Origin of the sequence: Rhizobium sp. BK399 (assembly GCF_014194695.1) — a bacterium.
Lineage (GTDB): Bacteria > Pseudomonadota > Alphaproteobacteria > Rhizobiales > Rhizobiaceae > Rhizobium.
The window spans coordinates 169,398-283,347 of record NZ_JACIAH010000005.1 but is presented as its reverse complement, the minus strand read 5'-3'; the positions used below and the strand labels follow the sequence as shown (position 1 = coordinate 283,347).

Annotated in this window: 111 protein-coding genes and 1 riboswitch (2 of these 112 only partly in view); of the genes, 78 read left to right on the top strand and 33 right to left on the bottom strand. The window is 60.6% G+C overall.

Annotated elements, in window-relative coordinates:
* The 3 genes from FHT97_RS13885 to FHT97_RS13875 form a co-directional block, all read left to right on the top strand.
* Positions 1-103, top strand: the 3' portion of a protein-coding gene (locus FHT97_RS13885; RefSeq protein WP_183756270.1) for a response regulator. Its footprint begins 302 nt before the window's first position; only the last 103 of its 405 coding nucleotides appear in the window; the start codon falls outside the window, past its left edge; it ends in the stop codon at positions 101-103.
* Positions 104-486: 383 nt separating this feature from the next.
* A complete protein-coding gene (locus tag FHT97_RS13880; RefSeq protein ID WP_183862906.1) occupies positions 487-846 on the top strand; it encodes a metalloregulator ArsR/SmtB family transcription factor in 360 nt (119 codons plus the stop codon).
* Positions 827-1,318 (top strand): SRPBCC family protein, encoded by a 492-nt coding sequence (locus tag FHT97_RS13875; protein WP_183862904.1) that lies wholly within the window; start codon positions 827-829, stop codon positions 1,316-1,318. The genes FHT97_RS13880 and FHT97_RS13875 overlap by 20 nt, the downstream gene beginning before the upstream one ends.
* 374 nt (positions 1,319-1,692) lie before the next feature.
* Here FHT97_RS13875 and FHT97_RS13870 read toward each other — a convergent pair whose 3' ends face one another.
* Complete coding sequence (locus tag FHT97_RS13870; RefSeq protein ID WP_183862902.1) at positions 1,693-2,394, bottom strand: GntR family transcriptional regulator; 702 nt, start codon at positions 2,392-2,394, stop codon at positions 1,693-1,695.
* Between the two features lie 121 nt (positions 2,395-2,515).
* Between FHT97_RS13870 and FHT97_RS13865 the strand changes: the two genes are divergently transcribed.
* The 9 genes from FHT97_RS13865 to FHT97_RS13825 all read left to right on the top strand — a co-directional run bounded on the left by FHT97_RS13865 (position 2,516) and on the right by FHT97_RS13825 (position 10,441).
* Positions 2,516-4,030: an aldehyde dehydrogenase family protein gene (locus FHT97_RS13865; RefSeq protein ID WP_183862900.1), complete on the top strand. Its 1,515-nt coding sequence runs from the start codon at positions 2,516-2,518 to the stop codon at positions 4,028-4,030.
* A 152-nt stretch (positions 4,031-4,182) separates the two neighbouring features.
* On the top strand, positions 4,183-5,133 hold the full coding sequence (locus FHT97_RS13860; protein WP_183862898.1) for a substrate-binding domain-containing protein: 951 nt from the start codon (positions 4,183-4,185) through the stop codon (positions 5,131-5,133).
* A 69-nt stretch (positions 5,134-5,202) separates the two neighbouring features.
* Positions 5,203-6,222: an ABC transporter permease gene (locus FHT97_RS13855; protein ID WP_183756275.1), complete on the top strand. Its 1,020-nt coding sequence runs from the start codon at positions 5,203-5,205 to the stop codon at positions 6,220-6,222.
* Positions 6,222-6,959, top strand: a complete 738-nt coding sequence (locus tag FHT97_RS13850) for an ATP-binding cassette domain-containing protein (protein ID WP_183756276.1) — start codon at positions 6,222-6,224, stop codon at positions 6,957-6,959. The genes FHT97_RS13855 and FHT97_RS13850 overlap by 1 nt, the downstream gene beginning before the upstream one ends.
* 31 nt (positions 6,960-6,990) lie before the next feature.
* Positions 6,991-7,833 carry a 5-dehydro-4-deoxy-D-glucuronate isomerase gene (gene kduI / locus FHT97_RS13845; RefSeq protein ID WP_183756277.1) on the top strand — a complete coding sequence of 281 codons (843 nt, stop codon included), beginning with the start codon at positions 6,991-6,993 and terminating at the stop codon, positions 7,831-7,833.
* Positions 7,830-8,585: a 2-dehydro-3-deoxy-D-gluconate 5-dehydrogenase KduD gene (kduD, locus tag FHT97_RS13840; protein WP_183862896.1), complete on the top strand. Its 756-nt coding sequence runs from the start codon at positions 7,830-7,832 to the stop codon at positions 8,583-8,585. The genes kduI and kduD overlap by 4 nt, the downstream gene beginning before the upstream one ends.
* A gap of 9 nt (positions 8,586-8,594) precedes the next feature.
* The gene (locus FHT97_RS13835) at positions 8,595-8,924 is read left to right on the top strand and encodes a cupin domain-containing protein (RefSeq protein ID WP_183756279.1); all 330 of its coding nucleotides are present in this window, start codon (positions 8,595-8,597) and stop codon (positions 8,922-8,924) included.
* A gap of 201 nt (positions 8,925-9,125) precedes the next feature.
* Entirely contained in the window at positions 9,126-9,917 is a 792-nt protein-coding gene (locus FHT97_RS13830; protein ID WP_016554328.1) for an SDR family NAD(P)-dependent oxidoreductase, read from the top strand.
* A 203-nt stretch (positions 9,918-10,120) separates the two neighbouring features.
* A complete protein-coding gene (locus FHT97_RS13825; protein ID WP_183862894.1) occupies positions 10,121-10,441 on the top strand; it encodes a low affinity iron permease family protein in 321 nt (106 codons plus the stop codon).
* Between the two features lie 269 nt (positions 10,442-10,710).
* Here FHT97_RS13825 and FHT97_RS13820 read toward each other — a convergent pair whose 3' ends face one another.
* Positions 10,711-11,484 carry an endonuclease/exonuclease/phosphatase family protein gene (locus tag FHT97_RS13820; RefSeq protein ID WP_183862892.1) on the bottom strand — a complete coding sequence of 258 codons (774 nt, stop codon included), beginning with the start codon at positions 11,482-11,484 and terminating at the stop codon, positions 10,711-10,713.
* A 77-nt stretch (positions 11,485-11,561) separates the two neighbouring features.
* Here FHT97_RS13820 and FHT97_RS13815 point away from each other — a divergent pair, with 77 nt between their 5' ends.
* Positions 11,562-11,807, top strand: a complete 246-nt coding sequence (locus FHT97_RS13815; RefSeq protein WP_183862890.1) for a hypothetical protein — start codon at positions 11,562-11,564, stop codon at positions 11,805-11,807.
* Here the strand turns inward: FHT97_RS13815 and FHT97_RS13810 are convergent.
* Entirely contained in the window at positions 11,757-13,331 is a 1,575-nt protein-coding gene (locus tag FHT97_RS13810; RefSeq protein WP_246712623.1) for a phospholipase D-like domain-containing protein, read from the bottom strand. The genes FHT97_RS13815 and FHT97_RS13810 overlap by 51 nt on opposite strands.
* A 206-nt stretch (positions 13,332-13,537) precedes the next feature.
* Here FHT97_RS13810 and FHT97_RS13805 point away from each other — a divergent pair, with 206 nt between their 5' ends.
* The 13 genes from FHT97_RS13805 (at position 13,538) to FHT97_RS13745 (ending at position 33,035) form a co-directional block, all read left to right on the top strand.
* A complete protein-coding gene (locus FHT97_RS13805; protein WP_183862888.1) occupies positions 13,538-14,065 on the top strand; it encodes a hypothetical protein in 528 nt (175 codons plus the stop codon).
* A gap of 79 nt (positions 14,066-14,144) precedes the next feature.
* Complete coding sequence (locus tag FHT97_RS13800) at positions 14,145-14,306, top strand: DUF1328 domain-containing protein (protein WP_016554323.1); 162 nt, start codon at positions 14,145-14,147, stop codon at positions 14,304-14,306.
* A gap of 232 nt (positions 14,307-14,538) precedes the next feature.
* Positions 14,539-16,539 carry an ABC transporter ATP-binding protein/permease gene (locus tag FHT97_RS13795; protein ID WP_183862886.1) on the top strand — a complete coding sequence of 667 codons (2,001 nt, stop codon included), beginning with the start codon at positions 14,539-14,541 and terminating at the stop codon, positions 16,537-16,539.
* A 277-nt stretch (positions 16,540-16,816) separates the two neighbouring features.
* Positions 16,817-18,211 (top strand): selenium-binding family protein, encoded by a 1,395-nt coding sequence (locus tag FHT97_RS13790; protein WP_183862884.1) that lies wholly within the window; start codon positions 16,817-16,819, stop codon positions 18,209-18,211.
* A gap of 18 nt (positions 18,212-18,229) precedes the next feature.
* A complete protein-coding gene (locus tag FHT97_RS13785; protein ID WP_183756285.1) occupies positions 18,230-18,856 on the top strand; it encodes a hypothetical protein in 627 nt (208 codons plus the stop codon).
* Between the two features lie 188 nt (positions 18,857-19,044).
* Positions 19,045-21,138: a carboxy terminal-processing peptidase gene (locus FHT97_RS13780; RefSeq protein ID WP_183862882.1), complete on the top strand. Its 2,094-nt coding sequence runs from the start codon at positions 19,045-19,047 to the stop codon at positions 21,136-21,138.
* Positions 21,139-21,684: 546 nt separating this feature from the next.
* A complete protein-coding gene (locus FHT97_RS13775) occupies positions 21,685-22,431 on the top strand; it encodes a transporter substrate-binding domain-containing protein (RefSeq protein ID WP_183862880.1) in 747 nt (248 codons plus the stop codon).
* 93 nt (positions 22,432-22,524) lie between these two features.
* A complete protein-coding gene (locus tag FHT97_RS13770) occupies positions 22,525-24,180 on the top strand; it encodes an amino acid ABC transporter permease (protein WP_183862878.1) in 1,656 nt (551 codons plus the stop codon).
* Complete coding sequence (locus FHT97_RS13765) at positions 24,161-24,403, top strand: hypothetical protein (protein WP_183862876.1); 243 nt, start codon at positions 24,161-24,163, stop codon at positions 24,401-24,403. The genes FHT97_RS13770 and FHT97_RS13765 overlap by 20 nt, the downstream gene beginning before the upstream one ends.
* Before the next feature lie 8 nt (positions 24,404-24,411).
* Positions 24,412-27,423 (top strand): aminotransferase class III-fold pyridoxal phosphate-dependent enzyme, encoded by a 3,012-nt coding sequence (locus tag FHT97_RS13760; RefSeq protein ID WP_246712622.1) that lies wholly within the window; start codon positions 24,412-24,414, stop codon positions 27,421-27,423.
* A gap of 4 nt (positions 27,424-27,427) precedes the next feature.
* Entirely contained in the window at positions 27,428-28,462 is a 1,035-nt protein-coding gene (locus tag FHT97_RS13755) for a LacI family DNA-binding transcriptional regulator (protein WP_183862872.1), read from the top strand.
* Positions 28,463-28,519: 57 nt separating this feature from the next.
* Positions 28,520-30,520 carry a beta-galactosidase gene (locus tag FHT97_RS13750; protein WP_183862871.1) on the top strand — a complete coding sequence of 667 codons (2,001 nt, stop codon included), beginning with the start codon at positions 28,520-28,522 and terminating at the stop codon, positions 30,518-30,520.
* Between the two features lie 322 nt (positions 30,521-30,842).
* Entirely contained in the window at positions 30,843-33,035 is a 2,193-nt protein-coding gene (locus tag FHT97_RS13745; protein ID WP_183862869.1) for a bifunctional diguanylate cyclase/phosphodiesterase, read from the top strand.
* A 70-nt stretch (positions 33,036-33,105) separates the two neighbouring features.
* On the opposite strand, the gene FHT97_RS13740 is transcribed toward FHT97_RS13745, so the two are convergent.
* From FHT97_RS13740 to FHT97_RS13725, 4 genes are all read right to left on the bottom strand, one after another.
* Complete coding sequence (locus FHT97_RS13740) at positions 33,106-34,260, bottom strand: ceramide glucosyltransferase (protein WP_183862867.1); 1,155 nt, start codon at positions 34,258-34,260, stop codon at positions 33,106-33,108.
* Between the two features lie 175 nt (positions 34,261-34,435).
* Positions 34,436-34,567 carry a hypothetical protein gene (locus FHT97_RS31415; RefSeq protein WP_259128203.1) on the bottom strand — a complete coding sequence of 44 codons (132 nt, stop codon included), beginning with the start codon at positions 34,565-34,567 and terminating at the stop codon, positions 34,436-34,438.
* 380 nt (positions 34,568-34,947) lie between these two features.
* A complete protein-coding gene (locus FHT97_RS13730; protein WP_183862865.1) occupies positions 34,948-35,760 on the bottom strand; it encodes a methyltransferase domain-containing protein in 813 nt (270 codons plus the stop codon).
* Positions 35,761-35,842: 82 nt separating this feature from the next.
* The gene (locus FHT97_RS13725; RefSeq protein ID WP_183862863.1) at positions 35,843-36,004 is read right to left on the bottom strand and encodes a hypothetical protein; all 162 of its coding nucleotides are present in this window, start codon (positions 36,002-36,004) and stop codon (positions 35,843-35,845) included.
* Between the two features lie 72 nt (positions 36,005-36,076).
* Between FHT97_RS13725 and FHT97_RS13720 the strand changes: the two genes are divergently transcribed.
* On the top strand, positions 36,077-37,018 hold the full coding sequence (locus FHT97_RS13720) for a LysR family transcriptional regulator (protein ID WP_183756296.1): 942 nt from the start codon (positions 36,077-36,079) through the stop codon (positions 37,016-37,018).
* A 93-nt stretch (positions 37,019-37,111) separates the two neighbouring features.
* A complete protein-coding gene (locus tag FHT97_RS13715) occupies positions 37,112-37,267 on the top strand; it encodes an entericidin (protein WP_183862861.1) in 156 nt (51 codons plus the stop codon).
* Between the two features lie 7 nt (positions 37,268-37,274).
* On the opposite strand, the gene FHT97_RS13710 is transcribed toward FHT97_RS13715, so the two are convergent.
* Both FHT97_RS13710 and FHT97_RS13705 read right to left on the bottom strand, forming a co-directional pair.
* On the bottom strand, positions 37,275-37,622 hold the full coding sequence (locus FHT97_RS13710) for a hypothetical protein (RefSeq protein ID WP_183862859.1): 348 nt from the start codon (positions 37,620-37,622) through the stop codon (positions 37,275-37,277).
* A 118-nt stretch (positions 37,623-37,740) separates the two neighbouring features.
* A complete protein-coding gene (locus tag FHT97_RS13705; protein ID WP_183862857.1) occupies positions 37,741-38,739 on the bottom strand; it encodes a glycine betaine ABC transporter substrate-binding protein in 999 nt (332 codons plus the stop codon).
* 565 nt (positions 38,740-39,304) lie between these two features.
* On the opposite strand from FHT97_RS13705, the gene FHT97_RS13700 reads away from it, so the two are divergent.
* Positions 39,305-40,759: a cobyric acid synthase gene (locus FHT97_RS13700; protein WP_183862855.1), complete on the top strand. Its 1,455-nt coding sequence runs from the start codon at positions 39,305-39,307 to the stop codon at positions 40,757-40,759.
* On the opposite strand, the gene FHT97_RS13695 is transcribed toward FHT97_RS13700, so the two are convergent.
* A complete protein-coding gene (locus FHT97_RS13695) occupies positions 40,756-42,546 on the bottom strand; it encodes a chloride channel protein (RefSeq protein WP_183756300.1) in 1,791 nt (596 codons plus the stop codon). The two genes, FHT97_RS13700 and FHT97_RS13695, sit on opposite strands and share 4 nt — an antisense overlap.
* Positions 42,547-42,793: 247 nt before the next feature.
* Positions 42,794-43,191: riboswitch (cobalamin riboswitch) on the top strand.
* A 129-nt stretch (positions 43,192-43,320) separates the two neighbouring features.
* Between FHT97_RS13695 and cobU the strand changes: the two genes are divergently transcribed.
* The 4 genes from cobU to cobO are packed head-to-tail and all read left to right on the top strand — an operon-like array spanning position 43,321 to position 49,323.
* Positions 43,321-43,845, top strand: coding sequence for a bifunctional adenosylcobinamide kinase/adenosylcobinamide-phosphate guanylyltransferase (cobU, locus tag FHT97_RS13690; protein WP_183862853.1), 525 nt, complete (start codon positions 43,321-43,323; stop codon positions 43,843-43,845).
* Positions 43,846-43,850: 5 nt separating this feature from the next.
* Positions 43,851-44,900 carry a cobalamin biosynthesis protein CobW gene (cobW, locus tag FHT97_RS13685; protein ID WP_183862852.1) on the top strand — a complete coding sequence of 350 codons (1,050 nt, stop codon included), beginning with the start codon at positions 43,851-43,853 and terminating at the stop codon, positions 44,898-44,900.
* A 9-nt stretch (positions 44,901-44,909) separates the two neighbouring features.
* The gene (gene cobN / locus FHT97_RS13680) at positions 44,910-48,689 is read left to right on the top strand and encodes a cobaltochelatase subunit CobN (RefSeq protein WP_183862850.1); all 3,780 of its coding nucleotides are present in this window, start codon (positions 44,910-44,912) and stop codon (positions 48,687-48,689) included.
* A 1-nt stretch (position 48,690) separates the two neighbouring features.
* Positions 48,691-49,323 (top strand): cob(I)yrinic acid a,c-diamide adenosyltransferase, encoded by a 633-nt coding sequence (gene cobO / locus FHT97_RS13675; RefSeq protein WP_113363901.1) that lies wholly within the window; start codon positions 48,691-48,693, stop codon positions 49,321-49,323.
* Here cobO and FHT97_RS13670 read toward each other — a convergent pair whose 3' ends face one another.
* From FHT97_RS13670 to FHT97_RS13660, 3 genes are all read right to left on the bottom strand, one after another.
* Positions 49,324-50,139: a helix-turn-helix transcriptional regulator gene (locus FHT97_RS13670; RefSeq protein ID WP_183863032.1), complete on the bottom strand. Its 816-nt coding sequence runs from the start codon at positions 50,137-50,139 to the stop codon at positions 49,324-49,326.
* A gap of 2 nt (positions 50,140-50,141) precedes the next feature.
* A complete protein-coding gene (locus tag FHT97_RS13665; protein WP_183862848.1) occupies positions 50,142-50,507 on the bottom strand; it encodes a nuclear transport factor 2 family protein in 366 nt (121 codons plus the stop codon).
* Between the two features lie 98 nt (positions 50,508-50,605).
* The gene (locus FHT97_RS13660; RefSeq protein WP_183862845.1) at positions 50,606-51,391 is read right to left on the bottom strand and encodes a TSUP family transporter; all 786 of its coding nucleotides are present in this window, start codon (positions 51,389-51,391) and stop codon (positions 50,606-50,608) included.
* A gap of 97 nt (positions 51,392-51,488) precedes the next feature.
* Between FHT97_RS13660 and FHT97_RS13655 the strand changes: the two genes are divergently transcribed.
* From FHT97_RS13655 to FHT97_RS13595, 13 genes are all read left to right on the top strand, one after another.
* Positions 51,489-51,908, top strand: a complete 420-nt coding sequence (locus tag FHT97_RS13655; protein WP_183863030.1) for a cobalamin biosynthesis protein — start codon at positions 51,489-51,491, stop codon at positions 51,906-51,908.
* A 74-nt stretch (positions 51,909-51,982) separates the two neighbouring features.
* A complete protein-coding gene (locus FHT97_RS13650) occupies positions 51,983-52,933 on the top strand; it encodes a nucleoside hydrolase (RefSeq protein WP_183862843.1) in 951 nt (316 codons plus the stop codon).
* 149 nt (positions 52,934-53,082) lie between these two features.
* Positions 53,083-53,925 (top strand): uroporphyrinogen-III C-methyltransferase, encoded by an 843-nt coding sequence (gene cobA / locus FHT97_RS13645; protein ID WP_183863028.1) that lies wholly within the window; start codon positions 53,083-53,085, stop codon positions 53,923-53,925.
* Positions 53,922-55,229 carry a cobyrinate a,c-diamide synthase gene (locus FHT97_RS13640; RefSeq protein WP_183862841.1) on the top strand — a complete coding sequence of 436 codons (1,308 nt, stop codon included), beginning with the start codon at positions 53,922-53,924 and terminating at the stop codon, positions 55,227-55,229. The genes cobA and FHT97_RS13640 overlap by 4 nt, the downstream gene beginning before the upstream one ends.
* Complete coding sequence (gene cobD, locus FHT97_RS13635) at positions 55,226-56,227, top strand: threonine-phosphate decarboxylase CobD (protein ID WP_183862839.1); 1,002 nt, start codon at positions 55,226-55,228, stop codon at positions 56,225-56,227. Before FHT97_RS13640 ends, cobD begins: the two co-directional genes overlap by 4 nt.
* Positions 56,224-57,204 (top strand): adenosylcobinamide-phosphate synthase CbiB, encoded by a 981-nt coding sequence (gene cbiB, locus FHT97_RS13630; protein WP_183862837.1) that lies wholly within the window; start codon positions 56,224-56,226, stop codon positions 57,202-57,204. Before cobD ends, cbiB begins: the two co-directional genes overlap by 4 nt.
* Positions 57,205-57,375: 171 nt before the next feature.
* Positions 57,376-57,654 (top strand): acyl carrier protein, encoded by a 279-nt coding sequence (locus FHT97_RS13625; RefSeq protein ID WP_007533215.1) that lies wholly within the window; start codon positions 57,376-57,378, stop codon positions 57,652-57,654.
* Positions 57,655-57,770: 116 nt separating this feature from the next.
* Complete coding sequence (locus tag FHT97_RS13620) at positions 57,771-58,253, top strand: 3-hydroxyacyl-ACP dehydratase FabZ family protein (protein WP_183756311.1); 483 nt, start codon at positions 57,771-57,773, stop codon at positions 58,251-58,253.
* Positions 58,250-59,446, top strand: a complete 1,197-nt coding sequence (locus FHT97_RS13615; protein ID WP_183862835.1) for a beta-ketoacyl-ACP synthase — start codon at positions 58,250-58,252, stop codon at positions 59,444-59,446. Before FHT97_RS13620 ends, FHT97_RS13615 begins: the two co-directional genes overlap by 4 nt.
* Positions 59,447-59,457: 11 nt before the next feature.
* The gene (locus FHT97_RS13610) at positions 59,458-60,744 is read left to right on the top strand and encodes a beta-ketoacyl-ACP synthase (protein WP_114712928.1); all 1,287 of its coding nucleotides are present in this window, start codon (positions 59,458-59,460) and stop codon (positions 60,742-60,744) included.
* Positions 60,745-60,798: 54 nt separating this feature from the next.
* Positions 60,799-61,827 (top strand): zinc-binding dehydrogenase, encoded by a 1,029-nt coding sequence (locus tag FHT97_RS13605; protein WP_183756313.1) that lies wholly within the window; start codon positions 60,799-60,801, stop codon positions 61,825-61,827.
* A 4-nt stretch (positions 61,828-61,831) separates the two neighbouring features.
* Entirely contained in the window at positions 61,832-62,767 is a 936-nt protein-coding gene (locus FHT97_RS13600) for a lipid A biosynthesis lauroyl acyltransferase (RefSeq protein WP_183862833.1), read from the top strand.
* A 185-nt stretch (positions 62,768-62,952) separates the two neighbouring features.
* Positions 62,953-63,672 carry a PAS domain-containing protein gene (locus FHT97_RS13595; protein ID WP_183862831.1) on the top strand — a complete coding sequence of 240 codons (720 nt, stop codon included), beginning with the start codon at positions 62,953-62,955 and terminating at the stop codon, positions 63,670-63,672.
* Here FHT97_RS13595 and FHT97_RS13590 read toward each other — a convergent pair whose 3' ends face one another.
* The 3 genes from FHT97_RS13590 to FHT97_RS13580 form a co-directional block, all read right to left on the bottom strand.
* Complete coding sequence (locus FHT97_RS13590; protein WP_183862829.1) at positions 63,673-64,026, bottom strand: VOC family protein; 354 nt, start codon at positions 64,024-64,026, stop codon at positions 63,673-63,675.
* A 9-nt stretch (positions 64,027-64,035) separates the two neighbouring features.
* Positions 64,036-64,434: an SRPBCC family protein gene (locus FHT97_RS13585; protein ID WP_183862827.1), complete on the bottom strand. Its 399-nt coding sequence runs from the start codon at positions 64,432-64,434 to the stop codon at positions 64,036-64,038.
* 69 nt (positions 64,435-64,503) lie between these two features.
* Positions 64,504-65,292: a DUF6597 domain-containing transcriptional factor gene (locus FHT97_RS13580; RefSeq protein ID WP_183862825.1), complete on the bottom strand. Its 789-nt coding sequence runs from the start codon at positions 65,290-65,292 to the stop codon at positions 64,504-64,506.
* Positions 65,293-65,438: 146 nt separating this feature from the next.
* Between FHT97_RS13580 and gndA the strand changes: the two genes are divergently transcribed.
* Positions 65,439-66,869, top strand: coding sequence for an NADP-dependent phosphogluconate dehydrogenase (gene gndA, locus FHT97_RS13575; protein WP_183862822.1), 1,431 nt, complete (start codon positions 65,439-65,441; stop codon positions 66,867-66,869).
* Between the two features lie 45 nt (positions 66,870-66,914).
* Here gndA and FHT97_RS13570 read toward each other — a convergent pair whose 3' ends face one another.
* Together FHT97_RS13570 and FHT97_RS13565 are read right to left on the bottom strand one after the other, a co-directional pair.
* Positions 66,915-67,472, bottom strand: coding sequence for a cysteine hydrolase family protein (locus tag FHT97_RS13570; protein WP_183862820.1), 558 nt, complete (start codon positions 67,470-67,472; stop codon positions 66,915-66,917).
* A gap of 68 nt (positions 67,473-67,540) precedes the next feature.
* A complete protein-coding gene (locus FHT97_RS13565; protein ID WP_183862818.1) occupies positions 67,541-68,581 on the bottom strand; it encodes a LacI family transcriptional regulator in 1,041 nt (346 codons plus the stop codon).
* 457 nt (positions 68,582-69,038) lie between these two features.
* Here FHT97_RS13565 and FHT97_RS13560 point away from each other — a divergent pair, with 457 nt between their 5' ends.
* The 10 genes from FHT97_RS13560 to FHT97_RS13515 all read left to right on the top strand — a co-directional run bounded on the left by FHT97_RS13560 (position 69,039) and on the right by FHT97_RS13515 (position 81,216).
* Entirely contained in the window at positions 69,039-70,274 is a 1,236-nt protein-coding gene (locus FHT97_RS13560; protein WP_183862816.1) for an ABC transporter substrate-binding protein, read from the top strand.
* 209 nt (positions 70,275-70,483) lie between these two features.
* Positions 70,484-71,386, top strand: a complete 903-nt coding sequence (locus tag FHT97_RS13555) for a sugar ABC transporter permease (RefSeq protein ID WP_183756323.1) — start codon at positions 70,484-70,486, stop codon at positions 71,384-71,386.
* Positions 71,379-72,305, top strand: coding sequence for a carbohydrate ABC transporter permease (locus FHT97_RS13550; protein ID WP_183756324.1), 927 nt, complete (start codon positions 71,379-71,381; stop codon positions 72,303-72,305). Before FHT97_RS13555 ends, FHT97_RS13550 begins: the two co-directional genes overlap by 8 nt.
* A gap of 3 nt (positions 72,306-72,308) precedes the next feature.
* On the top strand, positions 72,309-73,394 hold the full coding sequence (locus FHT97_RS13545) for an ABC transporter ATP-binding protein (RefSeq protein ID WP_183862814.1): 1,086 nt from the start codon (positions 72,309-72,311) through the stop codon (positions 73,392-73,394).
* 122 nt (positions 73,395-73,516) lie between these two features.
* Positions 73,517-75,982 carry a glycoside hydrolase family 2 protein gene (locus FHT97_RS13540; RefSeq protein ID WP_183862812.1) on the top strand — a complete coding sequence of 822 codons (2,466 nt, stop codon included), beginning with the start codon at positions 73,517-73,519 and terminating at the stop codon, positions 75,980-75,982.
* Between the two features lie 42 nt (positions 75,983-76,024).
* Positions 76,025-76,786, top strand: coding sequence for a sugar phosphate isomerase/epimerase (locus FHT97_RS13535; RefSeq protein WP_183862810.1), 762 nt, complete (start codon positions 76,025-76,027; stop codon positions 76,784-76,786).
* A gap of 8 nt (positions 76,787-76,794) precedes the next feature.
* On the top strand, positions 76,795-77,928 hold the full coding sequence (locus FHT97_RS13530) for a Gfo/Idh/MocA family oxidoreductase (RefSeq protein ID WP_183862808.1): 1,134 nt from the start codon (positions 76,795-76,797) through the stop codon (positions 77,926-77,928).
* A gap of 68 nt (positions 77,929-77,996) precedes the next feature.
* Positions 77,997-79,028 carry an L-glyceraldehyde 3-phosphate reductase gene (gene mgrA / locus FHT97_RS13525; protein ID WP_183862806.1) on the top strand — a complete coding sequence of 344 codons (1,032 nt, stop codon included), beginning with the start codon at positions 77,997-77,999 and terminating at the stop codon, positions 79,026-79,028.
* 96 nt (positions 79,029-79,124) lie between these two features.
* A complete protein-coding gene (locus FHT97_RS13520) occupies positions 79,125-80,738 on the top strand; it encodes a glycoside hydrolase family 43 protein (protein WP_183862804.1) in 1,614 nt (537 codons plus the stop codon).
* A gap of 166 nt (positions 80,739-80,904) precedes the next feature.
* Positions 80,905-81,216, top strand: coding sequence for an RcnB family protein (locus FHT97_RS13515; RefSeq protein ID WP_183756331.1), 312 nt, complete (start codon positions 80,905-80,907; stop codon positions 81,214-81,216).
* 119 nt (positions 81,217-81,335) lie between these two features.
* Here the strand turns inward: FHT97_RS13515 and znuA are convergent, their stop codons facing one another.
* Positions 81,336-82,310: a zinc ABC transporter substrate-binding protein ZnuA gene (gene znuA / locus FHT97_RS13510; protein ID WP_183862802.1), complete on the bottom strand. Its 975-nt coding sequence runs from the start codon at positions 82,308-82,310 to the stop codon at positions 81,336-81,338.
* Between the two features lie 101 nt (positions 82,311-82,411).
* Here znuA and FHT97_RS13505 point away from each other — a divergent pair, with 101 nt between their 5' ends.
* The 5 genes from FHT97_RS13505 (at position 82,412) to FHT97_RS13485 (ending at position 85,474) form a co-directional block, all read left to right on the top strand.
* Positions 82,412-83,350, top strand: a complete 939-nt coding sequence (locus tag FHT97_RS13505) for a metal ABC transporter ATP-binding protein (protein ID WP_183862801.1) — start codon at positions 82,412-82,414, stop codon at positions 83,348-83,350.
* The gene (gene znuB / locus FHT97_RS13500) at positions 83,343-84,155 is read left to right on the top strand and encodes a zinc ABC transporter permease subunit ZnuB (protein ID WP_183756334.1); all 813 of its coding nucleotides are present in this window, start codon (positions 83,343-83,345) and stop codon (positions 84,153-84,155) included. The genes FHT97_RS13505 and znuB overlap by 8 nt, the downstream gene beginning before the upstream one ends.
* Complete coding sequence (locus tag FHT97_RS13495) at positions 84,155-84,553, top strand: Fur family transcriptional regulator (protein ID WP_016554263.1); 399 nt, start codon at positions 84,155-84,157, stop codon at positions 84,551-84,553. Before znuB ends, FHT97_RS13495 begins: the two co-directional genes overlap by 1 nt.
* Before the next feature lie 115 nt (positions 84,554-84,668).
* Positions 84,669-85,109, top strand: coding sequence for a hypothetical protein (locus tag FHT97_RS13490; protein ID WP_183862799.1), 441 nt, complete (start codon positions 84,669-84,671; stop codon positions 85,107-85,109).
* 11 nt (positions 85,110-85,120) lie between these two features.
* Positions 85,121-85,474 carry a hypothetical protein gene (locus tag FHT97_RS13485; RefSeq protein ID WP_183862797.1) on the top strand — a complete coding sequence of 118 codons (354 nt, stop codon included), beginning with the start codon at positions 85,121-85,123 and terminating at the stop codon, positions 85,472-85,474.
* Positions 85,475-85,477: 3 nt separating this feature from the next.
* Here the strand turns inward: FHT97_RS13485 and FHT97_RS13480 are convergent, their stop codons facing one another.
* On the bottom strand, positions 85,478-86,005 hold the full coding sequence (locus tag FHT97_RS13480) for a gamma carbonic anhydrase family protein (RefSeq protein WP_183862795.1): 528 nt from the start codon (positions 86,003-86,005) through the stop codon (positions 85,478-85,480).
* A gap of 12 nt (positions 86,006-86,017) precedes the next feature.
* Positions 86,018-86,713 carry a fumarylacetoacetate hydrolase family protein gene (locus FHT97_RS13475; protein WP_183862793.1) on the bottom strand — a complete coding sequence of 232 codons (696 nt, stop codon included), beginning with the start codon at positions 86,711-86,713 and terminating at the stop codon, positions 86,018-86,020.
* 187 nt (positions 86,714-86,900) lie between these two features.
* On the opposite strand from FHT97_RS13475, the gene dusA reads away from it, so the two are divergent.
* Positions 86,901-87,899 (top strand): tRNA dihydrouridine(20/20a) synthase DusA, encoded by a 999-nt coding sequence (gene dusA, locus FHT97_RS13470; protein ID WP_183863026.1) that lies wholly within the window; start codon positions 86,901-86,903, stop codon positions 87,897-87,899.
* 143 nt (positions 87,900-88,042) lie between these two features.
* Here dusA and FHT97_RS13465 read toward each other — a convergent pair whose 3' ends face one another.
* Positions 88,043-88,255 (bottom strand): cold-shock protein, encoded by a 213-nt coding sequence (locus tag FHT97_RS13465; RefSeq protein ID WP_007533154.1) that lies wholly within the window; start codon positions 88,253-88,255, stop codon positions 88,043-88,045.
* 605 nt (positions 88,256-88,860) lie between these two features.
* Positions 88,861-91,773, bottom strand: coding sequence for an excinuclease ABC subunit UvrB (uvrB, locus tag FHT97_RS13460; protein ID WP_183863024.1), 2,913 nt, complete (start codon positions 91,771-91,773; stop codon positions 88,861-88,863).
* 184 nt (positions 91,774-91,957) lie between these two features.
* Here uvrB and FHT97_RS13455 point away from each other — a divergent pair, with 184 nt between their 5' ends.
* The 3 genes from FHT97_RS13455 (at position 91,958) to FHT97_RS13445 (ending at position 94,381) form a co-directional block, all read left to right on the top strand.
* Positions 91,958-92,617, top strand: a complete 660-nt coding sequence (locus FHT97_RS13455) for a dihydrofolate reductase family protein (RefSeq protein WP_183862791.1) — start codon at positions 91,958-91,960, stop codon at positions 92,615-92,617.
* A 28-nt stretch (positions 92,618-92,645) separates the two neighbouring features.
* Complete coding sequence (locus FHT97_RS13450; RefSeq protein ID WP_183862789.1) at positions 92,646-92,972, top strand: hypothetical protein; 327 nt, start codon at positions 92,646-92,648, stop codon at positions 92,970-92,972.
* A 161-nt stretch (positions 92,973-93,133) separates the two neighbouring features.
* Entirely contained in the window at positions 93,134-94,381 is a 1,248-nt protein-coding gene (locus FHT97_RS13445; protein WP_183863022.1) for an MFS transporter, read from the top strand.
* A gap of 60 nt (positions 94,382-94,441) precedes the next feature.
* On the opposite strand, the gene FHT97_RS13440 is transcribed toward FHT97_RS13445, so the two are convergent.
* Entirely contained in the window at positions 94,442-95,677 is a 1,236-nt protein-coding gene (locus FHT97_RS13440) for a TIGR02594 family protein (protein WP_183862788.1), read from the bottom strand.
* 306 nt (positions 95,678-95,983) lie between these two features.
* Between FHT97_RS13440 and FHT97_RS13435 the strand changes: the two genes are divergently transcribed.
* Entirely contained in the window at positions 95,984-96,337 is a 354-nt protein-coding gene (locus FHT97_RS13435; protein WP_183862786.1) for a DMT family protein, read from the top strand.
* Positions 96,338-96,359: 22 nt separating this feature from the next.
* On the opposite strand, the gene FHT97_RS13430 is transcribed toward FHT97_RS13435, so the two are convergent.
* The 4 genes from FHT97_RS13430 to FHT97_RS13415 form a co-directional block, all read right to left on the bottom strand.
* Entirely contained in the window at positions 96,360-96,692 is a 333-nt protein-coding gene (locus FHT97_RS13430; protein ID WP_259128571.1) for a metalloregulator ArsR/SmtB family transcription factor, read from the bottom strand.
* The gene (locus tag FHT97_RS13425; protein ID WP_183862784.1) at positions 96,685-97,131 is read right to left on the bottom strand and encodes an SRPBCC family protein; all 447 of its coding nucleotides are present in this window, start codon (positions 97,129-97,131) and stop codon (positions 96,685-96,687) included. The genes FHT97_RS13430 and FHT97_RS13425 overlap by 8 nt, the downstream gene beginning before the upstream one ends.
* A gap of 67 nt (positions 97,132-97,198) precedes the next feature.
* Positions 97,199-97,786, bottom strand: a complete 588-nt coding sequence (locus tag FHT97_RS13420; protein ID WP_183756347.1) for a hypothetical protein — start codon at positions 97,784-97,786, stop codon at positions 97,199-97,201.
* Positions 97,787-97,789: 3 nt separating this feature from the next.
* A complete protein-coding gene (locus FHT97_RS13415; RefSeq protein WP_016554248.1) occupies positions 97,790-98,173 on the bottom strand; it encodes an acyl-CoA thioesterase in 384 nt (127 codons plus the stop codon).
* A gap of 319 nt (positions 98,174-98,492) precedes the next feature.
* Here FHT97_RS13415 and FHT97_RS13410 point away from each other — a divergent pair, with 319 nt between their 5' ends.
* From FHT97_RS13410 to FHT97_RS13380, 7 genes are all read left to right on the top strand, one after another.
* Complete coding sequence (locus FHT97_RS13410) at positions 98,493-100,313, top strand: methyl-accepting chemotaxis protein (protein WP_183862782.1); 1,821 nt, start codon at positions 98,493-98,495, stop codon at positions 100,311-100,313.
* 140 nt (positions 100,314-100,453) lie between these two features.
* Entirely contained in the window at positions 100,454-101,281 is an 828-nt protein-coding gene (locus tag FHT97_RS13405; RefSeq protein ID WP_246712620.1) for a hypothetical protein, read from the top strand.
* A 29-nt stretch (positions 101,282-101,310) separates the two neighbouring features.
* Positions 101,311-102,384: a linear amide C-N hydrolase gene (locus FHT97_RS13400; RefSeq protein ID WP_183862780.1), complete on the top strand. Its 1,074-nt coding sequence runs from the start codon at positions 101,311-101,313 to the stop codon at positions 102,382-102,384.
* 58 nt (positions 102,385-102,442) lie between these two features.
* Positions 102,443-104,104 (top strand): alpha/beta-hydrolase family protein, encoded by a 1,662-nt coding sequence (locus tag FHT97_RS13395; protein WP_183862778.1) that lies wholly within the window; start codon positions 102,443-102,445, stop codon positions 104,102-104,104.
* A gap of 113 nt (positions 104,105-104,217) precedes the next feature.
* Positions 104,218-104,391, top strand: a complete 174-nt coding sequence (locus FHT97_RS13390) for a hypothetical protein (RefSeq protein WP_176705686.1) — start codon at positions 104,218-104,220, stop codon at positions 104,389-104,391.
* Positions 104,392-104,822: 431 nt separating this feature from the next.
* Positions 104,823-105,038 carry a hypothetical protein gene (locus FHT97_RS13385; protein ID WP_183862776.1) on the top strand — a complete coding sequence of 72 codons (216 nt, stop codon included), beginning with the start codon at positions 104,823-104,825 and terminating at the stop codon, positions 105,036-105,038.
* Between the two features lie 113 nt (positions 105,039-105,151).
* Positions 105,152-106,573 carry an aspartate aminotransferase family protein gene (locus FHT97_RS13380; protein WP_183862774.1) on the top strand — a complete coding sequence of 474 codons (1,422 nt, stop codon included), beginning with the start codon at positions 105,152-105,154 and terminating at the stop codon, positions 106,571-106,573.
* A 13-nt stretch (positions 106,574-106,586) separates the two neighbouring features.
* Here the strand turns inward: FHT97_RS13380 and FHT97_RS13375 are convergent, their stop codons facing one another.
* Positions 106,587-107,006, bottom strand: a complete 420-nt coding sequence (locus FHT97_RS13375) for a DoxX family protein (RefSeq protein ID WP_183862772.1) — start codon at positions 107,004-107,006, stop codon at positions 106,587-106,589.
* An 89-nt stretch (positions 107,007-107,095) separates the two neighbouring features.
* Positions 107,096-108,142 (bottom strand): sensor domain-containing diguanylate cyclase, encoded by a 1,047-nt coding sequence (locus FHT97_RS13370; RefSeq protein WP_183862770.1) that lies wholly within the window; start codon positions 108,140-108,142, stop codon positions 107,096-107,098.
* 228 nt (positions 108,143-108,370) lie between these two features.
* Between FHT97_RS13370 and FHT97_RS13365 the strand changes: the two genes are divergently transcribed.
* From FHT97_RS13365 to FHT97_RS13355, 3 genes are all read left to right on the top strand, one after another.
* Complete coding sequence (locus FHT97_RS13365; RefSeq protein ID WP_183862768.1) at positions 108,371-109,699, top strand: extensin family protein; 1,329 nt, start codon at positions 108,371-108,373, stop codon at positions 109,697-109,699.
* 390 nt (positions 109,700-110,089) lie between these two features.
* The gene (locus tag FHT97_RS13360) at positions 110,090-111,016 is read left to right on the top strand and encodes an ABC transporter ATP-binding protein (RefSeq protein WP_183862766.1); all 927 of its coding nucleotides are present in this window, start codon (positions 110,090-110,092) and stop codon (positions 111,014-111,016) included.
* Positions 111,013-111,774: an ABC transporter permease gene (locus tag FHT97_RS13355; protein WP_183862764.1), complete on the top strand. Its 762-nt coding sequence runs from the start codon at positions 111,013-111,015 to the stop codon at positions 111,772-111,774. The genes FHT97_RS13360 and FHT97_RS13355 overlap by 4 nt, the downstream gene beginning before the upstream one ends.
* 9 nt (positions 111,775-111,783) lie before the next feature.
* On the opposite strand, the gene FHT97_RS13350 is transcribed toward FHT97_RS13355, so the two are convergent.
* From FHT97_RS13350 to FHT97_RS13340, 3 genes are read right to left on the bottom strand one after another with little or no spacing between them, the layout of a single operon-like run.
* Positions 111,784-112,485 (bottom strand): TIGR02281 family clan AA aspartic protease, encoded by a 702-nt coding sequence (locus FHT97_RS13350; protein ID WP_183862762.1) that lies wholly within the window; start codon positions 112,483-112,485, stop codon positions 111,784-111,786.
* Positions 112,482-112,691 (bottom strand): DUF1289 domain-containing protein, encoded by a 210-nt coding sequence (locus tag FHT97_RS13345; protein WP_183862760.1) that lies wholly within the window; start codon positions 112,689-112,691, stop codon positions 112,482-112,484. The genes FHT97_RS13350 and FHT97_RS13345 overlap by 4 nt, the downstream gene beginning before the upstream one ends.
* An 18-nt stretch (positions 112,692-112,709) precedes the next feature.
* Complete coding sequence (locus FHT97_RS13340) at positions 112,710-113,492, bottom strand: adenosylcobinamide-GDP ribazoletransferase (protein WP_183862758.1); 783 nt, start codon at positions 113,490-113,492, stop codon at positions 112,710-112,712.
* A gap of 138 nt (positions 113,493-113,630) precedes the next feature.
* Between FHT97_RS13340 and cobT the strand changes: the two genes are divergently transcribed.
* Positions 113,631-113,950 carry the 5' portion of a nicotinate-nucleotide--dimethylbenzimidazole phosphoribosyltransferase gene (gene cobT, locus FHT97_RS13335; RefSeq protein ID WP_183862756.1) on the top strand. Its footprint extends 697 nt past the window's final position, so only the first 320 of its 1,017 coding nucleotides appear in the window; it begins with the start codon at positions 113,631-113,633; the stop codon falls past the right edge of the window.

The window sequence follows — 113,950 nt, the reverse complement described above, 5'->3', positions numbered from 1 at the left end:
GGATTTGGAACTCGTGGAAGCGATCCAGTATGTCGCCGATCGGCGAGCTGGTCGAACGGACATCCCGCCACCGAAGAGTCTGGTCGAGTTTGATGCGGTCTGACGACAATCGGGAGTCCGCAGACCGGCTTGCGCCCGGATGGAAGTGGTTACCTTCATGGAGGCCTCCTGCCTAGCGGTATTGCCGGGCATCGTTGGGCCATCAAGCATTGATCACGCCATACCCCTCCCGGAGCATTGCCAGTCAATACGGTCGACGACATGAGAACTTTACAGGCGATGGCCATCTTTATCTCTTCGAATCCGCCGACGTAGCAGTCCAACTTGGGCTGAAGCTGATTGCCTTCTGGAGGCAACGTCGACCTTCCGTGGATCGGCGCTGCATCGCGCAAACGCCAGCGTCCGCCGCTCCTCGCAACTCATCGCCTGGCGACCAACCTCGGTCCCCTTGCTCGAAGCCGACCCGCGTGATATAAACTGAACTAGATGGTTCAGTTTTCAGCTAGCCTTGACACCTGCTTTGCCGCGCTCTCGGACGCCACCCGACGCGGCGTTCTGGAACAGCTTGGAAGTGCGGATGCTTCGATCACGGAGCTTGCAAAGAAGTTCCACATGACCCTCACAGGCATGAAGAAGCACGTCGGCGTCTTGGAGCAGGCGGGGCTTGTGACAACGGAGAAGGTCGGCCGCGTGCGGACCTGCAGGCTCGACCCGCTCGGGCTCGAGGAGGGGGCGGCCTGGATTGAAGCGCGCCGCCAGATCTGGAACGCACGCTTCGACGCGTTGGATGAAGTCGTCGAGACCCTGAAACGGAAGGAGAGAATCGATGGGCTACAGAGCGAGTAACGACCGCACCGGGGTCGAACGGAGGTCCGAGCGCGAACTTGTCGTGACGCGCACCTTCAACGGTCCGGTTCGCCTTGTGTTCGACGCGTGGACCAAGCCCGAGTTGTTCAAACTGTGGTGGGCGCCGAAGTCGTGCGGCGTGCCCATGCTTTCGTGCGAGATGGATGTGCGCACCGGAGGCAGCTATCGCGTCACGTTCGGACATGATGCCTCTGACTCCATGGCCTTCTTCGGCAAGTATCTGGAAGTGTCACCACCGTCGCGCCTCGTCTGGACCAATGACGAAAGCGACACCGCTGCCGTCACGACTGTGACCTTCGAGGAAAAGGATGGCGGAACGCTGCTAGTCCTGCAAGAACTGTATCCCTCGAAAGAAGCGCTCGACGAGGCTTTCGTCGGCATGGAAGACGCGATGCCAGAGCAGTTCGCGCAGTTGGATGAACTTCTCATCTCCCTTGGCGCCAGCGTCTAAAAGTGCCGCCCTTCAAGTCGATCGGCCATGTCATCAAAACGGCACGAAGTAGGGAGCCGGTGCAGTGGGACTGCCTGATGACGTCGGGTGTTCAGCGCGACGTTTGATTTCCGATTCCCGCAGATTGCGGACTATTGCAAAGTTAGAAGAGGCTTCAAAGCGTCGAGCAGGGCATTCGGATACGTCGCCGCATGACGAAAACGGACGGCGTACAAGAACGAGGCAGATTGCCAACGCCTCCTTGAACGGCTCCGCCATGCGGTCTCCAGGAATAGCTATCGATCGCGACAGCCGCGCAACGACTCGCTGATGCAACGTCCGCGACCTCCGCTCCCCACAACTCACCCCGCACAGCGCGTAACCGCTGCGCCGCATCATTCGAAAAGGTCGGGATGATCCGCTTCTATTTGCGGTAGGTCTGACAGGATGCCGTTGAGATGCGCGCACATCGCGGATGCCGCAGCATCGGCGTCGCGACTGTCGATGGCGGTGATGATGGCCTCATGCTCGGCGATCAGCCGCATCATGGAATCGGGGTGGCGAAGCTGGAGATTGCAGACGCGATCCATATGGGCTTTGATGTCGGCAATCGCATTCCAGGCAAGGCTACAGCCGGCGCCTTCCGCGATTGCGATATGAAACTGCTCGTCCTCGCGTCTGAATGCGTTGTGGTCATGGGCCTCCATGGCAGCGGTCTGCCGGGCAAGAATTGTGTCGATCCGGCGCCGTGTCCAGCTGTCGAAACTGTCGCTGGCGCGACGGACAACGGCGGTCTCAAGCGCTTCGCGGACGAAGCGCGCCTCCATCATCTGCCGCGCCGAGATCCTGACGACCACAGTGCCCCTGTTCGGGCGCACATCGACCAGCTTTGATTTTCCGAGCGCGATGAGGGCCTCTCGCACGGGTTGGCGCGAGACGCCCATGCGTGTGGCGATATCCTGTTCCGACAACCGCGTGCCCGGGGCCAATTCGAGCTTGATGATCGCCTCCCGCAGGTCGCGCTCGACCTGTGCTGCTGCGGTCTCGCCGGTCTCAATCTTCAAGGATTCAAGGTTCATGTCTTTCGTCGCCGTCATGCGTTGACATCCAATTTAAACCACCATACAGTACCATACAATTCAAACGCAACATAAATCCGGTGGCTCAAAACCGGGTAAAAAGGGAGGGCCGGCACGATGCGTCGGCTTGCAGGGTAACGTGCTGTCCAATTTCATTGCGCCTGATTCCAGTGATCCGCGGCTGAACATTAAATCCCGCTACCAGATGCTTGTCGATGGCAAGTCGGTGGATGCCGCATCGGGCCGTACGATTGACCGCGTCAGCCCGGGGCATGCGGGTGTCGTGGTCGGTACATGGCCGGAAGCCTCGGCTGACGATGTGCGCTTGGCAATCGCGGCTGCGCGTCGTGCCTTCGATACAGGTCCCTGGCCGCGCATGTCGGGCGCGGAGCGCTCGCGCCTGATGTTCAAGGTAGCGGACTTGATCCTCAAGCGCCAGGAAGAACTGGCCTTGGCCGAGAGCCTGGAGGTCGGCAAGCCGATCGCCCAGGCGCGCGGCGAGATCGGTTTTTGCGCCGACCTCTGGTCTTACGCCGCCGGTCAGGCGCGTGCTCTGGAAGGGCAGGCGCATAACAATATCGGCGACGATCGCCTGGGTCTGGTGCTGCGCGAAGCTGTCGGCGTCGTCGGCATCATCACACCCTGGAATTTCCCCTTCATCATCGCCTCCGAGCGCGTGCCGTGGGCGATCGGCGCAGGATGTACCGTTGTCCTCAAGCCGTCGGAATTCACCTCGGGAACGTCGGTCCGTATGGCGGAACTGGCACGTGAGGCCGGCATTCCCGATGGCGTCTTCAACGTCGTGACCGGCTACGGCGATCCGGCCGGCCAGGTGTTGGCCGAAGATCCCGGCGTCGACATGGTTGCCTTCACCGGCTCCGTGCGTGTCGGGACCAAGCTTGGCGAGATCGCCGCGCGCAGCGTCAAGCGCGTCGGGCTGGAGCTCGGCGGCAAGGGTCCGCAGATCGTCTTTGCCGATGCGGATCTCGAGGCCGCCGCCGATGGTATTGCTTACGGTGTCTATCACAATGGCGGACAGTGCTGCATTTCCGGCAGCCGATTGCTGGTCCAGGAAGGTATCCGCGACGCTTTGATGGAACGCCTGCTCGATATCTCGCGCAAGGTGACTTTCGGCGATCCCTTGAACGATCGCACGAAGATCGGGGCGATGATATCCGAAGCCCATGTCGGCAAGGTTCATTCCTATGTGGAAGCCGGCATTGCATCCGGCGCCGAGCTGCTGCTCGGCGGCGAGCGCGTCGGCAAGGAGGCCGGCATCTATTACGCTCCCACCGTGTTTGCCGGCGTGAAGCCCGACATGTCGATCGCCCGCGAGGAGATCTTCGGACCGGTGCTTTCGACCTTGACCTTCAAGACCGCGGACGAAGCCGTAGCGCTCGCCAATGCCAGCGAGTTCGGCCTTTCCGCTTCGGTCTGGTCCACCAATCTCGAAAACGCCATGCAGAGCATCCGCCGCATCCGCGCCGGCCGTTGCTGGATCAACAGCGTCATCGACGGCACGCCGGAACTGCCGATCGGCGGCTACAAGAAAAGCGGCCTCGGCCGCGAGCTCGGCCGCTATGGCTTCGATGAATATTCCCAGTTCAAGGGCGTGCACGTGACGTTCGGGCGACCGGCGCCGTGGTTCGGCTGACAGGGAACAAAGGGATAGGGCGTTTCTGCTTTTGGGAGAAGGCGGGACGTCTGGGAGGAAAATCTCGGCCGGCGTGATCTTTGGTCGGAGCCCGCCAGCCGAGACTTGGGTCTTTCGACCCCGCATTGCACATCCAAAGGGAGGATACGCAAATGAAATTGACCAGGTTGAAAACCGCAGCACTCGCCGCGGGTATCGCCACGATGATGACATCTACGGCATTAGCCGCCGACGTCAAGGCAACGATGATCATCTATCTCGATCCGAGTGTCCAGTTCTTCAACCCCGTGGTGAAGGGCGCGAAGGATGCGGCGGCACAGTTCGGCGTCGATCTCGACGTGCAATACGCAAACAACGATCCGGTTCGCCAGAACGACCTGATCGAGAGCGCCACGGCAGCAGGCGTCGATGGCATCGCTGTCGCCATCTCTTCGTCGGATGCCTTCGACGAAAGCATCTGCGCGGCCGTGAAGGCCGGCATCGTCGTCATCGGTTTCAACAATGACGACCTCGAAGGCGCGAAGGGCAATTGCCGCCAGGCCTATGTCGGCATGAACGAGTTCTCTTCCGGCTACGAGCTCGGCAACCGGATGATCAAGGAATTCGGCTTGAAGTCCGGCGACGTCGTTTTCAATCCGCGTGAAATTCCCGAGGCGAGCTTCGCGGTCGCGCGTGGCGGCGGAATCGAGAAGGCGATGAAGGAAAACGGCATCAAGGTCGAGACGGTTCGCGCCGGTCTCGATCCAGCCGAGGCGCAGAATATCATGGCGCAGTTCCTGATCGCCAATCCCGGCGTCAAGGCGCTGTTCGGAACGGGCTCTGTCACCTCGACGGTCGGTGCCGGTGCCATCAAGGACGCTGGCGTGAAGATCCCGTTCGGCGGCTTCGATCTGGCAGTCGAGATCGTTAATGCGGTTGAATCCGGCGCGATGTTCGCGACCATGGACCAGCAACCCTACCTTCAGGGCTACTACCCGATCGCCCAGATCGCGCTCTCGAAGAAGTACGGGCTGACGCCGACGGATGTCGACACCGGCCAGGGCGCCTTCCTCGACAAGTCGCGCATCAGCTCGGTCAAGCCGCTGATCGGCAGCTTCCGCTAAACGCGTTTCGTGGGAGCCTGCCGGTGATGCCGGCAGGTTCTCCGTCTTCAATCGATCGAGTACCAGACCGTGACACCAATTCTCGCAGAAAGTGCCGCGCCCCGGTCGCGGACGCAGAAGCAACCTATTCTCAGGCAGATCATGGCGATGCCGGCAGGCGCGATCTTCCTCGTCTTCATGACGCTGCAGATCGTCTGCATCGCAGGCGCCTTGCTCTATCCCGATCAGTTTCGCTATCTCTCGCCGCAGAACCTGACGATCCTGATGAAGGCAATTCCCGTGCTCGGCTGCCTGGCGCTTGGCGCCGGCGTGCTGATGATCGCAGGCGAGTTCGACCTCTCCATCGGTTCCGTCTACACCTTCACCGCCATCCTGATGGCGAGCCTCGTTGGCGCCGGATTGAGCGCCTTCATAGCCGCACCGCTCGGCGTGCTGGCCGGCATCATGATCGGGCTGCTCAACGGCCACATCACGCTGCGCTTCGGGCTGCCGTCCTTCATCGTTACCTTGGGCGGTCTGTTGTTCTGGCGCGGCGCGGTCCTGCTCTATAACGGCGCCGTCCAGGTGCGCTTCGACCCGGAACCGATCTTTACCAGCCTGTTCTCCGGCACGCTTTTTGGCATCAACGCGGCTTTCATCTGGATCGTTCTTTTCGTCGTCGGCTTCCACTATCTCGTCCACAGTCACCGTTTCGGCAACCACGTCTTCGCGACCGGTGGCAATCGCGGCGCTGCGGAGGCGATCGGCATTAACACCAACCGCGTCAAGCTCGTGGCATTCGCGATCGCCGGCGGCATGGCGGCAGTGGCCGGCATTCTTGCCACCGCCCGCGTCGGCAGCGTGCAGCCGGGGCAGGGCGCTGGATTGGAACTCCAGGCGATCGCCGCCTGCGTGATCGGAGGACTGTCGCTGCGCGGCGGGCGCGGCTCGATCATCGGCATCTTCCTCGGCGTGCTCTTGATCCACACCATCACGGACGTGCTGCTCCTGCTGCGCGCACCGGGCTTCTATCTCGACATGTTCATCGCGACGCTGATCGTGCTGGCCGCCATCTTCAACCATCTTATCGAGCGGCGAGGTCTTGCGTGATGTCGGCCACCAATCTTCTGGAACTACACAATATCTCGAAGAGCTTCGGCGCGCTGACGGCACTGCGCAATCTGAGCTTCCACATCGGCGAAGGCGAAGTGGTTGGCCTGCTCGGGGATAATGGCGCCGGCAAGTCGACGACGGTCAACCTGATCTCCGGCATTCACAAGCCGACGGACGGCTACCTCAGCGTCGACGGCAAGAAGACCGCCTTCACCTGCCGGTCCGATTCCGCCGATGCCGGCATCGAGACCATCTACCAGCATACGGCATTGGTCGATTCCCTCTCGATCACCCGCAACATCTTCATGGGCCGTGAACTCACCGATCGCTTCGGCTTCCTCAGGCAGCGCGAAATGCGCGAGATTGCCATGGAGGTGCTGCAGAACGCGGTCCACATTTCCGGCATCGATAGCCCCGATACGCTGGTTGGCAATCTCTCCGGCGGCCAGAAGCAGGCGGTCGCCATCGCCCGCGCGGTCTATTTCAAGAAGCGCGTGCTGCTTCTCGACGAGCCGACCTCGGCGCTGTCGGTTCGCGAGACGGAGGCGCTCTTGAACCAGGTGCTGAAGCTCAAGGCCGAGAACGTCTCCAGCGTCTTGGTGACGCACAACATTTACCACGCCTACCAGGTCTGCGACCGCTTCGTGATCATGAGCCACGGCACCAAGGTGTTCGATGTCGACAAGGCGGACACGACGATCAACCAGCTGACCGAATATGTCGTGCTCACCTGATCCCACCCAACAGACAGAAGGGGCATAGCCCGTGACCATTTCAGTGTCGGTACGCCAGGTCGTCGGACCCGAGGATGCCGCAAGGCGAGACACCCAGGGACTGCGCGACGGTTTCGTGATCGAGAACTTGTTTCGCCCAGGTGAGGCCAACCTCACCTACAGCCATCTCGATCGCATGATCGTCGGCGGCGTCATGCCGATTGCCAGTCCTCTTGAGATCGCCGCGATCGCACAGACCGGCACGGAGCGCTTTCTCGATCGGCGCGAGGCCGCCATCGTCAATATCGGCGGCGCCGGTACGGTCAGCGTCGCGGGTAAGCCCTACGAACTCGGCTTCCAGGAGGCGCTCTATATCGGAATGGGCGAAGGAGCCCTGAGCTTCGCCAGCAAGGATTCGGCGGCGCCTGCGCTCTTCTATCTGCTAAGCGCGCCCGCGCATCGGGCGTGCCCGACGGTGCACATCACCCGCGAGATGGCAAGGAAGGTGGTCGTGGGCTCGGCCGAGGAATCCAATGCCCGCACCATCAATCAGTATGTGCACCCAGATGTCTGCGACAGCTGCCAATTGCTCGTGGGGCTGACGATGTTCGAACCGGGCTCGGTCTGGAACACGATGCCGGCGCATGTGCACGATCGGCGTATGGAGGTTTATCTCTATTTCGGCATGCAGGAGACGACCCGCATTTTCCACTTCATGGGCGAACCCAGCGAGACCCGGCATGTCGTGCTGAAAAACCACGACGCGGTGCTGTCGCCCGGGTGGTCGATCCATTCCGGCGCCGGCACCGGCCGTTACGCCTTCATCTGGGCGATGGCTGGCGATAACATGAGCTTCACCGACATGGACAAGGTGCCGATGGAAGACCTGCGATGAGCCTTTTCGATCTTAATGGCCGCTGGGCCATCGTCACCGGCGCCAATACCGGCATCGGCCAGGCCATCGCGGTTGGCCTGGCTGAAGCAGGGGCCGACATCGTCGGCGTCGGCCGCTCAGCGATGGACGAGACAGCGGACGCGGTCGCATTGACGGGGCGCCGGTTCGTATCGCTGAAGGCTGACCTGTCCGATATCGGGGAGGCGAAGGCCGTTGTCGAACGCGCCCTTGCCGCCGGCGCCTCGCCCGATATCCTCGTCAACAATGCCGGCATCATCCGCCGCGCCGATGCGCTGGAGTTTACGGAGGAGGATTGGGATGCGGTGCTCGACACCAACCTGAAGTCCGTCTTCTTCCTCTGCCAGGCCTTCGCGAAGGCCGCAGTCGCACGGCAAGCGCCGGCGAAGATCATCAATATCGCCTCGCTCCTTTCCTTCCAGGGCGGCATCCGCATTCCGTCTTATACGGCTTCGAAAAGCGGGCTTGCCGGGATCACCCGGCTAATGGCGAACGAGTGGGCATCGAAGGGCATCAATGTGAACGCCATCGCGCCCGGCTACGTCGAAACCAATAATACCGAGGCGCTTCGCGCCGATGCCGAACGAAGCGCCGATATCCTCAAGCGCATCCCGGCCGCCCGCTGGGCGAAGGCCGAGGATATGGTGGGCACGGCGGTCTATCTGGCGTCGCGCGCTTCCGATTATGTTCATGGCACGGTGCTGCCGGTCGATGGCGGCTGGCTTGCCCGATAGGAGATGATAATGGCCGATCACTACACGCTTCCCGACGACATCACCTGGACCGAAGTCGCACCCGGCAACAGGCGCGCCGTTCTCTCGCACCGCCCGGAAATGATGCTCGTCGCCTTCAGTTTCGAGCCCGGCGCCATTGGTGCGCTTCATTCACATCCACACACCCAGGTAAGCTACGTGGCCGAGGGCGCCTTCGACGTCACCGTCGACGGCGTCACCACAAGGCTAGACGCCGGTTCCAGCTTCATCGTTGCTCCCAACCTCGTCCATGGCGTTGTCGCCGTTGAAAAGGGACTGCTGATCGACACCTTCACGCCAAGGCGCGACGATTTCCTTTAGGATGAGGCGCTTCTCCCAGAGGACGGAAGGGGCGCGCGGCTAGGTCCAGCGGATACGGCGAGTACTGGCAGAGTACGGCCGCATCCGACATTGCGGCTCGAAGCTGTCTGAAAATATCGCTGAGTCTCCCGGTAGTCAGACCGTTGCGGGACCGCAGAACTGACTATAGGTTTCGTCATCCAACCTTGACGGGAGCAAAAAATGCAAATCGATCTCACTGGAAAGAGGGCGCTGGTCACAGGATCAACGGAAGGTATCGGCTACGCAATTGCCCGCCAGCTTTCAAGGGCTGGAGCGGATGTCGTGGTCAACGGTCGGTCAGAAGACAAGACTGCAAAGGCCGCCGAACGGCTCAAGGGCGAAGGCGCCAGGGGCAGCGTCAAGTCTGCGGCCGCCGACCTCTCGACCGCCGAGGGGTGTGCGGCCCTGGTTGCCCAAGTTCCCCAGGTAGACATCCTGATTAACAACGCGGGCATCTTCCAGCCGATCGACTTTTTCGACGCGAGCGACGAGGTTTGGGATCGACACTGGCAGGTCAACGTCATGTCCGCCGTCAGGCTGGCCCGCGCCTATCTTCCAGGCATGCAGACATTGAACTGGGGCCGCGTGATTTTCTTGGCGTCCGAATCCGGTTTCAACATTCCAGTCGAGATGATCCACTACGGCGTTAGTAAGACGGCCGACATCGCGGTCGCCCGCGGTCTCGCCAAGCGCATGGCCGGCACGGGTATCACGGTGAACTCCGTCCTTCCTGGCCCCACGCTTTCAGAAGGCGTGGAAGCGATGCTTGCCGACGAGCAAGCTAAGACCGGGTTGCCATTGGAGGAGATCGCTGCCGCCTTCGTCAAGCAGCATCGCGGTAGCTCGATCATTCAACGCGCCACCAGCGTCGAGGAAGTCGCAAACTTAGTAACCTATCTTGCGTCGCCGTTCGCTTCCGCGACGACGGGCGCATCCGTTCGCGTTGACGGCGGTGTCATTGACACTCTCTAAGAGCAGAATTTTCACGAGCGAGCCGGGTTTGATCGGCCTAGCCTGCTCCACGTGTAGCGGGAACGGCTCTCAGGCCCGGGAACCGCGACGTCTTCATTGTCGGGGATCTCTGCGTCCCGGACTCTGAGGCTGTGTCGTGGTAGCCTTGCCGGAACCGCGATCGTGAATGCGGGTTGTGACTCCATCAACGGATGGAGAACACGATGCAGTGGCAATCACTTCTGACACAGCTTGGTACTTGGACTGCCCGCCCATGGGCTTTCCTCGTCGTCGCCATGTACACCATTGGATGGCTAATCCTCAGCCCGGAGACCCTGGAGTGGCATGGCGTCGCTACCATTGCCACCTGGTCGATGACACTCTTCATCCAGCGTGCCGAACACCGGGACACCCAAGCCATTCACGCCAAATTGGACGAACTGCTTTACGCGCACGGTGAGGCGAGGAACGAGATTACACGGATGGATGAGAAAGAGCCGGAAGAAATCGAGACCTTCCGTGACGTTCAAAATCCGGAAAAGTGACAGGCGATCAAGGAACGTCGCACTTATTCTCGATCTCAAACCTGGTGCAGAATGCCGACGGACCTCGTTGGGGCCGTCAGGCCGAGAACACCCAGCGGGCGCGTTGTTGGGAAGTGAACTGCTGATCGTGAATGACCGGAATTGGCACGATCCAGCCACCCTATAGGGTGACCAACTCGGCGAGCTTGCCGCGACAATGCGATCGTATCGTTTACGGTGCTCAGGTCGTTCGCGAGTCGGTTATGGGGCTGACTTCGCGGGGCGCGCGTTCAGGTCGAGTGGTCCTGCACGATTCTAAGGTTCACCTGTAGCGGTAAATGATCCGAGGCCCGGCGCGTCAGCGGGTCAAGCGCGATTGAGGTGGAGTCAACGCGGAGTTCTTTCGATACGAAGACATGGTCAATGCGCAACAACGGATACCATGAAGGAAAGGTCGGCCGTGGCATTGCGGAGACCATGCTCTGGGCATCCCGAAAGTGCTTTGCGAGGCTTTTGTATGCAGGCGAGGATGGAATGGCGTTGAAATCCCCGCAGACGATCGCCGGTGCGCCCTGAAACTCCGGGTGTCCGATCCAGTCCGCGCCGAGAAGTGCTGCCACCTGCCGATCGCGGTCGCGACTGCGCAGGCCAAGGTGAGTGTTGATCAGGTTGACGGCCGATCCCCCGACATCGATGCGCATCCAGATCGCCCCACGTGTCTCGCCAGCCGAGGGCAGTGGCCCCGCGCTCATCAGGCGAGTGGGTAGGGCCGTCAGAACGGCGTCGCCATAGCGCTCCTCCTCGACATGCAGTGCGGGGTGAAAGTGCGCCTCCATCTTGAGCAGAGCCGCAATCGTTGCAGCTTGATCGACCCCGCCCGTCCGCTTTCGGCCGACGTCGAGTTCTTGAACGGCAATGATGTCTGCCTCCGAGCGCGCGATCACGTCTGCAATCCTGTGTGGATCAACCCGGCGGTCGGTGCCGACGCAACTATGCACATTATAAGTGAGGATTTTGAACTCGCGGCGGTCCAAGTGCTGAGGGAGAGGGGAGCTTGTATTCATGCAGCTGGAACCCGCCAGAACCTAGATCGTTCCCAAGACAAGAGTGTCAAAGTGCGGCTGCTTTCGTACTGGCCAACATGGCCATCCTCGTCACCCACGTTCCCGGCGGTCTCGGCGTATTGGAGGCAGTTGTCAGCGCCATCCTGCCGGGCGCTGCCGCAATCGGCGGGCTGATCGTGTTTCGGGCGATCTACTTCCTGCTTCCGCTTCTGCTGGGGTTGCCGGCTTTCGCAATTAGCGAGGTCGCCGTCCGCAGAGGGCGGAAGAAGCAGCTAGAGAAGCGCATTGAGCAACCGCCCCAGTCGCAAGCGCAACTTCTGTAACGGCCAGTATGGGCGCCGGGGATCGATAAGGGACGTGCCGAGAAACGGGGTGGTTTCGCCACGATGAAGATCAACCTTGAAGTCCCTGAGCCCACGTTCACCGGTGTTGAGCGCCGCGATCGTCTCAAGCATCGTCCGTGTTTGCTCCATCTCGCGCACGACGGCTGGACTTGCTCCAAGATGCTCCGCCATTAGTCGATGACGTAGCGATCTGATGGAATCCCGATGGTCAGAACAGTCGGCTTCGAGGGCAAGGTCGCATTCGGTATCCAGTCCTTCCGAGCGGTTGTTGAGATTTGACGAGCCTATGCGCACGAAACTGTCGTCAACGATAATAAGCTTCGAGTGGACGATAAGCTCCTGTTCACCCCCGGTGCCATCCGGCACAACGGCATACATTACCCTCAGCCGATCAAAGCGATCGGAGCGCTTTAAGCGTCGGATGAGTCGGTCGCGATTGTTGCCCATCGCAAGCTTCTCAATCAGGCCGTGCGAGCTCTTCGTCACCACGACGGCAATCTCCGGTCCGTTGGGCTCCTTCAGTCGCCTTGCAATCGACCGTCCTACACCAGCGGATGCCAGATATTGGGTCTCGATATAGATCAAACGCTTTGCTGCGGCTATGGCGTCGCGCGTAAGCCGACGGGCCTGATAGCGGCCGCGCTTGCCAATCAGGCCTGGTTCCGTCAAGGCGATGGCGGCAGGAGTCTGGACCATGTCGGCGGCCAAGAGCGGGCCAGCCTCGGTGGGTTCGATACCAGGCACAATCCTCTCGCGCGTCGCTCTATTCCAGCGTCGTCGTGCCAGGTCACGAAGCATGAGCGCGGCCTCGCCGGAGACGAGGCACTGAATGTCGTGTACCGGGGGGTAGAGGGTGCCGTCCGTTGATCGCCTTAGGGGGTGCTCAACCCGATGGTCGGGTTCGTCCCATCGCCGGTCCGTCAAGTCGATGCCCCCTAAAAAGGCGAGGGAACCATCAATCGATACGAGCTTCTGGTGATGGCAAGCACGGAGCGGATGACCAAAATCGAACCGCAGCGAAATCTGCGGGTGGATGGAGACGGCGTTTCTGCGAAACAATCGCACGGACTTGCCGGAATAGATTGGCCCCATGCCCCAGACCAGAATCCTGAGCCGGAGCTGCGGGATGTCGTCAACAAGAGACAGGAGTAGCTCGCCGAGCGTTTCGGAGCTGACATCTGGTCTCAGGCGAATATCCGGATTGAAATCCCAACCAATGATCCATACTTCCCGTCGCGCTTTCCGAAGCGCTTGATCAAGCGCAGAAAAATACGCGGAGCCGTCGATCAAGAAGGTGGTCTCATCGGCGACACCGCTGCGCCAGGCGTTGCGGCGGGGCCGTATGATCTGTTGTGAAGGTGTCTGCCTGGACGGGCGTTTCAGGGCGGCGGTGACTAGCTGGAATGCATTCCGCGTTGTGGGGGCGTCGTCCGCCGATCGATACTCCTGCATGTTGCCTTGTTTTCCCTTGACCTCGGATGTCTCGCGAAACGTGCTGGGCAAAGGTCCGTTCCAAAGCGAGGGAAAGAAAATGCATCCGGTCTGGTATCATGGCTGGCAATCGCTGCCCTTGGAAGGCTTGGCGTTTTTTGATTTTAGCGGCCCGAAACTGTTGAGCGCAGGCCCCGAGGTCTCGCAAACGGCCCGTTGCGCCACGTTCGTGCCGGAATTCTCTGCTGTTGGTGCGTACAAGGACCAAGGGGCGCTACATGGAATTCATCAATCGTTTTGTCGATCAACCGATGCTGGAGGGCGCATCGCGAGTTCTCCAGATTTGGCATGAACGAAGCCGTCGTTCGCCGGACGAGCTTGGCCCTCTCTGGAGCCTTGTGGTGATTTCATGTCTCTTCGCGTCGAGCTGGTGGTTCCTTTCGGGATTCGTCAGTCTGCTTGCGGCGGGGACATTGCTGATGCTGTCACTTCCCCCCGCCTGGAAACTCCTGGCGCGACCGCAGCGGGGAGACTACGATGCCCGCGCGTACCGCGCGATGGCCGCGCTTGCAATTAGACGGCGGGAAACCGAGTGGGCCGTGCGGGTGCTGATGCTTTTAATTTCCGCTTGCCTGCCAATCCTTGCCCGAGGTGGCGATCATGCCGGTGAATCCTTTGTTCTTGGCGCCGGCGTTTGGTTTGTTCTGACAATTCCGGCGAATGCGTACCTGGCTGCTGCAGAACCGCCGAAACCCGAAGATGGCGACAGAGTGTTGATGAGGCGCCGCGTCGTGGCGGCGGCCTAACTGCGGATCATCGTAGCCTGTCCGCGGAACCAATCGCCTGCCGCTCCGTTCTTCTGTCGTCGCAGTGACGGAGGTGAAAATGCTTTACTATGCTCTCGTGTTCTTGGTGGTCGCGCTCATAGCCGGCGTGCTCGGTTTTGGCGGTATTGCTGGAGCATCCGCATCGATCGCGCAGGTCCTGTTCTTCATTTTCCTGGTTCTCTTTGTCGTGTCGCTCATCATGCGCGTCGCGAGACGATAAGATAGGTTACGCCATCTTTCGGGGGCGAAATCCTAAACCGACAACATGGCCTTGAGCTCGGGATCAGAGGCGTCAGCTGCAGCAGCTTGACAGCGCTCGGAGAGGACCCACCTGATCGCGGGTACCGGCTGAAGATGCCTTTGAGGGCGGTCGGCAGGGCCGGCCGGCTCGAGTGAGCCAATGTCGACAAGGGGAACATGAAACCTTTTGATTTATAAGCCGTTGTCGCGCTATGCCCGACACTAAACTCGATCCGAAATCGGTCGACGAAACCAAACCGCGGGGCGCCGAACAAGCGCGCCAAGAGGAAGCGCCAACTGCCGAGGCGGTGCCACCGCCAAATGTTGTTGAATCCGATCCAGAACTGACTCCTGAGGAGGTCGAGCAGGCCCGCAGGGGGTATCTACTGACGCGTTTCTGGATAAGTGCGCGCCGCTACTGGGGACGCAGCGGTGACAAGCTCGCTTGGCCGTGCTCAATCGGCCTGTTGATCCTCATCGGTACCAATGTCGGCTTCCAATATGGGATCAACATCTGGAATCGAGCACTCTTTGACGCCATCGAGCAACACAATGGCCGCACCGTCTATTTTTTGAGCGTCGTATTCCTGCCTCTCGTGCTTGGAAGCGTAGTCCTTGTCACGGTACAGGTGTCCGTTCGTATGATGATCCAGCGCCGCTGGCGCTCCTGGCTTACGACCGCGGTCATCGCGCGCTGGCTCGCAAACGGGCGTTACTATCAGTTGAACCTCATCGGCGGCGATCACAAGAATCCCGAAGCGCGTATTGCGGAGGATTTGCGGATCGCAACGGAATCGCCGGTCGATTTCATTGCGGGCGTTATCGCCGCGTTCCTGTCTGCTTCGACCTTTATCGTGGTGCTCTGGACGATCGGCGGGGCACTGAGGCTGCCGATTGCGGGATCGATTGTCACCATTCCCGGCTTTTTGGTGGTCACTGCCGTACTCTACGCCGCGATCACGTCCAGTTCGATGGCCGTCATCGGTCGCCATTTCGTCCGTGTTTCCGAGGCCAAAAATCAGGCGGAAGCCGAATTCCGCTATACGCTAACGCACGTGCGGGAGAACGGCGAGAGCATCGCATTGCTCGGCGGTGAAGAGGAGGAGCGCAGCGACCTCGACAAAAGCTTTGCAAAGGTGCTCAGGCAATGGGCGCTTCTTGCACGCCAGCACATGCGCACAACGCTTGTGTCACAGGGATCGAGCCTATTCGCGCCAGTAGTACCGGTCTTGCTCTGTGCTCCGAAGTTTCTTGAAGGCAGCATGACCTTGGGCGAGGTAATGCAAGCTGCCTCGGCCTTTGCCATCGTTCAGAGCGCGTTCGGATGGCTGGTGGACAACTACCCCCGTCTCGCCGATTGGAATGCCTGTGCACGGCGCATTGCCTCGCTGATGGTGTCGCTTGACGGGCTCGAGCGGGCGGAACAGAGCGACGCCTTGGGACGCATCAAGCACGGTGAAGCCCAGGGCGATGCAATCCTCAGCCTGAACGATCTCTCCGTGTCGCTCAACGACGGCACCGCTGTGGTCAAGGAGACGCAGGTGGAGATCGAACCGGGCGAGCGGGTTCTCGTGGCCGGTGAGTCGGGTACGGGCAAGAGTACGCTGGTGCGGGCCATCGCAGGCCTTTGGCCTTGGGGCGAGGGCAGTGTTGATTTCCATGCCGACAGACAACTGTTCATGTTGCCGCAACGACCTTACATCCCTTCCGGGCCGCTCCGGCGTGCTGTCGCCTATCCCGGCGCCGCCGACGGCTGGACGCCGGAGACGATCAAGGAGGCCCTCGACAAGGTCGGTCTCGGCTATCTGAACGACAAGATTGAAGAAGACGCGCCATGGGACCAGACTCTGTCGGGTGGCGAAAAGCAACGGCTCGCGTTTGCCCGTCTCCTGCTACACGATCCCGATCTCATTGTGCTGGATGAGGCGACATCAGCACTCGATGCCAAGAGCCAGGACAAGATGATGGAAATGATCATCCATGAATTACCGAAGGTGACCATCCTGAGCGTCGCGCATCGAGCTGAACTAGAGGCCTTCCATAGTCGCAAAATCACGCTGGAGCGGCGTCAGGGAGGGGCAAAGCTTGTCAGCGACATCGACCTTGTCCAGCGGAAGAAGAAACGGAACAAGCTCTTGCGCCTTCTGGAGGACCGGCGTTCCGCATCAAGAAGCCGGAGCAAGCAAGGGGCTGTGCCGAAGCATCCGAACTGAAGCGCTGCCGGCACGGCTTGAATGGCCTGCAGCACAACGTCGTGCAGATGGGGTGATATCGGCAGCCAAATGAAGCCCCAACCGGCCGGCGAAAAAAGGACTGCCCAAACCCGCCGTTATTTGAGACAATTGCTCGGGAAGAAATTCTCTTGGGCTCGGCCGGTTTCGAAACTTTGAACATTCCTCGGCTCTGCCCCGCCCGCAGCGTGAGTTGGCTGTCGGCAAGCATTAGCAAGCATTTTCATTGTTCAGCACACGCTAGCCAGGAGCAATTCGCATGGTAACGTGGAAACCCGATCCGAGCTTTTATCCATCACCGAGAATGGCCATGAAGGCCGCGCCGGAGACAATTGCCTACGTCGCCGCCTTCGATCCAACGCAAGCGGTTCCCGACCAGCTGGCGATCGTCGATGTCGATCCGGCGTCTGCGACTTATGGGCAGATCGTAAATACGCTTGCGATGCCGAATGTCGGCGACGAGTTGCACCATTTCGGCTGGAATGCCTGCTCGTCCTGTCTTTGCCCGAACGCACCGCACCCGCACGCAGAACGCCGCTACCTGGTCGTGCCAGGACTGAAATCCTCCCGCATCCATATCGTCGACACCAAGCCGGACGGCAAAAATCCGTCGATCGTCAGGGTCATCGAGCCTGCGGAGGTGGCCGAACGGGCCGGCTATTCTCGTCCGCATACGGTCCATTGCGGCCCCGAGGGCATCTATGTAGCCGCACTGGGCAACGCAGAAGGCAAAGCACCAGGCGGTATTTTCCTGATGGATCACGAGAGCTTCGACGTCCGCGGACAATGGGAGATGGATCGGGGACCGCAACAGCTGTCCTATGATGTCTGGTGGCACCTTGGCCACGATACGCTCGTGACCAGCGAGTGGGGCACGCCGGATACGTTCGAAAACGGTCTCGTCCCCGACATTCTGCTCGGTGCGAAATACGGACGTCGGCTCCATTTCTGGGATCTACACACACGCAAACACCAGCAGACGATCGATTTTGGCGAGAAGTATCAGCTCGTATTCGAGCTCAGGCCAGCGCACGATCCGACGAAGGCCTATGGATTTGTCAACTGCGTGCTCAGCCTTGAGGATCTCTCGTCCTCGATCTGGGTCTGGCATCGCGATGGCGCAAAATGGGCGGTAACAAAGGTGATCGACATCCCGGCTGAGCCCGCCGACGCCGACCAATTGCCGCCAATGCTCAAGGGGTTCAAGGCCGTACCGCCGCTCGTTACAGACATCGATCTCTCCATGGACGACAGATTTCTTTACGTGTCCTGCTGGGGAACCGGCGATCTGCTTCAGTACGATGTGTCAGATCCCTTGAAACCGAAACTGACCGGCAAGGTGCGGATTGGCGGCATCGTTTCGCGTGCATCGCACCCGGGCGCTAAGAACGGCGCCCTGAACGGCGGACCACAGATGGTGGAGATCAGCCGCGATGGTCGCCGCATCTATTTCACCAACTCGCTCTACGGGGCGATCGACGAGCAGTTTTACCCCGATGGTATCTCGGGGTGGATGGTCAAGCTCGACGCGAAACCGGATGGCGGCATTGCCTTCGACGAAAAATTCTTTGTTGAATGGCCGAATTCGCATCGCCCGCACCAAGTCCGTCTGCAAGGCGGGGATTGCTCGTCGGATTCCTACTGTTATCCGTAAGGAGCGAATGAGACGCCTATGAGCGACCTTTGGCCCTGGATCTTGCTCGCTGGATTGGGCGCGTTTCATGGTCTCAATCCGGCGATGGGATGGTTGTTTGCCGTTGCGCTTGGCGTCCACAGGCAGAGCTCTGCAGTAGTAATCCAGGCGGTCCCCGCCATCGCCCTCGGACACGCCGTGTCTATCGCGCTGGTGGCCGGAGCGGTGGTCGCAGCTGGCCTTGTCGTGAACGAGGGCGTGGTGCGCATGGCTACCGGCGGGGCGCTTATTGCATGGGCGATCTGGCACCATGTTTTTGGGCACGGTCGGCGTGTTCGCATCGGCTTGCGCACCGGGCTTTTTGGCCTTGCGTGCTGGTCGTTCCTGATGGCGACGGCTCATGGCGCGGGGCTGATGGTCCTTCCGGCCCTGATGCCCCTATGTCTCACCGAGTCGCCGGTGCCCGAAATCGGTGATTCCGCCGCAATGACGATCGCCGCGGTTGGTGTCCATACCCTTGCGATGTTGGCAGTCACCGGCCTCGTTGCACTGGGGGTCTATCGGTGGGTCGGGCTCGAGATATTGCGTAGCGCCTGGATCAACGTGGACTTCGTATGGACGCTGGTTCTGATTGGCACCGGCGCGTTGCTGCTGATCATCGGGTGACACGCCGGATGGCGACACGCCTTCCGGAATTGGGGGTGGCGCAGGCATCGCGTTGCCTGATCGCCGTTGGAACTGACTTTTGTGCATTAAGAATTGAGGCGAATGCTCCATGTGGTTGCCAAAAAACCACAATTGCTCCACCTAGATCGCACATCGTCACTCGGCATTATGAATTGGGTCAAAACTGAATGCGCATACCCTACGTTTTCCTTGGTGCATTTCTTGCAATCGCGCAGTCCGCGTATGCTGAAGTAGCACCGCCGCCTGTCCTCGCGCCTCAAAAGCAGCAGGCGCAGGCGGCTGAGTTGAGTGCAAAATTTCTGACGCGCTTCAGCTACAAGTCCGTTCCGCTTGATGACGCCTTGTCGGCCAAGATCATGGACAGGTTCATCAAATCACTCGATCCGGATCGCGTGATCTTCCTGCAAGCGGACATCGACAAGTTTATGGCTGACCGCAGCAAGATCGATGATGCTATCGAACGGGAGGACCTGAAAATCCCGTTTGCAATCTTCAACGTGTATGAACAACGCGTTGTCGATCGCATGAACTACGCACGCAACTTGCTTAAGCAGGGCTTCGATTTCAGTGTGCAGGAGGATTATTCCCTGCTGCGTGAAAAGGAGCCTTGGCCGCAGTCGGAAGCCGAGAGCGATGACCTTTGGCGCAAGCGTGTCAAAAACGACTGGTTACGGTTGAAATTGGGCGGCAAAACTGACTCGGCTATCCGCGAGACGCTCGACAAACGTTACGCAAACGCGCTTGATCGCGCATACAAATACAAGAGCGATGACGTTTTCCAGTCGTTCATGGATGCCTATACGACGTCAATCGACCCACATACGGACTATTTCGGCGCCACGGCTTCAGCTGACTTCGACATCGCGATGAAGCTGTCGCTGGTCGGTATCGGTGCGGTACTGCAGGAGCGCGACGATTACACGACCGTCCGTGAGCTCGTGCCCGGCGGGCCGGCGGAGTTGTCCGGTAAGCTCTCGGTCGGCGACCGCATTACCGGCGTGGGTCAAGGCAAGAATGGACCAATCAAAGAAGTGGTGGGCACGCGCCTTGATGAGGTCGTGCAAATGATACGGGGGAAGAAGGGCTCTGTCGTGCGCTTGGACATTCTCCCAGCCGACGCCGGCGCGGAAGGCACCCATCGCGTCGTCAGCTTGGTGCGCGATAAAATCAACCTCGAAAAGCAGGCAGCCCAGAAGGCCGTACTGTCCGTGAAAGCGGGTGAGTCCACTCGCAAAATCGGTGTGATTACCCTGCCGGCGTTCTATGAGGATTTTGAAGCCCGACGCAAAGGAGACAAGGACTACAGGAGCGCGAGCCGCGATGTCGCCAAGCTTCTCGGTGAACTGAAGCAAGAAGGAGTCGACAGCGTTCTCATTGATGTTCGCAACAACGGCGGCGGTTCATTGGATGAAGCGATCGATTTGACCGGTCTGTTCATCGGCAGTGGTCCTGTCGTTCAGCAACGCGGCAGTGACGGCAAGGTCACGGTCAGAAGCGCAGACTTTCGGACACCCGTCTGGACGGGCCCGATGGGTGTCTTGATCAATCGCGGGTCGGCCTCGGCTTCGGAGATCTTTGCCGCGGCAATCCAAGATTATGGTCGAGGGGTGATCGTCGGCGAGCCCAGCTTCGGTAAGGGTACCGTTCAGACGGTTGTCAATCTTGATCAGATGGTCCGTAACAGCAAACCCGAATTCGGTGAGCTGAAAGTGACGATTTCCCAGTTTTTCCGCGTCAATGGCGGGACGACGCAGTTGCGCGGCGTGACCCCCGATATCAGCTTGCCGGGGTTCTCAGATCCGACGAGCTTTGGTGAGATGAGTTATGACAATGCCCTGCCGTGGACCGAACTCAAACCTGCCAAGTATGCGCCCACAGGCAATATAGCGACGTTGCTGCCGAGCTTGCAAAGCCGTCATGAGGCTCGAGTGCAAAGCGATCCGGACTTTCAACGCGTTCTAGAAGACATCGCCGATCTCAAGGCGCAGCGTGAGAAGGGGGTTATCTCCCTCAACGAGGCCAAACGCCGCGAGGAAGCGACGGCTCGAGAAAATCGACTCAAATCGAGACCGGAAGCAAACAATGGCGAAGATCCCGATGCCGATGACGGCCTGCAGGCAAACGAACGCAGCCTAAGTGCTGACATTGCCATGGAAAATGCCCGCAAGAAGGCAAAGGATGTTTTGTTGAACGAGGCCGCTGCCATTCTTTCCGATGAAGCGGATTTGCAGGAAAGCGCGCCAAAGGCCGCCACAAAATAGCTGGGCAGCGGGCGGAGACCAGCCATCCCCATTGGTTGGTCCTGCCACTGCAGATTTCTGAAGACGTGTAAAGCGTCAGTTCAACATGCTATTGGGACGCCGCCGAGCCTTGCGCGGCGTCACGTATCCAGATCGGCCGCATAGCCTTTGCTGCTCGGCGCTCCATTCGCCGTCGGCGCCTCCGAATTGGTTCTTGGCCTCGATGATCGTCTTACGACTTCACGAAAGCCGAAGCATGGACGACATTCCCGAATGAAGGGCTTGGGCGCGCGCCAGGCTGCGAAGGAAGTCTCCACCTTTCCGATTTGAGTTCTTGCCGAGGGAGGCCGTGCCGCCCCTTCGACATAGGCGAAATGAAAATAAAAACGTTTTTATTTTGCTTGAAATCGTTTTTATTGTCAGATACCTCTTGCTTCTAAGCTTGGGAGGGCTTGGCGCAGCCTCGATCATTCAGAGTGGTCAGTCGAGCGGTCGCGAACCAACGGCAATGACGGGCCGTCGTGTACCGGCGCCGTTTCCCTATGGTTTATCAAGAGGAGGAGAAGCATGAAAAAATTGATCGTCACGCTCGCGCTCTCGGCGCTGGTGTCAAGTGCAGCCTACGCGGCGGATCTCGGTGGTAAGCTGGTTAAGGTCGGCTCGGACACAACCTCGCCGCCGATGGAAAGTGTCGATCCCACCAGCGGCCAGATCGTCGGCTTCGACGTCGACGTGGTCAATGCCGTTTGCGCCAAGATAAATTGCCAGGCCGAGTTCGTGACAACTGGCTGGGACGGCATCTTCGCCGCCCTCGACCAGAGCAGCTTCGATCTCGTCGCGTCCGGCGTCTCCATCACCGATGAACGCAAGAAGGCAATGGATTTCTCCGACCCATATATCGTCAACAGTCAGGCGGTACTGATGCGCGTCGCCGACCAGGGCACCTCGCTCGACGATTTTAAGGCACACGGCCGAAAGCTTTCAGCGCAGGCCAATACCACTGACGCGCAGGTGGCCGAAAAGGTAGTCGGCAGAGAGAATGTGGTCGCTTACGACAGCTTCAGCGCGGCGATCATTGCGCTGAAGAACAAAGATGTCGACGGCGTCGTCATTAATGGTGCCAATGCCGGCGCTTACGAGCGCGAGTTCGCCGGTGAGCTAGTCGTTGCGATCAAGGATCTGGAATCCGATCCGCTCGGACTTGTCTTCCGCAAGGGCGATGAGAACGTCGCCGTCTTCAACGAGGGCCTGAAGGCGATCAGGGACGATGGCACGCTCGATAAGCTAGTCGCAAAGTACTGGGGCCTGAAGTAGGCCGCGGCGCCTAAGCCCGTTTGCCACTTTCCGGAGCGCGCTGTGTTTGGCGCTCCGGCTCGACCGAACCCTTGAAATGCCCCGGAGGAATGGATGTCGTTCCTGAGAAGCGTGCGTCCGAGCAATCTGATCATCCTGACCGCGCTGCCCTTTATCGTTTACCTGTTTGCTTCCTCAAGCGCTTATCAACGCTCGTTGAAGGCGATCCTCGGTGTCGAAAACGGCTCGTCGGCCTTCGTGCCCGGCTTCCTGCTGATGCTTCTGGCCTTCGCAACCGGCTTCGCAGTGCCAACAGTCGCGAGCGCCAAGGGCCGAAAGAAGCAATGGCCGATGATGGCGGCCGCAGTGAACGTTCTGGCGGCGCTTGCCATGATCTGGACCGCACTCGTTCATCCCTTTGTTGCCTCAGTGCTTGCCAATGGGGTAGATCCGTTCAAGTCGGAGTTGATTGTCAAGGGCGTTACCCCGCGACAACTCACCGAAACAGCCGAAATGATGCTGCGGGGCGTCGAGAGTTGGCTGTTTCCGGCCTATCTGCTCCTTAGCCTTGTCGGCATTGTTATGTTTTTTGCCGCTCGGCCGGCTGTCGGCGAAGAGCCGGGGCCGTTGCGTCGAGTCGGTGGCTGGGTCCTTGGCATCGCCAATGGGGCGGGGCTGGTTTTTATCCTGTTCTTTGCCCACATCGCGTTCGCTTCGGGTGTTGCGACCACAGTGCGCGCGGCTATTGCCGCCTATCTGCTGGCGGCGTTGCTCGGTCTTGCTTGGGTCGGATTGCTCCAGTTGCGCGCCAGTACCCGCACGACGAGTTATTTCGCTGGCGCAACCGTACTTCTCGTGCTCGTCGCCGCTTGGTTTCTCCTGCAGCCCAGGGATGCCTATGTGCTGGCCGGAACCTTGGACGGAAAGATAGGCATCGTTACGAACACGCCGGCAAGCCTCGTAAGCGCCGTGCGCTTCGGTCAATATGAAGGCGGGCCGGAGACGGAAACGCCGGTGCGCACTTTCGTCGGGCCAAAAGAGGCTCTGGCTTCGATCGCCAAGAATGAAGGCGTGAGCGGCGCGTTGTTGCCAGCGACGGCAGCGCCTGCCGAGCTGCCGGTCTTGTGGAAGACTGAAGCGCTCAACGACCGTGACCGCGCGACGGGTATCACCTTCGTTGTCTTTGCGATCATTCTCGGCCTCTTGACCTTCGGCGGCTTCCTGCACCACCGCCATCCGCTGGCCGTCGGTTCTGAACTGGTGGTCGATACAATCCGCGGCATCCCGATGCTTGTGATCGTCCTCTATGTCGGCCTGCCGCTCAGTGGCGCACTTAAGGACGCAACGCAGGGCGTGCTCGATCCACCGAATATCCTGCGCGGCATTGTTGCCATGGCACTTGCCTATTCAGCCTATCTCGCAGAGATCTTCCGCTCCGGCATCAATGCGGTCCCGGTCGGCCAGATAGAGGCGGCCAAGAGCATCGGCCTCAACCGCTGGCAGACGGCACGTCTCGTCATCTTGCCGCAGGCCCTGCGGATCGTTATTCCGCCGCTCGGCAACGAGTTGATCGCCATTCTCAAGGACACCTCACTGCTATCGATCCTGTCGATCCGCGACATTACCCAGAGAATGCGTGAGTTCCAGTCAGCAAGCTTCCTGCCATTCGCGCCCTATAACTCGGCGGCGATCTTTTACATCTTCCTGACGCTGGCCGCAGCGAGTCTCGTCAACATGGTGGAGCGCCGATATGACGTCAAACACCGCTGACAGCGGCCGCACCGTGTTGATCACAGGGGCTGGGCACGGCCTTGGGCAGGCGCTTGCCGTACTCTCACTGCACCCGGGTTGGGTAAGGACCAACATGGGCGGCGAGGGGGCGATGGTGGCTGCGCGGCATAGCGCAAACGACCTCAAGGGGACTATTGACGGCGCGAGCACGGCTGACAGTGGCAGCTTCTGCGCCTATGACGGAAGGCAGGTTGCATGGTGAGGGACAGGATGCACGCAGTTGAACAGGCGATCGGGACCCTTCTGCAGGACACTTACGGCATTGAGGCTGCGCTCGCACCTTTGCCGGGGGAGCATGACCTGAATCTTCGCCTGCGCGCAAGAAACGGCAACGACTACCTCCTCAAATTGCACGCCCCCGGCGACGACGCCGAACTCGAGATGCAGATGGCGGTGCTCGACTATCTTGAAACCAACGCCCCCGAGCTTGCCCTGTCGCGAGCGATACGGACGCGACAGGGGGCGGTAAGCATTCCCGCCGAGATCGACGGACCGAGAACGGCACGGCTGCTTACCTGGCTGCCCGGCACCATCTGGGCGAAATCGACAGTGCGCGGCCGCCACAGTGCCGAAGCGCTTGGCCGATTGCTCGGTCGGCTCGATTGGCATCTACAGGGCTTTACCCACGCTGGCGCGCGCCGGATCTATGGCTGGGATATCGGCCGCGCCGACATGCATCTTGTTCATGTCGCCATGATCGGGGACGCCGACAAGCGGGCCAGCGTACATACCATCCTCAGCCATTTCACCGACAACGTCCTACCACGCCTGCAGGCCTGCCCGCGGCAAGTGATCCACAACGATGCCAACGATTACAACGTGCTGCTGGACGAAGCCGGAAACGTCAGTGGTCTGCTCGATTTCGGCGACATGGTCGAGACCTTTCGTGTCGTCGAGATCGCGGTAGCCGCGGCCTATGCCCTGATCGGCGAGCGTGATGCAGTGGGCACCATCGCGGCGGTGACGGGAGCTTATCACGACGTTAATCCGCTGAGCGAGACCGAGGCGGAGCTGGTCTTTGACCTGGTGCGTACTCGCTATGCCGTCAGCATGTGCATGGCCGCAAAACAGATCCGCGACAATCCCGACAACACTTATCTCCTCGTCAGCCAGGAGGATGTCTGGCGCGAGTTGCAGCGGCTGGAGACTGAGAACCGCTCGATCGCCGTTGCCCGCATCCGGGATGCATGCGGGTTCGCCGCAATCCCCTCCGCTGCCGGGGTGGTGAAGTGGCTGGAGCGCAATGCCCATGATTTTGTTGCCATCGTCCGCCCTTCTGCCGAAAGACCCAACGTCGCGGTCCTGGATTTCTCGGTCGCTGGCGGGAACAGTTGGGCGGGTCTTGCGCCTGACGCCGCCGAAGCGCGCATTGACGCCATTCTGGCTAAGGAGCAAGCCGATTTCGCCATCGGCCTCTATGGCGAGAACCGGGCAATCTATCAAGGCGACGCTTTCGAAACGGGAACCGAGGGAGCGCGCCGGTCGGTGCATCTCGGCATTGATATATTCGTGCCGGCTGGCGAGCCGGTGTACGCGCCCTTTGCCGGAACTGTCGCATTCATCCACGACGACGCCGTCGCATTCGGCTTCGGCCCGACAGTTCTTTTGCAGCATGACACCGACGATGGCACCGTTTTCTGGACACTTTACGGGCACCTGGCACGCGAAGGTGTTGCCAGGCTCTCGGTTGGACAGCCGATTGCCAAGGGCGAAGCCTTCGCCGCGTTCGGCGCAGCATCGGAAAACGGGCAGTGGGCACCGCACCTGCATTTCCAGATCGTCACCGATCATCTCGGCCTCGGCGGTCGAATGCACGGAGTCGGCGTACCCGATCAGTGGCAGGTCTGGCGCGACGTCAGCCCCGATCCCTCCGTCGTCCTCGGCCTTCCCGTTCCAGCCTCGGTCATAGTGGCGCGCGACAAGGATTTTCTGGTTCGCGAGCGTCATCGTCACATCGGTCGCTCACTCAGCATCGCCTACAGTGCGGCGCCTTTGAAGATTGTCGGCGGCGAAGGTGCCTGGCTGATCGAAGAGGACGGCACCCGCTGGCTGGACATGGTCAACAACGTTTGCCACGTTGGCCATTGCCATCCGCGTGTCGTTGCCGCGGCACAGAAGCAGATCGGTCACCTGAACACCAATTCGCGTTACCTCCACGACTCCCTTGTGGAATATGCACGGCGCCTGACGGCGCAGTTTCCCGATCCGCTGAACGTCTGCTTCTTCGTCAATTCCGGCAGTGAGGCCAACGATCTCGCGATCCGCCTGGCGCGGGCCTATACGGGAAATCGCGATATCATCACGATCGACCATGCCTATCACGGTCATCTTTCGAGCCTGATCGACGTCAGTCCCTATAAGTTCGCCGGTCCCGGCGGCGAGGGACAACCGTCGCATGTCCGCGTTGCAGAAATGCCGGATCTCTATCGTGGCCGCGTCCGCTATGGGAATGCCGAAGCCGGCAACAGATACGCGGACAGCGTGAAGGACCAGATCGAAGCGCTGGCAGCCGCGGGGCGTCGCCCGGCGCTGTTCTTCAGCGAAGGCATTCTCGGCACCGGCGGCCAGATTCCGTTGCCTGACAACTACCTCAACCAAGCCTTCGCCTTTGTTCGGGAAGCCGGCGGACTTTGCCTGTCTGACGAGGTGCAGGTCGGCTTTGGCCGCGTCGGCCGCCATATGTGGGCGCATGAGCTCCAGGGAGTGGTGCCCGACATCGTGACGATGGGCAAGCCGATCGGCAACGGCCATCCGATGGCAGCCGTGGTCACGACCGAGGCAATCGCCGCATCCTTCGCCAACGGCATGGAATACTTCAACACGTTCGGCGGCAACCCAGTCTCGGCCGAAATCGGGCTTGCGGTGCTCGACGTGATCCGCGACGAGCGGCTGACCCACCATTGCCGCGTGATCGGCGACCGGCTGATGGACGGCGCGCGTGCGCTGGCCGAGCGCCACGGACTGATCGGCGACGTGCGCGGATCCGGCCTCTTCAACGGGATCGAACTGGTGCGCAGCCGCGAGACGCTGGAACCGGCAGCAGCAGAACTCGACCGCCTGATCGCCGGCATGAAGAGCCGGCACCGCATTCTCCTCAGCAGCGAGGGTCCGCATCATAACGTGCTGAAAATCAAGCCACCGGCTCCCTTCAGCGCCGAAGATTGCGACCGGTTCCTTAATGCGCTCGACGAAGAATTGACCTTGATCGCAAAGGGCGGGTGAGCGGATGCAAAGGGCCACGATCAAGACGATTGCGCAGGAGACCGGGTTGTCGATCGCCACGGTATCGAAGGCGCTCAACAATTCGCCGCAAGTCCGCCCGGAGACGCGCGCCGTTGTCCTCGCGGCAGCCGAACGGGTTGGCTACGAGCTCAACATGCATGGGGTGCAGCTGCGCACGGGCAAGACCTACCAGGTGGCGGCGATCATGTCGGCGCCCGGTCCTCGCCAGAACGAATGGGAAGGCGTCGAATACGCCCAGTTGCTCAGCGGCATTTCCTGGGCTCTGGAAGAGAGCCCTTACCGCGTATCGCTCTACGCCGTGCGCAATTTCGAGGAGAGCTTCGCCACCATCAAGCAGATCGTCACGCTGAAGAAGGCAGACGGCATCATTTTCTCCGGCACGCGCGCGGAAGATCCACGGATACGGCTGATGCAGGAGGCCGATTTCCCCTTCGTCACCTATGGCACGACGATGCACAACGCGCCACACGCCTTTGTGGATGCCGACAACGAGCAGATGATCCGTCTTTGTATGAGCCGTCTCGTTGGGCGCGGTCATCGTCGCATCGCGCTCGTCAATCCGGCGGTGGAACTCACCTATGCGATCACCCGGTTGGACGCCTATCGCTTGGCGCTGGAAACGGCCGGGCTGCCTTTCGATCAGGCGCTTGTCTCCCATGGCCATCTGACGCCCGCCTTCGGCCGCGAGAGCGTCCTTGCCATGTCGAAACTTCCGGATCCGCCGACAGCTTATATCTGCGCCAACGAAGCGGCGGCACTCGGAGCCTTGTCCGGCTTTCATGCCCGGGGCCTCGTGCACGGCCGAGACGCGGTCATCAATGCGACCGACGACCTCAATGTCAGCCAGTACTTCGCGCCGCCGATCACCACATTCTTCCTGCCGATCAGTGAGCCGAGCGCGCTGCTTGGCACCTCCATCCTGCGGTGTATGGAGGGCGAGCCTCCCGAGGCGTTGCAAACACTTTTGATGCCCGACCTGATCGAGCGCTGCGACGATCGACTGCCGTCGGACCGCTGAAGAATTTTCGCTCCAAGTTGATACCCACGACCCAAGACGACAAGGACTGCCGCGTTTATGATTGCCCCGATACCTTTTCAGCCCGACCAGATGCAAAGCGACAGGCTGGAACTCGGCGTCTGCTACTACCCCGAACAATGGCCGCGCGAGAAGTGGCAGGACGATGCGAGCCGCATGAAGGAGCTGGGTCTTTCCTGGGTTCGCGTGGGCGAGTTTGCCTGGGCGCACATGGAACCGCGCCCCGGCGACCTGCGCTGGGAATGGTTGGACGAGGCGATAGATGTGCTTGGCCGGGCAGGGCTGAAAGTCATTCTCGGAACACCGACCGCCGCGCCGCCAAAATGGTTGGTCGACCTATATCCCGACATTCTGCCCGTGGACGCAAAAGGCACGGTGCGCAAGTTTGGTGCGCGCCGTCACTATTGTTTCTCCAGCCGCCGTTATCGCCAGGAGGCGGCCCGCATTGTCGAAGCGATGGCCAAGCGCTACGGCACGCATCCTTTCGTGCAGGCATGGCAGATCGACAACGAGTATGGCGACCACGACACGGTCTACAGCTATTCGAAGGAAGCCGAGCGAGCCTTTCGCCTGTGGCTTGCCGAGCGCTACGGCACCATTGATGCACTCAACGCAGCTTGGGGCACGAATTTCTGGTCGATGCGCTACGGTGCGTTCGAGGAGATCGAACTGCCGAACAATCTGGTTGAAGAGCCGAGCCCGACACATCTAGTCGATTTCATTCGCTTCTCGTCCGACCAGGTGAAAAGCTTCAACAGCATGCAGGCCGATCTGTTGCGCGGCCATGCGCCGGGCCGTCCGGTGACGCACAACTTCATGTCGAACAATTTTGACTTTGACCACTACGAGGTCGGCGCCGACATCGATATCGCCTCGTGGGACGTCTATCCGATGGGCGGACTGCTGAACGGCCGACTGTCTGACGACAACAAGGCGCGTTACTTGCGTACCGGCGATCCCGACCAGACAGCGTTTTATCATGATCTCTACCGGGCCGTCGGGCGCGGGCGCGTCTGGGTGATGGAGCAGCAGCCAGGACCGGTCAACTGGGCCTCTCACAACCAGGCGCCTGCCGATGGCATGGTGCGGCTGTGGACATGGCTTGCCTACGCCCACGGCGCCGACATGGTGTCCTACTTCCGCTGGCGCCAGATCCACTACGCCCAGGAGCAGTTCCATTCAGCCCTGCTGCTGCCGAACGGCGAACCGGACCAAGGGTATCAGGAAGTCGCGGAGGTTATCGCCGAGATCGCCCGTTTGCCCGCTAGCGCGCGCCGGGAAAAGGCCAAAGTTGCGCTGGTGGTCGACTATCCCTCGCGATGGGCGAGCCGCGCCCTGCCGCAAGGCCGCAGCTACGACGCAACCGCCATCGGGCTTGACTGGTATGCCGCGCTGTCGCGCTACGGGATCGATGTCGATATTGTCGGACAGCATTGTGACCTCGACGGCTACGCGGCGGTTTTCGCGCCCGATCTGCTAATCGCCGACGCAGTCTTTGTCGAACGGCTTGCGCAGTGCGGGGCCAAAGCTCTCTTCGGTCCGCGCAGCGGCAGCAAGACACCCAATCTTCAAATTCCGACCAGTTTGCCGCCAGGCCCGTTGAACGCGCTTTTGGATATGCAGGTGGTGCGGGTCGAATCTTTGCCCGAATTTCACATCGAGTCGGTGCTGCATGGCAACGAGACTTATCCCGCCAGCGTTTGGCGCGAAACGATCCGAACAAGCGAACCAGTCCTCGCCAGCTTTTCAGGAGAGTATCGTGCTGGCGCGCCGGCGCTCGTCGGCAATGACAAGGCGCGCTATCTCGCGGTCGTGGCACAAGGCGACCTGCTGATGAAGGTGATCGGCGATACCTTGGACTGGGCGGGAGTTGAGCGGCAGCCCGATCTTGGCGATCTGCGCGTGAGCCGGCGCGGTCCACTTCACTTCGCCTTCAATTTCGGCAAGGTTTCGGCGGAGGTGCCCGCGGCCACCGCGGCCGTTTTCCATGTGGGTGAGCGTATACTGACACCCGTTGGCGTCGCTGTCTGGACGGAATAGGAAAGGCCGGAAGACCGCGTGCTGCTCGAAAAGGGTGGCATTGCTGTACTGCCTTCTCCGAGGCCAGACTTAATTGGACAGCGAGCACGAGGTGGCAAAATTGGTCACCATTGTTCTTGCTCTCCGATGACCTCAAGATGTCCACCTAAGGCGCTTTTCGATCGTCCGGGCGGCGAACGGTTGAGCTGTTGTGCGTACAGCAGAGACCGACGCCAGCGGACGCGGATGGTCTTCACCGCATACCAGGAATTTCGGTTTGATAGAATGTAAGCGCGCCTTAATGTTCATGTGCTAGGACCGACGCTAGAAAAGGACCCTGAGTATGAAATACGCGCAAGTCCGACCGCTTCTGCTGGTCCTCGTTCTTCCTCTCGTCGCTGCGCTGTCGATTTATACCGGGCTCTTCGCGGTTCTTGAGCTTGCTACCGAACGGAGCGACAAGATCGCCGCCGAGCGTCAAACGCATCTCGCCGAGACGCTCATTTCAAAAATGCAGGCGGCAGTAGCCCACGACCAGGAAAGTGCAACTGTCTGGGACGATGCGATCAGAAACGTGCGCGACGATAATGCCGATTGGATGCAGGCGAACCTTGGCAAGTGGATGTTCACCTACTTCCAGCACGACCGCGCTTACGTGATCGCTCCGGATGGCCATGCAGTCCACGTTTTCGCTTCTGACGAGGCGGATTCGGCGAAGGCATACCAACAGGTTCGCGATGTCATAGCGCCACTGGCGGAAAGGCTGCGCGCAAGGCTTGTCGCCGGCGACGACATCGGGCTTTCCGATCAGGTCTTGAGCATTGGGGAAAGCGATCTTTCTGTCGTCAACAACCACCCGGCAATAGTCAGCGTGAAGCCGATTATCTCGGACACCGGCAACATCGAGCAGAATCCTTCGGAGATCTATTTGCATGTCGCCGTCCGCTACCTCGACGGCAGCTTCTTGGCGAGGGTGTCGAGCGAATACCAGTTTGATGACCTTACCTTTGCCTGGGCGAAATCGAGTGAGGAGGATCGATCTTTCGCCGCAACGAGAAGTGCCGATGGGAGAGAGTTCGGATACTTCTCCTGGCGTCCGTTTGCTCCAGGCGAAGCCGTCGCGCAGTCGGTTCGCCCAGCCCTAGGCGCTGTGGGCATATCGGTGTTCGTCGCGCTGGCTGGGATGGGGGCCATGGTTGGTGTGCGAAACCGAAAACTTCGGCAGAGCAGGGCCGCGCTTGAACATCTCGCTCGCCACGACACTCTTACGGGACTGGCGAACCGGGCGTGGTTTGCCGAGCATTTGGCTAGGGTCATCTCCGGATCTGCCACGACACAGTCGAACGCGGTTCTGTTCATGGATCTTGATCGGTTCAAGCAGGTCAACGACACGATGGGGCACCCGGTTGGCGATCGTCTCCTGGTGCTGGTGGCTGACAGGTTACGCGGGATTTTCCCGGGCAGCGTCGTGGGTAGGCTCGGAGGGGATGAATTTACCGCGGTCGTGACCAACGTTACGAGCGACCAGGTTTCGCGGTTGTGTGAGCAAGTCATCGACTCCATGCGGCGTCCATTCGAGATCAATGGAACGCCAATCAGCATCGGTGCGAGCATTGGCGTCGTGATCGGCGTCGGACGTGATGTTGATCCATCCGACCTGACGCGGAAGGCTGACATCGCGCTCTACAATGCAAAGGCTGCGGGCAGAAACCGCTTTGCGATCTTTGGTCCTCATATGGATGACCTCGTGCAAGACCGGCGCGAACTCGAATGCGACTTGCGGCTGGCGGTCCAGAATCGCAGAGATCTCGAGGTGTATTTTCAACCCGTCTACGCTGCCCCGAACGGAGCCTTGTATGGCGCCGAGGCGCTCCTTCGATGGAAGCACCCCGCACGAGGTCTTATAACCCCGGAGGTGTTCATTCCCATCGCCGAAGAATGCGGCGTCATCGCCCAGTTGGGCGATCTTGTTCTGGAGGAGGCCTGCCTGGCAGCGCAGCGGTGGCCGGATCTGGAGATCGCGATCAACGCCTCACCTCTCGAGTTGCGAAACGAGGCGTATGCGCTGAGGGTCATCGCGGCCTTGAACAAGCATAGGATTGATCCCGCGCGGCTGGAGATCGAAATAACCGAGGGCACGCTGCTCGATAGTGCAGGGGAATGCCAGCGCAACATCGCGGCCCTCCGCTCTGTCGGTGTCCGCATTGCGCTGGACGATTTTGGCACGGGCTTTTCCAGCTTCGGTCGCCTGCAATATGTCGCCGTCGACCGTATCAAGATCGACAAGAGCTTCGTGGACGGCTTCGATAGCCAGGAGGCTGACAATCGGGCCATTGTCGAGGCGATGATAAGGCTGGCACGGGCTAAAGGCTTGAAGACAACGGCTGAAGGCGTTGAGACCGAAGAGCAGCGGGCAATCCTGAAAGAACTTGGTTGCGATCACCTGCAAGGATATCTCCTGTCGAAGCCCATGACCAAGGACGCATTCGACCGAATGGTCGGAACGAATGTGATCGACTTGCAGGCGAAGCGTTAGGTTGGCTCGGCCACGAGAATTTTCAGGTCTGAGGTGACGACGCCGCTGCTGGGAGCGGGCGGCCTGATTGCTAGGGGCTGGCAATTGGTTCAGCGACGCCGGCTTCGAGGCGAGACTCGTGTGATCCGATCACCATCCTGTTTCCGCGCCAATCGAAGCTTCCGGCCAACCAGCTCCTGATCCAGATGGCGGGCAACAAGATATCACGCGTCACCATTGCAACGAGCGATATCGGTGAGAGATGCCAATTCTTGCGGGCCGCAAGAAGAAGTTCCGGTATGTAGGCTGCGCACAAAACCGCGACAGTTGTGGTGGAAAGACTGGCACCGACAACGAACGCGGCGCACACGCACAGTGATAGGGGCGGAACCACGCCCAACAGGATCTCCGGGGCGAAGAAATGCGGGAAAGTCACGCGTCTCAGCCGCGCCCAGCGGCATTGTCGCGCCCATATCTCGCGAAAGGTTCTTCTTCCTAACGGCTGCTCGAACGGCCCACCAACCAGATGCACCTTGAGGCCCATTCGGTTCACCAGCTTGGTGGCCGCGGCATCTTCTGCGATCTCAGCCCCAAGTGCCTGGATGCCGCCGTGGGAGTTGAGGGTCTTCTTTCGCCACAGCATGCTCTTGCCTTGCGCGAAGCCAAATCCAAGAGCCTCTCCTGCATATTGCCAACGGGCCTGGTGGGTGTTGAGAAACGCACATTCCACCTCCGCCCAAAACCCTGTGGGGCGGGAGCCAAGTGGCGTCGAGCAGACAAGTCCACTATCGGGCCGCCATGCAGCGATCAGGCGCGCGAGATAGTCGCTGGGCATCAAAACGTTGGAATCGGCAAGCACGACCCATTCGTGCGACGCTGCGTTCCAGCCCTTGACACAATTGTTGAGTTTCGGATTTGCGCTGACGCGATCGTCCCCAACAAGGACCGTTGCCTTTGTCAGCGGCTTCGCCCGGCGAGCCTCTTCAGCCAGGCCAATTACCGGATCGGCCTTGTCGGCAACGCAGAAGATGATTTCGTAGTCGGGCCAATCCAGGCTCAGCGCACTTTCGAGCGTCTCCCGCGAGAACTGTTCCACCCCGCGAAGGGGTATCACGATTGAGACCGGCGGACGGGCGGAAACGCTTGGCGTTTTGTCTTGGCGGGATCGAATCCGCCATCCCGCGATAACAAGGCTGAGGGTATTGGCTGCCAACAGGGCACCGGCGACGGCAATGATATACAGCATCAGTCATTCCAGCGGTGAACAGCGCCGGAATGAAAACGAGTCTCAGCGCCCGGTGAGCTAAGACATCATCGTCACATGACGCGATGATGACATCTGCCTGTTGCTCTGTGAGGAGTTAACAGGAGCATCGGAGCAAGTTGTTAGCGCGTCATGCCAGCGGCTGCCAACGCTGAACTCAGTGCTTTCTCCTCAGGGCCCTTTGAACCTTGACAATCTCGCCCTTCATCAGGATCAGGAAGTGCTTCTTGTCGAGGCGGTTGGCGACGTCGCCGTCTACCGTCATGTAGTCCGTTCTGGGACTGGACATGGTCTCATCCGCTACCCTGATCTGCTCAATCACGATGCAAGGATTTCCAGCGTCACCCGTGCATTTGAACCGCCGCGTCTCCTGGTACTGTGACATCGATCCCCTCCTAAGCTGACGGCAAGCATCATCGCGACCGAAGCCGGGATTTCAAGTTATAAATTAGGTGTTGCTGAATTATACGAAGGGTGAAGGTGTGTCCGGTGGCGCAAGCAAAGCCCGGTGCTGGTTTGGACAGCGCCGGGCCTATGTGACTGCAGTTGAGGGAAACGCAGTCAGTGCAACGACAAAGGGTGCGCTGCCCAGGAAGAACGTTGCTACGGTTCGGATGTTCCGAACCGCAAAGGTATTGTTCAGGCTGCTGCCTCTCGGCGCGCCCACCGCTAGTTTTGGCGTGGTGCCTCGGCGGTGAACACAAACGCCGACATTCGCCCTTCGATCGGCCCCTTGCCGAAGGTTTTCTCAAGCGCTTCCGCTACGCGTGCCACGACATCGACCTTCGGCTGACGTGCTTCGATTTCCATGCGGAGCGGACTGCCCCTGCAGAAGGCGGTGGCTGCATCATGTGCCGAGGATGCATGAGACGTCTTTTCGACCTTTGCGAAGGTCGCCGACTGGAAACCGGCGCGCTCGAGCTCGGATAGGATCGTCTCGGCATCAAAATAGCCATGCGGCGTCCGTCGAAAGAATTCCGGCGGATCGCCCGGAAACACGGCGTCTGTTGCAGCCCTGACGGCGGCTGCGAAATCGTTGCTCTCGACCGTGTCCCACGTGTTGAAGAGAAACGTTCCTTTCGGCTTCAGCACGCGAAGGATTTCGTGATAGGCGCGGTGTTTGTCGGGAAAGAACATGACGCCGAACTGACTGGTGACGGCATCAAAGGTCTGATCGGGGAAGGGCAGGCTCAATGCGTCGGCCTGGCGCCATACGACATGCCCTCCGGAGTGTCGCCGTGCGGCGACATCCAGCATCGCCTGGTTCAAATCGGTGGCGATGATTTCCGCGTGCGGAAGCGCTGACGATATTGCGCGCGTAAGGGCGCCCGACCCAGCGGCGACCTCGAGAACGCGGTGCGGATGAAACGACGCCAGGCGCTGGGCCAGATCGGCCGCGTAAGGGTCGAACAGGATCGGTACCATGTAGCGGTCGTAAGCCGCAGGGATATCGCCTTGAAAACACGCATCATTTATAGCCATGATCGTTGCGCTCCATAGCCACCGCTCTGGGCGCATATTAGAACCTTTCATGGTGTCTTTGAAGGTGTTGCCCAGCGAGTGCTCAGCGAGGGTCTGTCATGCCCAAGGCTTGCAGATCGAGGTCATCCGCCAGATGTCTCGGCAGGCGCGCCAATTGATCTCGGGTACGATTGCGTGTCAGGCGTGAGATCTGACGCGTTCTAAATGCGTAGAAGATGTCGAAGATTGCGTTGAGAGTGCTCATTGCGGCCTCCTTTCATCGGTTTTAGCCGCCATGATCGAAGGGTACTGTCGGGTTGACTTTCAATCAAACAAAATGATATGGAATTCAAATTCAGAAAAATTGAAAGATGTGACGATGAGCATTCCCTTTCGCCGTCCCATTCCTTTGCTTGATAACGACGTCCTGAGGACGTTCGTTGCCATCGCAGAGACCGGCAATTTTTCGACCGCCGCGGAAGCCGTATATCGGACGCCGTCGGCTGTCTCCATGCAGATCAAGAAGCTGGAGGAGCAGCTCGGTGCGACGCTTTTCCTTCGTGATGCGCGTTCGGTCAGCCTGACCCAGCACGGCGAACTGCTACTCTCCTACGCACGCAACATTCTCGCTCTGTCGAACGAGGCGGTTTCGCGCTTCATCATGCCCGAGCTTAGCGGTGTGGTTCGGCTTGGCGCGCCGGAAGATATCGGCGAGCGATTGCTGCCCAGCATTCTGAAAAGCTTCGCCGAAAGCTTCCCGAGCATCATGGTCGATGTCACCATCGACATGAGCATCGGCCTCAAGAAGCGGATGGAGGAGCAGCGCCTCGACCTGGCACTCATTAACTGCGCGACACGCCCCTTGCCGACGGATGGCGAGATCGTGTTTCGGGAGCGGCTGATATGGGCTGGTGCCAAGTGCGGTACGGCGCACCGTCGCGAGCCGCTGCCGATCTCGATCTGGGAGGATGGCTGCATCTGGCGCTCGGAGGCAATATCGCAACTTGAGCGCATGAAGCGCGGCTATCGCGTTGCTTTCCTCAGTGGCCACACCATGGCGCAGCGTGCGGCCGTGGTTTCCGACCTCGCGATCGCGCCGTTGCCGCGCTCCTATGTCACCGACGAGATGACGATCCTCGGCGTGCAGGAAGGGTTGCCCGAACTCGGCTCCTTCGACATCCGGCTGCTTACTGCATCGCAGATGAACGGCCCGATGCGCGCTGTGGCCGAGAGCATCCGCTTTGCCTTTGCCGAAAAAGCCAAGGCTGTTGCTGCTTGACAAGTTTGCGGTGACCTTTTTTCTTCCTCCGGGGTTTAATTCGCGCGGCGGGAGTCGCCCGCGCTCGGACGACTGAGAAAGAAGGATTTCGCAATGACGATAATGGCCAAGATCGGCTCAGCCCTCGCAATTCTGCTCGTACTTTCCTCGTGTGGAAACACGATCCGCGGTATTGGCCGGGATACGGCAAACGCGGTGAACGCGACCCAGGATGCAGGTCGTTCGGTCGGCCGCGCCGCCACCAGGTAACAAGACCTCAGATCGCAGCCGGCGGGTAAGCGTTTTCCAACCCGCCGGAACGCGAAAGCCCAGTCCGGAACGCCATGTAAGCCGGATGCTGGCTTGATTTCGCTGCCTCCATCAGTCGTATCTGCAGGCGGGCAGGCGCTGTCTCGCCAATCCATTTCCCAAGATTTTCGAGTTTCAGCGTGTTCAGAAACGGCGCACTGGCTGCGTTGTTCAGATGGCGGTGAAGGCCATCAATGACGTTTTCGTCCTGCGCCACATTTTCCATCAGCAAGGCAACGTAGGATTTCTCCTGTTCGTCAAGGCTGGCAAGCTTCGAGGCGATCGTGTCGCGGTCGGGAAACGGAGCGGATGTCATCTGTATTTTCCTCGTCTGGGCAAGCGGGCGCGATTCGGGCGACCAAGCGGTCGGTGCTTATAGGAAACCGATGCCTCCGGAGTGAAGACTTTGTCATTGGCCGAGATCGTTGTTCGTCCTAGAGCCCGGCCTTGACCTTTTCTGCGACGTCGGCAGGAACCCACTTGGTCCATAGGGCCGAATAATTCTGAAGGAAGTACTCCGTGGCTTCCTCGTTGCTCTTCTGGTTTTCGTCCTGCCAGGCGAGCACCTCGTTGATCGTCGTATTGTCCCATGAGCGAAGCTTAAGGTAATCCATGGCCGGTCCGGCCCGGTCGGCAAAGGCTTTGGTGACAATCGTATAGGCCCGCGAGACCGGGTAGGAGTTGACCTGCGGCCGAGCGCAACCCGGGATCGAGGTGCATTTGTCCCACTCTGCCTTGTCATGAGCGACGCCGAAGCTCAGGCGTGTCATGTCGTATTTGCCAAGGATGGCGGTGGGGGCCCAGTAGTAGCCAAGCCAGCCGGCCTTTTTCTGGAATGCATTTGCGATGGAATCATCGAGGTCCTGTGGGCTGCTGGCTTCGACAAGTTGAAACCCGTCCCGTTCAGCCCCCAGCGCGCGGAAGAGATTGGATGTCGAAATCTGGCAGCTCCACCCGACAGGACAACTATGGACGGCGCCCTGCGATGCATTGTCGGATGCCGGGAATAGCTCCGGATGCTTGAGTGCGTCCTCGACGCTGCGGATATCCGGGTTCGCATCTGCGATGAATTTCGGTATCCACCAACCTTCGACCGCGCCCTCCGAGAGGATTTCAGCAGCCTGGATCAGCTTGCCTTCCTTGACCGCCATGTCGAGTTCGGAGCGCACCGAATTGATCCAGAATTCGGAAGCGATATCGGGCTCACCCTTTCCGTCCATCGAAAGGAACGTCGGCATCGTGTCACCCGGGACGATCCTGACCGAGCAGCCGTAACCCTTCTCGAGAATAAACTTGTCGAAGTTGGCGGCAATACCCGCCGACGCCCATTTCATTTCAGCGATGGTGACGTTGCCGCATTCAGCAGCCCGCGCCGTCGCGGCGGCTGCACAAACTCCTGCGGCAAGCAGGATTGACGTGCAGAGAAATCTCATCTTGCGTTCCCATTCTTGCTGTCGCGGCTACAACCTAGGCGTTCCGCAGTTTGCGGAGGAGGCTCTTGCTGTTTCTGCAGGCTGTTGCTGTGGCGTTCGTCCTGACGCCTTGCAGGGCAGCCTACGCGTTCGGCTGCGGAAATCAATTGTCTTCTGCGCGTGAAGCAGGGAGTCTAAGCGCCTGATTTGAAATCGGTAATGATAGTTCCGCAGAAGATTGCGGTTGGTATTCGAGATCTCCCCATGGAGCCGCCTGCGACGCCTGGATCATCAAGAAATGTCAGAAAAATACGAAATTCATCTTTGCTTAATCGCTTGCTAACCCTCCGGTAACAATGTGGCGCTATCTGTTGTTGCGTAGCGGGGGACACCGCTGCTTCTCCGGATCAGGTAGAGCGTCCCGGAGAACGTGAGCTTCGCCGTGTATGGGCGAATGTGCCAGCGTATTTCGGCAGGCCGCGCAACTGGAAACGGTTGACGCGGCCTTCGCATTTTCAGGGCTTGCAATTGACCGCAGCAGAGAGGCCATTGTAGTCCGGGTCAAGTTCCCCGGAGTTTCGCGACAATGACCAAGGCTATCATGCTGCAAGGGACCGGCTCCGATGTCGGCAAGACGGTTCTTGTCGCGGGTCTTTGCAGGCTTGCTGCCAACCGTGGCCTTTCAGTTCGTCCGTTCAAGCCGCAGAACATGTCGAACAATGCAGCGGTTGCTGATGACGGCGGAGAGATCGGCCGGGCACAATGGCTGCAGTCGCTCGCTGCGCGGGTGCCGTCTTCGGTGCACATGAACCCCGTGTTGCTCAAGCCGCAATCGGAATACGGCAGCCAGATCATCGTCCAGGGCAAGGTCTGGGGGCAGGCCAAGGGACGGGACTATCAGAAGCTCAAACCGACGCTTCTCGATTACGTGATGCAGAGCTTTTCCGAGGTTTCTACCGGGGCGGATCTGGTGATCGTGGAAGGCGCGGGTTCGCCGGCAGAAATCAACCTCAGGGCGGGCGACATTGCCAATATGGGATTTGCGACCCGTGCCGGCGTGCCGGTGATACTTGTCGGTGACATCGATCGTGGAGGCGTGATCGCTTCGCTGGTCGGCACCCACACGATTTTGCCCGACGAGGACCGGGCAATGATATCCGGCTATATCATCAATAAGTTCCGTGGCGACGTTTCGCTCTTCGATGCCGGCATCGAGGCGGTGCGGCACTTTACGGGATGGTCGTGCTTTGGTGTCGTGCCGTGGCTCAAGGACGCCTCCCGCTTGCCAGCCGAGGATTCGGTTGCGTTGGAGAAGCTGGCGCGCGGCGGCACCGGAGCACTCAAGGTCGCCGTGCCGGTCTTTTCCAGGATCGCAAATTTCGACGACCTCGATCCGCTAAGGGCCGAGCCGGATGTCGAGTTGGTTTTTGTTCGCGCCGGCGAGCGGCTGCCTGCGGACGCCGGCTTGGTGATCTTGCCAGGTTCAAAATCAACGGTATCGGATCTGGCGGATATGCGCGCTCAGGCTTGGGATTCCGATCTTCTGGTCCATGTAAAACGCGGCGGGCGGGTCATGGGCATTTGCGGCGGCTATCAGATGCTCGGACGCAAGGTGCATGATCCCCTCGGCATTGAAGGCTCTACCTTGGAGGTAGAGGGGCTGGGGCTGCTTGACGTCGAGACGGAGATGGCGCCCGAAAAGACAGTCCGCAACAGCGTCGCGACGATGGTGGAAGACGGTTCACCGCTTTCAGGCTACCAGATCCATCTTGGCGTTACGTCCGGCGAAGACTGCGGCCGTCCGTTCGCGATCGTTGACGGAAAGCCGGATGGGGCCGTGTCGGCAGACGGCCGGGTCGCCGGCACCTATCTGCACGGGCTCTTCGCGAGTGACGCCTACCGTTCCCGCTTGCTGCAGAGTTTTGGCCTTGCGGGCGAGAGGACCGATTACCGTGCTGGCGTCGAGAAAGCTCTCGACGACATTGCAGCAGAACTCGAGGCCTGTCTCGACGGGCGTTGGCTCGACGAACTCCTCAGTTAGATCTCGCCGGAGATTTCGCGGCGGCGGCGGTCCAGTTCTTCGCTATAGCGGCGTAGGGTGTAGGCCTCGCTCAGCTGCCCGACGACTTTCCGCTCAATCAGATTATTGACGACCGCCAGCGCTTCGCTTTCGGTCTTGTCAAAGATCGCTGCTGCCTGCTTGGCGTTCATTTGCGGTTGCAGGAAATCGTTCTTGAAGCGGATGAATTCTCCCAGATCCTTGCCGGTCTCGTCGGTGTCGGTCAGGTTTGCGTAGATATCGGGAACGAGCACCAGGCCGCTGTATTTGCCGGTGTCATCAACCAGGACAACGCGCTGCGCCGAACCGATGGGGAAGCGCTCCTTGAACTCGTCGATGGTGAGGGCGGCATTCGCCGTCTTCACGTCGGCGCGCATCAGCCGGTCAACGGTCAGGTTACGGATCCAGCCGACATCGTGCGCGCTCCGGATGCTCTCGCCGCGCAGGTGGAAGCGCCATGTTGCGAAGGAGTAACCGAAGGTGCTGCGCACGACTAGCGAGGAGGTGATCACCGCCGCAAGCACGAGCGCCGTGATCGGAAAGTCGCCGGTAATCTCGAGCGCAAGAAACGTCATCGTCAACGGTCCACCGATGACGGCGACCGCAAGCGAACTCATGCCGACGACCGCGTAGATGACGGGTGTCAGCGTCGCATGAGCGAAATAGGGTGCCGAATAGGCGAAGAGCTTGCCGAGGAGTGCACCCATGAACAGGGACGCGAAGAATAGGCCGCCTCTGAAGCCGGAACCGATCGAGATAGCCGAAGCGAATGCCTTGAGAAGAAGAAGGCCGACAAGCACCGGAATTGCGACATCGCGGCCGAGATTGAGGTGCAGTGCACCGTGACCGGCCGACAGCACCTGCGGCGTAATCAGCGCGAGCAGGCCGACGACGATGCCGCCAAGGGCAGGGCGCAGCGGCGTTGCAATGGAACTCCGGCGAGCCAATTCCTCGATCCAGGCGACGCCCTGCATGATCATGATGCCAACGCCGGCGCAGAATGCACCGAGTAACAGCGCCGGAACGTAGTCTGCAGGCATGACGGTTCCAAAGTCACCGACGTCAATAAGAAAATCGCTGCCGGCCAGCAGGCGTGCAATTTGGGTCGATACCAGTGCGGAAACGACGACCGGCGTCAGCGAGACGATGGTATATGAGCCGATGATCAGCTCAAACGCATAGAAGGCGCCGGTCAGCGGAGCGTTGAAGGCCGCCGCAATCGCACCCGAGGCACCGCATCCGACGAGAACGCGCAGATCCGATCGGCGAAGCTGCAGCTTCAGTCCAAGCTTCGAGGCCAGTCCCGCCGCCAGCTGCGTGTAGCCGGCCTCTAGGCCCACTGAAGCGCCGAAGCCGTTCGAAATGAGGTTCTGGACCGCCACCAGAATACTGTCGGTGAGCGATAGTCGGCCGCCATGCAGCGCGTTAGCCTCGATCGGGTCAACCATCGGCTTCTTGCGCGTTTTGGCAAGCACGAAGAGCATCAGACCCAATAGTATGCCGCCGCAGACAGGCGCCGTCAGCAACAGCAGCTTGTTGTCGATCTGCGAGGAACTCAGCCGCTCGATATCGCTGATTCCGAAGATCAGACTGTGCATTTCGCGGGAAACGAGGCTCATGCCCGTCACCGCAAGTCCGGAGATAACGCCGACGATCGCGCCCGCGATGACCATCCCCAGCTCAGTGCGTCGCAGCAGTGCGCGCATCCGCCCGATGTCGAGAAGGGTATGGAATGGACCGAAACGGCGGATATCGATTCTTAGGAGCATCACGGGAAAACTAGGCGGCAGTGGGCGCGATCAAGTGGAAGGGAGGGAAGGGCAAATCGGTGGCGCGACCCGCTTGCGACGCAATTGCGGCAAAAGACCGGCGATCGCAACAATAATTTGTGACGTAAGTAACTGATAAAAGACGATGAATTTGGTAGAGAAGGTCGTGTTGAGAGCGGGTCCGGCAGTATACCGTGCCGAGGCGCGCATCGGCTTCCGATTGACTTCACCAAGGGCCTTGCCTAACGATGAGTTCACAACGGATGGTTCCGGACCGGTTGAATCGGTGCGGATGAAAAGGGAATGTGAAGCGGTGGACCCAATCCGGGCACCGTCATCATAGCCGACCCCGCGACTGTAGAGCGGTCAGGGTTTTCCGTCCGGCGTTGTTTTCGCGTTGATGACAGCCTGCAATGGTGCAGGCGGGCGGCGCGGAGATGGCGACGGAAAAGTCACTGGCAGTGCATCATGATCAACCGGGGCAGGACGCCTCTTACGTCTACGAATCGTCCGCCTTTTCATGAAATGCAGCCGGGAAGGCGAGGAAAATCCGCTGGCACGATCTGGGGCGACCGGTTTCCGGTCCGCCCCGATCGCGGCCAAGACCCGCGAGCCAGGAGACCTGCCAACCGTGCCGGGCGAGAAGCCCATCCCTGGGCTTATGCCCGCTGCCAGCACGGAGGTTGTCATGGCTGAACAAAAGAGTTTTCGGCTGCGTCCAACAGCCATTCCGCTCCTTTGCGGCAGCGTCCCGCAGATCGGATATCATCTGCCATGAGCCCGATATCCTCCGGTGCGACCTTCGTCCTGGGCGGCGCGCGCTCGGGAAAATCACGTTTTGCCGAACAACTGGTCGCCTCAAGCGAGCTGGAGCGCCATTACGTGGCGACGGGCCGGGCCTGGGACGAGGAAATGCGCGCCCGGATCGACAAGCACAAGGCCGATCGTGGCGAGCTCTGGCACACCCATGAAGAGCCTCTTGATCTAGTCGGCTGCCTGCGAGCGATCGACGGCGAGGGGCGGGCGATCCTTGTCGATTGCCTGACGCTATGGGTCACCAATCTGATGATGGAGGAGCGCGACATGGAGGCCGAGTTTGCTTCGCTAGCCGCGTATCTGCCGACAGCGCGTGCACGGCTCGTTATCGTTTCCAACGAGGTCGGGCTGGGCATCGTTCCTGAGAACCGCATGGCGCGGGAATTCCGCGATCACGCCGGTCGCTTGCATCAAATGATCGCGGCAGAGGCCGCGGACGTGTATTTTATCGCGGCAGGTCTGCCGCTGAAGATGAAGGGTTGAATTTCATGAACCAGCAGAAAATCCCGGCGACCGTGATCACCGGCTTCCTCGGCGCCGGCAAGACGACGATGATCCGCAATCTCCTCTCCAATACGAACGGCAAGAAGATCGCGCTTATCATCAACGAGTTCGGCGATCTCGGTGTCGACGGCGAGGTGCTGAAGGGCTGCGGCGCGGAGAATTGCACCGAGGACGATATCATCGAGCTCACCAACGGCTGCATCTGCTGCACGGTTGCCGACGATTTCATTCCGACGATGACCAAGCTTCTGGAGCGCGAGCAGCGCCCTGATCATATCGTCATCGAAACCTCAGGCCTCGCGCTGCCGCAGCCGCTCGTTGCCGCCTTCAACTGGCCTGATATCCGCACGCAGGTCACCGTCGATGGCGTGATTACTGTCGTCGACAGCGCCGCCGTTGCCGCTGGCCGCTTCGCGGATGATCACGATGCCGTCGAGGCTCGTCGCGTGGAAGACGAGTCGCTCGACCACGAGAGCCCGATCGAGGAGCTTTTCGAGGACCAGCTGACCTGCGCCGATCTGATCGTGCTCAACAAGACCGATCTTCTCGATGCCGACGGTCTTGGCCGCGTGCGCGATGAGGTCGCGTCGCGCATTGCCCGCAAGCCCGTCATGATCGAGGCGCGCAACGGCGAGGTTCCCGCGAGCGTGCTGCTCGGGCTCGGCGTTGGCACCGAAGGCGATGTGGTCAATCGCAAGTCTCATCATGAGCTCGAGCATGAGGATGGCGTTCCCCACGATCACGATGAGTTCGACAGCTTCGTGGTGGAACTCGGCGCTATTGCCGATCCGGCAGCCTTCGTAGATGCCCTGAAAGGCATCATCGGCGAGCATGACGTGCTGCGGCTCAAGGGATTCGTCGATGTCCCCGGCAAGCCGATGCGTCTGCAGTTGCAGGCAGTCGGCAGCCGTATCGACCACTATTTCGATCGCGCCTGGGCGCCTGGCGAAGCGCGCGGCACCCGTCTTGTTGTCATCGGTCTGCACGAAATGGACGAGGCAGCGGTGCGCAAGGCGATCGAAGCGCTGGCATAAGGCAGTCTAATGCATCTGCTTCTGGCACAGCAGGGAACGATCAGCGACGGCGAGGAGGCGATCGATCTCGGTCAGTCTCCCGGCGACGTCCTGTTCCTGTCAGCCGCCGATACCGAGCTTGCCGCGATCGCCGCCGCTTATGACGAAGCGGCGGCCGGCTTCTCGCTGCGGCTGGCAAGCCTGATGAGCCTCAAGCATCCGATGTCGGTCGATGCCTACATCGAGCGGACGGCCCGGCATGCGAAGCTGATCGTCGTGAGGGCGCTGGGTGGCGCCAGCTACTTTCACTATGCGCTGGAGGCGCTTCATGCCGCGGCGGCGCGATCCGGCGCGCTGATTGCGGTTTTACCGGGAGATTCTAAGCCGGATGCGGGTTTGACGCCGTTTTCGAATGTTCCGCTTGAGGATCTGAATGCGCTTTGGGCCTACCTGATCGAGGGTGGCGACGGCAATTCTCGGGCGTTTCTCGCCTATGCCGGTGCGATGTTGGCAGGAGCGGAGAAACCGGAAGCGGCATCGCCGCTGATGAAGGCCGGCATCTGGTGGCCGGGCAAGGGCGTGCTTGGCGTCGACGACTGGACAGCGGCTTGCGACGAGCGGCTTGGCGCTGCTTGGGAAAGCGGAGCCCCTACTGTAGCTATCAGTTTCTATCGCGCGCTCGTGCAGAGCGGTGAGACACGACCGGTCGAGGCCCTGGTCGACACGCTGCTGGCGGAAGGTATCCGGCCGCTGCCGGTATTCGCCTACAGTCTGAAGGATCCTGTGTCGAAGGGCATTCTGAAGAGCGTGTTTGATGTCATCAAGCCCGAGGTGGTGATCAACACGACTGGTTTCGCCGTGTCGGCGCCGGGCGCGGATCGCGAGCCGACCGTTCTCGAGGCCAACGACGCCGTCGTGCTGCAGGCGATCTTTTCGGCCTCGTCACGTGAGGCCTGGGCCGCGTCTTCGCAGGGGCTTTCGGCGCGCGATCTCGGCATGAACGTCGCGCTGCCCGAGGTGGACGGCCGCGTGCTGTCGCGTGCCGTCTCCTTCAAATCAGCCGCCCGCTACGATGCGAGGGTCGAGGTCAACATCGTCGGCAGCGAGCCCGACCTCGAGCGGATGCGCTATACCGCTCGACTTGCGGCCAATTGGGCGCAGCTGCGCACCACGGCCGCCGGCGAGCGGCGCATCGCGCTTGTCCTTGCGAATTATCCAAACCGTGACGGCAGGCTCGGCAATGGGGTCGGGCTGGACACCCCCGCAGGCACCGTTGAGGTGCTCAAAGCCATGTGCGCAGCCGGCTATTCGGTTGCAGACGTGCCTGACGATGGCGACGCGCTGATCCGGCGTCTCATGGAAGGGCCGACGAACTCCGGCAGCGACGGCAAGCTTATCCGCGAATCGCTTTCCTTGAGTCGTTACAAAGCTTTCTTCGAAAATCTTCCGAAAAAGATTCAGGATGAAATCGGCGCCCGCTGGGGTGCACCGGAGGCCGATCCCTATGTCGTGGATGGCGCCTTTGCGCTGCCGTTCATGCGGCTTGGCCAGGTGCTGGTCGGTATCCAGCCGGCGCGCGGCTACAACATCGATCCGAAGGAAAGCTACCATTCTCCGGATCTCGTCCCACCGCACGGTTATCTCGCCTTCTATGCCTTCCTTCGCCATGAGTTCGGCGCTCACGCCGTCATTCACATGGGCAAGCACGGCAATCTGGAATGGCTGCCCGGCAAGGCTCTGGCGCTGTCAGAGGAATGCTACCCGGAAGCCATCCTCGGCCCCATGCCGCATCTCTATCCCTTCATCGTCAACGATCCCGGCGAGGGAACGCAGGCGAAGCGCCGCGCCGGCGCGGTCATCATCGATCATCTGACGCCGCCGCTAACGCGCGCCGAGAGCTATGGACCGCTGAAGGATCTGGAGGCGCTGGTCGACGAATATTACGAGGCGTCGGGCGGCGATCCGCGCCGCATTCGGCTTCTCAGCAAGCAGATCCTCGAACTAGTGGCGGATATCGGCCTCGATCGCGATGCCGGCATCGACAAGGGAGAGAGCGAGACCGCGGCATTGAAGAAGCTCGATGCCTATCTCTGCGATCTCAAGGAGTTGCAGATCCGCGACGGCCTGCATGTCTTCGGCGTCTCGCCGCAGGGCCGGCTGCTGACGGATTTGACGGTGGCGCTGGCCAGGGTTCCGCGCGGGCTCGGGCAGGGCGGTGACCGCAGCCTTCAGCGTGCGATTGCCGCGGATCTGTGCTTGGAGTTCGACCCGCTCGACTGCGACATGGCCGGAGTTTGGAGCGGGCCACTGCCCGGTATTCTTGCAAGAGTCACGGATGCCACATGGCGGACGAACGGCGACACCGTCGAGCGGATCGAACTGCTTGCGGCACGGCTGGTCGCCGGCGAGTTTGGTTGCCTGGAAAGTTGGGAGGCCACCCGCACGGTTCTCGCGGAGATCGAAACGCGGCTCAAGCCTGCCGTTCTCGCCTGCGGGACGGCTGAGATCGAAGGCCTGCTTCGAGGGCTCGACGGCCGTTTCGTGGCGCCGGGACCATCCGGGGCTCCGACGCGGGGCCGACCGGACGTGCTGCCGACCGGACGAAATTTCTACTCGGTCGACAGCCGGGCCGTGCCGACGCCGGCGGCCTATGAGCTCGGGAAAAAGTCCGCGGAACTGCTGGTCCGCCGTTACGTGCAGGATCACGGCGAATGGCCGGTCTCCTTCGGCCTGACGGCCTGGGGCACCTCGAACATGCGCACTGGCGGCGACGATATCGCCCAGGCGCTCGCCCTGATCGGTGTGAAGCCGGTGTGGGACATGACCTCGCGGCGCGTCACCGGCTATGAAATCATTCCGCCGGCGCTGCTGCGTCGGCCGCGTGTCGATGTGACGCTGCGTATCTCCGGCTTCTTCCGGGACGCCTTTCCAGAACAGATCGCGCTGTTCGATAAGGCAATCCGCGCCGTCGGGGCGCTGGAAGAAGATGCTGCGGACAATCCGATTGCCGAGCGCATGCGCGGTGAAGCAGCCCGACTTGAAGCCGCTGGACTGGATGCAGCGCAGGCTGACCGCCGGGCCGGCTATCGAATTTTCGGCTCGAAGCCAGGCGCTTACGGTGCCGGTCTGCAGGCGCTGATCGACGAAAAGGGATGGGAGCGTCGCGCCGATCTGGCCGAGGCCTACCTTGTCTGGGGAAGCTACGCTTATGGCGCTGGCGAAGAGGGTCGGGCGGAGCGCGGTGTCTTCGAAGAACGGCTGCGCTCGATCCAGGCAGTCGTGCAGAACCAGGACAATCGCGAACACGACCTTCTCGACAGCGACGATTATTACCAGTTCGAGGGCGGGATGGCGGCTGCGGCCGAAACGCTGGCGGGCGATCGGCCATCGATCTATCACAACGACCATTCGAGGCCGGAGAAGCCGGTGATCCGTTCGCTGGAGGAAGAGATCGGTCGCGTCGTGCGTGGCCGCGTCGTCAATCCGAAGTGGATCGATGGCGTCATGCGCCATGGCTACAAGGGTGCCTTCGAGATTGCCGCGACCGTCGATTACCTCTTTGCCTTTGCGGCAACCACGGGCGCCGTTGGCAACCATCACTTCGAAGCCGTGTACCAGGCTTTCGTGGTGGATGCTGAGGTCCGCGATTTCATGATCGAGAAGAATCCCGCCGCCTTCGCCGACATGAAGGAGCGGCTGCTGGAAGCGATCGATCGCCGCCTCTGGACGCCGCGCAGCAATTCCGCGCGGTTCGACCTTTCAGACACATTCGGCTTGCATCAGGGCAAGCTTGTATCCGGGGAACATTGAGATGACCGACGAAACCACCGAAGCCGCTGGCCACGACGACGCCCGCCACGCCGAGAAGATGGCGAAGAAGAAGGCTGCCCGCGACAAGATCATGGCCTCAAAGACCGATGAGAAGGGCCTTATCATTGTCCATACCGGCAAGGGCAAGGGCAAGTCTTCGTCCGCCTTCGGGATGATCTTCCGGCACATCGCGCATGGCAAGCCTTCGGCCGTCGTGCAGTTCATCAAGGGTGCGATGTGGACTGGCGAGCGCGACCTGATCGAAAAGCACTTCTCCGACATCTGCCAGTTCCACACCATGGGCGAGGGCTTCACTTGGGAGACGCAGGATCGCGCCCGCGATGTGGCAGCGGCCGGTGCCGCCTGGGAGAAGGCGAAAGAGTTGATCCGCGACGAGCGCAATTCCATGGTGCTGCTCGACGAGATCAACATCGCACTTCGATATGATTACCTCGACATCAATGAGGTGGTGGAATTCCTGAAGAACGAGAAGCCGTATATGACTCATGTCGTCCTGACCGGCCGCAACGCCAAGGACGAACTGATCGAGATCGCTGATCTCGTGACCGAGATGGAGCTGATCAAGCATCCGTTCCGCTCGGGTATCAAGGGGCAACCGGGCGTCGAGTTCTGATCAAAGCGCCTGGGAGCTTGCGCTCTTTGCAATTTGCATGAGTATCGTCGCCGTCTGCTCGTTGGCGGGGAAGAAGGATTCGATCGCAAGTTCGGAGAGCGTCACGTCCACGGGCGTGCCGAAAACGGTGGTTGTCGACAGGAGCGAGAGCAAACCTGCTTCTGTTTCCAGTTCGAGCGGGACGGCGATACCGGCATAGTCGGCGTTCCTGCTCATCTCCGCGCGGCCGCAGCAGACCGGGTAAGCGGATAATTCCTTCAGCAATTCGCCGAGGATTGGATCACCTGTAACCGAAATCTGCTGGTGCAGGCGCTCGAGGAGATGGGCCCGCCATTCCAGCAGGTTGGCGATCTTCGGGGCCAAGCCGTCGGGATGCAAGCTGAGACGGAGGACGTTGATGGGGCCGTCCAGCAAAGTACGATTTGCGATGCCGGCAAGAAGCGGGGCGATGGCGTCATTGGCGGCAATCAACGTCCAGTGGCGGTCGATCGCAAGGGCGGGATAGGGCTCGTGTGCCTTGAGGAGCATGTCGACTGCCTGCCGCGCCGGTTTGAGCGCCGGATCATCGAGCGAGCGCTCGGAAAACAGCGGCGCAAAACCGGCGGCAAGCAGCATTGGATTGCGATCGCGCAGCGGCACGCCGAGCCGTTCGGCCAGATGCAGCAGCATGTCCCGGCTGGGGATCGACCGCCCGCTCTCGATGAAGCTCAGATGTCTCTGCGAGATTTCGGCCTCGAGCGCGAGGTCGAGCTGGCTCATTCGGCGCTTCTGCCGCCAGTCGCGGAGATAGTCTCCAAGGGAGCGGGCGGGTGTCATCATCACGCGGCTTCCGGAAGCTGATCGATGAAGCCGTGTACGGTCTTCAGCCGCCCACCTTCGAGCACTGCAAAATCAGTGCCTTTTATGAGGTGCTCGGCGCCCGTCGGTCCGAGGCCCCATGAAAAACGTAGATTGTCGCCATACCCATCGGCCGCACCGAGAAGTTCAAACCGGAAACCCGGGAAGCGTGCATGCACGGCTTCAACAAGCGCGCTGATCTGGTCGTGGCCTACGCCGCGCATCAAGGGATCGATGTAGGTGCCGGCCTCATGCCAGCTTTCCGTGATCAACGCGCTGCGGCGGGCCGCCTCCGTCTCGTTCCAGATCGCGATGTAGCGTTGGGCTAGGGTGTTCGCATCGGTCATTGCATCATCTCCTGTTGACGCCCGGTTCGTCCAGGCATCGCGATCATGGAGAAGCGACGGCGCCCCTTCAATTACGCCGGAGGTAATCGGACGCGGCGTCAGATTTCAAGCCAAACGCGGATTGGATTGGCCGGATCGGCGAGAAGCTTGATCGTGAAGGCGATGCAGACAAGAACCAGCAGAGGCTTGATCAGACGCGCGCCAGTGCGCATCGCGAGCCGCGAGCCTAGCTGCGCGCCCAGGAACTGGCAGACGCCCATCATCAGCCCGATCTTCCAGATGATCGCCCCGAAGGAAATAAAGACAACGAGGGCGCCGACATTGGAGCCGAAGTTCAGGAGTTTGGTGTGCGCCGTTGCCTTTAGCATGCCGAAGCCGGCAAGAGACACGAAGGACAGCATGAAGAACGATCCGGTGCCCGGACCAAAGACACCGTCGTAGAATCCAATGGCCGGCACCAGCGTCAGACCGAACACAAAGGGCGAGATGCGGCGGTGCTTGTCGACATCACCGAGGTTCGGCTTCAACGCAAAATAGAGCGCGATTGCCACCAGAAGGACCGGCATGATCGCTCGAAGGACATCTCCCGGTACAATTGTTGCCAAGGCGGCGCCGAGCGAGCCGCCGAGAACCGCCATCAGCGCCATCGGCAGCTGCGTGCGCAGGTGAACATGTCCCTTCCGGGCATAGGCGATCGTCGCGGAAGCTGCCCCAAATACCGACTGCACCTTGTTGGTGCCCAACGTCTGCAGCGGTGGGATGCCTGCGATCAACATCGCCGGGACGGTAATCAAGCCTCCGCCACCGGCGATGGAATCGACAAAGCCAGCGAAAAACCCGGCTGCGGCCAGCATGAAGACGAGATGAGGGGCAAGATCGGACAAGGAGGAAACTCTGGACTACGGTATGCGGCGCATGTTGCATTTCCGGCTCTGTGCTGCAATGGCTTGGTGGACACAGGGGCAGGTTTCATTGTCGCACGTGACTGGAAATGTATTCGACGGGTCGCGCCGGTATGTGCTCGGTCTCGGCTGCGAGCGTGGAACACCGGTAGACGAGGTGACTGAGCTTGCCAATGCCGCGCTGGCGTCGGCGGGCATCGGCCCGGGTGAATTGGCAGCCGTTGCCTCCATTGATACGCGTGGCAACGAGCGCGCGATCCGTGAAATAGCCCATGACCTCGCAGTCCCGTTTCTGACCTTCGCTGCGGTGCGGCTCGAGGAGGAAACGCCGAGGCTGAAAAATCCTTCAGCGATTGTTTTTGCCAGGGTGGGGTGCCACGGGGTCGCCGAATCCGCTGCGCTTGCGGCGATCGGACCGAACGGGGAGCTTGTTGTTCCGAAGATCAAGTCGCCGCGCGCAACGGCAGCGATTGCGTGCGCCCTGTTGCAGAAAGATTAGCGGACGTTATGGTGACCGCCGACTTCGCGGCGCCGTCCGGCTGCCCTGCGACAATAACGAAAAGAGGCACACTCATGCACAAGGTCATTTATGACACGGATCCGGGCGTCGATGATGCAATGGCTCTGCTCTTCCTGCACCGCCATCCCGAGATCGATCTGATCGGAATCACCACCGTCTTCGGCAACGCATCGGTTGAGACGACGACGCGCAACGCGCTGTTCCTCAAGCGCGAATGGAACATTCCGGCGCCGGTCGCCAAGGGGGCCAGCGTGACCGTGGATCCGACGCGCGAGGAAAGGGCGTGGCCGACCTTCGTGCATGGCGAGAACGGCCTCGGAAACATCGAGGTGCCTGAAACCGTCGATCTGCCGCTCGACCCACGGCCTGCTCATCGCTTCATCATTGATACGGTCCGCGCCAATCCCGGCGAGGTCAGGCTGGTTGCCGTCGGTCGCATGACCAACCTCGCGATGGCGATCAAGGAAGATCCGGAGATCGCCGGCCTCGTGAAGGATGTCGTCATCATGGGCGGCAACTTCTATGTCCCCGGCAATGTGTCGCCGGTCGCCGAAGCCAACATCCACGGCGATCCCGAGGCCGCCGACATCGTTCTGACGGCACCCTGGAAGGTTGCCGTCATTGGCCTCGACGTAACCGCGATCACGACGATGAGCCGCGGCTACCTTGCCGACATTGCGGCCAAGGGCGACGGCGCCGTCAAGCTGCTGAACGACCTCTCGCAGGATTACATCGACTTTTACAAGCATGCGGTCGAAGACGGCATGATGGTTCACGACAGCTGCGCATGCGTCTACGTCGTCGCGCCCGAGCTGTTCTCGATCGTCAGCGGTCCCGTTCGGGTTGTCTGCGGCGGGATTGCCGACGGACAGACGATCGTGAAGCCGGACGGTCGCCGCTTCCCGCCGGGTGATTGGGATGGCCTGCCAAGCCAGGTGGTCTGCACCGGCATCGAATCTGAGAAGGTCATCGGTCTGATACGCGATACCCTGCTGCGGACCTGAGGATTGGCTCTCGTCACGCGGGCTTCCGAGCGCGAATCGCAAATAAAGATTGCCCGCGATGGAACGGTCGGAGCAGGTGTGCGCTCACATCTCGCGCCTGCCCGATCAGCGGCGTTGACCTTGCCAGCGGTGGGGCATAGATCATGCCAATGATCGAAGCTGCGTTTTCACATCTGCCGGCTCTTGAGCCGGGCAGCGTCTGGCTTGTTGGTGCAGGGCCGGGCGAGCCTGGGCTGCTGACGCTTCTCGCGGCCAAGGGCTTGGCGGAGGCGGACGTCGTGGTCCACGATGCACTAGTGAACGCCGACTGCCTCAAGCTCGCTAGGCCAGACGCCTTGCTGGAATATGCGGGAAAGCGAGGTGGCAAGCCGTCTGCCAAGCAGCGCGATATTTCGCTTCGGCTTGTCGAACTCGCCCGTGCCGGTAAGCGCGTCCTCCGTCTCAAGGGCGGCGATCCCTTTGTCTTCGGTCGTGGCGGCGAGGAAGCGCTGACGCTGGTCGAGCACAACATTCCGTTTCGCATCGTTCCGGGCATCACCGCCGGGATCGGCGGGCTGGCTTATGCCGGCATTCCGGTCACCCACCGCGATGTCAACCATGCGGTGACATTCCTGACAGGGCACGACTCCTCGGGGATCGTGCCGGACGCCATCAATTGGGAAGCGATCGGAAAAGGCTCGCCGGTGATCGTCATGTACATGGCGATGAAGCATATCGCTCAGATCAGCAGGAACCTGATTGCCGCGGGGCGTTCTCCGACAGAGCCGGTCGCTTTCGTCTGCAACGCGTCGACCGGTGACCAGCAGGTGCTTGAAACCATACTTGCTGAGGCTCCTTCGGCTGTTGCTGCCTCCGGCCTTGAGCCACCGGCGATCGTCGTTGTCGGGGAGGTCGTGCGGCTGCGGCAGTCGCTTGATTGGCTGGGTGCACTCGCAGGACGCAGGTTGCGCCCTGATCCGTTTCGGGACTCGAACAGCAGGGAGACGGCATGAGCGGTTTGTTGATTGCGGCTCCTTCCTCCGGATCGGGGAAGACGACGGTGACGCTGGGGTTGCTGCGCGCGCTTCGCAAACGCGGTGTTGCGATCGCGCCCGGCAAGGCGGGCCCAGATTATATCGACCCGGCGTTTCACGCTGCGGCAAGTGGTGTTGCCTGTCTCAACTTCGATCCGTGGGCGATGCGGCCGGAATTGATCTCCGCCAATGCGACCCTGCATCGCTCCGGAGACCGCATTCTCATCATCGAAGCGATGATGGGGCTCTTCGATGGTGCGACCGACGGCAAGGGGACCGCGGCCGATCTCGCAGCCATGCTCGGCCTTTCCGTCGTGCTTGTCGTCGATGCCTCGCATATGTCGCAGTCGGTGGCGGCGCTGGTGACAGGATTTGCGGGTTTCCGCGCCGATGTCCGCATCGCAGGCGTGATCCTCAACAAGGTTGGTGGCGATCGTCACGAGATGATGCTTCGCGGGGCGCTCGAAGCGATCCGTATGCCGATCGTTGCCGTCGTCCGCCGGGACAATGAGATCGCCCTGCCTGAGAGACATCTCGGGCTTGTTCAGGCGGGAGAGCACCAGACGCTCGAGAGCTTCATAGAGCATGCGGCGGATGCCGTATCGGAAGAATGCAATTTCGAGTTTCTGCTGCGCATTGCGCGGCAAGGCCTGAACCGTCCATCCACCGCGAACATTGCGCGGCTACCGCCGCTCGGTAGTAAGATTGCGGTCGCCCGCGACATCGCCTTTGCCTTCTCTTATGAACATATGTTGCTCGGCTGGCGCCGACGCGGCGCGGAGATCTCATTCTTCTCACCGCTTGCCGATGAGGGGCCGGATCCGACGACTGACGCAATCTATCTTCCGGGCGGCTATCCCGAACTGCATCCCGGGCGGATCGCCGCTGCGCGCAATTTCCGGGCAAGGCTTCTCGATGCCGCGGCTAAGGACGTGCGGATCTACGGCGAGTGCGGCGGATACATGGTTCTCGGCGAAGGCTTGATAGACGGAGCCGGCAAGCGCCACGAGATGCTCGGCCTCCTGCCAGTCGTCACAAGCTACGAGGAGCGCAAGCGGCACCTCGGCTATCGACGCGTGACGCCGTTGAACTCGCCCTACTTCGAAAAAGCCATGACGGCGCACGAGTTTCACTATTCGGCCGTGGTTTCCGAAGGCAAGGCCGATCGGCTTTTCCAGGTGACGGATGCCTTGGGCAACGACCTCGGGCAAGCAGGCCTCCAGCGTGGCCAGATTGCTGGATCCTATATGCATCTCATCGACGTTGCCGAGGGGACAAGATGAACACCCCGATCGTTCACGGGGGCGGGATAACGGCTGCAGCTGTCATGTATGGCGGCGAGTTGGAGCAGTGGCTCGATCTCTCCACAGGGATTAACCCGTGCCCCGTTCCGCTGCCCGATGTCCCGATGCGCGCATGGCATCGTCTGCCGGACAGGTATCTAGTCGATCGGGCGCGCGCTGCGGCGCGGAGCTATTATCGCAGCGGCGAGATTTTGCCGCTCCCCGTTCCGGGCACGCAATCGGTGATCCAGCTGTTGCCGCGGCTCCTCGAGGTTGCCGGGAGGGTCGCGATTCTCGGGCCGACCTACGGTGAATATGAGCGCGCCTTCAGGATGGCGGGCTGCTCCGTTGATTTGGTCACCCGCTTGGATGACGTCGAAACCGAGCACGCAGTTATCGTCATCGCCAATCCGAACAATCCCACCGGTCGTGCCTATGCTCCGGAGGAACTTGTCGCATTCAGCAAGGAAGTGCACGCTAGGGGAGCTTTTGTCGTCCTGGATGAAGCCTTCGGCGACACATGCCCCGAGCTGAGCTTGGTGCCCTTTGTGGCACAGCTACCGAATGTTCTCATCTGTCGTTCGTTCGGCAAGTTTTTCGGGCTGGCGGGATTGCGCCTGGGATTTGTCGTGGCCGTGGTGCCAATTCTGCGACGGCTCGAAGAACTGCAAGGGCCCTGGGCGGTATCGGGGCCCGCGCTTTCGATCGCAACAGAGTTGTTTGCATCGGATGTCACCGCAATACAGCGTCGGCTGTCGGAAAGGGCCGGCGTGTTGCGCAGAACTCTCGAAGAAGGCGGCCTACAGGTCATCGGCGGGACCGATCTGTTTGCGCTTGTCGACGATGAGCAGGCAGGCGAGTTGCACCAGCATCTTTGCCGGAATCACATTCTGGTCCGCAAATTCGACTATGAGCCGCGATGGTTGCGCTTCGGTCTTGCCGCCGATGTAGCTGGCGACCAGCGGCTGTCCAATGCACTGCAGAGTTTCAGACCATGACGCTTGACCATAATCTCCTCGTGCTGGTTCTGGCCCTTTTGCTTGACCGGATCGTCGGTGATCCGGATGCGCTGTGGATGCGGCTGCAGCATCCAGTCGTGCTGTTTGGAAATGCGATCTCGCGCATCGACCGGATGTTCAATCGGGAAGAGCTTCACAAACGCGTGCGCCGGCGTAATGGGGTCTGGTCGATTGTCGGCCTCCTGAGCGTGAGTGCCGTTGCCGGCGCCGTGTTGCACTGGGTCTTCTCGCTGTTCGGTGTGGCCGGGATACTTTTGGAGGTTATGTGCGTTGCCGTCTTCATGGCGCAAAAAAGCCTTGCCGACCACGTGGGAGCTGTTGCGGCCGGTCTGAAAAACGGTGGCCTGGATGGTGGCCGGCAGGCGGTTTCGCGAATTGTCGGGCGTGACCCGGAAACATTGGACGAGCCCGCCGTCTGCCGCGCCGCGATCGAGAGTCTGGCGGAGAATTTCTCGGATGGCGTCGTTGCGCCTGCTTTGTGGTATGCCGTGTTCGGCTTGCCCGGCCTATTTGCCTACAAGATGCTGAACACGGCGGATTCGATGATCGGCCACAAGTCCGAGCGATACGCCGATTTCGGTTGGGCTGCGGCGCGTCTGGACGATTTCGCCAATTGGCCGGCGGCACGCTTTTCGATTCTCCTTATCGCAGCCGGGGCCTGGTTGCGGCGAGGGCGAACCGCCTGCCAGGAGGCCCTTCGCATTGCTGCGCGCGACGGTGGCCTCCACCGCTCGCCGAATTCCGGGCGACCGGAAGCAGCAATGGCCGGCGCGCTGGATGTACAGCTTGCCGGGCCACGAGTTTACTCCGGCATCGTTGTCATGGAGCCGATGATCAACGGCAGTGGGCGTGAAACGGCAACTGTCGCCGATATCGAGGATGGCATCTCTGTCTTCTATGCCAGCTGTTCAATGCTTGCTGGGGCGGCCCTAGTTCTTTTCCTCCTGCTGCTCTAGGCGCAGGCAAGCTGTGTTGCCAACGCGCTTGGTGGCAAGCGGCTCGTTATGCTTTGCTGTTTAAGCAACACTGGTCCTGCAAATTGCGTGCCGGGACGGCGGAAAGCATTGGCTTTTTGAAATGGATTTGCCTATGAGGAGGGTTAAATCGTCATTTCAAGAGGTAAAGGCGTGACCGCTACATTCGATAAAGTTGCCGACATCATTGCAGAAACCAGCGAGATCGATCGCGATACGATCAAGCCGGAGAGCCATACGATCGACGACCTCGGTATCGACAGCCTCGACTTCCTCGATATCGTCTTCGCCATCGACAAGGAATTCGGCATCAAGATCCCGCTCGAGAAGTGGACGCAGGAAGTCAACGAAGGCAAGGTTTCCACGGAAGAATATTTCGTGCTGAAGAACCTCTGTGCCAAGATCGACGAGCTGCGCGCCGCCAAGGCCTGATTCGGCACCGTCATCTTTTTCTCCCGCCCTGCCGCTGTTAACCATGGCGGCCGGGCGGTTTTGTTCCTAAGTAGGCCTAGCCGCGGGGCAAGGTGTCCTTGTGGCCGGAGGATTCGATGCTACTGGAATACTTCCAGATGATTGACCGCATCGAGGCGGTCGACCTTCAGAAGGGGACGCTGAGGGCGCGCTCCGTCGTGCCGGCGAAGAGCCCGGTCTTCGAAGGTCATTTTCCCGGTATGCCCCTGGTTCCCGGCGTGCTGCTGATCGAAACGATGGCGCAAGCATCGGGCATGCTCGTGCTCGCAGCCACTGATTTTGCTGCCATGCCTTTCCTGATGTCCGTCGACGGCGCCAAGATGCGTACCTTCGTGGAGCCGGAAGCTGTGCTTGATATCGAGGCGCTTTTGGAGCACGACGGCTCGGGATTTGCCGTAACCAAGGCGAAGATCACAAGCGCCGGCAAAAAGGTTTGCGATGCGCAATTGAAGTTGCGGACCATGCCTTTCAGCGAGGTTCCGCTGGGAGATATCGTCAAGAAGCGTGCCGGTGAAGTCGGCCTGATGGATGCGATCGCTGCGCAGGGAGTGAATGGATGAGTAAGGCTCAGAATGATGTCGTGATTACAGGCGTCGGCATTGTCACCTGCCAGGGCGTCGGCAAGGAGCCGCATGTTGCGTTGCTCAACGCCGAAGGCGCGCCGCAGACGATTGTCGAGCTTGATAAATTCAGGCCTTACCCGGTCCATCCTTTGCCGGAGATCGACTGGTCGCAACAGATCGCCAAGCGTGGCGATCAGCGGCAGATGGAAAACTGGCAGCGGATCGGTGTTTTTGCAGCCGGCCTCGCGCTGGATGATGCCGGCTTCAAGGATAATGCGGACGCCTGCGGCACCATGGACATGATCGTCGCTGCCGGTGGTGGCGAGCGCGACATCAATGTCGATACGTTGATCGTAGACGAGGGCCTGAAGCGTAATGACCGCGAAGCTCTCCTGAACGAGAAGTTGACGACGGAACTGCGGCCGACCCTGTTTCTGGCCCAGCTTTCGAACCTGCTCGCAGGCAACATTTCCATCGTCCACAAGGTCACCGGTTCCTCGAGAACCTTCATGGGCGAGGAGTCCGCCGGCATTTCCGCCGTCGAGACAGCCTTCCATCGCATCAGGTCGGGTGAATCGACCCACGCGCTGGTGGGCGGCGCCTATTCAGCCGAGCGCCTGGATATGGTGCTCCTGTTCGAAGCCATCAACGTCTACTGCCGCGACGAATGGCAGCCACTCTGGTCTCGCGATCATGGCGGCGTCATTTCCGGTTCGCTGGGTGCGTTTCTGGTGCTTGAGTCGCGCGCGCATGCCGAAGCACGCGGCGCGCGCATCTACGCGTCGATCACGTCGATCGAAGGCGACCGCGGCAACCGCAATGCCGGTAACCTCGAGAAACGCCTCGAGCGCTTGCTTGAAAACGCGTCCGGCCTGTCGCCGGAAAGCACAGCGATCTTCTCAGGCTCGACCGGTATTCCCGATCTGGCCACCCGCGAGCGATCCGTCCTCGAGCGTCATCTGCCGGGTGCCGCTGTCCGCGGTTTCGGCGGTATCACTGGCCACGGCCTTGAGGCGCATTTCACGCTTGGCTTGGCGCTGGGAGCATTGGCCGTCGATAGCAAGGCGAAGGTTCCGGTCTTTGATCCGAGCCACGAGAAGCCGATGGCAGCCGCGACCAAGGCAGCGATCGTTACCACCGTCGGTCACCAACGCGGCGAAGGCGTCGCGGTTCTTTCCGCGGAAGCGTGAGGAGTGTGCAAATGAAAGATTCGGCTTACAAGGATCACCTCGGCCGTCCGATCGTCGCAGTGACGGGTGTCGGTATCATTACTTCGCTGGGGCAGGGCCTGAAGGACAACTGGGCGGCACTCACCGCCGGTACCTCCGGCATTCACGCCATCGAGCGCTTTCCGACCGAGGGACTGTCGACCCGCATCGCCGGCACCGTCGACTTTATCGACATTCCGGTCGCCAATGCCGTGGAGCGGTCTTACGCATTCGCGCGTGAAACGACGATCGAAGCGCTGGCCGATGCTGGCATCAGTGGCGATTTCGACGGTCCGCTATTTCTCGCGGCGCCGCCGATCGAACCGGAATGGAGCGCACGCTTCGATCTCGCCGACCGTTCGCCGCCGGCCGATCATGCCGGGGATGCCTACGACCGGTTCCTGGCTGCCATGCGCCAGCGTCCGGATGCGGCTTTCCACGAGGCATCGTTGTTCGGAGCGATTTCCGAGCGCCTGGCCGACCGCTTCGGCACACGCGGCCTGCCGGTCACACTGTCGACGGCCTGCGCGTCTGGCGCGACTGCCATCCAGCTCGGAATAGAAGCGATCCGCCAAGGGCGCACGTCGCGGGCGCTTGCGGTCGCGACCGATGGTTCTGTAAGCGCAGAGGCACTGATCCGCTTCTCGCTGCTTTCGGCGCTCTCCACCCAGAACGATCCGCCGACCAAGGCTTCCAAGCCCTTCAGCAAGGATCGCGACGGCTTCGTCATCGCCGAAGGTGCTGCTACGCTGGTGCTGGAGTCGCTGGAGGCGGCGGTAGCGCGTGGCGCCAAGATTCTCGGCATCATGAAGGGGGCCGGCGAAAAGGCCGACTCCTTCCATCGTACACGTTCATCGCCTGATGGCGGACCCGCGATCGCGACGATCCGCGCGGCGCTGGCCGACGCTGGCATGGGTGAGGGCGACATCGGCTACATCAACGCCCACGGCACTTCGACACCAGAGAACGACAAGATGGAATATGCCTCCATGCTGGCTGTGTTCGGCGAGCGGATGGCGTCCATTCCGTTGTCGTCGAACAAGTCGATGATCGGCCACACTCTGACGGCTGCAGGCGCGGTGGAAGCGGTGTTCTCGCTCCAGACGATGCTGACCGGCACGCTACCGCCGACGATCAACTACACAAACCCCGATCCATCGATCGTTATCGACGTGGTGCCAAACAAGAAGCGGGAAAGCCAGGTCAACGCCGTGCTTTCCAACTCCTTCGGCTTCGGCGGGCAGAATGCCAGCCTTGTCATGGCGCTCGAACCGGCTTAATCGGTTCCCGACAAAACATCGAGATAGAACGCCTTCGCGGCGAAGGACTTTGCCATGCGCGCTTTGCAACTGATTGACGATCGCAAGCTTGAGATCACCGACCTTCCGGAACCGGATGCGCCCGGCCCGGGCGAGGTTACGCTGCGTGTCAAGGCCGTTGCCCTCAATCACATCGATGTCTGGGGCTGGCGCGGCATGGCGTTTGCTAAGCGCAAGATGCCGCTGGTGATCGGCGCGGAAGCTGCAGGCGTTGTGGAAACGATCGGGCCTGGCGTTGCCAACGTCCTGCCAGGCCAGCTTGTATCGATCTATGGCGCCCGCACCTGCGGTCTCTGCCGTCCGTGCAGCGAGGGACGCGACAATCTCTGTGAGCATGTCTCCGGCGTTCACGGCTTCCACCTTGACGGATTCGCCCAGGAAAAGGTGAACCTGCCGGCGCGCCTGCTGGTTCCTGCTCCTCCGGGCGTTGACGCGATTGGCGCCGCACTCGCTCCGGTAACCTTCGGAACGGTTGAGCACATGCTGTTCGACAACGCCAAGCTGGAGCCGGGCGAAACCATCCTAGTTCATGCGGGTGGTTCCGGCATTGGCACGGCGGCGATTCAGCTCGCCAAGAAGATCGGCTGCACTGTCATCACGACTGTCGGCTCCGACGACAAGATCGAGAAGGCCAAGGCACTCGGCGCGGATCACGTCATCAACTACCGCACGGACCGCTTCGAAGGCGTCGTTCGCAAGCTGACCAAGAAGAAGGGCGTCGACGTCGTTTTCGAGCACGTCGGCAAGGACACCTGGGCAGGCTCAATGCTGTCGATGAAGCGCGGCGGCCGCCTCGTGACCTGCGGCTCGACGTCCGGCGTTTCCACCGACATGAACCTGATGATGCTCTTCCAGCAGCAGCTGAAGCTGCTCGGCTCGTTCGGTTGCCGCATGGAGAACATGGCGAACGCCATGCAAAAAATGGGGCGCGGACTGGTGCATCCTGTCATCGATACTGAAGTCCGATTCGATGACATCGATCGGGCATTGGAGCGCATGGAATCGCGTCAGATCTTCGGCAAGATCATCCTCAAGATGGATTGAGCCCTTGAAGCTCTTCATCACTAAGATCGTGCTGGCTCTCATCCACTTTCGCCAGTGGTTGATCGCCCAGGCGATGTTCGGTTTCCTGAACTTCCTGAAGCTGTTCCCGGCTGACGGTGCGATCAACTTCGCGGATTGGCTGACCCGCAAGCTCGGTCCGCGCACGAAACGTCACCGGCTGATGCTGACCAATCTCCGCAATGCCTTTCCCGAAAAGGGCGATGCTGAGATTGAGGAGATTGCCTTAGCGAGCTGGGGCAACATGGGGCGGCTTGCTGCAGAGTACGTGTTCCTCGACCGACTGTTTGATTTCGAGTATCAACGCGAAGAGCCAGGCCGGGTTGAAGTCTCGGGGATACCGATCTTCATCGACCTACTCGAAAATCCGCGTCCCTTTATCGTATTCACGGGGCATACCGGCAATTTCGAACTCTTGCCGGTGGCCGGTGCGGCGTTCGGTCTCTATGTGTCCGTCCTTTTCCGGCCACCGAACAATCCCTATGTCGCGCAGAAAGTCTTCGACTTTCGCAGCGCCCGCATGGGCAAGCTGGTCCCATCTCACGCTGGTTCGTCGTTTGCGCTGGCCCGGCAGCTTGAAGCGGGGCAGGGCGTCGGCGTGCTGGTTGACCAGAAGTTCGGCAAGGGACTGAATACAAAGTTCTTCGGCCTCGACGTAAAGACCAATCCGCTGCTTGGAAAGCTGGTCCGGCAGTTCAACTGCGACGTTTATCCGGCACGCTGCATTCGGCTTCCGGGAAATCGCTATCGGCTGGAGATAGAGCCGAAGCTTGAGATGCCGCGGGATGCCAACGGCAATCTCGACATGGTCGCGACTGCGCAGCTCCTGAACGACAAGGTGGAAAGCTGGGTTCGAGAATATCCTGAGCAATGGCTTTGGTATCACGACCGCTGGAAGATAAAGCACGACGTCCTGAAGTAAACGCTCTGGCGATCCCTACATCTTGTCATTGAAAAACAGTGATATGCGTTCATTGAATGTGAACGAGCGTCATGTTACCAATTTCCATCAAGGCGAGTGGCCGGACACCGGCGGCTTCAACTTGCGTGATGCAAAGCTCGGCCGATCTCGGTGGCATTCTTTTAGAGGATGTATTTGGAGGCGTCTTGCTGGGACTTTTTCGGGCGTTTTCGTTGTGTTGTGCGCAAATCGACGCGGCCATCGCTGCGGGGGATGATCTGCGCGTAAGCGTACTCGATTGCTCGGTCGAGCCACTTGTCGATGCGATCCTTGCGCATCCCGCAACTACAGTTCTCGAAGTTCACATGCAGCTCGAATTTGTTGGCTGCCTTATCGAGCAGTATGCCGAAGACAGCGAGTCCGTGCGCGGCTATGTCGGATTGCTCTCGTCCTTGATGGACAAGTATTTCGGTAGTGCGACGCCGCGGTGGCGGATGCCTCCGGTGGAACGGCTGCCTGTCGCCGATCCCTTCGCATTTACGCCGAATGTCGACAACGGCAACTTCTTGAACGCTGCAATCCTCGATGCAATGCCGGACCGCGTCGCCGTGCTGACGCGAGACTATCGCTACCTCTATTCCAACACCGTGAACTCGGCATATCTCGGCCGGAAGCCGATCGACATGATTGGGCGTCATCTGATCGAGTTCATCGGCGAAAAGCGCTTCTACGAGGGGCCGAAGGCGAAGCTCGACGAATGTTTCGCCGGACGTGGCAGCGATTATGCGTACGAGCGTCGCGACGGCGCCACCATGAGGACTGTTCGTTGCCGTATGTCACCGCTTCGCGATTCGTCGGGAAGCGTCATTGGAGCTCTGATCGTTCTACAGCACGCTGGAGCGACAGCGTCCACCGTCGCGGCGTGATCAGCTCTTCGTCCAGACGGCGAGTTCATACCCATCCGGATCACTGAAGTGAAACCGGCGTCCGCCGGGGAATCCGGTGATCGGCTTCACTATGGTTCCGCCGGCGCTTTCCACACTTGAAAGGGCGGCTTCAAGATCGTCAGCATAGAGGACGATGAGAGCTCCACCGGGCCGCGGAGTGCCCAATGTCGTAAAGCCGCCTTTGAGCCGTCCATCATCGAATTCGCAGTATTCCGAGCCGTAGTCGGTAAAGGACCAGCCGAAAGCCTTGCCGTAGAACGCTTTCGAAGCCTCGATGTTGTTGACATTGAATTCGACGTAATCGATGCGTCGGTTGTCCGTTGGTGTGGCCATGATTTCCCCCTATGCTTCCATCAATGCCTTCAGTGCCGCCAGATCTTTCGCGATATGGGCGGCATCGGCCTCGAACTGCTCATCGGTCATGCCAGGGATGCGTAACAACGTGAACATGATCTCGCAGCCGTCGCCATTCGGCACGATGCGGAGCGCGTTGTAGACCCGCAAGCCGCTCTCGATCGTCACGGTATGATCGATGACGCCGAACTCGTTGTGCGGGACGAAACTGACGTTGACTGCACCGAGTGTGCCGGTCGCAATCCAGTCATCTCCACTGAGTTCGAGCCCGGACGCCAAGCCCGACGCCCACAGCGGCATGTTTTCAGGGGCCGCGGCGAAGGCATAGACATCACGCCAGTTCCGGTCGATGGAGCGGTGGACGATCTTTGCGGTCATCGTAGACATGGCGCTTTCCTGCGTGGTTCTAAATGGAAATAGCAGAATGTCCGTTTTCGTATTGAAGAAAACGGACGTTCAACCGGCCAATTGCTGCTGGAGCTGCATTGGCGTCAGTGTCGAAATTTCGCGCGCATCGCGGGTCATGTGAGCCTGATCCGCATAGCCAGCCGCTGCGGCCAGTTCCGCGAGTGGGAGGGCCTTCGGACTTCGACATAGACCGAGCATTCCCTGAAAGCGGCGAATTCGAGCGAGCATTTTCGGCCCATAGCCGAAATGGGTATGGCAGCGCCGGCGAAGCTGGCGGGCGCCGATCGAGAGTTCGTCGAGCATCGCATCGGCGAGGCTCCCTGATTGTGACAGGTCGCTCGCTCGCGTAAATACCGATGCCATGTCACTGGCTGGTGCCGTATGTCTGGTGGCCGCCTGCTCAAGTGCGGTCTTCAACTGCAGCAGGCGTTCGTACGGTTCCGCACAGCCTCCCAGCCGTTCATTCAATCGTAGCGCCGCTGCGCCCCAAAAATTCTCCAGAGGAATGGATTGGCCGACAATCTCGCAGAGTGGCACCCGGAGCCAGTCGGCGGCTGCGCCCGGGGCGAACCGAGCCCCCACGATCCTTTCTCCGCCGGCAATCGATGGGAAGGCACTACTCCGGTCAGGCCCCGCGACCACAAGTCTGCCACCCATCCAGACGATGTCGCAGTAGCCGTCCGGCACAATGGCAATCCTGTGCTCGGGGCCGTCGTGGATATCGTGTGACCACAGGCAGTGAAAATGAGCTGCAAGCACGGGCGTCGGCGCATACTCCCTATACCAACCGGCGCGTGACGCCAAAACGGCGGCCTCCTGTGCTGCTGTGCGGCTCATCGTTCCCATTCCTGTGATGCTACGAGGGAATATGGCTTAGTTTGGAATGCCGGCAATACGAGGCCAATTCGAAGGCGAATCGAACTTGCCGTTTGAGCCAGAGAGTGCCACAACACCGGTCCAAATTGACTCATCGGAGGTGTATCGTGGAAAAGGCAGAAATCGGGCTGATCGGCCTTGCCGTCATGGGTTCCAACCTGGCGCTCAACATTGCGGAAAAAGGCAACAAGATTGCTGTTTTCAACCGTACTCCTGAGAAAACGGATGAGTTCTACGAAAGCGCCGGCGATCTGAAGAAGCAGATCATTCCCTGCAAGACGATCGAAGAGTTCGTCGAGGCGATCCGCCCGCCACGCCCGATCATCATCATGATCAAGGCCGGCGAGGCCGTCGACCAGCAGATGGAGGCGCTGCGGCCGCACCTTACCAAGGGCGACATCATGATCGATGCCGGCAACGCCAATTTCCGCGACACGATCGCCCGTTTCGATCGCCTGAAGAACACCGACCTGACCTTCATTGGCATGGGCGTCTCGGGTGGCGAGGAAGGTGCGCGTCATGGTCCTTCAATCATGGTCGGCGGCACCGAAGACTCCTGGAAGCGCGTCGAGAAGGTGCTGACCTCGATTGCCGCCAAGTACAATGATGATCCGTGCGTCGCCTGGCTCGGCAATGACGGTGCCGGCCACTTCGTCAAGACGATCCACAACGGCATCGAATATGCCGATATGCAGATGATCGCTGAAATCTACGGCATCCTGCGCGACGGGCTTGGCAAGAGCGCCAAGGACATCAGTGGTATCTTCGGCGAATGGAACAAGGGTCGCCTGAACTCCTACCTGATCGAGATCTCCGAGAAGGTGCTGGCCGCCAGCGATCCGGTCTCCGGCGGCCCGATGGTCGACATGATCCTCGACAAGGCGGGTCAGAAGGGTACCGGCAAATGGTCGGCCATCGAAGCCCAGAATATGGGCATCCCGGCCACCGCAATCGAAGCGGCTGTCGCCGCTCGCAGCCTGTCATCGATGAAGACCGAGCGCGAGGCGGCCGAGAAGATCTTCGGCAAGCCGGAATACAAGTTCCCGATCGCCTACGGTCCGGACCTCGACAAGGATCTCGAATTGGCGCTTTTCGCCGCCAAGATCGGTGCCTACGCGCAGGGCTTTGCGGTGATGGCGGAAGCCTCGCGCGAGTTCAACTGGTCGCTGCCGATGCCTGTCATCGCCAAGATCTGGCGTGCCGGCTGCATCATCCGCTCGCAGTTCCTCGACGAGATCACCTCGGCCTTCACCAAGGCTCCGGATGCGGCCAACCTGATCGTGACGCCGGCCTTCTCCGAGATGGTGAAGGAATCGCTGCCGGCCCTGCGGCGTGTGGTCGGTGCTGCTCTGCAGGCTGGGCTGCCGGTTCCGGCGCTGACCTCGGCTTTGACCTACTTCGATGCCTATCGCCAGGGCCGCGGCACCGCCAACCTGATCCAGGCACAGCGCGACTTCTTCGGCGCCCATGGCTTCGACCGCCTCGACGGCAAGGACTTCCACCACGGCCCATGGGGCAGTGGTGCGGCCACATTCTAAGTTTGCTGAGAGTTGCCAGCCGGGATCGCCCGGCTGGCAATCGCATCAGAAGCGGATGTCCTCGATCGGACGAACCAGGATACGGGCGCTGCCAGCATCGAAATCGTCTAGGGTTTCGTTATGGTGCGCGACGATGTCGGCGAAGTTCAGCGTGTCCGAGTCGGCTGTCGTGTGCCCATCGGCAACAAGCGTGACATTGTAGCCCAGCGACACCGCACGCCTGACCGTCGTGTCCACGCAGAACTGGGTCATGCAGCCGCCGACGATGAGATGCGTGACGTTTCGCTCTGCCAACCTGTCGGCGAGATCCGTTTCGAAAAACGAGTCCGAGCTCTTCTTGTGAACAACCATGTCGCCATTGACTGGCGAAAGTTCTGGTCGGATCGCCCAGCCGTCAGTGCCGACAGCCAGCCGATGGCCGGGATCGCCGTCGTGCTGCACGAGGACAACGGGTGCGCCGACTCGGTGGGCTTCGGCACGCAACGACTGCAGGCGTGAAACGGTTTCGTTCAGCGCTGCATCGATGATGGGTTGACGGTCGGGACTGCTCTTTCCCGCAAGAATGGCGTTTTGAACGTCAATGATCAGCAGTGCCGTGGTCATGTCCAGTGAATCTCCACCGTGATTGCTCGTATTCTAGCGCCAGCAGATAGCGTTGCCTTGACGATGAGCTATTTGCCCTCTCGCGACCAGACCGGCTGGCTGATACTTTGCAGCAGTTCTGGCTCAATCCCGTCAATGCGCGCGATGACAGCCTTCGCCATCTCCCGACCGGCATGGCGAACATCCTCATAGGCGGTGATGATCTCCGGGCGGATCCAGTTGAGGATCGGCGCCGATTCCTTTGAGACCATATCCACGTCCACGCCAAGCCGCTTGCCGGCGGCTTCAATGCCGGCGTTGACGGCGATGGCAGCGCTTCCGGCCGAGCAGACGATTCCGTCCGGCGCATTGGGCGCGCGCATCATCGCCTCGACGGCGTTGCGGATTTCCTCCAGCGGGTTATCGATCGTGACGCGCAGCGGTACTTCCTCGGCCCCGTAGTCGTGCAGTCCGGTCTGAAAGCCGATGCGGGTATGTGTGTAGTAGGTCAGCTTGCTCGGCGGTTGAAGGAGCGCAATGCGCTTGCGGCCCCTGCCGACGAGCTTTTCAACCGCCTGATGAGCAAACGCCTCGTTGTCGAAGTCGTGAAAGGGATGGGTGAGGCCGGCATCGGTGCGCCCATGCGTCGCAAACGGCATGTTGTGCTCGGCGAGCAGGCGGACGCGCGGATCGTCGGGCTCGATGCGCGAGATGATGACCCCGTCGGCGGACCCCGTTTCCAGGATGTAGCGCACCGGCAGCATCGGATCCTTGCTGTGGGAGTGCGGCGTAACGACGATGTGATACGGCGTGCCGGTCAGCACTTCCGAGATGCCGAACACCATCTGGCTGCTGAAGCCCATGATTTCTTCATCGATGCTGAGGACCAGCGCAATGACATTGGTCTTGCCGGTTCGCAGGCGCACGCCCGCCCTGTTCGGCTGGTAGCCGAGTTGGCGGGCGACCATACGAACGCGCTCCTTGGTCTCCGCGCCGATATCAGGAGCATCCTTGAGCGCCCGCGACACGGTCGTGACGCCAAGGCCCGTCATGAAGGCAATCGTCTTGAGTGTCGGTCGTTCTCGAGTTGCCTCGGACGCCGCCCCTGCAAAATTTGCTTTATTTTCCATCCCTCTAGGCCGTCCTGCGCGATTTTGGTCCGCTTATAGTGTCTTTTCGAAGCGCTGTAAGCACAATGAGCGCAAAAGCTGCTCCTCCCCTCTGAAGAAGCAAAATCTGTAACGATACAGTTCAAATGTCGAGTGTCTTTTTTCAGAAACGCGCGACGTGTACTCTCATTGGTTGAAACTAGGATTTTTGCCCGGATTTTTTGCAGGTGCGAGCGCGGGTGAGCGCAAGGATCTTAAGACGATTCATAAATATATATAAAAATCATATAAATACGCGAATTGTGCAAGCGCGAGATTCGCCACCTGTCCCTGTAGCACACTGTCGAAATACGAGGCAGTTTGACAGGCAATGGTAGCAAATGGCCGGCAACGGGAAAAATTTCGCGTATGGCTGTTGCACCCAAATATCGATTGAACTAAGTTTTTCCGGCAACGTTTCAGTGAGGGAGGAGAACTCATGAATTTTCGTTTGATGGCGGCTGCGCTCGCCGCTTCCGTCGTGCTGCCGCTCGGTGCGGCGAACGCGACCGATCTTGAAGTCACGCATTGGTGGACGTCCGGCGGCGAAGCTGCTGCCGTGGCTGAACTCGCCAAGGCATTCGATGCGACCGGCAACAAGTGGGTCGACGGCGCAATCGCCGGTTCCGGTGGTACCGCACGTCCGATCATGATCAGCCGCATCACCGGCGGCGACCCGATGGGTGCCACGCAGTTCAACCATGGTCGCCAGGCGGAAGAACTGGTCCAGGCTGGCCTGATGCGGGACCTGACCGACGTCGCAACCGCCGAGCATTGGAAGGACATCATCCGTCCGTCGAGCCTGCTCGATTCCTGCACGATCGACGGCAAGATCTATTGCGCCCCGGTCAATATCCACTCCTGGCAGTGGCTGTGGCTCTCGAATGCAGCCTTCAAGAAGGCTGGCGTCGAAGTGCCGAAGAACTGGGACGAATTCGTCGCCTCGGCTCCGGCGCTTGAAAAGGCCGGCATCGTGCCGCTCGCCGTTGGTGGTCAGCCGTGGCAGGCCGCTGGCGCGTTCGACGTGCTGATGGTGGCGATCGCCGGCAAGGACACCTTCCTGAAGGTGTTCAAGGACAAGGATGCCGAAGCGGCTGCCGGTCCGGAGATTGCGAAGGTCTTCAAGGCTGCCGACGACGCTCGCAAGATGTCGAAGGGCAGCAACGTTCAGGACTGGAACCAGGCAACCAATCTTGTCATTACCGGCAAGGCCGGCGGGCAGATCATGGGCGACTGGGCGCAGGGTGAGTTCCAGTTGGCTGGTCAGAAGGCCGGTAGCGACTACACCTGCCTTCCGGGCCTCGGCGTGAACGAGATCATCTCCACTGGCGGCGACGCGTTCTACTTCCCGAAGCTCAAGGACGCTGACAAGTCGAAGGCGCAGGACGTTCTCGCCAAGACGCTGCTCGACCCCAAGACTCAGGTTGCCTTCAACCTGAAGAAGGGCTCGCTGCCGGTTCGCGGCGACGTTGATCTCGCTGCTGCCAACGACTGCATGAAGAAGGGTCTGGACATCCTCGCCAAGGGCAATGTCATCCAGGGCACGGACCAGCTCCTCTCTGCAGACAGCCAGAAGCAGAAGGAAGACCTCTTCTCCGAGTTCTTCGCAAATCCGTCGATGACGCCGGAAGCCGCTCAGAAGCGCTTCGCTGAAATCATCGGTTCTGCTGACTGATCGTAGCATTCCGATGCTGTTGCGATCCGGCTCCGCTCGACGGGGCCGGATTTGCCCGGAACTCCCATCGTGATCCGGGTGGTAGCAGCGCTCGGGACTGACTCGTGCTGATACACGGTCGGTCTCGATATGGGAGTGAGAAGAGGAGGCGACCGGCAGACGTTCGCCGCTCTGGATCACAGAGGAATTGCGATTCAGGAGGAATTACAATGACGGGTCAAGCGAAAGCAGGCCGGCCAAATCAACTACTGCGCAATCTGAATTCGAAGATTGCATCCATCCCCATGATCCTGACCGCGCTGGTCATTTTTCTCGGCGGCACGGCGTGGACGGTGTTCTATTCATTCACCAATTCGAAGCTCCTTCCGCGGTTGAGCTTCGTCGGTTTCGATCAGTACAAGCGCCTTTGGGCCGCTCCACGCTGGATCGTTTCCATCGAGAACCTTGCCGTCTACGGCGTTCTCTCCCTTATCTTCAGCCTTGTGATCGGCTTCGTGCTCGCGGCCCTGATGGATCAGAAGATCCGGTTCGAGAACACGTTCCGCACGATCTTTCTGTACCCCTTTGCTCTCTCGTTCATCGTGACGGGCCTCGTCTGGCAGTGGGTGCTCAATCCGGAGTTCGGCATCCAGTCCGTTGTCCGTGCGCTCGGCTGGTCGAGCTTCACCTTCGATCCGCTCTATACGCCAAGCATCGTCATCTACGGCATCCTGATTGCTGCTCTCTGGCAGGGCACCGGACTTGTCATGTGCCTGATGCTGGCCGGTCTGCGCGGCATCGACGAAGACATCTGGAAGGCTGCGCGCGTCGACGGCATCCCGATGTGGAAGACCTATCTCTTCATTGTCATTCCGATGATGCGGCCGGTGTTCATCACGACGCTCGTGATCATCGCGAGCGGCATCGTCAAGGTCTACGACCTCGTGGTGGCGCAGACATCGGGCGGTCCCGGTATCGCGTCGGAAGTTCCCGCCAAATACGTCTACGACTACATGTTCCAGGCGCAGAATCTGGGGCAGGGCTTCGCCGCCTCGACCATGATGCTGATCACCGTTGCGATCATCATCATCCCCTGGGCCTATCTGGAATTCGGAGGGCGTAAACGTGCCTGATGCTATTGCTCTCAACACTGCCGCGTCCGGCAAGTCCGTGTCCGGCCCCAGCGGTCCGAAGCCGAAGCGGGTCATTTCTCCGCGCAACATCATGCTCTACGGCACGCTCTTCGTTGCCGCCGCATATTACCTGCTTCCGCTTTACGTGATGATTGTCACGTCACTGAAGGGGATGCCTGAAATCCGGCTCGGGAACATCTTCTCGCCGCCCGTCGAAATCACCTTCGAGCCGTGGGTGAAGGCCTGGGCGACGGCCTGCACGGGTCTCAACTGTGACGGTCTCTCGCGCGGCTTCTGGAATTCGGTGCGCATCACCGTTCCGTCAGTGGTTGTCTCTATCGCAATTGCCTCTGTGAACGGCTATGCGCTCGCCAACTGGCGCTTCAAGGGATCCGAACTGTTCTTCGCGATCCTCGTCGTCGGTGCGTTCATTCCCTATCAGGTGATGATTTATCCGATCGTTATCGTGTTGCGCGAAATGGGGATCTACGGGACGCTGACCGGCCTCATCATCGTGCACAGCATTTTCGGCATGCCGATCCTGACGCTGCTGTTCCGCAACTACTTCGCATCACTGCCGCAGGAACTCTTCAAGGCGGCGCGCATCGACGGGGCGGGGTTCTGGCAGATCTTCTTCAAGATCATGCTGCCCATGTCGCTGCCGATCTTCGTCGTCGCCATGATCCTGCAGGTCACGGGCATCTGGAACGACTTCCTGTTCGGCGTGGTCTTCACGCGGCCGGAGTACTACCCGATGACCGTGCAGCTCAACAACATCGTCAATTCCGTCCAGGGCGTGAAGGAATACAACGTCAACATGGCCGCAACGATCCTCACGGGTCTGGTGCCGCTCGTTGTTTACTTCGTATCGGGACGTCTGTTCGTCCGTGGCATCGCCGCCGGCGCAGTGAAAGGCTGATCCATGAATTCAAGTGTTTCCATCCGCGATCTGTCTTTGAATTTCGGCGCGGTCAGCGTTCTCAAGGACCTTAATCTCGAAATCAACGACGGCGAATTCCTCGTGCTGCTCGGCTCGTCCGGTTGTGGCAAGTCGACCTTGCTCAACTGCATCGCCGGCCTGCTCGACGCCTCCGACGGCCAGATCTTCATCAAGGGCAAGAACGTCACTTGGGAAGAACCCAAGGACCGAGGCATCGGCATGGTGTTCCAGTCCTATGCGCTCTACCCGCAGATGACGGTCGAGAAGAACCTCTCCTTCGGCCTGCAGGTGGCCAAGGTGTCGCAGCAGGAGATCGACAAGCGCGTGGCACGCGCCTCCGAGATCCTACAGATCCAGCCGCTCTTGAAGCGCAAGCCGGCCGAGCTTTCTGGCGGCCAGCGCCAGCGCGTGGCGATCGGCCGTGCACTGGTGCGCGATGTGGACGTGTTCCTCTTCGACGAACCGCTGTCGAACCTCGACGCCAAGCTGCGTTCGGAGTTGCGCGTCGAGATCAAGCGCCTGCACCAGTCGCTGAAGAACACGATGATCTACGTCACCCACGACCAGATCGAGGCACTGACGCTCGCCGACCGCATCGCGATCATGAAGAACGGCATCATCCAGCAGCTCGCCGATCCGACGACGATCTACAACAAGCCACGCAATCTCTTCGTTGCCGGCTTCATCGGTTCGCCGTCGATGAACTTCCTGCGCGGAGAGATCACCAGGCAGGGAGATCAGACGTTCTTCACCGCCAATGGCGTTAATTTCTCTGTCGCCGAGTACGATACGCCGGAGACGCTGCAGGCTGGTCGCAAGGTCATCCTCGGCGTTCGTCCAGAACATGTGAAGGTCAACGAGAACCTCGGTGCCGAGGTTCACGATGCGACCGTCGACATCGAAGAGCCGATGGGCGCCGACAACCTGCTCTGGCTGAAGCACGCCGGCCACACGATGTCGGTGCGTATCAATGGCGCGCGCCGCTTCAATCCCGGCACGGCCGTCAAGCTCGGTTTCGATATGTCCTTGGCGTCAATCTTCGATGCCGAGACCGAGCTGCGCCTTTAGAAACCGCAATGCGGGCGGAGCTCTGGTTCCGCCCGTTCGTCCAATCGGCCATCTGGCCACCAAGTTCGGCTGCGGCTCGCGTGTGCGGGCATTCCCAAGCGCGGCTCGATCAGGATAATGCTATGACATCCTTGCCGACAAACGGGTTCAACCTCGACCTTTCCGGATCGTGGACTCTCAGCTCAACCGATGGCGAAGTTACGACGGCGATTACACTGCCGGGTGATGTGCACACTGCGCTGCATGCCGCCGAGCTTATTCCGGATCCCTATTTTGGCCGTAACGAGGAAGTCATCCAGTGGGTGGCGCATCGCGACTGGGTTCTTGAGCGCAGTTTCACGCTGTCGGAGCCGGATGGCGACTGGTATCTCGACATCGACTACCTCGATACGGTGGCCGCTGTCTTCATCAACGGCTCGCCGGTCTTGCTCGCGGATAACAGCTTCCGGCGCTATCGACCTGATGTCGGCGGCCAGCTGAAGGCCGGCGACAACGTTATTCGCATTGTCCTGCATTCAAGCATCGCGGCGGGCGCCGACCGGCAGGCCAGGCAGCCTTTCTATATTCCCTATTCGACGGGCAACTCGCCGATCCCCAACGGCAACATGCTGCGCAAGCCGCAGTGCCATTTCGGCTGGGACTGGAACATTGCCATCGCTCCACTCGGCCTCTACGGGACGATCGCACTGCGCAAGCTAGAAACGGCTCGCATCGAGCACGTCACGACGCGGCAGGTTCATAACCTCAACGGCTCCGTAAACCTCCAGGTTACCGCGACCCTGTTTGCCAAGAATCCGGGCATCGTGCCTGTGCATTTCTCGCTCGATGGCGAGCGTGTTCGTCTCGACGTTGGTGTCGGAGCCGGCGAAACGGTCGTCAATCATGTCTTCGAAATCGAGAAGCCGCGGCTCTGGTGGCCGTCGGACAGCGGCGAGCAGGCGCTTTATGCGCTGACGGTTGATTTGCCATCGGATGCCGTCACCAAGCAGATCGGTCTTCGCACCGTCGAACTGATCACGACGCCGGATGCTGCTGGCGCCCGTTTTGCGCTGAAGGTGAATGGCCGCGAAATCTTCTGCCGCGGCGCCAACTGGATCCCGGCCGATGCGCTGTTTTCGCTCTCGTCGCCCGAAAAGACCGAGGATCTCTTGCAGTCGGCCAAATCGGCCAACATGAATATGATCCGTGTCTGGGGTGGCGGCTTCTACGAGCACGATCATTTCTACGATCTCTGCGACCGGCTCGGCCTCATGGTCTGGCAGGACTTCATGTTCGCCTGCAATCTCTATCCCTCGACCGAAGACTTCCTCGACAACGTTTCGCTCGAGGTCGATTATCAGGTCCGCCGCCTGAACTCGCATCCGTCGATCGCGCTCTGGTGCGGTGACAACGAACTCGTGGGGGCGCTGACCTGGTTCGAGGAATCGCGCAAGGACCGCGACCGCTATCTAGTCTCCTACGATCGCCTGAACCGCGTGATCGAGCAAGCGATGAAGAAGGCAGCCCCGGATGCGATCTGGTGGCCGTCGAGCCCGGCATCCGGCTATCTCGATTTCGGCGATGCCTGGCATGCCGACGGCTCCGGCGACATGCATTACTGGTCGGTCTGGCACGAGAACAAGTCGTTCGACAATTATCGCTCGGTGCGGCCGCGCTTCTGCTCGGAATTCGGCTTCCAGTCCTATACCTCGCTGCCCGTCATCAAGACCTATGCCAATGCCAAGGACATGAACGTCGCGTCGCCCGTCATGGAACTGCACCAGAAGAATGCGGGCGGCAACGAGCGCATTGCTGGCACCATGTTCCGCTACTTCCGCTTCCCGAAGGATTTCCCGAACTTCGTCTATCTCAGCCAGATCCAGCAGGGTCTAGCGATCAAGACGGCGGTGGAATACTGGCGGTCGCTGAAGCCGCATTGCATGGGCACGATCTACTGGCAGCTCAACGACACCTGGCCGGTGGCCTCGTGGTCGAGCCTCGATTACGGCGGGCGCTGGAAGGCAATGCACTATCTCGTCAAGCGCTTCTTCCAGCCGGTGGCGGTTGCCGCCATCCCATCGGAAGACGGCAAGCAGATCCGTTTCTCGCTGGTCAACGACACGCTCGCAGAAGTCAGCGTCGACCTGTCGATCTCCGTTATCGACATGAAGGGCGAACGCAAGCACCTGAAGGATGTGCAGGCGGTCTGCACCCCTGACGCAGCCGTGACGGCCACCAGCATCGACGTCTCGGAGATCCCCGCAGGCACGCTGCTTGCCTGGCGCTTCACGGCATCGAATGGCATGGGCGGCGAGGGGCACTACGTTCACGGCACCTACAAGGCGCTGGAGCTCGAGCCGGCGGGCCTGATGGTCACGCACGAATATGTCGAGGAAGACGGCTCCGTCTGCCTCAACGTCACCGCGAAGGGACTTGCTCTCTTCGTGATGATCGAGACCGACACCGACGGCAAGTATTCCGACAATGCCTTCGATCTGGCGGCGGGCGAGACGCGCCGCATCACCTTCACCCCGGCAACGCCGCTCGAGGGCGGCGCACTACCGGATTTCCGTTTCTACGACCTGCAATCCTGTCAGTCCGTGGATTGATCCTGACTGAAATGTAATGGGCACGAGGCCCGAGGAGGAATGATGACGAAACTGAGTTTCCAGCTTTACAGCGCCCGCAACTTCCAGCCCTATTCGGCGATCTTTGAAAAGCTCGGCAAGGCCGGCTATCAGGAAGTCGAAGGCTTCGGTGGCATCTACGCCGATCTCGACGATGCCGGCCTGAACAGCCTGCGCGCAGAACTCGACAAGAACGGCTTGACGATGGCAAGCGGCCATTTCAGCCCCGATTTCCTCGACGGTGAAGTCAAGAAGTCGCTGAACATCGCCAAGATCCTTGGCATGGACTCGATCTATGCGCCGCATCTGGCAGCCGAACAGCGCCCGACCGATGGTGCCGGCTGGCTGGCATTCGGCAAGCGCCTGCAGGAAATGAGCAAGCCCTACAAGGATGCGGGCTATGAGTTCGGCTGGCATAACCACGACTTCGAATTCGTGAAGCTCGCTGACGGTTCGCTGCCGATCGAGCGCATCTTTGAAGGCGCGCCTGACATTTCCTGGGAAGCGGACATCGCCTGGGTCGTTCGCGGCGGCGCGGATCCGTTTGCATGGATCGAGAAGCTCGGCTCGCGCATCACGTCAGCACACGTCAAGGACATCGCGCCCGCAGGAGAGAACAAGAACGAGGATGGCTGGGCAGACGTCGGCCACGGCACGCTGCCTTGGGCAAAGCTTATTGCAGCTCTCAAGGGCACCAAGACCAAGCACTACGTCGTCGAGCATGACAATCCGGCAGATGTCGATCGCCTGATCACCCGCTCGATCGCATCCTTCAAGACCTACTGAGGCAAATCATGACCAAGGAACTTGGCGTCGGCATCATCGGATGCGGCAACATCTCCACCACCTACTTCTCGCTCGCTCCGCTCTTCAAGGGCCTCAAGATCGTCGCCTGCGCCGACCTCAATATGCAGGCGGCCGAGGCCCGCGCCGAGGAATACGGCGTCAAGGCGCAGACGATCGACGAGCTTCTCGCCAATGACGAGGTTGACGTCGTCGTCAACCTGACCATCCCGGATGCGCATTTCCCGGTTTCGAAGTCGATCCTTGAAGCCGGCAAGCACGTCTACTCGGAAAAGCCGCTGGTTCTCACCCTCGAGCAGGGTGAGGAACTGCGCCGTATCGCCAAGGAGAAGAACCTCTCCGTCGGTTGCGCGCCGGATACCTTCCTCGGCGGCGCACACCAGCTGGCCCGCAAGTTCATCGACGACGGCGGCATCGGCCGCGTTACCTCGGGTGCGTGCTATGTCATGAGCCCGGGCATGGAGATGTGGCATCCGAACCCGGACTTCTTCTTCCTGCCCGGCGGGGGGCCGATCCTCGATCTCGGTCCTTACTACATCGCCAACCTGATCAACCTGATCGGACCGGTGAAGCGCGTCGGCGCCATGACCTCCATGGCTTCTCCGACCCGTACGATCACCAGCGAGCCGCGCAACGGCGAGGTGATCCCGGTGAAGACGCCGACGACGATCCAGGCGATCCTGGAATTCGTCAGCGGTGCGACCGTCACGCTGACGGCAAGCTGGGATGTCTGGTCTCACCGCCACGCCAACATGGAACTCTACGGCACCGAGGGCTCCATCTACGTGCCGGATCCGAACTTCTTCGGCGGCGTCGTAGAGGCCAGCGGCAAGGACAAGGACATCAAGCCGCTCGACGGTTGGGAGCACCCCTTCGGCATCAACAACCAGGAGAGCCAGCAGGGACCGCGCGCCAACTATCGCACCGCAGGTCTTGCCGACATGGCGATGGGGATCATCGAGGGCCGCGATGCGCGTTGCTCGCTCGATCGCACGCTGCACGGCGTCGACGTCATGACGTCCATCCTGAAATCGGGCGAAGAGGGCCGCTTCATCGAGCTGACGACGACCTGCACGCAGCCGGCCGCACTCGGCATCGAAGAGGCGCAGGCGCTCTTGAAGTAAGTGCCTAAAGGTCTATGGTCCGGCGCGGGCGACGAGCCCGCGCCGTTTCTATACGAGGGATGAATACTATGAGCTGGCAACCGGCTTCCGACCGCTATTCAAAGATGAAGTACAATCGCACGGGCCGTTCTGGCCTGAAGCTGCCGGCCGTTTCGCTCGGCCTCTGGCATAATTTCGGCGGCGACACGCCGCATGACCGCAAGATCGACATGTGCCGCACGGCCTTCGATCTCGGCATCACGCATTTCGACCTCGCCAACAACTACGGCCCGCCTCCCGGCAGCGCCGAAACCGCCTTCGGCGAAATCCTGCGCACGGAATTTGCCGGCCTGCGCGACGAACTGATCATCTCGTCCAAGGCCGGCTACGACATGTGGCCGGGTCCCTATGGCGAGTGGGGCAGCCGCAAGTATCTGATCGCTTCCTGCGACCAGAGCCTGAAGCGCATGGGTCTCGACTATGTCGATATCTTCTATTCGCACCGCTTCGATCCGGATACGCCGCTCGAGGAAACCTGCGGTGCGCTCGATCATATCGTTCGCTCCGGCCGTGCGCTGTATGTCGGCATCTCGTCCTACAATTCACAGCGCACCCGCGAGGCAGCAGCTATCTTGAAGGACCTCGGCACGCCCTGCCTGATCCACCAGCCGAGCTATTCCATGCTCAACCGCTGGGTCGAGGACGACAAGCTGCTCGATACGCTCGATGAGGTCGGCATGGGCTCGATCGTGTTCTCGCCGCTGGCGCAGGGCATGCTGACCACGAAGTATCTCGGCGGCATTCCTGGCGATAGCCGTGCGGCGCAGAACCACTTCCTCAAGAAGGACTTCATCCGTCCTCAGATCATCGATAACATCCGCAAGCTCAACGAGATCGCGGAACGCCGCGGCCAGACGCTGGCGCAGATGGCGATCGCCTGGGTGCTGCGCGGCGGCCGCGTGACCTCAGCGCTGATCGGCGCCAGCCGCTCGTCGCAGATCGTCGACTGCGTGAAGGCGCTCGACAATCTCGACTTCACCGCGGACGAGCTTACGGAGATCGATGGCTACGCCCGCGAGGCCGACATCAATCTCTGGGCAAAGTCAGCAGAACGCGAGTAAACCGAAGCGCCCGGAACAACCTTCCGGGCGTTTTTCTATTGAATTTTGATGTACGTGCCGCAAGCTGCGCGCGTATTTCAGGGAGGAGACTTCACCATGATCCGCAACCCTATTCTGCCGGGCTTCAACCCCGACCCATCGATCTGCCGTGTCGGGGATGACTACTACATCGCCACCTCTACATTCGAATGGTATCCCGGCGTCCAGATCCATCATTCGCGCGATCTCGTGAACTGGACGATGGTGCGCCGTCCGCTCGAGCGTCAGTCGCAGCTCGACATGCGCGGTAATCCTGATAGCTGCGGCGTCTGGGCTCCCTGTCTTTCCTATGCCGATGGGCTGTTCTGGCTGGTTTATACCGACGTCAAGCGCTTCGACGGCAACTTCAAGGACGCGCATAACTACATCGTGACGTCGCCAACGATCGAGGGCGACTGGTCCGAGCCGGTCTACGTGAATTCCTCCGGTTTCGACCCGTCGCTGTTCCATGACGATGACGGTCGCAAGTGGTTCCTGAACATGCAGTGGAACCACCGTACCGAGAGCTTCGGCGGCGCACCGAAGTCGCCGGCCTTCGATGGCATCCTCATGCAGGAGTGGGACGCGGCCACGAAATCGTTGAAGGGGCCGATCAAGAACATCTTCGCCGGCAGCCCGCTCGGCCTGGTCGAAGGACCGCATCTCTTCAAGCGCAACGGCTACTACTACCTGACAACTGCCGAGGGCGGTACCGGCTACGATCATGCCGTGACGATGGCGCGCTCACGCACCATCGACGGTCCCTATGAGATGCATCCGAACAAGCACCTCATCACCTCGAAGGATCATCCGGAAGCCGTTCTGCAGCGGGCAGGGCACGGCCAGTATGTCGAAACGCCTGACGGGCAGGTCTATCACACGCATCTCTGCGGCCGGCCGATGCCGCCGAAACGCCGCTGCACGCTCGGGCGCGAAACCAGCCTGCAGAAATGCGTTTGGAAGGATGACGGTTGGCTCTATCTCGAAAACGGCACCACTGTTCCCGATGTCACAGTGCCTGGACTGGCTGGTGCCGTGCCTGCCGAGAAGCCCATGCGCAGCGAATACAGTTTCGATGGCGGCAGCCTGCCCGCCGACTTCCAGTGGCTTCGCACCCCGAAGCCGGAGCGCATATTCAACCTCACCGACCGGGCAGGGCACTTGAGACTGATTGCGCGCGAGAGCATCGGCTCCTGGTTCGAGCAGGCCCTGGTCGCGCGGCGGCAGGAGCATCACAGCTTCCGGGCGGAGACGGTGGTTGAGTTCGACCCCGACACCTACCAGCAGGTCGCCGGCCTGACCCACTACTACAACAGGCACAAGTTCCATGCGATCGGCGTGACCCTGCACGAGAAGCTGGGGCGCTGCGTCACGATCTTCTCCTGTGATGGCGACTACCCGAACAGCCGCCTGAGCTTCCCGGCAGGCAGCGCCGTCGCCATTCCGGCGGAGGGACGCGTGCAGCTTTCCATGGAGATCCGGGACAACGACCTGCAGTTCTTCTGGCAGACGGAGGGTAAGGGGGCGTGGCAGCCGATCGGTCCGGTCCTCGATGCCGGTGTCGTCTCCGACGAAGGCGGGCGAGGCGAGCACGGCTCGTTTACCGGCGCCTTCGCCGGGGTCTTCGCCTTCGATACGTCGGGGCGCGCAAAGACGGCAGATTTCGACTGGTTCAACTACGACGAACTTTGATCGAGCGGTCCGATATCGCCCGGAAAACCCGGGCGATATCGCATCTTGTAATTTAGCATATGCTTTTAAGTATGTGTTATGATTACAGAAGTTTAATCTAAGTTTCAGTTTCGGTTCATCTTTTTGGGCCTAGGTTCGGGGCGTGTTCAACACGAGGAACCTCCCAATGAAAAAGATCACCACCCTCCTTCTCGCCGCGACTGTGATTGCCGCTCCGCTGCTGGCAACGACCGAAGCAAGCGCCCAGGATCATCGTCGGCCGGTTGTTGTGGAGCGCGATGTTCACGTCACGAAGTACAAGTGGTCGCGCGGCCATCGCATGACGCAGGCGGAGCGCCGCCATATGCGCGACGTACGCGACTATCATCGCTACCGCCTGTCGGCTCCGCCGCGCGGCTATCGTTGGGTACAGGTCGATAATGACTTCCTGCTCATCGGCTCGGTCAACGGCGTGGTCGCGAATATCGTCATTCGCTAAGCGCTGACGTCACCATGTGAAGGGCGGCTTAAATGCCGCCCTTCTGATTCAATCGGAGTAGGACGCTGTACTCGTGGGCAGACTGGTGCAGGGCGGGTCCTGCAACCGCCCTTGCCATCTCAGCTTTCTCGCGAAAGGCACTCCTTCATGCTGTTGGCGATGCCGTGCATGAGGTTGAAATAGAGGTCCGGCCCGGCGTCGAGCGTGGCGGCCTCGGGATCGAGGACGCCGGCTTTCGCTTTCGTTCCCTCGATCACCACATCGACCAATCGTGGCTGGAACTGCGGTTCGGCGAAGACGCAGGTGGCGCCGAGTTCACCGACCTTCTTGTGGATCTCGGCAATGCGTTCGGCGCCGGGGATCGTTTCAGGGCTGACGGTGATCGAGCCAGCGACCCGCACGTGATAGCGGTTTTCGAAATACTGGTAGGCGTCGTGGAAAACGATGAATGGCTTGTCCTTGACTGGTGATACGATGCTTGAAATTTCCTTGTCCAGCGCGTCGAGCCGGTCGTCCAGCGTCTTGGCGTTGGCCTGGTAGGTGAGGGCATTGGCGGGGTCGGCTGCGACGAGGGTGGTGGTGATCTCGGCAGCCATTGCCTTGGCATTCTGCGGATCAAGCCAGAGATGGGTGTCGAATACCCCATGATCGTGGCCATGATCGGCGTCTGCATGAGCATGGTCGTGTCCATCGCCATCATGATGATCTTCGCCGTCATCGTGCGGCTCGAAGGCGCCGCCTTCGCGGAACTTGAGCTTTGTGAGGCCCGGCGCCTTGTCGAGCTCGGCGACGCCGGCGTCTGACCCGATCGCTTCCAGAGGCTTCTCCAGAAATGCTTCGAGCCCGGGGCCGACCCAGAACACTACTTTGGCGTTCTGCAGCGCCCGCGCGTTCGACGGCTTCATGTTGTAGGTATGCGGCGAGGCCGCGCCATCAACGATCAGTTCCGGTGTGCCGACGCCCTGCATGATCGCCGATACCAGCGAGTGTACCGGCTTGATCGAGGTGACCACGACAGGCGCATCCGCCGTTCTGCCCGCCTCGGCAAAGAAGATGGCAGGGATTGCGAGGGTAAGGGCCATCGCGAATTTCATCGGCGTACTCCGCTTGAATTGCAATTGTTATGTTATTACATCAATTGCGTTATGCTATAACGTGTGCGATAGCAAGTCGCAACAGCACATTCGGAAAAATGATGTTCTCTCCTGCAAATTCCGAAGCGAAGCCATTGGTCTCGCTTTCCAATGTTGGCGTTCGCAGAAACGACCGCTGGCTCGTCCGCGGTGTGGATTTCTCCGTCTCGCGCGGCGAGATCGTCACGCTGATCGGCCCTAACGGCTCTGGCAAGTCGACGACGGTGAAGACGGCGATTGGCGTGTTGAAGCCCGACGAGGGCAGGGTGGAGCGTGCTGGCGGCCTCAAGGTCGGTTATGTGCCGCAGAAGCTGGCGATCGACTGGACGTTGCCGCTTACCGTGCGCCGGCTGATGACGCTGACCGGGCCTCTCTCCGACGCCGATATGGCGGCTGCTCTCGACGCGGTTGGACTGTCGCACATGCTCGGTGCCGAAGTGCAGCATTTGTCCGGCGGCGAATTTCAGCGGGCTTTGATGGCGCGCGCCATCGCCCGCAAGCCCGATCTGTTGGTGCTCGACGAACCTGTGCAGGGTGTCGATTTTTCCGGAGAGATCGCGATTTACGACCTGATCCAGTCGATCCGCAACACGACCGGCTGCGGTATCCTGCTGATCTCGCACGACCTGCATGTGGTCATGGCGGCGACGGACACCGTGATCTGCCTCAACGGCCATGTCTGCTGCCGCGGTACGCCGCAGGCGGTGACTCAGAGCGCGGAATATGTCCGCCTGTTCGGCAGCCGTGCGGCGCAGGCGCTCGCGGTCTATAGCCATCACCACGACCACACGCATCTGCCGGATGGCCGGGTGCTGCATTCCGACGGTTCCGTCACCGATCACTGCCACCCCGACGATGGCCACCATCATGGCGATGACGGGCACGACCACGCCCATCACGACCACGCCGGCCATAGCCACGACCACAGCCGTGCCAGCGTCGGTCATAATCACGATGACGGCCACGATCACAAGCAGCCCGCAGGAGAGCGCCATGTTTGACGATTTCTTCGTCCGCGCCATCCTCGCCGGCGTTGGCCTGGCGCTGACAACCGGCCCGCTCGGCTGCTTCATCATCTGGCGGCGCATGGCCTATTTCGGCGATACGATCGCCCATTCCGCACTGCTTGGTGTCGCGCTGTCGCTGTTGCTGCAGTTCAACCTGACACTTGCGGTGTTCCTGGTAGCGGCGACGGTTTCGATCCTCCTGCTGTTCCTGCAGAAACGCCAGGCGCTGTCGGCTGATGCGCTGCTCGGCATTCTCTCGCATGCGACGCTGGCGATCGGCCTCGTCATGGTCGCCTTCATGAGCTGGGTGCGCATCGATCTCATTGCCTTCCTGTTCGGCGACATCCTCGCGGTCTCGAAGACGGATATCGTCATGATCTGGGGCGGCGGCATTCTCGTGCTGGCGGCGATCGCCTGGCTCTGGCGGCCGCTTCTGGCCTCCACCGTCAATCCAGAGCTTGCAGAGGCCGAAGGGCTGCAGCCTGAGCGGGCGCGGCTCTTCTTCATGCTGCTGATGGCCGTCGTCATTGCCATCGCCATGAAGATCGTTGGAATCATGCTGATCACCTCGCTGCTGATCATTCCGGCGGCCGCAGCGCGCCGTTTTGCCTCGACGCCCGAGGTGATGGCCATCTTCGCCTCGCTGATCGGCGCTGTCGCCGTGGTCGGCGGGTTGTTCGGCTCGCTGACCTACGACACGCCCTCCGGCCCGTCGATCGTTGTCGCAGCCCTGATCCTCTTCATTCTGAGCCTGCTGCCGAAGCGTGGACGCGGGCAGGTCCCGGAAGGACAACGTTGATGAATGCACCTGCTTTGACCAAGAACCAGGCTCTCGTTTTTGAGGTTCTCGAAAAGGCGGACGGACCGCTCAGTGCCTATACGATCCTCGACAAGCTGCGCGATCACGGTTTTCGCGCGCCGCTGCAGGTCTACCGTGCGCTTGAGAAGCTGCTTGAGTATGGCGTCGTGCACCGGCTCGAAAGCATCAACGCCTTCGTGGCCTGCGCGCACCCGGACCAGAACTGCCATAGTCACGGCATCGTCGCCTTCGCCATCTGCGAGAGCTGCGGCCACGTGATGGAATTCCACGACCACGAGGTCGATCACCGCCTCATGGACTGGACGCGCGGGAAGAAATTCAAGGCGGAGAAGACGACAATCGAGATCCGCGGTCTGTGTGAGGCGTGTGCCGCTTAGGCTAACGCCAGCTTGCAACCAATATCTCGCATTGATTGTGTATTTTTCTATATGTAATTATTGATTGTATTTCAGGTTGAATTATGATGTGCGGCAGGGACTGGGGACCGCGCATATGCCGAAACATTATCTACTCTTGCTGGCCGTGACGATTCCGCTCGACGGATGCGCAATCTTTGCGCCTGCTTACAACGAGGCCGTCTATACGAAGCTTGAGGGTGCACACTCCAGTCTGACCAAGATCGAAACCGCGCTGGGGACGAAGGCGCCGCAACGCACGCGTTATCGTGACGTGGAGCCATATTACATCGAGGCTCTCGCGATGGTGAAGGACGCGGGCGAGATCGCCGGGCAACGCCCGGCATATCTCCAGGGAAAACCTTCGGCGCGTGCCGCCCAACTATTGGCAGACAACATCGAACGCTGCCGGCAGTCAATCGAACTATCGCGAGCCGCCTTCGAAGAGAATGGTCAGCAGCCCAACGAAGCAGACAACATCTCCATCGTTCGGAACACCTGCGGCATTGCCAGGACGATGGAAGGCTCATTGAAGTAGGAGAAACATCCATGCCTGTTGACGCGACTTTCGCACCAAAATCTGCCGGGGAGCTGCTTGAAGGACTGCTGTCCGTCGCTGCGGCGACGGCAAAAGGCCAATGGACCGCCATTCGCGACGAGATGACATATCAGCTGGGCTTCATCGCGCAAAAGACCGCCAAGGTCATGGCGCAACTGGCGGCCAAGACGATCACCGTGAAGGCCGCGGACCTGACGCTGCATCTGCTCGAACTCAATCTCAACAGCGCGCTGGCCGAGTTCGAATTCCTCCTTTACGCCGCCGCGCAGAAGATCCTGAATGCCGTCTTCGACCTCGTGAAAACGGCTGTCAAGAACGTGACCGGGGTAGGCCTGCTGTTCTGACGGTCAGAGGGGACGAAGATCCCGCGCAAAGCGCTGCCAGTTGCCGACATATTTCTCGGCGGAACGGCGGAGCTTTTCGATCGCCGCCTCGTCGAGCGTGCGGACCACGCGCGCGGGCGAGCCGACGATCAGGGAGTTGTCGGGAAACTCCTTGCCCTCGGTGATCAGCGCATTGGCGCCGACCAGGCAGTTGCTGCCTATCTTCGCGCCGTTCAGGACCGTGGCGCCCATGCCGATCAGCGAATTGTTGCCGATCGTGCAGCCGTGGACGATGGCGTGATGACCGATGGTGCAGCCTTCACCGATCGTTACGGGAAAGCCTGGATCGGTATGCAGCATCGCACCTTCCTGGATATTCGTCGCCGCCCCGACCAGAATCGGCTCATTGTCGCCGCGCAGCACTGCCCCAAACCAGATGCCGACATCGACACCAAGCGAAACCTGGCCGATGACATGGGCATCAGGCGCGATCCAGTAGGTGCCGGGTGCCGGTAGATCCGGCGTCAGTCCGCCGAGCGCGTAGACAGGCATGGACGTCTCCTCTCAGGCCACCTTCACCGACAGTGTGGCGATACCGTCGATGCCGCACTTGACGTGGTCGCCCCTCGTCACGGCGCCGACACCGGCTGGCGTGCCGGTCATGATGACGTCGCCCGGCGCCAGGATGAAGAGTTTCGATAGTTCGGCGATGATCTCTGGCACCTTCCAGATCATCTGGTTGAGGTCGCCATCCTGGACGCGCTTGCCGTTCAGTTCCAGCCAGATACGACCCGCCAAGGGATGCCCGAGCTTGGCCGCCGGGACGATCGGCGATACGGGTGCGGAATATTCGAAGGCTTTGGCGACCTCCCAGGGACGACCGAGCTTCTTCGCCTCCGCCTGCAGGTCGCGACGCGTGAAGTCGATACCGACGGCATAGCCGTAGATGCAATCAAGCGCCTTCTCAGCGGGAATATCCTGGCCGCCGGCCTTCAGCGCCAGAACGCACTCGACTTCGAAATGCACATCGCTTGAAAGCGGCGGGTAAGGGAAATTCTTGCCCTCAGCCACCAGGTTTTCGGCGTTCTTCTGGAAGAAGAAGGGCGGCTCGCGGCTCGGGTCATGGCCCATCTCGATCGCGTGGTCGGCATAGTTGCGCCCGACACAGTAGACGCGACGCACGGGAAATGCGTCAGCGGTGCCTTCGACGGGAAGCAGGACGGGTTGGTGAAGGGGGATGACAGTTGCGGGAAGGGACATTGCAGGCTCGTGCTATTTGTGAGTCCCGGCATCTTAGACGGAAAGGAAGCGGGGGGGAAAGTGCGGTTCGCCGATTAGTGGCTGCCGTGCATCGCCGCATTGCTGCCTTGCGCGCCGCAAACTGGCATTTCACCCGTCTTTGCGCTATGAGCGCGGCATGACTACATCCAATTTCTACGCCGATGCCCTGAAGTCAGCTCAGCCGATCTTTGCCGTTGCGCCGATGATCGACTGGACCGATCGCCATTGCCGCTATTTCCACCGGCAGATCAGCCGCAATGCGCTGCTCTACACGGAAATGGTCGTGGCCGATGCGATCATCCATGGGCCTCGCGAACGGCTACTATCCTTCGATACGGCGGAGCATCCTGTGGCGCTGCAACTCGGCGGATCGGATCCGGCGAAGCTTGCCGAGGCGGTCAGGATCGCGGCACCCTATGGCTATGACGAGATCAACCTCAATGTCGGCTGTCCCTCGGACCGAGTGCAATCGGGCACCTTCGGCGCCTGCCTGATGCTGACGCCCGAGACCGTGGCGGCCTGCGTGGCGGCGATGAAGGCGGTGGCCGACGTGCCTGTGACGGTGAAATGCCGGATCGGCGTCGACGAGCAGGATCCTGATGCGGCGCTGCCCGGCCTTCTCGACCGCGTGCTCGATGCCGGCGCCGATGCGATCTGGATCCATGCGCGCAAGGCCTGGCTGAAGGGCCTGTCGCCGAAGGAGAACCGTGAGATCCCGCCGCTCGACTACGAGATCGTCTACCGCATGAAGCAGGCGCGGCCGGATGTCTTCATCGGCATCAACGGCGGCATCCAGACGCTGGACGAGGCGGCCGGGCATCTCGACCATATCGACGGCATCATGCTCGGACGCGCGGCCTATCAGAACGCCGGCGTCCTCGCCGATGTCGACCGCCGCTTCTATGGCGCGGCGCCGGAGGCGGCAGACTGGGGCGATATCCGCGACCGGATGATGGCCTATGCCGAGCGTCATGTCGCCAATGGCGGGCGGCTGCAGCAGGTGGCGCGGCATATGGTCGGGCTGTTTACCGGGTTGCCTGGCGCGCGGCGCTATCGGCAGATCCTGTCGACCGATGCCGTCAAGGCAGGAGCCGGGCCCGAGGTGATTGCCGCAGCCTTTGCTGCGGTCGATTTCGAAGGTGCGCGGGAAGCGGTCGGCGCATAGCGCTGCCGCGCGACGAAACGGAGCTCGGCTGGCGAGCCGCATTGCCGCTCGAGCGTTTCGCGGGGCAGCCGATCGATCCCGCAAACGAAAAACGGCGCCCCTTGCGGAGCGCCGTCCTCTTTCCTGCCGAAGCAGAAAATGAATTAGTTAGCCGAGATGTTGACGGCCTTCGGGCCCTTGCCCATGCGGTCCGGCTCGGTGTCGAAGGTAACCTGCTGGCCTTCGCGCAGCGACTGGATGCCGGAAGCCTGCAGCGCGGAGATGTGGACGAAAACGTCCTTCGCGCCGCCTTCTGGCGTGATGAAACCAAAACCCTTGTCCTGGTTGAAGAATTTTACGGTGCCCTTGGTGGCCATTGGGATAGTCCTTTTCCCTTAGTCTGTTTGGTATCCATCCCCCGCGAGAGGAAACGGACGGCTTTAGCTTTCGCGCCCCCTCATCAAAATTCAGCGCGCGAAGGGTCAGTCGAGTAGTTCACGAACGGGGAAAGAACGTCTACGTACGCGGGTGTCCCCCACGCCGCCTTCCTGCCGGAAAGCTTTACCACATCAGTCCAGTCACCGGCATGCAAATGCCCGAGAGCCGCATTTGGTGACAGCATTCGAAGCAAAAGGCAAGCGGCAATATTGTGGCACGCGATTCTGCGACACGGGAATCGACAAAGATTCAGACACTTGACGAATCGTAAGCACTCACAGCTGATGTTGTGCCGTTTCGGGAAACTGTGCCGGAACGGCACCGTTGCGCTCCTTCGCCATCCCGGCCGCGCCCTGAGGGCCGTCCATCCTAGCGCGCGCCGCCCCGCCCGCCAGCTTGTGCTGCACCAGGTCGGCGCTACCGCGAACGTGGGAGACGAGCGGCTTGCCGCTGGAATCGGAAACCGCATAGGCGATGATCGTGACATCCTCCTCGAAGGACGCGAACGCCCATAAGTCCGCTTTGGGTCGAGAGGAGACATCCTCTATCTTCCGGGCCGACCCGTCTTGCCCTTTGTCCGACCCTTGCGCTTCTGGTCCACCGCATCCTCGTAGCTGCCGACGCCGGTCTTGCCGCGCACCAGCGGCCTGACGGCGTCGCGTTCCGGCTGGCCTTCCAGCAGCGGTGAGAAGCGCTTCGTGCCCTTGGCGGCCTCGGGCTTGTCCGGCAGGTGGCCGGCGACCGGTTTTTCGGTGCGGCCGACGGTCATTTCGTCGAGGCTGTTGCGGCGGAAGAGGCTCTTGCCGGCGGGGTCCGCGACGTCGCGGCCCATTTCATCGAGATCGGGCTTGCGGAAGAGCGGGGTTTCGGTGTCGGTGCCCGGGCCCATGTCGTTGAGGCCGGGCTTGGCGAAGAGGGAGCTTCCGCCAGCGGCCGGCTTGCCGCTCTTCTTGCCGCTGCCCTCCTGCGAGCGTGCTTCCTCGCGCGCCATCGGGTCGTCCATGACGGCGAGTTCGGCGGCCTTGAGGCGCTTGATCTCGTCGCGCAGGCGGGCGGCCTTTTCGAAGTCGAGGTCGGCGGCGGCGTCGCGCATCTGCTTTTCCAGCGCGTTGAGATGAGTCTGCAGGTTGCCGCCGACGAGGTTGCCGCCATCGGCAAAACCCTTGCCCGAGGCGCCTGAAATGTCGGCGCGGACGTGGTCGCGTTCGTAGACCGAGTCGAGGATGTCGGAGATCTTCGCCTTGACGCTCTCCGGCGTGATGCCGTGTTCCTCGTTATAGGCCACCTGCTTTTCGCGGCGGCGCGCGGTCTCGTCCATGGCGCGCTGCATCGAGCCGGTGATGTTGTCGGCATAGAGGATGACCTTGCCGTCGACATTACGTGCGGCGCGGCCGATGGTCTGGATCAGCGAGGTCTCGGAGCGCAGGAAGCCTTCCTTGTCGGCATCGAGGATGGCGACGAAGCCGCATTCGGGAATGTCGAGGCCTTCGCGCAGAAGGTTGATGCCGACCAGCACGTCGAAGGCGCCGAGGCGGAGGTCGCGGATGATCTCGATGCGCTCGAGCGTGTCGATGTCGCTGTGCATGTAGCGGACGCGGACGCCCTGTTCGTGCAGGTATTCGGTCAGGTCCTCGGCCATGCGCTTGGTGAGCACGGTGCAGAGGGTGCGGTAGCCCTTGGCCGCGGTCTCGCGGATTTCGCCGAGCACGTCGTCGACCTGGCTGCGGGCCGAGCGGACCTCAACCGGCGGGTCGATCAGGCCGGTCGGGCGGATGACCTGTTCGGCGAAGACGCCGCCTGCCTGTTCCATCTCCCAGCCGCCGGGGGTGGCGGAGACGGCGATCGTGTCCGGGCGCATGGCGTCCCATTCCTCGAAGCGCAAGGGACGGTTGTCCATGCAGGAGGGCAGGCGGAAGCCGTATTCGGCGAGCGTCGCCTTGCGGCGGAAGTCGCCTCGGTACATGCCGCCGATCTGCGGGATGGTGACATGGCTTTCGTCGATGAAGACGATGGCGTTGTCGGGGACATATTCGAACAGCGTCGGCGGCGGGTCGCCGGGGTCGCGGCCGGTGAGATAACGCGAATAGTTCTCGATGCCCTGGCAGGAGCCTGTGGCCTCGAGCATTTCGATATCGTAGCGGGTGCGCTGTTCCAGGCGCTGGGCCTCCAGCAGGCGGCCGGCCTTTTCGAGTTCGGCGAGGCGGCCCTTCAGCTCCTCCTTGATCGACTTGATGGCGGCGTTCAGCGTCGGGCGCGGGGTGACGTAGTGCGAGTTGGCGTAGATCTTCACCGATTTCAGGTCGCCGGTCTTGGCGCCGGTCAGCGGGTCGAACTCGGTGATCGCGTCGATCTCGTCGCCGAACATGCTTATGCGCCAGGCCGCGTCTTCCAGGTGGGCAGGGAAGATTTCGATGGTGTCACCGCGGACGCGGAAGGAGCCGCGCTGGAAATCCATGTCGCGGCGCTTGTATTGCTGGGCGACGAGGTCGGCGAGCAGCTGGCGCTGGTCGAGGCGGTCGCCGACATTCATCTGGAAGGTCATGGCGGTATAGGTCTCGACCGAGCCGATACCGTAGATGCAGGAGACCGAGGCGACGATGATGCAGTCGTCGCGCTCGAGCAGCGAGCGCGTCGCCGAGTGGCGCATGCGGTCGATCTGCTCGTTGATCGAGGATTCCTTCTCGATATAGGTGTCGGAGCGCGGCACGTAGGCTTCCGGCTGGTAGTAGTCGTAGTAGGAGACGAAGTACTCAACCGCGTTGTCGGGGAAGAAGTTCTTGAACTCGGAATAGAGCTGGGCGGCGAGCGTCTTGTTCGGCGCCAGGATCAGGGCCGGGCGCTGGGTTTCCTCGATCACCTTGGCCATGGTGAAGGTCTTGCCGGAGCCGGTGACGCCGAGCAGAACCTGGCTGCGGTCGCCATTTTCGAGGCCCTCGACGAGGTCCTTGATGGCGGTCGGCTGGTCGCCGGCGGGCTGGTATTCCGAGTCCATGCGGATCGAGATGCCGCCTTCGGACTTGTCGGGCCGGGCGGGGCGGTGCGGCGTCCAGATCTTGCCGTTCTTGTGAAGCGGGTTGCCGCTCTCGATCAGCGCCGACAGGGCCTCGACAGTGGCGGTGACGGCGGTGCCGGCCTGCAGCGAAGCGGCTTCCTCCAGCGTCGTGTCCATGCCCGCGACCGGGTTGAGGCCGGCGGCGGCGCGGGTTTTCGGGTCGGTCGAGCCGCCCATGGAGGTACCGCGCGCGGATTTGGAGGCGGCGATCTCCACCTTCTTGCGGTGCTTGCCGGCCTTCGAGGCGATCTGGCGCTGCGTCTCGACACTTGACGCCTCGGCATCGGCCTCCAGCTGCTTCACCCAATCGGATACGGAACCGGACAGGGGCGCGCCCTCGAAGGACGAATGCGGGGCTTCCTCGAAGCCAACAGGGGCGGGGGATTTCTTCGGAGTTTTGGCCATGGCCGGAATATGGCGAGAGTCACCGCGAAAGTGAAGGGGCAAAGAGTACAAAAGGGAAACAAAAGAATCGTTCGGATTTGGCAAACAGTGGCGGCGGATTTTGTCGGATGCAATTGTCGGCGCGGGCGGCGGGCGAACGTCCTTGGTGCACAAGCTACGCAGGTTTTCATGGAGGAAAATGAGGATGCGGAAGATCATGACAGGTGCATTCGTCAGTCTCGACGGCGTCATGCAGGCGCCGGGCGGTCCGGATGAGGATCCGATCGGCGGTTTCCGCTATGGCGGCTGGGCCGCGCCTTATTTCGACGAGGCGATGGGAGAGTCGGTCGGCGAGATGTTCGCCAATCCCTTCGATCTGCTGCTTGGCCGCAAGACCTATGACATCTTTGCCGCGCATTGGCCTTACGTTGCGTCAGACGATCCGATCGGGCCGCTGTTCGACAAGATCACCAAATATGTCGCCACGCGCAATCCGGACTTCAAGCCAGGTTGGCAGAACAGCCAAGTGCTCGGAGCCGACGTCGTCGGCGCGCTCAAGGCGTTGAAAGCGAGCGTTGGACCTGACCTGCTGACGCAAGGATCGACCCACTTCCTGCAGACGCTGTTCCGGAACGATCTGGTCGATGAGCTGTATGTCTCGTTCTTTCCTGTCGTGCTCGGCAAGGGCAAGCGGCTGTTCGGCGACGGAGCATCTCCGGGCAAGCTGAAGCTCATCAGTTCGCGGACTTCGGGCACTGGCGTCACGGTGAACAAGTATGTTCGCGACGGCGATATCGTGACTGGCTCGTTCGAGTTCGAACAGCCGACCGCTGCCGAGGTAGAGCGTCGCAGGAACCTCACCTGAGCGCGGCTCTCGATCTGCAGAGGATACCATGAGCGATATTCCCGTTATCAAGATGCGGCCAAAGGGCAGGGCTCAGGAGCAGCGCATGCTGATCCCGAGCGAAAGCATGGTCGTCGATGCGTTGCAAAGCGCGCCGACGGGGCAGCTGTCGGATCTGGCGGAGATCCGGCGCGCGCTCGCGGCGAAATACGGCGCGGATGCCTGCTGCCCCGTCACGGTGCAGCGGCATCTGGTGCACATCAGCAAGGAGGGCAGCGCGCCGTTCTGGCGTGTCGTGGATCCCGACCGGCCTTTTGCCAGGCGCATGACCGGCGGGCCGGATCACATTCGCGAAAAGCTTGCCGGTGAAAGCTGAGCGACGGTCAAACTGTCGCAGCCGGGAACAAGGGCAGCAATGCTGACGTTAAACGAGGCTGCCTGTCACAGCTTCGACCTCGCCCATCCCCGGGCGATCCCTCTCTTCGACGGCATCCGGACATTGCCCGCCTCGCCGCCGCTTTCGGACGGAGGAACATGATGTCCGCATTGCAGAGCCTGCGCGCGCTCACCTCGCAGCAGCGCAACACCGTTATTGCCAGCTATCTCGGCTGGACGCTCGATGCCTTCGATTTCTTCATTCTGGTTTTCGTTCTCAAGCACATTGCAGATGAGTTTCACACCGACGTCGCGGCCGTGTCGGTCGCGATCTTCCTGACGCTTGCGATGCGGCCGCTCGGCGCCCTGCTCTTCGGGCTCGCATCAGACAAATATGGCCGCCGTATCACGCTGATGGTGAATGTGGCGCTCTATTCGCTGTTCGAGTTTCTGACCGGTTTCTCGACGGGGCTGACCATGTTCATCATGCTCAGGGCGCTCTACGGCATCGCCATGGGCGGCGAATGGGGCGTCGGCGCGTCACTCGTCATGGAAACCGTCCCTGAAGATAGCCGTGGCATTGTCTCCGGCATCCTGCAGGCCGGTTACCCCTCTGGTTATCTGCTCGCCTCGATCGTCTTTTTCCTGCTCTTCCCAGTCATCGGCTGGCGGGGCATGTTCTTCGTCGGGGCGCTGCCGGCGTTGCTGGTGCTCTACATCCGGCGCAGCGTCGAGGAGAGCCCGGCGTTTCTCAAGCGGCAGAAACAGGGACGCCGACCGTTCCATACAGTGCTACGTGAAAACGTGCCGCTGTTCCTGTGGTCCGTGCTGCTGATGACAGCGTTCAACTTCTTCAGCCACGGAACGCAGGATCTCTATCCGACCTTCCTGGAGACCCAACGCAACTACGATAGCTATACGACCGGCGCGATTGCCATCGTCTACAATATCGGCGCGATCTGCGGTGGTCTCTTCTTCGGTGCGCTTTCGCAGCGGATCGGGCGCAAGAAGGCGATCGTCATCGCATCGCTGATCGCCGTGCCGGTGGCGCCGCTTTGGGTCTATGCGCCGGGACCGGTGCTGCTCGCGATCGGTGCGTTCCTGATGCAGTTCTTCGTGCAGGGCGCCTGGGGCATCGTGCCGGTGCATCTCAATGAGCTGTCGCCAGACGAGGTACGCGGCACGTTCCCGGGATTTGCCTACCAGCTCGGCAATCTGCTCGCGTCAGGCAATGCGACGCTGCAGGCGGGACTGGCCGAGCGTTGGGACGGCGACTATGCGTACGCGCTGCTTATGGTCGCGGCCGTCGTTGCCATCGTCGTCGCGCTGCTCGCCGGCTTTGGTTACGAGAAGAAGGATGTGCGGTTCGGAACGGAGGAGGCCGAGGAGCCACGCGGTCTGCGTGCATGATCGGCCAAACGAACCGCTGGAAGCGGGCGCGGTGTGTCCGCGCCCGCTTACCGTTCGAGTTCAGACGATCACGGGCATCAGGAAACGGACGAACTCGGATTCTTTGGTGTTTCCGTTCTTTTCGATTAGGGGGAAGGTTTTCTCGCAAACCGTGTTGCTCTGGTTTCCACCAAGCAGTGTGATGGTCGTATTGGTCCAGGAGACCACGAAACCGACATGGCCGTTGCCGGTTGCCCAGCTCGGATCGGTAAAGGGCGCATAGCGACGAACCGCGATCGCGCCCGGTTTCGGTTCCTTGAGCACGAGGAACTGGTTCTTCTTGTTCCAGAAGAACGAACGGGCGCCGGGATGATCGGTGCCCATGTGGCCGCTACTGACCAGGCAGTAATTGACGAAGGCGGCGCACCAATCGACCTCGTCGCCGCCGGCAACCTCGAACCATGGTGCGCAGACCTTGAAGTAATTGAGGATGCGGGGGTTCTCGCCGGGATCCGGCCACTGGCTACGTTCATGCGCCGGGAGGGCTGCTTCGCGGCGGGCGATGGTCATCCAGTCCTGCGTTGCCGATGCCGCTGAGGATGCCACGCCAATCGCCGCTCCCATCAGCGGTGCAGGCGGTGCGTTCGGTCTGATTGTGCCGGGCTTCCAACCTTCAACGACCTGAATGAACCTGGCGATCTTTCGGAAATCGTCCATTTTCAGGTCGGCGAGAACCGCAGTCAGCGCAACGCCTGTCTTATCGTGGATGAACTGAGCGTACTCAGCTGACTTGTTCTCCTCCGGCGGAGCGTAGCGGAAAATCGCCTGCTTGAGCGTGAGCTTGATATAGGTTGCCGTTCGCAACAGCGCGATGATGGCCGCCTTTCCGGTATCCTCGTCAGGGAAGATTGCAAAGCTGCCGTCATCGCCGATGGCGCCACAATTGATCGAGAAGTCACCCTTGCGGATATTCCCCGCGTTGCAGTTGCGCCAGGAGCGTGATCCGCCTTCGCGGATTTCGTCGCGGCCACTCGCGTCGGTATAGAGGATCGTTTTAGGTGCGATTGCTCGAGCGTGAACGAACGGTCCATGCGCGCCGGCGGGCGGCGGGGCAGGGCTGTCCATGTTCGCGACGGGTGGCGTGCTGGGCAGGGTCTCGTTGAGACTAGCTCCGTCCGAAGAAGACGACGCGAGATCGTAGGTGACCGAATAGGTGCCGCCGGCGTCGACAATCGAGCCGATCTTCATTTTTGCCTGCGCCAGAGCGGCGAGCACTCCGGCCAAGCTGGTTTTGCCTATATCTGTGATCGTGTCCATGGCGCGTCCCCTCCGGTAGACGACTGGTGAAGGCGATCCGGACGGGCGACGCGCGGCGATGTTGCGGGCAATTCGTTCCGCTGCAGCGTATCGGACTGTCAATCTGCGGATGCCTTTCCTATTAGGCGCACAGCCTTTGAGAAATTCACACAAATTAACATCAACCACTGATTGCTGAATGAGTGATCCTTTGAGGTGTTACACTCGATTGCGGACGTAGAGGCGGCTGCAAGTCCGCACGGGCCCTTGCAGAGCGGAAATTTGGCGATACATGCTGCCGCCAGTTTCAATTTCCGGGAATCACCCATGCCTTTTGCCCTCAGCCCAGCCGCCGTCTGGCCGGTCGTCATGCTTTTCGCGTCGAACATCTTTATGACCTTCGCCTGGTACGGCCATCTGAAGCATAAGGGGGCGGCGCTGTTCATCGCCATCGTCGTCAGCTGGGCGATCGCTTTTTTCGAATATTGCCTTGCCGTGCCGGCGAATCGCATCGGCTCGGCTGTCTATTCGACGGCGCAGCTGAAGACGATGCAGGAGGTAATTACGCTTCTCGTCTTCTCCGGGTTCTCGGTCTTCTGGCTCGGCGAGAACCTGACGTGGAACCATGCGATCGGCTTTGCCCTGATCGCGATCGGTGCATCCTTCATTTTTCGCGGCTAGGCCCATTCGCTAGCTGATGTGTCTACCGCTCCACGAAGGCGCGCAGGCGTTCGAGCGCGTCGTCCCATTGCCGGGAGACGCTGTCGAGATAGGCACGCATATCGCCGATCCGATCGGGTTGGAAAGCGTAATGGCTTTCCCGCCCAACCTTGGTGGAGCGAACGAGGCCGGCCTGTTCCAGCACGTGCAGATGCTTTGTCACCGCCTGCCGGGTGAGGACAGTGCCGACCGAAAGCCCTGCGATCGAGCGTTCGCGCCCGTCGCTGAGGGTTGTCAGCAGTGACAGGCGCGTCGGGTCTCCCAAGGCGGCGAACAGGATTGCCGCGTTCTCGCGGTGGAAATCGACGTTATCTATCGACGTATTCCTTGATGTTTTTCATCTGTTCGGCCCAGCCCCCGTCGTTCATACGGAATGCCTCCTCGCGGCGATGCGGCGGGACTTTGTCAAAACCCGATTCCGTGACCGTCAGGCGCGAACCCGACGACGTCGGCTCGAGACGAAACTCGACGAGCGTCGGCTCTTCCTTGGAATAGTCGACGTTGGGATCGATGCCGTAGGGATGCCACGTGAAGGAAAAAAGCTTGGGCTCCTCCATGCGTTTGACGGTGGCCTGCCAGCGAATGTGTTCGTAGCCGGGATGGGTGATGTGGCCAGTCGAGTTCTGGCCGGGCACGAAGGGTCCATCGAGCTGGACGCGGAACCATTCGCCGAATTCGCGATGATCGGTGATGGCCTTCCAGACGCGCTCGACCGAAGCGTTCAGTTCGATGATTTTCTCGATGCGATCAGACATATCGGCAACCTCCTGGTTGCCTTTTGTCTCATGGTGGCGGCGAAATAGCAACCAAAAAGTTGCGCATTTATCCCAGGACGTCATAGATGCGGAAAATGAAGCTGACCTGATAGAGCAGATTGAGCCAGACGAAGACGGCGTGGAAGCGGCGGTTGGCCGTCCATGCGGCGATGACGCAGAGGATGACATAGGCGATGTTGCGCGCCGGAAACTCCCAGCCGATAGACTGGATATGGTCTGCCCCCTTGATCGCGGTATCGATGATGTCGACGGCATAGGTGAGGGCGAGCGTGCCGAAGAACCAGCGCCGACGCGAATAGAAATACTCTTCGTAGCCGCCATACTCGTCGAGCGAGGCTGGGAAGAGCAGCGCGCAGAGCATGAAGAACAGGCAGCAGAACGAGACGAGAAACAGGTAGATGCCGAAATGCAGCACCGGCACGGCCTGCAGCCGATACTCCCACCACCAGATGTGGATGATGAAGAGGAACATCGATGCCGCCCAGCCGAGATGGACGGCATAGGGCTTGCCCTTTCCCGGATGCTGGATGATGCCGGCGATGCCCGTCAGCAGCCGCGCAAGGCTGAGCGAGATCACCATCCCCATCACGACCTTGATGTGGAGAAAGACCTCGGGCGAGCTGACCGATTCCATGGCCTATTCCGCTGGAACCGGCTTCGGCTTTCCGGTCTCGTCGAGCGCGACCATGATGAACGTCGCCGCCGTCACTTGTTCCATGTTGTTGTAGCGGGCACGGGTAGCCCATGCCTCGACCGAGAGCGTGATTGAGGTGCGGCCGACAGCTTCGATCGTGGTGAAGACTGAAAGAGTGTCGCCGATCTTCACTGGCAGAGCGAATGCCATTTCCTTGACCGCTGCGGTGACGACGCGACCCTTTGCGCGTTCCGATGCCGTAATGCCGGACGCAAGGTCCATCTGTGCCATGACCCAACCGCCGAAAATGTCGCCTGCCGGATTGGCGTCGGCGGGCATGGCCACGGTGCGAAGGGTCAGGGCGCCATTCGGCTTGGCGTCGGTCATGGAAGGCTCCTGTTCAAGAAAAACGGACAACGATTCCGAGGGACCCTAGCGCAGATGCCCTGGAAGCGAAACGCGCTGATGTCTGGAGGTGAGGCGTCCCTCTCCCAAACTCAGACTATAGTTCTATGAGATATTACCTAGCGTGCTTTGGTGCAATGTTGGGCGGTCAATATAAATCAATGACTTGCGCGAATATGCGAGACATTTGAGAAAATCATCACCTTGCGGCAATTCAGTGAGATCTAATTAAAATTCACCATCCAGTAAGGCCCGCATAGCAGTATTTGACTATGATCAAATTCTGAACTGCTGGGGCTCAATGCGTAACGTCAAGATTTCCACCCGCCTCTATTCTCTTGTGGGGCTGGCGCTGACTATTCTGGTGCTCGCCATCACCTTCTTCCTGAACTATTCGCATGCCAAGCTGGAGAGCGAGCGCAAGCATGGTCTTGCGCAGATGGACGCGACGGCGATCGCCATCTTCGAGAAATACTACAAGCTGGAACAGTCCGGCGCGATGACGCGAGAGCAGGCGCAAACTGCGGCGAAAGACGTGATCTCGGCCATGCGCTACGGCGGCAATGGCTACTTCTGGATCAATGACATGCATCCGACGATGATCATGCATCCGATCAAGCCGGAGCTGAACGGAACGGATCTGTCCCAGAACAAGGATCCGACCGGGAAATTCATCTTCGTTGAGTTCGCCAACACCGTGAAGAAGAGCGGCGAAGGCTTTGTCGACTACTACTGGCCGAAGCCGGGTGCGGCAGAGCCGGTGCTGAAATACTCGCATGTGGTCGGCTTCGAACCTTGGGGCTGGGTCGTCGGCACAGGCGTCTATGCCGACGATCTTGCGGCCCTTTATCGTCAGAATGCGATCTGGGCGGGCGGCGCCTGCCTTGTCGGCGCGATTGTCATCATCGCGGTTGCCTTTGGCATTGTGCGCAGCGTGACGTCGCCGATCGCTCGGCTCAAGGGCGCGATGAACGCCATTGCCGATGAGCATGATGCGGTCGACATCGTCGATCACGACAGACGTGACGAGATCGGCGCGATGGCGAAATCCCTGCTTGTGTTGCGGGATTCCGTCCGTGAGCGCGCGGTCATGCGGGATCGCGAGGGCCGGCATCAGTCGCAGATCGAGGAGGAGCGTCGGGGCAACGAGGCCAATTTGCGCTCGGCGGCGGATCGTCAGAGCCTTGCCATCCAGTCGCTCGGTGCCGGCCTCGAGAAACTGGCGGTCGGCGACCTGACCGTGTCGATCGACGATCTCGGCGACGACTATGCCAAGCTGCGATCCGACTTCAACTCCGCGGTTGGCGCGCTGAATGGGGTTATCCAGGCGATCGCGGAATCGACGCGTGTCGTCAACGACAGCGCCGGCAATATCAGCGGAGCAACAAACAATCTGTCGAAGCGCACCGAACAGCAGGCGGCCGCCCTTGAAGAGACAGCGGCGGCTCTTGACGAAATTACTGCGACGGTGCGGACGGCGTCGGAACGCGCGGCGGAGGCTCGCGAGATGGTAGCGGAAACCAAGACCAGCGCCGGCAAGTCGGGTGAGATTGTCCGCAATGCGGTAACTGCGATGAACCGGATCGAGGATTCGTCCAACCGTATCGGTCAGATCATCGGCGTCATCGACGAGATTGCCTTCCAGACGAACCTGCTCGCACTCAATGCCGGTGTCGAGGCGGCGCGTGCAGGCGAGGCGGGACGCGGCTTCGCCGTGGTCGCACAGGAAGTGCGTGAGTTGGCGCAACGCTCGGCCAATGCCGCAAAGGAGATCAAGGTGCTGATCAGCACCTCGGCAAGCGAGGTCGGCAACGGCGTCATGCTGGTGCGCTCCACCGGCGACGCCCTGCTCGAAATCGAGGAACTGGTCAATCGCGTCAACAACCATGTCGCGTCGATCGCCACAGCGGCGCGCGAGCAGGCGACGGGGCTCAACGAGATCAACACCTCGGTCAATCACATGGACCAGATGACGCAGCAGAATGCCGCGATGGTGGAAGAGACTACGGCTGCAAGCCAGACGCTGGCCGAGGAAAGCCGGCAGCTGAGCACATTGCTCGCCAACTTCAGACTGCGCGCTGCCACTGGCGGTGCCGCGGGCCGGATGTCCCACGCCGCCTGACTACTCGGCTAACGACGCATCGAAAGTCTCCCGCGCAATGTTGCGGGGGACTTTTTTCGTGCCGGCTACCTGTTCGTGCGTCCCTTGAATTTGCGCTTTCAGATAGTAAGGTGCGAGGCGTCCCGTAGCGGAGGCTAGGAATGCTTCGATTCTCGCCTTGCGTGCCGATGAGTTTGTTCGGCCTCGTGTTTTGCATGTCGTCGATAGCGTTTTCACCGAGCAGGGCTGCTGACTTCGATGCTGAGCGCATGGAGCCGGAGAGGGAATGGGCAGTCATCGTCAGCCCATATGCCTGGGCCGCCTCGCTGAATGGCAGTGGATCGCTCGCCGGCTTCGACACGGATGTGGACGTGCCGTTCTCCGAGATTTTCGATCGCCTCGATTTCGTCCTGATGGGAAATGTCGAGGTTACGAACGGAAAATGGGGCGTCTATTTCGATGGGCAGCACGTTCAGACAAGTCAGGATGAAGAGGCTTTCGCGCACGAGATCGGGCTTGATATCAAGACCACGACACTCTCGGCAGGCGCATTCTTCAAGGCCTACGAGATTGATCTGGGTGGGCAGACAGTCTTTGGAAAACCTCGAACGATCGCCTTCGAGCCAACCGCCGGGGTTCGTTGGACTGAGCTGAAGGCAGATGTTTCCGCTTTCGGCACCAGTACCACGAAGAGCGCCGACTGGACCGATCCATTTATCGGCCTTCGGATGAATGCGGATCTCACCGAGCGCTGGAATCTGTTTGCCGAGGCTGACATCGGCGGTTTCGATGTCGGATCGAAGGTCAGCGTCAATGCGCAGGCCTATCTCGGCTACCGGATGGAGATGTTCGGCAAGCCGACGATCCTGAGGGCTGGCTATCGTTTGCTGTATCAGGACTACGAAAACGACGATTTCACCGGCGTGAACAAATTTCGCTGGGATGTCAGCCAACACGGTCCTGTCGTCGGCTTCTCGATGCGCTTCTAGTTCAGTTCAAACAAAGGATGGAGTAGCGGATGATCTTCGGCAGTAGCCCTCTGGCTCGTTCACTTGTTGCGCTCGCCGTCGGATCGATGTTGGTCCTTGGGCAGACAGCGGCTGAGGCATGCACGCGCCTGGTCTATCTCGGCCCGGATGGAAACATCATCACTGCCCGGTCGATGGACTGGAAGAGCGATGTCGCCACGAACCTTTGGGTGCTGCCGCGTGGCATCGAGCGCAACGGCGAGGCTGGTCCGAACTCCATCAAGTGGACAGCGAAATATGGCAGCGTGGTCGCCACCGGATACGACGTATCCACGACCGATGGGGTCAACGAGGCGGGCCTCAATGTCAATCTGCTGTGGCTCGTGGAGTCCGAGTATCCGAAGTTCGACAAGGACAGCAAGCCGGGCCTGACGATCGCGGCGTGGGGGCAATATGTGCTCGACAACTTTGCGTCCGTCGACGAGGCGGTGGCAGCGCTTGAAAAGGAGCCCTTCACCGTTGTCACCGACAACGTCCCGGGCGAGAACCGCCTGACGACGCTGCACCTTTCGATGTCCGACAAGACTGGCGACAGTGCGATCGTGGAGTACATCAACGGTAGGCAAGTCATCCACCATGACCGAAAATATCAGGTGATGACGAACTCGCCGATCTTTGACGAGCAACTCGCCCTGAATTCCTATTGGAAGCAGATCGGCGGGACGGTCATGCTGCCGGGCACAAACCGCGCCTCCGACCGGTTCGCGCGTGCGTCCTTCTACGTGAATGCCATTCCCAAGGACGAAGATCCGAATAGGGCCCTGGCGAGCGTCTTCAGCGTCATTCGAAACGCTTCCGTGCCTTACGGCTTGAACACGCCGGAAGAGCCGAACATCTCCTCGACACGTTGGCGGACGGTCGTAGATCACAAGCGTATGCTCTACTTCTTCGAGTCAGCGCTGACGCCCAATACGTTTTGGGTCGATCTCAAGGCAATCGACTTCTCCAAGGACAGCGGTAAGGTGATGAAGCTCGATCTGGGCGAGAACCAGGATCACACCTACGCCGGAGACGCGACGAAGGACTTCAAGGAGTCCGCGCCGTTCAAGTTCCTCGGACTTTAGATGTGGCAAGACTGGGCACGCCGGTCGTTATCGGCGTCAGAAGCATGAGAGGGAACGCATGAACCGTTTGCTGCTGCGCCTGTTCGCGTCGTTTTCGACGCCGGGGCTGGCCCTAGCCTTCATTTTCTTCGCTGCGTCGCTGACGCCGAGCCTCATGCCGCGCTCCTATTTCATTCAAGGCGCTCTGTCCGGCATTGCCGCCGCGGTCGGGTATCTCATCGCGGTAAGTTTCACTTGGCTGTGGAAGTACTTGGAACTGCCCGTTTTCGACGGCCGCAGGCTGCCCGGCAACCTGATCGTTTGCGGACTTGGCCTCTTGCTGGCCGTGGCTTTCCTTTGGCGGGCTGCCGACTGGCAGAATTCGATCCGCGACTTATGGCATATCGAGCGTGTCGATACGGCCGACCCCTTCAAGGTTGCGACCATCGCCATCCTCGTCTTTTTCGCGGCCTTTCTGATTGGGCGGCTGTTCCGCCTTACCTGTCTGTCCTTTTCGGGATGGCTATCACGCTTCGTCCCGCGTCGGGTCTCGCAGGTGGTTGGCGGGGCACTGGCCATCGTGCTTTTCTGGTCCGTCGTGAACGGCGTGCTGCTGCGCTCGGCTCTCCATATGGCAGACACATCCTTCCGGAAATTGGATGCACTGGTGGAAGACAACATCCCCGTACCAGCCGACCCCGCGAAGACCGGAAGCACCGCCTCGCTTGTCACCTGGGAGGGACTTGGTCGCCAGGGCCGTCATTTCATCTCATCGGGGCCGACAGCCGTTGATATCGGCGATTTCTGGAAGACTGTGGCGCAGGAGCCGATACGAACTTACGTCGGCCTCAACAACGCAGAGACCATCGAGCAACGCGCAAGGCTTGCGCTGGACGAAATGAAGCGCCAAGGCGCGTTCGAACGCTCGCTGCTCGTCATCATCGTCCCAACCGGCACCGGCTGGATCGACCCCGAGGCAATGGATACGCTCGAATATCTGCAGCACGGGGACGTGGCGAGCGTGGGTCTCCAGTATTCCTATCTGACCAGCTGGCTTTCGCTGCTCGTCGAGCCGGAATACGGATCGGCTTCCGCCAGGGCGCTCTTTCGTGAAGTCTATGGCTACTGGACGACGCTGCCGCGAGACAAGAGACCCAAGCTCTACCTGCACGGCCTCAGCCTTGGAGCGCTGAATTCCCAGATCTCCGCCGACATATTCGATATCGTGTCGGATCCCTTCCATGGCGCGTTGTGGAGTGGCCCGCCGTTCGAAAGCAGAATGTGGCGCGACGTGACGGCTGCGCGCAATCCCAAATCGCCCGCTTGGTTGCCGCAGTTCCGGGATGGATCTCTCATTCGGTTCACCAACCAGACGAACCAGTTGGATATTCCCGGTGCACATTGGGGACCAATTCGCCTTGTCTATCTGCAATATGCCAGCGATGCCGTGACGTTTTTCGATCCTCATTCCTTCTACCGGGAGCCGGCCTGGATGCGGCAGCCGCGAGGACCCGATGTTTCGCCGAGCCTGCGTTGGTTTCCCGCGCTGACGATGCTGCAATTGCTCGTCGACATGGCAACCGCTACGACGTCCCCGATGGGGTACGGCCATGTCTATGCTCCGCAACACTACATTGATGGTTGGATCACCGTGACGGACGCGAAGATCGACGCGGAGCAGGTCGACGCCTTGAAGCGGTTGTTCCAGCAGCGGCCAGCGCAGACCGGCGAGGGCGACTAGTTATCCACAGGTCGCGCCTCAAATCGGGAAACGCTGAGCGTTAACCATGTTCATTAGGCTTTCATTCAGCGTCTCGTATCAGTTTGCGCCGCAGTGGCTGGGAAACCACAGCATTGAGGCTCGAAACAATGACCTACAGCGGCTTGCTTTTTACTGCCATCGTGGCGGGTCTGATAACAATTCTGGCCGTCGGTAGCCGTCCGGCCAGCGAAGCCGCGTCCAACTGGCCCCAGATGCAGGTGATGAAGACAGACCGGATCGTCACGGGCAGCGTTCCAGCTCGATAGACGAGGGGTGCGTCGGATTTGCCCGGCGCAAGCGACGCCAGCTGCACCAAATCGGAACCTCCGGCATCTCTTAGGGAGACGCCTTGCCTGACGTTCAGGCTTTGTTAGGCATCCCGGGGGCAATGCCTTTGTCAGGGCAGGCGGATGACCTAAGTCGACATCATGGGAGAGAAATCATCATCCGAGTCGCGGCCATGCCTGATCGATCTGGTGATCGTCGGACTGGTCGCGGGACTTCTGGCCTGCCTGCTACGTGGTGGCAGCATCGGTCCGATCGCGCCGGTGGGCTTGGGAACGGCCTTGTCCTGGTATTTTCTGGGCTTCCCGATCATCAGGACAAGAAATCGCTCGCGTTAAATTGGTAGTCCGAAGCAAGAGCACGTTAAGAGTCGAGGGCTTAAGCGGGTAGGGTTCTTTAAGGCAATTTACCCATGTGTAGTTCCGATCAACGTTACGATGTCATTTGCGACCCGCTCGATTCATGGATCGTGTGGGACAACGAGACTGAAGAGCCTGCTTCTTTCGGCGGGCAGATATTGCACGGCTTGACCGAAGGCCATGCCATCGAAGTCGCTAAGATCATGAACGAGCTCTACGGCAGCGAGAAACGCGATGTGCCGATGGCGTTTCGCAGCCTCGGCGCTTGAAGCCCTGAAGGCTGTCGACAGGTGCGCTTAGCCGGTGGGCTGGCCCCGTCATAGAGTTCAGGCTACTCTCCGCCATCGCGGGCTTTGACGGCGCGGCGTGGAGGGCGGATATCATGGGCACGAAGGAATTGTTCTCAATCGCTGCCGGTCATGCGGCCCGCTTTCGAGAGAAGAACGACGGCCGTCCCCATCACCCATTTCATGACTATTTCGCCTCGGTGGATGCCTTTGCCGGTCCGCTGCCCGAACAACCATCACCCATGGTCGACGTGCTCGAGCAATTGGTGACGGCAGCGGAGCCCGGCTTGCATCTAACGACCGGGGGGCGCTTCTTTGGCTGGGTCATCGGCGGCTCTCATCCGATGGGGGTTGCTGCCGATTTCCTGACGAGCGCATGGGGACAGAATGCCGGCAACCATATGGTGTCGCCTTCGGCTGCGGCGGTAGAAACAGTGGCTGCGGCCTGGTTGCTTCAACTGCTCGGGCTCCCGACAGGCAGCTCTGTCGGCTTTGTCACCGGCGCGACCCTCGCAAATTTCACCTGTCTTGCATCTGCTCGGGGCGAGGTGCTGCTAAGGGCCGGTTGGGATGCAGATGCCAATGGATTGTTCGGAGCGCCGCCAATCACCGTACTGATCGGCGATGACGCGCATACGACCGTGTTTTCGGCTTTGCAGTTTCTCGGACTTGGACACGATCGTGTGGTGCGCATCGCGACGGATGATCAAGGGCGCATCAAGCCTGCAGCGTTCGAGCGGGCGGTAGCGGATGTTTCCGGACCGTGTATAGCGGTCCTCCAGGCTGGCCAGATCAATACCGGCGGCTGCGACGATTTCCGTAGCTTGGTCCCGCTCGCCAAATCGAAAGGCGCATGGGTGCATGTCGACGGTGCATTTGGCCTGTGGGCGCAGGCTTCCGCCCTGCGATGCGATTTGACCGCTGGCGTAGAGCAGGCGGACAGTTGGGCCACCGACGGGCACAAGTGGCTGCAGACGCCGTATGATTGCGGCTATGCGATCGTGCGCGACGAACTGGCGCATCGGCGCGCGATGACCATCGCGGCGAGTTATCTGCCGCTTGCGAGCGAAGGCGAGCGCAATTCCTCGGACTATGTCCCGGAACTGTCGCGACGCGCACGCGGCTTTGCCACATGGGCGATGATCAAACACCTGGGGAGCAGTGGTGTCGGCGCTCTGGTCGATCAAGCGTGTGACGCTGCAAAGGCCATCGCTTTCGCTCTTGGCGCGGAACCGGGCATTGCTATCGGCAATGATGTCGTTCTCAACCAGGTTATCGTGCGCTTCGGAGCGGACCTGCCGCCCGAGCAGGGTGATGAGCTGACGAAACGAACGATCGGGGCCTTGCAGCGCGAAGGCGTCCTGTTTGCCAGCGGAGCGGCATGGCGCGGCAGGCACGTCATGCGGCTTTCGGTTTCCAACTATCAGACGGGTGCCGACGAGGCGGAGAGGGCGATTGACGCAATCTTGCGAGCCTATCGACGAGAGCGCCGCGACGCCAGTGTGACCGAGCGGTGACCTGTCGTTCGCGCTAGAACCCGCGACCCTTCAGCCAGGTATCAATCGAGAGAGCGCCTGCACCGACGGCCGCGAGCACGAACATGCCGCCTGCAATCGCGAGATCCTTCTCGAAATGAAAGAGCTCGTTCTGGTCGCTGAAGTTGGTGTGATAGAGCGTCGCCGTCGCAACGCAAAACAGGCCCAAGGCGGTCGCGCCGATGCGGGTCAAAAAACCGGCCGCGATGGAGAGACCAGCAACGATCTGCAGAGCGATCGTTGCCACAAGCAAGGGGACGCTCAAGCCGAATTGCGCGGCCATCTCGATGGCGCCGGAAAAATTCAGCGCCAGCGATACGCCCTCATGCAGAAAGATCCAGGCAAGAAGCAGCCGGCCGATCAACAGCGTAGTCTCGCGTGCACTTGTGACGACTGTGGATTTTCCGCCTGCCATATGGACCTCCAGCACGCTGCCAACGAACCCGGGATAGCGTTCCGGCATCTTACCTGAAAGCAGCAGATTCGTCAGGCTTTACCGGGTGGCTAGGCTGCATCCATCTTTCGGTTGTCGTCGCTGACCAAAGCCTGGCAGATTCGGAACCGGTTCTTGCCCTGAGACTTCGCCTCGTAGAGCGCGGCGTCGGCGCAAACGAAGATGTCGGAGCGCATGGTTGGGTCGAAGAAGGCGACGCCAACAGAGGCACCGACATGCATCCGGGAGCCATCCCGTTCGACGGAGCGGCTGAGGCAGTCGACGACCGTCTCAGCGAGCCTAGCGACGCTGCCGGCGCTGTCGTAACCGCTGACAAGGACCGCGAACTCGTCGCCGCCGATGCGTGCGACCAGATCTGCCCCCTGGCATGCCGCCAGCAGGCGCTCTGCTGTTTCCTTGAGGCATTCATCGCCGGCCTGGTGACCGAACGTGTCGTTGATCCCCTTAAAGCCATCAAGGTCGATGAGAAGCAGGGCTGTGGCGGTGCCGTTGATACAGCGGAGGGGCAGGCGTTGCAGCGCAGTCTGAAATTGCGCGCGGTTCGGGAGGCCAGTCAGGATGTCGAATTCTGCGAGATAGCGAATCTGGTCGAACATCGTCTTCTCGGCCGTGATGTCGAGTTTCATGCCGAAAATACGGACAGGTACACCGCCTTCACACTCAACGGTCGCGGTAATGCGGATCCATCGCGTATTGCCCTTGGGCGTGACGATCTCGGCGTCGAGTGTAAAGCCTGTGCGTTCCTCGATTGCACGCGTGCGGAGGCGAGCAAGCTCGGCGAGCGACTCCTTCGAGTAGCACTTCAGGATTTCGGCGCGATCGAGTTCGGCGTCGTCTGGCATATCGAAGAGATCATAGACCATCTTGGTCCAGACCAGGCGATTGTCCGGAAGGCTGCATTCCCATACGCCAATCCTGGCGGCCTCAGACGAGCGATCGAAGATCTTGCGGCTGTGGGCAAGCGCAACTGCCTGTTGTTCGAGCTGCTTTTCCGTTTCCGCGAGCGCGTTTTGGAGAGCCTCCATGGCAGCCTGGCGGCCGCGCCGGGAGGGCGCCACGCAGTCTGCGATTTTGGCGAAGGCAGCGAAGAATTTCATGCTCGACCCAACGTTGGATGGCCCAATCCTACAATCGTTGGAATGACTTAAGATTTCGTTTTGTACGCGGCGGCGCCAACGGTCTTGTCGCGCGCGCTTGTGCTAGTCCGGTACTGTTTTGGGCTCAAGGCCCGCCGTCGCCGGTCCGGGTAAGCTTTCGTTCACCGTTCTTCACTAAATTTCGGTTGAAGTTTTAGATCCCTGCCGTTCCTCGGAAGCGATGAGAGCATGGCGTTTGTTTCCATTCTTCGGCGATACGTGCTGCCAACGCTGCTCTCGACGGCGCTGGTAACATGTTCGACCGATGGCCTTATTCCGCCCGGTGACGTCGACAACGGAACTCGGGTCGGATCGATTTCGCCGCAGCGCCGCGCGCCGGCGGCGCAGATGCAGATGCCGCCGAACGAGCAACCCTATCCGGTCGCAGGTGCACCGGTCGCTGATGCAGCAGGTTCGGTCGATTACCTCGATACGCCCAATCTTGCCGGAACGGGACACAGTGGCGCGGGCACTCGGTCACGGACGCTACAGGCACCGCAGCAACCTGGGCGCTTGCCTATGATCGACAGCGATGAGGCAATGGCAGGGGCGCAGGGTGCGGCCGGATCGCTTCGCAGTCAGCCTTCGACCTGGGGAGGGACTCAGCAGCTCTCGGTGCCCGAGGGCGGCGTCAACATGGATGCCGAACTTGGTGCCGAACCGGTTGTCGGCCTCGCCGAGGAACAGCAGCAACAGATCGCGGAGGGGCACTCCGATCAGCCGGTCGTCGATGGCATCGGGACCGACAATCCTACCCAGCTCAATCCTGCACGGATCCCGGCGCCGGCGGCGCAGGCACAGATGAGCAGCGCGCCTGTTTGGAACGATGGCAGGGCGGTCGTGGCGCCCGCGCGGGTGCCCGAGGAGAACGACGAGCAGGAGGTCGCCATGCTGCGGCCGAACAACCCGACCGCGCCGATGATGAGTGCGCCCGCGGCTCCTGCTGATCCGAGCGTCATGCCGGCCTCGGAGCTTGCCTGCCGCCGCGAGCTGAAGCGAATGGGCGTTGTCTATACCGAGAAGCCACCAATCTCGAACGGGCCCGCTTGCCAGGTGCCGTATCCGATCTCGTTGCAGGGGCTTTCCGGCAATATCGGTGTCAGGCCAGCGGTGACACTGAATTGCCAGGTGACGCTCGCTTTTGCCAAATGGGTCAAGAACGAGCTCGCCCCGTCCGCGCGCTTCCGCTACTGGTCGGGCATCAAGACCATTCAGCCGCTTGGCGGATACAGCTGCCGCCGCATGAACAACAGCCGGCAGCGCTACAATCCGATGTCCGAGCATGCCCGCGGCAACGCGATCGATGTCGGCAAGTTCGTTCTGAAGAGCGGCCACGCGATCGACGTGCGCAAGAAGGGGCTGTTCTCGTTCCGGGAGGGCAGGCTGTTGCAGGCCGTGCGCACCGACAGCTGCAAATATTTCAATACAGTGTTAGGGCCCGGGAGCAACCCGGAGCACTGGAACCATTTCCATTTCGATCTGCGCGAACGCCAGAGCGGCAGGGTCTACTGCCACTGAAAAGGAAAGGCCGGCCCGAAGGCCGGCCCAAGGCGAACACGGCGCGGGCGGCACCGCCCGGCCGAGTCAGATCATGTAATGACTGGTAATGCACTTCACGCATGTCGAGGAAACACGGGAGCGTAACGAGATCGCTCAGGCGGCTGCTCCGCAAGGGGTGCGGCGGGACGGAGAGCGCTTGCTGCCTCGCCGCCTTTATGCCGCAGAAAGATCACCGGTTGATGACATGCTGCCACGCCGGAGTTTTCCACAGGCTTGGACATTTTTTTCGCTTGGAAGCGTTTTCACGGAAGTGAATACTCTGTTCAGCAGCGCCGGGATGTCAAAACCACCGGAAACGCATATATAGCGGCGAGCAACTTTTCGCCGCAGCCTCCATAAGAGCCCTTCATGGCCCCGATCATTTCCATTCGAAATCTCACCAAGACCTACGCCAACGGATTTCAGGCCCTCAAAGGCATCGACCTCGATGTCGAGAAGGGCGAAATCCTTGCCTTGCTCGGGCCGAACGGGGCGGGCAAGACGACGATGATCTCGATTGTCTGCGGCATTACCAATCCGAGCGGGGGCGCTGTTTCCGTCGGCGGTCATGACGTGGTGAAGGATTTCCGGGCGACGCGTTCTATGATCGGTCTCGTTCCACAGGAGCTAACCACCGATCAGTTCGAGACTGTGTGGAATACGGTCAGCTTCTCGCGCGGTCTGCACGGCAAGCGATCCAACCCCGCGCATATAGAGAAGGTGCTTCGCGATCTTTCGCTCTGGGACAAGAAGGACAACACGCTGCGGCAATTGTCCGGCGGCATGAAGCGAAGGGTGCTGATTGCCAAGGCGCTATCGCATGAGCCGGAAATTCTCTTCCTCGACGAGCCCACCGCAGGTGTCGACGTGACGCTGCGCAAGGACATGTGGCACGTCGTCGAAAAGCTGCGCCGCTCCGGCGTCACGATTATCCTGACCACGCACTATATCGAAGAGGCGGAAGAGATCGCCGACCGTGTCGGCGTCATCAACGGCGGCGAGCTGTTGTTGGTCGAAGACAAGACGGCGCTGATGGCGAAGCTCGGCCGCAAGCAGCTTATTCTCGAACTGAACGAACCGCTGCAAGCGCTGCCGGATCGGTTTGCGGGCAATGGTCTTTCGCTTGTGGCAGACGGCAGCCGCCTGATCTACGACTTCGATACTCAGAAGGAGCAGGAAAGCATCGCCACGCTGCTGAAGCGGCTCGGCGAGCACAACATTCACTTCAAGGATCTTTCCACGCAACAGAGCTCGCTGGAAGACATCTTCGTGGCGCTCGTGGGAGGGGCAAAATGAACTTCGAAGCCATCAGATCCATCTATTTCTTCGAAATGGCCCGCACCCGCCGGACGCTTCTGCAAAGTGTCGTTTCGCCTGTGATCTCGACATCGCTCTATTTCATCGTTTTCGGCGCGGCGATCGGTTCGCGCATCCAGCAGGTTGAAGGCGTGTCCTACGGCGCGTTCATCACGCCCGGCCTGATCATGCTGACGCTGCTCGGGCAATGCATCAGCAACGGGTCGTTCGGAATCTACTTTCCGAAGTTCACCGGCACGATTTACGAGGTATTGTCGGCGCCGGTGGCAATGACCGAAATTCTGCTTGGCTATGTCGGTGCCGCGGCGACAAAAGGGTTGATGATCGGGGTGATTATCCTGCTCACTGCGAATGTCTTCGTGGACATCCGGATCGAGCATCCAGTGATGATGGTTCTGTTCTTTCTGCTGACAGCGATCACGTTCAGCCTGTTCGGCTTCATGATCGGCATATGGGCCACGAATTTCGAACAGTTGAACCTCATTCCCATGCTCGTCGTGCCGCCCTTGACCTTCCTCGGTGGCAGCTTCTATTCGATCAACATGCTGCCGCCCTTCTGGCAGGCAGTGAGCCACTTCAACCCCGTACTCTATCTCGTCAGCGGCTTCCGTTGGAGCTTCTTTGGCATCGCGGACGTCAACCCGCTAGTGAGCCTCGGGATGATCGCGATCTTCCTGGCGATCTGTCTAGGGACGCTGGGCTGGATTTTCAGGACGGGCTACCGGCTGCGGAGCTGAACACTGCCTCTAGTCCCGCATCCGAAGCTCGTCAGTCTGGATCTGCAAGGATCCGAGGGTCGAGAGGAAGCTCATCCCGAGAAGGCTCTGATCGAGCTTGCCGTCCTGCGCGACGCTGGCGGGAACGTTATGACGGATGATTGGGCCGATGGCGACCTCGGAAAGCATGACACGGGCGGCGCGGGCGCGGCCGTTTGCAGTCATCACGCTCATCGAATATTCGAGGTTGTCAGGGATAATGCCTACTCGCTCGGCGTCTTCGCGGGACAGCGCGATCATGCTGGCGCCAGTATCGACCAGCATCGAAATACTCTGGCCGTTGATCGTGACATAGGCCTCGTAATGGCCGTTCAAAAGCTTGTGCAAGATGACCTCCTGATCACCCTCGCTGGTGGTCACGACCACGGCGCGGCCCGGGACAAGACCTGCGAGCAGACGATTGCCGACCCCGAGTGCTTCCTGCCGATAGAGATAAAGGGTCGCAAGGCCGAGGATCAGGACAAGCCAGATCATCAGGTTGCGAAGGGTCTCGCTGGCGCTGGCGCGGCGCGCCCAGATGCCGGCAGCCAGCATCAACGCGATCGGAAGCAGATAGATGAAGCGGCCGAAATCGTCGGTCCGCATACCGAAGATCCGGCTTGTGTCGTCGCTGAACAGGAGGACGGCGAGACCCAGGCCAAGGACCGCAAGGACGATCGTCAGACGGTTCATGCACGCCGCTCCGGCCTAATCTGCGTAGCCTGCGAGATATCCTGTCCCTTTGCGAAAAGCCGTGCGGGCAGTACGGCCATGAGCCGTTCGCGCTCGTCGTCGGAAAATGACATCCAACCGCCAATCTCGGCAAGCGTACGACCGCAGCCCGTACAAAGGCCGGTCTTTGGGTCGATACAGCAGACATCGATGCAGGGTGTTTGCATGCAATCTATATCGAGATTTCACAGGGCCATGGCAAGGGCGCAGACGGCGGCGATTTCCGAAATCTGTTGCGCCGCGCCGAGCGTGTCACCCGTATGGCCTTCAAGCTTGTGGCGCACGAACCGGGTGAAGGCCATGACCGACAAGCCGCAGCCAAGGAGAGCGCAAACGAGAGGAAGGAGACCAAGGCTCGGCCAGAGAAGCAGAGCGGACACAACACAGCCGGACACGAGCGCCATGTGCATCGAGCCTTCGCCGGGTTGGCCGGCGGCGGCTGCTACGCCCACGGGTCTTGCCGATGGCAGCCGGTGCCAGTGCCAGACGAGCGCGCCGCGGCTGATGCAGGCGATTGCGGGAATCGTGAGCGCCGCGGCAAGTGGCTGCGCTGTGCGTGCGATCGCAGCGAGTGCAGCCGCCCGAAGCGCGAACGACAGGATCAGCGAGAGCGCACCATAGGTGCCGATGCGGCTGTCCTTCATGATGGAGAGCGCGTGGTCGCGGTCGCGCCCGCCGCCGAGGCCATCGGCGCAGTCGGCAAGGCCATCCTCGTGCAGCGCGCCGGTCAATACTGCTTGAACGGCCAGGGCTGCAAACGCCGACATCAGACTGTCGGCGCGCAGGCCGAGCATGACCAGGAAGACAAGCGCGGGCACGAGCGCAATGACAATGCCTGCCATGGGAAAGGCGCGGGAGGCGCGGTCAAGCTTGCCGTCGAAGCCGGCGAAGGCGAAAGACGGCATCGGAATGCGGCTGAGGAAGGCGACGGCGCGAGCGAGGTCGGCCGCATAGTTTCCGATGTTCATTCTCACCCCGACTCCGCGACCATATGCAGCGCTTTAGGAGTTGTTCGCCCCGGCGCCTACCTTTAAGAGAGTGGCGACGAAAGAAGCTGATTTGCAGCGAAAAGACAAGTTACCGACCAAGACAAGGAAATCGCATTCATGAGCGTTTCAGGCCTGCCATTCGACGATTTTCGGGCACTTCTGCGCGATCTCCCGGGACCGGATGCCAGGGCACTTGCAGCCGCGCGCGAACGCGATGCTCAATTGACGAAGCCGCCCGGCGCCCTCGGACGGCTTGAGGAAATTGCGTTCTGGCTTGCCGCCTGGACGGGCAGGGCGCCTGCAGTGAACCGGCCGCTGGTGGCGATCTTCGCCGGCAACCACGGCGTCACCAAGCAGGGCATCACGCCGTTTCCGCCGGCCGTGACGCAGCAGATGGTGGAGAATTTTGCGGCCGGCGGCGCTGCGATCAATCAGAT

Bases quoted from the DNA above. Each gene is read 5' to 3' on its own strand.
- FHT97_RS13620 (WP_183756311.1), top strand. From the start codon at position 57,771: ATGCTACTGGAATACTTCCAGATGATTGACCGCATCGAGGCGGTCGAC.
- FHT97_RS13870 (WP_183862902.1), bottom strand. From the start codon at position 2,394: ATGACGGCGACGAAAGACATGAACCTTGAATCCTTGAAGATTGAGACC.
- FHT97_RS13405 (WP_246712620.1), top strand. From the start codon at position 100,454: ATGCTTCGATTCTCGCCTTGCGTGCCGATGAGTTTGTTCGGCCTCGTG.
- FHT97_RS13695 (WP_183756300.1), bottom strand. From the start codon at position 42,546: ATGCTCCTAAGAATCGATATCCGCCGTTTCGGTCCATTCCATACCCTT.
- cobN (WP_183862850.1), top strand. From the start codon at position 44,910: ATGCATCTGCTTCTGGCACAGCAGGGAACGATCAGCGACGGCGAGGAG.
- znuA (WP_183862802.1), bottom strand. From the start codon at position 82,310: ATGAAATTCGCGATGGCCCTTACCCTCGCAATCCCTGCCATCTTCTTT.
- uvrB (WP_183863024.1), bottom strand. From the start codon at position 91,773: ATGGCCAAAACTCCGAAGAAATCCCCCGCCCCTGTTGGCTTCGAGGAA.
- cobW (WP_183862852.1), top strand. From the start codon at position 43,851: ATGAACCAGCAGAAAATCCCGGCGACCGTGATCACCGGCTTCCTCGGC.
- FHT97_RS13380 (WP_183862774.1), top strand. From the start codon at position 105,152: ATGGGCACGAAGGAATTGTTCTCAATCGCTGCCGGTCATGCGGCCCGC.
- cbiB (WP_183862837.1), top strand. From the start codon at position 56,224: ATGACGCTTGACCATAATCTCCTCGTGCTGGTTCTGGCCCTTTTGCTT.
- FHT97_RS31415 (WP_259128203.1), bottom strand. From the start codon at position 34,567: ATGTCCAGTCCCAGAACGGACTACATGACGGTAGACGGCGACGTCGCC.
- FHT97_RS13485 (WP_183862797.1), top strand. From the start codon at position 85,121: ATGCCTGTTGACGCGACTTTCGCACCAAAATCTGCCGGGGAGCTGCTT.
- FHT97_RS13830 (WP_016554328.1), top strand. From the start codon at position 9,126: ATGCAAATCGATCTCACTGGAAAGAGGGCGCTGGTCACAGGATCAACG.
- FHT97_RS13860 (WP_183862898.1), top strand. From the start codon at position 4,183: ATGAAATTGACCAGGTTGAAAACCGCAGCACTCGCCGCGGGTATCGCC.
- FHT97_RS13480 (WP_183862795.1), bottom strand. From the start codon at position 86,005: ATGCCTGTCTACGCGCTCGGCGGACTGACGCCGGATCTACCGGCACCC.
- FHT97_RS13420 (WP_183756347.1), bottom strand. From the start codon at position 97,786: ATGGAATCGGTCAGCTCGCCCGAGGTCTTTCTCCACATCAAGGTCGTG.
- FHT97_RS13370 (WP_183862770.1), bottom strand. From the start codon at position 108,142: ATGAAATTCTTCGCTGCCTTCGCCAAAATCGCAGACTGCGTGGCGCCC.
- FHT97_RS13700 (WP_183862855.1), top strand. From the start codon at position 39,305: ATGACCAAGGCTATCATGCTGCAAGGGACCGGCTCCGATGTCGGCAAG.
- FHT97_RS13750 (WP_183862871.1), top strand. From the start codon at position 28,520: ATGATTGCCCCGATACCTTTTCAGCCCGACCAGATGCAAAGCGACAGG.
- FHT97_RS13740 (WP_183862867.1), bottom strand. From the start codon at position 34,260: ATGCTGTATATCATTGCCGTCGCCGGTGCCCTGTTGGCAGCCAATACC.
- FHT97_RS13770 (WP_183862878.1), top strand. From the start codon at position 22,525: ATGTCGTTCCTGAGAAGCGTGCGTCCGAGCAATCTGATCATCCTGACC.
- FHT97_RS13800 (WP_016554323.1), top strand. From the start codon at position 14,145: ATGCTTTACTATGCTCTCGTGTTCTTGGTGGTCGCGCTCATAGCCGGC.
- FHT97_RS13530 (WP_183862808.1), top strand. From the start codon at position 76,795: ATGACCAAGGAACTTGGCGTCGGCATCATCGGATGCGGCAACATCTCC.
- FHT97_RS13385 (WP_183862776.1), top strand. From the start codon at position 104,823: ATGTGTAGTTCCGATCAACGTTACGATGTCATTTGCGACCCGCTCGAT.
- FHT97_RS13670 (WP_183863032.1), bottom strand. From the start codon at position 50,139: ATGACACCCGCCCGCTCCCTTGGAGACTATCTCCGCGACTGGCGGCAG.
- FHT97_RS13775 (WP_183862880.1), top strand. From the start codon at position 21,685: ATGAAAAAATTGATCGTCACGCTCGCGCTCTCGGCGCTGGTGTCAAGT.
- FHT97_RS13875 (WP_183862904.1), top strand. From the start codon at position 827: ATGGGCTACAGAGCGAGTAACGACCGCACCGGGGTCGAACGGAGGTCC.
- FHT97_RS13640 (WP_183862841.1), top strand. From the start codon at position 53,922: ATGAGCGGTTTGTTGATTGCGGCTCCTTCCTCCGGATCGGGGAAGACG.
- FHT97_RS13340 (WP_183862758.1), bottom strand. From the start codon at position 113,492: ATGAACATCGGAAACTATGCGGCCGACCTCGCTCGCGCCGTCGCCTTC.
- FHT97_RS13365 (WP_183862768.1), top strand. From the start codon at position 108,371: ATGGCGTTTGTTTCCATTCTTCGGCGATACGTGCTGCCAACGCTGCTC.
- FHT97_RS13535 (WP_183862810.1), top strand. From the start codon at position 76,025: ATGACGAAACTGAGTTTCCAGCTTTACAGCGCCCGCAACTTCCAGCCC.
- cobA (WP_183863028.1), top strand. From the start codon at position 53,083: ATGATCGAAGCTGCGTTTTCACATCTGCCGGCTCTTGAGCCGGGCAGC.
- FHT97_RS13360 (WP_183862766.1), top strand. From the start codon at position 110,090: ATGGCCCCGATCATTTCCATTCGAAATCTCACCAAGACCTACGCCAAC.
- FHT97_RS13705 (WP_183862857.1), bottom strand. From the start codon at position 38,739: ATGAGATTTCTCTGCACGTCAATCCTGCTTGCCGCAGGAGTTTGTGCA.
- FHT97_RS13610 (WP_114712928.1), top strand. From the start codon at position 59,458: ATGAAAGATTCGGCTTACAAGGATCACCTCGGCCGTCCGATCGTCGCA.
- FHT97_RS13410 (WP_183862782.1), top strand. From the start codon at position 98,493: ATGCGTAACGTCAAGATTTCCACCCGCCTCTATTCTCTTGTGGGGCTG.
- FHT97_RS13515 (WP_183756331.1), top strand. From the start codon at position 80,905: ATGAAAAAGATCACCACCCTCCTTCTCGCCGCGACTGTGATTGCCGCT.
- FHT97_RS13795 (WP_183862886.1), top strand. From the start codon at position 14,539: ATGCCCGACACTAAACTCGATCCGAAATCGGTCGACGAAACCAAACCG.
- FHT97_RS13805 (WP_183862888.1), top strand. From the start codon at position 13,538: ATGGAATTCATCAATCGTTTTGTCGATCAACCGATGCTGGAGGGCGCA.
- FHT97_RS13590 (WP_183862829.1), bottom strand. From the start codon at position 64,026: ATGGCCACACCAACGGACAACCGACGCATCGATTACGTCGAATTCAAT.
- FHT97_RS13455 (WP_183862791.1), top strand. From the start codon at position 91,958: ATGCGGAAGATCATGACAGGTGCATTCGTCAGTCTCGACGGCGTCATG.
- FHT97_RS13445 (WP_183863022.1), top strand. From the start codon at position 93,134: ATGTCCGCATTGCAGAGCCTGCGCGCGCTCACCTCGCAGCAGCGCAAC.
- FHT97_RS13555 (WP_183756323.1), top strand. From the start codon at position 70,484: ATGACGGGTCAAGCGAAAGCAGGCCGGCCAAATCAACTACTGCGCAAT.
- znuB (WP_183756334.1), top strand. From the start codon at position 83,343: ATGTTTGACGATTTCTTCGTCCGCGCCATCCTCGCCGGCGTTGGCCTG.
- FHT97_RS13375 (WP_183862772.1), bottom strand. From the start codon at position 107,006: ATGGCAGGCGGAAAATCCACAGTCGTCACAAGTGCACGCGAGACTACG.
- FHT97_RS13585 (WP_183862827.1), bottom strand. From the start codon at position 64,434: ATGTCTACGATGACCGCAAAGATCGTCCACCGCTCCATCGACCGGAAC.
- FHT97_RS13355 (WP_183862764.1), top strand. From the start codon at position 111,013: ATGAACTTCGAAGCCATCAGATCCATCTATTTCTTCGAAATGGCCCGC.
- FHT97_RS13395 (WP_183862778.1), top strand. From the start codon at position 102,443: ATGAACCGTTTGCTGCTGCGCCTGTTCGCGTCGTTTTCGACGCCGGGG.
- FHT97_RS13465 (WP_007533154.1), bottom strand. From the start codon at position 88,255: ATGGCCACCAAGGGCACCGTAAAATTCTTCAACCAGGACAAGGGTTTT.
- FHT97_RS13415 (WP_016554248.1), bottom strand. From the start codon at position 98,173: ATGACCGACGCCAAGCCGAATGGCGCCCTGACCCTTCGCACCGTGGCC.
- FHT97_RS13820 (WP_183862892.1), bottom strand. From the start codon at position 11,484: ATGAATACAAGCTCCCCTCTCCCTCAGCACTTGGACCGCCGCGAGTTC.
- FHT97_RS13760 (WP_246712622.1), top strand. From the start codon at position 24,412: ATGCACGCAGTTGAACAGGCGATCGGGACCCTTCTGCAGGACACTTAC.
- FHT97_RS13520 (WP_183862804.1), top strand. From the start codon at position 79,125: ATGATCCGCAACCCTATTCTGCCGGGCTTCAACCCCGACCCATCGATC.
- FHT97_RS13825 (WP_183862894.1), top strand. From the start codon at position 10,121: ATGCAGTGGCAATCACTTCTGACACAGCTTGGTACTTGGACTGCCCGC.
- FHT97_RS13400 (WP_183862780.1), top strand. From the start codon at position 101,311: ATGATCTTCGGCAGTAGCCCTCTGGCTCGTTCACTTGTTGCGCTCGCC.
- FHT97_RS13765 (WP_183862876.1), top strand. From the start codon at position 24,161: ATGACGTCAAACACCGCTGACAGCGGCCGCACCGTGTTGATCACAGGG.
- FHT97_RS13665 (WP_183862848.1), bottom strand. From the start codon at position 50,507: ATGACCGATGCGAACACCCTAGCCCAACGCTACATCGCGATCTGGAAC.
- FHT97_RS13490 (WP_183862799.1), top strand. From the start codon at position 84,669: ATGCCGAAACATTATCTACTCTTGCTGGCCGTGACGATTCCGCTCGAC.
- FHT97_RS13425 (WP_183862784.1), bottom strand. From the start codon at position 97,131: ATGTCTGATCGCATCGAGAAAATCATCGAACTGAACGCTTCGGTCGAG.
- FHT97_RS13815 (WP_183862890.1), top strand. From the start codon at position 11,562: ATGGCCATCCTCGTCACCCACGTTCCCGGCGGTCTCGGCGTATTGGAG.
- FHT97_RS13650 (WP_183862843.1), top strand. From the start codon at position 51,983: ATGCACAAGGTCATTTATGACACGGATCCGGGCGTCGATGATGCAATG.
- cobO (WP_113363901.1), top strand. From the start codon at position 48,691: ATGACCGACGAAACCACCGAAGCCGCTGGCCACGACGACGCCCGCCAC.
- FHT97_RS13835 (WP_183756279.1), top strand. From the start codon at position 8,595: ATGGCCGATCACTACACGCTTCCCGACGACATCACCTGGACCGAAGTC.
- FHT97_RS13715 (WP_183862861.1), top strand. From the start codon at position 37,112: ATGACGATAATGGCCAAGATCGGCTCAGCCCTCGCAATTCTGCTCGTA.
- FHT97_RS13880 (WP_183862906.1), top strand. From the start codon at position 487: ATGGTTCAGTTTTCAGCTAGCCTTGACACCTGCTTTGCCGCGCTCTCG.
- FHT97_RS13565 (WP_183862818.1), bottom strand. From the start codon at position 68,581: ATGGAAAATAAAGCAAATTTTGCAGGGGCGGCGTCCGAGGCAACTCGA.
- FHT97_RS13505 (WP_183862801.1), top strand. From the start codon at position 82,412: ATGTTCTCTCCTGCAAATTCCGAAGCGAAGCCATTGGTCTCGCTTTCC.
- FHT97_RS13755 (WP_183862872.1), top strand. From the start codon at position 27,428: ATGCAAAGGGCCACGATCAAGACGATTGCGCAGGAGACCGGGTTGTCG.
- FHT97_RS13560 (WP_183862816.1), top strand. From the start codon at position 69,039: ATGAATTTTCGTTTGATGGCGGCTGCGCTCGCCGCTTCCGTCGTGCTG.
- FHT97_RS13785 (WP_183756285.1), top strand. From the start codon at position 18,230: ATGAGCGACCTTTGGCCCTGGATCTTGCTCGCTGGATTGGGCGCGTTT.
- FHT97_RS13615 (WP_183862835.1), top strand. From the start codon at position 58,250: ATGAGTAAGGCTCAGAATGATGTCGTGATTACAGGCGTCGGCATTGTC.
- FHT97_RS13730 (WP_183862865.1), bottom strand. From the start codon at position 35,760: ATGGCTATAAATGATGCGTGTTTTCAAGGCGATATCCCTGCGGCTTAC.
- FHT97_RS13435 (WP_183862786.1), top strand. From the start codon at position 95,984: ATGCCTTTTGCCCTCAGCCCAGCCGCCGTCTGGCCGGTCGTCATGCTT.
- FHT97_RS13570 (WP_183862820.1), bottom strand. From the start codon at position 67,472: ATGACCACGGCACTGCTGATCATTGACGTTCAAAACGCCATTCTTGCG.
- FHT97_RS13710 (WP_183862859.1), bottom strand. From the start codon at position 37,622: ATGACATCCGCTCCGTTTCCCGACCGCGACACGATCGCCTCGAAGCTT.
- FHT97_RS13720 (WP_183756296.1), top strand. From the start codon at position 36,077: ATGATATGGAATTCAAATTCAGAAAAATTGAAAGATGTGACGATGAGC.
- FHT97_RS13475 (WP_183862793.1), bottom strand. From the start codon at position 86,713: ATGTCCCTTCCCGCAACTGTCATCCCCCTTCACCAACCCGTCCTGCTT.
- FHT97_RS13745 (WP_183862869.1), top strand. From the start codon at position 30,843: ATGAAATACGCGCAAGTCCGACCGCTTCTGCTGGTCCTCGTTCTTCCT.
- mgrA (WP_183862806.1), top strand. From the start codon at position 77,997: ATGAGCTGGCAACCGGCTTCCGACCGCTATTCAAAGATGAAGTACAAT.
- FHT97_RS13580 (WP_183862825.1), bottom strand. From the start codon at position 65,292: ATGAGCCGCACAGCAGCACAGGAGGCCGCCGTTTTGGCGTCACGCGCC.
- cobU (WP_183862853.1), top strand. From the start codon at position 43,321: ATGAGCCCGATATCCTCCGGTGCGACCTTCGTCCTGGGCGGCGCGCGC.
- FHT97_RS13850 (WP_183756276.1), top strand. From the start codon at position 6,222: ATGTCGGCCACCAATCTTCTGGAACTACACAATATCTCGAAGAGCTTC.
- FHT97_RS13495 (WP_016554263.1), top strand. From the start codon at position 84,155: ATGAATGCACCTGCTTTGACCAAGAACCAGGCTCTCGTTTTTGAGGTT.
- FHT97_RS13545 (WP_183862814.1), top strand. From the start codon at position 72,309: ATGAATTCAAGTGTTTCCATCCGCGATCTGTCTTTGAATTTCGGCGCG.
- FHT97_RS13725 (WP_183862863.1), bottom strand. From the start codon at position 36,004: ATGAGCACTCTCAACGCAATCTTCGACATCTTCTACGCATTTAGAACG.
- FHT97_RS13345 (WP_183862760.1), bottom strand. From the start codon at position 112,691: ATGCAAACACCCTGCATCGATGTCTGCTGTATCGACCCAAAGACCGGC.
- FHT97_RS13440 (WP_183862788.1), bottom strand. From the start codon at position 95,677: ATGGACACGATCACAGATATAGGCAAAACCAGCTTGGCCGGAGTGCTC.
- FHT97_RS13450 (WP_183862789.1), top strand. From the start codon at position 92,646: ATGAGCGATATTCCCGTTATCAAGATGCGGCCAAAGGGCAGGGCTCAG.
- FHT97_RS13790 (WP_183862884.1), top strand. From the start codon at position 16,817: ATGGTAACGTGGAAACCCGATCCGAGCTTTTATCCATCACCGAGAATG.
- FHT97_RS13605 (WP_183756313.1), top strand. From the start codon at position 60,799: ATGCGCGCTTTGCAACTGATTGACGATCGCAAGCTTGAGATCACCGAC.
- cobD (WP_183862839.1), top strand. From the start codon at position 55,226: ATGAACACCCCGATCGTTCACGGGGGCGGGATAACGGCTGCAGCTGTC.
- FHT97_RS13540 (WP_183862812.1), top strand. From the start codon at position 73,517: ATGACATCCTTGCCGACAAACGGGTTCAACCTCGACCTTTCCGGATCG.
- kduD (WP_183862896.1), top strand. From the start codon at position 7,830: ATGAGCCTTTTCGATCTTAATGGCCGCTGGGCCATCGTCACCGGCGCC.
- FHT97_RS13350 (WP_183862762.1), bottom strand. From the start codon at position 112,485: ATGAACCGTCTGACGATCGTCCTTGCGGTCCTTGGCCTGGGTCTCGCC.
- FHT97_RS13780 (WP_183862882.1), top strand. From the start codon at position 19,045: ATGCGCATACCCTACGTTTTCCTTGGTGCATTTCTTGCAATCGCGCAG.